The following is a 115,343-nucleotide window of genomic DNA, read 5'->3' as shown; positions in this document are numbered from 1 at the left end:
GCATCAATGTAAAGGTCATATTGTCGATATCCACAATAAACTCCAGTAGAATTTACTATTTTTCCAGTTATATTGCTAAAGTTATCAAAAGATATTCCACCTTTTCCCGTATTTATCCCATTTTGTCGTAATAAAGTGTCATTGGACAGTAATTGCTTCATTCCTTCGTGAGCATATCCATCTAATGCTATCCTTGTTTGGGGATTATTCTCTAATGCCCGTTTTAATGTATCACATAGATGCTGGTATGGATTGCCTAAACATCTATGGTGTACTGACAATGTCTCACGTTGAGCCATTGCAATTTGTTTTTTTAGATAAAACTCTAATCCTGTATTTATTTGTTGGCTCATTGATGTTTGAAATATTTTAATACATGGATCTTGTTGGATTAAAACGGGCAATATATCCTATTCATAAGTATAGGAATATTGCCCCATCAAGTTATAAACCTCTATTCCTGCTTATACTCACTTTCCCAAACAGTATCTTCCGGATTGTCTCCTTTGTGTCCTGCGAGTTGTATCACAAAACTCTTTGCAGGAAAATACGGGGTGATATGGATGTCCAAGAGAACCTTGTCTTTCTGATTCTTATCTTGCTCTATCTTAAGTACCTTAAACTTTTCGATAAGTTTGCTTGGTCCCTGAACTCCGTCCAAGAACTTGACAATTTGAGAACGCAAATCAGCCTCTGTGCGTGTTGTCCAGTTCTCAAACGCTCTGCGGTTCAAAAAGTCAAAGAGCACTTTGGTGATATAGTCAAAGACACGAACAACGGAATAAGTCTGCAAACCGATGTTGTCTCCATTGAAAAGTGTCTTTGCAGAGAATGCCATTACACGGCTATACTCATTCACCATAGGAACGAGTCCCATACGTTCCAGTTCTGAAATTTCGCTTTTCTTTAAATCAAAGCGGACACTTTCTACTTCGTTCAGTCCACCAAATTTCTTTCCAGCAACAACTTGAGACATCAATGTCATGTAGATTTTTCCTGCCAAAGCACCAGAAGGGGCAACATATAAGTTCTCTTCTTCGCCAACAGCATCTACTTTCGGACGACCAAGCAACCAGTTGCAGGTCATGATAGTATTTGCCTTAAAGACTTCGCCACCTGTGTGATCAGCATTGAAAAAGACATCTACAACATCATCCGGACTTTCCAAGTCTTGGAAATCCGTAATCAGAACAGCCTTGGTTTCATGTGCCATTTTAGACCATTTGTCTAAGACGGCATTAGAGCCAAGATAGCCTGGGACAACTAGAAGTGAATAGTTACGACGCAAATCAAGTCGGTCGTAATTCTGCTTTAACTCATTGCCGATATAATCAATGAAAAGAGTATTGTCTAGGTCTCGGAGCTGTTCAAGGTCTGCATTGACAATCGTAATGTTCTTGACCTTATCTGCTTCTGTGTTTTTGTAGAATAAAGCGATGGAACGATAAGCAGCTTCCAACTCGCGTGTACGTGAGAGAGCCGCCAGAAGATTGGCATTTAAGTTCTCTTCAACTTGCAAAGCCCGTTGCTTTGCCTCGTCTCTCATTTTCTCGACAGACTCTCCGGATTTGAGGAGTTCTATCCATACTTTCAAACGACTGGAAAGTAATTTTCGTTCCCCTGCCCACTGTTCGTCAGTCAGAAAGATGTTCCTCCTCGCCTTGCGATTGGGGTTAAGGTTTGACATTCCGTCAATTGTATTCTCAATGAAAGCAAAACCTCCAAACTCTTTGAGTTTGTCTAGCGCAGATGAAGATGGCGATGTTGCTTGAGAGGACTGTGCAACTGAACTTACCTGCTGACTGCTTTTAGTCTTCTTCTCTGTATCCATAGTTATTCTTCATTTGATGGATTAGACTTTGATATTTCTTCTATGGCTTTTTCCAATAACTCAATCATTGCCGAACGTGTTTCAGCATTCTCCACTGCTTTCAGCAAAGCACGATTGGAGGATAACTGACGAGCTATCTTTACATACTGCTCTTTTTCCACATCCAATTGAGAAAGGAAAGGGCTGTTCTCTTTAAGGTTCTTGGCACCAAAATCTCCAAGATTATGAAAACTCATGGTTTCCACGACAGGCGTTCCTTCCTGATCTTGGTGTTCTAGTTGAACTGTCGGATTAAAACGCTCGAAGACATCCTCGACTGTCTCTAAACCATAGACAGCTTCTGGATTTACCGGAGCTTCATCCGTAAGTTTCTGAACAAACAATGTTCGATTCGAAGGAATCTCAGCAATTGACTCATTGGCATCTACTTTTACTTCATTGCCACCTACACCGTATTGATATAGTCCCATAATTTATAATAATTTTAATTATATTTTATACCTGTTTTATCTTTCAAGTTGTTAGGCTGCTCGCAAATATAAGCTTTTTGATTGTGATTGCCAAAGAAAAATAGAACTTTTTGTTGTTTCTCGGTAAAAATATTGATACTCAACGGTGTTACACCATATAGTCATAATATTAAGTAGGTATAATTAAGCAGAATAGACCGCCCTTTTGCAGATGCCCGGTGGGGCTGTACTCATAGGTGGTGGTGCCAAAGCGGTTGTCCTCCGTCTTAAGCAGCCTGTCGGCACTGCCCCAATGGTATTTACGCTCCCTGCGCACCTTGGATGACTGGCGGGTCTTGCTGTCGATGAGCCTGCCGATGTCGTCATAGGCAAAGCTCTGCGTTACGCCACCGGGGAGCATACGCCCCAGCTCAAAACCCGGACTGTCATACTCGTGCCTGCTCTCAAAGCGACCCGGGACTTCCGCCTGTCCTGCCGAGAAGCAGGTCAGTTCCCCGAACTCATTGCGCTCGTGGGTAAGGTCGGCGTCAAGGGAGCTCGTAAGCGTGGCTATCTGTCCTGCCTTGTCATAGGTACGTTTGATAACGTGTTCATTACTCCGCTCCTCCACGGGAAGGCCCATATTGTCGTAGCGGAAACTGACTATGGCGTGTTCATTTCTGGCTTCCGCCAGCCGTCCGGAGGCATAGTAGCCGTAGATATGCTCTTCCGTCTTGTTGTAGTCATGGGTAACGCGCGTGACCCGTCCGCACCTGTCGTACTCGTACTCCTTGAACTTGCCGCTGGGAAGCGTTTCCTTGATGACACGCCCCGCACGGTCACGGACATATTTCCTCACGCCGCCGTCGAACCCCTCCTCCTGCAGTACGTTTCCCGCGGCGTCCATGCCAAAGGCGTAGTGCTCGCCCTTCTCGTTGATAATTTCGAGCAGCCTCTCCTCACGGTCATGCAGGAAACAGATGACGCCACGAGCATCCTTCCGGCGTGTGAGCTTCCACATCCCCTCATAGCCGTATTCCACCTCCTGATGGTCGTCCTTGTAGGTGAGGAGATTGTCGATGCCGTCGTAGGTCAGTACCATCCTTACATAGTAGGAATCAATGGCCTCTTTGATCAAAACGATTCCCCCAAAAACACAACCTTCATTACATAGGGCGTAAATTCGAGTAAAATGTGCAAAAGCAGTCAGAGACAACATGTAAACCTTCTGGGAAATCATACTCTGTTTCAAAGAATAAAATTTTGCCCGAAAATAAATCAACCCAATATTGATTTCCTGCTGCATCATTTCCTATCGGTATATGTCTTGTTGTAAAGTCATCTGGTAGGTCAGGGTTTTTCTTTGCAATATCCCAATAACGTTCAAGCCTACCATTGACGTCGTATAAGGTTTCAACTTCCAACTCGACATCTAAATCACTTTTAAGGATTAACCCATCTGGGAAAAATAATCCATTAAATTGTAATAAAAACTCCATGTATTCATCTTTTCCCGGGAATTCCCATTCGCAAAAAAACAGAACAATGTTCTCATACGATATTTTTCTCCCGATTACCTTCTTATTGGTAATTTTATCTATAAATGAATTATTTAGCATAACTATTTCGTTTGTATTTTTTTCCAGTTTGCTCTTCATAATCTTTAACACCTCCTCTATGTGATAATTTCTGATGGCTTTCGCTTCGAACAAGTTGCATTTCCATTGAATTTGTGTCAGGATCGTAACTAATATGATGTGCAATGTAATCTGGACTAAAAGGTTCTGATAAACCTGCTTTTGCGTACAACGCAACTTTGTCATCATGATAATTTCCACTTGCAGGAATTCTATATATTCCTCCTGGATTTTTTGCAGAGATTGTTCCTGGATGAAGTTCCGACGGTAAGAAAGAAGTATTTCCAGCTCGTAAGCCAAATGTATCAGTCCAAGTATTAGAATCCTCAACATAGCTATGTAGAGCCGTTGCTCCGCTGGCGAAGCGTATAGGATCTTCCGAGATATACCTTCCAAGTTCAGGGTCATAATATCTGAACCTGTTGTATGCCAGTTTGATTTCTTCGTCATAGTACTGTCCTTGGAAAAGGAACGGTATCTTGACGTAGTCCTTGTAGGAAGTATAGAGTATGGACCGCTCCTCGATGACCTTCCCGTTCATGTCAAGCCTGCGGTACCACACTTCCTCGCCCTGCTCGTTGTACGCCTCCACGGGCGTACCAAGATGGTCGGTCACGATGGAGTATGCCTTGCCGTCCTGGAACAGAGCCAAGGGCACGAAACTCTCCTCCTCAAAGAGCCATGTCCTGAGGTCCTTTTGGTATTCTTCTATCTCTCCTTGCTCATTGCGCCTCCGATTGGGTGTCCACTCGTGCAGGGGCACGTTGCCGTTCCACAGCCAGCAGGTGATGCCAATGGCATCCTTGCTCAGGCGCCTTCCGAGGGCATCATAGGTGAACAGGGCATCAAAGGCAAAATCTTCCCCTCCGGGAGGTCTGACCTCCTTCAGCGTTCCATTCTGATTCCAGATATACCGCCAGCGTTCGGACTTGCTGTCCCACCATTTGCCAGAACCCTTGTATTTCTCTACGAGCTGTCCGTCCCTGTCATAGACAAAGCGCCATTCCCCCGACTGCTCCAGCTTTCCTCCTCGGAGGTACTTGCGCAGCTTTCTGTCAGGGTCGTCAAAGAGGTTGCCCGCCTTGTCCGAAAGACGGTACTCCTCCCTGCCATCGGCATAGACCGCCTTTTGCAGATGCCCGGTGGGGCTGTACTCATAGGTGGTGGTGCCAAAGCGGTTGTCCTCCGTCTTGAGCAGCCTGTCGGCACTGTCCCAATGGTATTTGCGTTCTCTGCGCACCTTGGATGACTGACGGGTCTTGCTGTCGATGAGCCTGCCGATGTCGTCATAGGCAAAGCTCTGCGTTACGCCACCGGGGAGCATGCGCTCCAGCTCAAAGCCAAGGCTGTCATACTCGTGCCTGCTCTCAAAGCGACCCGGGGCTTCCGACTGTCCTGCCGAGAAGCAGGTCAGTTCCCCGAACTCATTGCGCTCGTAGGTAAGGTCAGCGCCAAGGGAGCTCGTAAGCGTGGCTATCTGTCCAGACTTGTCATAGGTACGTTTGATAACGTGTTCATTGCTCCGCTCCTCCACGGGCAACCCCATGTTGTCGTAGCGGAAACTGACTATAGCGTGTTCATTCCTGGCTTCCGCCAGCCGTCCGGAGGCATAGTAGTCGTAAGTCTGCTCTTCCGCCTTGTCGTAATCGTGGGTAACGCACGTAACCCGTCCGCACCTGTCGTACTCGTACTCCTTGAACTTGCCGCTGGGAAGCGTTTCCTTGATGACACGACCCGCACGGTCACGGACATATTTCCTCACGCCACCGTCGAACCCCTCCTCCTGCAGTACGTTTCCCGCGGCGTCCATGGCAAAGGCATAGTGCTCGCCCTTCTCGTTGATAATTTCGAGCAGCCTCTCCTCACGGTCATGCAGGAAACAGATGACGCCACGGGCATCCTTCCGGCGCGTGAGCTTCCACATCCCCTCATAGCCGTACTCCACCTCCTGATGGTCGTCCTTGTAGGCAAGGAGATTGTCGATGCCGTCGTAGGTCAGCCGGATGTGGTTGCCGTCGAAGTCCTCCACCTCCACGATGCGCCCCACGAGATCGTAGCGGCGTTTCTGGCAGGCTCCCTTGGGATTGGTGATTTCCGTGCAGCGCCCCAGCCTGTCATAGCGGAAGCGCGTGATGTTTCCCCTGCTGTCGGACGCCTCCGTGAGGTTATGGCTGCCGTCGTAGGTCAGTGCCGTCCTTACGCCGAAAGCATCGGTGATTTCCGCCGGCAGTCCGTCCTTGTACGCCAGCTTGGTGACTGCTCCCTTCGGATTCCTGCGCTCAACGACATTTCCTTTCCTGTCGTAGGCGAAGGACCATATTCCTCCATCCGGAGTCTGCATCTCCAGCGGTCGGTTTCTGAGATTTCCTTTTCTTAGATAGGTCACCGATACCGTCCCGCCTTCCGGGTCGCTGCTCTCCGTACGGTTGCCGAACTCATCATAGCCGTACAGGTGACTGTTGCCCAGGGGATCCTGTTCGGAGAGAATCAGGTTGTCGTCCCCATGGCGTGTGCGGTATTCCGCCCCTGTGGGGTCTTTCTTGAGATATACCTTGCCGTCCTTATAGTAGTAGGTCGTTTTCCGGTCATGGCTGTCCAGTACCTCGGTATAGCCGTCAAAAAAACTCAGCTTGTGGTCGTAGATCCCATGCGTACCCCATGTGTGTACGCAGCGCGAGCCTATTTCGGAACCGTCGTATTCAAAGTGCCACTTCACCCCGTTGCGCCATGTCTCCTCGACCAAGAGGAAACCGGAGTATGCATAGGACATGACCTCTCTCTCGGCATTTTTTTGCTCAATGAGGTTCCCGAGGCTGTCATAGCGGTAGGAGGCAATCTGGAACTCCTCTTCCCTGCGGGAGGCGGGGTCCGGCGCGAAGATGGCGATGATGCGTCCCCTCGGGTCATTCTCCACTCTTAGGCGGCGTCCCGCACTGTCGGTTATCTCCTGCAGATGCCCCCTGTGGTCGTATCTGAACAGGATCTCAAAGCCGTTGATGTCGCTGATGCGGCTCAGCAGGCGTACATCCTCATAGGAGGTGTCGGTAAAGTGGTAGAACAGGTCTTCGCCGATGTCCCAGATATAATACCTTCCATCCTCACCAAAGCGGGCTTCCATTCTCTCACTTTTGACAAGGGAGGGCTGTTGCTTCGTCGGCAGGGGTATGACGACGGGGCGACCGTCATTCATTCGGAAGGTCAGTGTTTCCTCGTCCACAATCAGTCCCATGTCATAGGAATGATGCCAGCCATTGCCCAATGGTCCCTTGTAGTCGCTCTTGCTGTACCATGTGCGCTCCCATGAAAGCGGTATGACACCTGTCAGGAAAAAGTCCTCCTCATCGGTGAAGAATGTCCCGCTCGCCACATCGACAGGATGTCCCGTAACGGTACACAGCGCCTTGTGGAGCATGCCCTTAAGACTCGCCGAGCCAATCTTCTTGTTTGCATCAATCTTGGCATGCAGCTTTCTCGCCAGCCTTTCCGTCTTTCTCTTATAAAAGCGTCCGAATGCACCCATCAGCTTTTTCTTTACAACATCCACGGGATTAAGCGGAATCGGAACGGGGTTGGTCAGTACGGGTCTGGACCAGGGAATGGGGATGATGATTCCCGTAGGCATGAAAAGGGCGAAATACTCCTTGTCTTTCTTGATGATGTGCGGAGTCGGTATTCCGATGTCCCAGCAGTCCATGTGCAGGTGCGCTCCGCCGCCGGAGAGCGGGTCGCCGTCCGCCAGCACGTTCAGGCTGCCCATGAAAGCGTGCCCCTTGTTCATCGGGGGAAGGGCAAATGCTCCTCCGATGGGGAAATGGAATATATTTCGGGTGAATGTCCCTGCAACGGCACGAGGAATGAAGTTGCCGATTTTGACGGTAGCCCCCATCATACCGATGACAATGGTGGCAACGGTATGGGCTATTCCCGCCATCTTGGCACCGTCGGCATCACCACCGCCGCCTTCTTCCGGCATGGGAGGGGGTGGTGGAAGGACGGAGGCAATGGCTGCCGTGATAAAGTCCGCCGGGTTAATCAGCAAGCCAATATAGGGATTGGGAAGGGGACCGCCAGGTATCATGATGTGGCAGTCTATGCCCAGAACCGGGTCCAGCTGCTTGCTGATGGGGAGGCACGCCATGCCCTTGAGTCCAAGACCCGCCAGTGCGGGAACGTAGGCGGACTCCATGCCTGCGTCAAAGGTTCCAGCCAGTGCCATGCCCGCCTTCATGCCCGTATCCACGGCGCTCACGCCCGCAGAGATGCCCTGTGAGGCGTTGGCGGAGGAATTGCCAGCAACACCCTCAAACGAGGAGCCCACACTCAGGGACAACTGGGTACTGACGCTTTCAAAGTAACCGTGGGAGATGGAAGACGAAGACATAGGCGGATTATTTATAATGGTAGTACAGGTAAACTAAGGCAAGAAGCAGGAGGACGGCGAGGACACCCTTCACGAACCGGACGACATTCCTGCCAAACAGGTCAATCCACATTTGCGTAAAGTCGCTGTTCCCGCTCGGCAGCAGCGTCCATTTCCAGTCAAAAATCACCCCTATGAGATACAGGATTACAAGGAGGATTGCCACGAGAAGCCCGTATTGCGGATGTTCCCGGAAGTAGGCAAACAACTTGCCGAAAAAATCATTCAATTGTTCCATAATCTGACGGGATTTGTGGAGGGGCTTTCATTTGTTGCTGGTACATGAATAAAAAATCTTGCCATTCAGCGCCAAAAATCTCTTTCATGCGTTTCTCGAACTCAATGTCGGATATAAACTCTTCGCGGCAGGGGCTTTGGTACAGCGACAATGCTATGAGGGGAAAGGTTGATTTCCTCAGTACGTCAAGGCTGAGCTGACTGTTCAGCAAATACGCCTGATGGTATGAGTTGGCTGCCTCCCGTTGTAGGGATTGTTTCTCCTGACAATAGCCGCACATGCGAAGCGACTCCATCTGCATGAAATAATCCGCGCACTGATGATAGGATACGGAACCTTCCTGATACAGGGGACAGGCATTTCGCCAATCACGCATGCCTATGTATATGGCTGCCTTGCTGAGCTGCGCGTTGGCAAGCAGACGGTAGGACAAAGTGTCATCCAACTTTCCTATCCCTTTCCCAGCGGCATCTATCGCCTTGTCCGCAAAATACAAAGCCTCGGTCTCGTTCCCGTAGCCAAGCTGGTCGTTCAGCAGGATAAGATACAATGTCACGAATTGTCCAATCCAATTAAGATCCTTCCTGACCTTTGTGAGAGCCAGATCGAAGCATCTTTTTGCCAACCGCTGTGTTTCGTCGGCTTGGCGCTTCTTGACGCTGTTGATGAGTTTTACCAAGTTCAGGCGATACTCATCCTCCGTAACATCATCACCTTGATTTTCCAGCAGTGCCTGCTCCGCCAGTCGTTCCATGGCACCATCCATGTCTATATCCGGAGTGATTACGGAAATTTCCTCAGGGAACCGATCGGACAACTCGGAGATGTCGCCATCATGAAAACTGTCTCCGAAGGTTAGCGTCATTTTGTTTGACCATGATTTGACCTGCAAGGCTTTTTCCAGCCATTCGCAAAAATCTTTTTGGGGAAAATCGTTGTCTGGGTGGAGAATGAAGTTGCATTTGAACTTTTCATTTCCCAGCAAATGGTCTGCAAAAATTGACAAGTTCCGTATCGCCAATAAAGCGGGGTTGTCCCCGTCCGCAAGCGTGTAGTCAGGCGTCCATTCTATCCGTTCAGCAGAGAAGCCCTGTGGCTTTTGCGCCTCATTCCATACCTTAATCTCCTTTTCCAGATAAGTTACAATATCACGGGAGAATGAGTCCGTATCAATAAAAGGCAGTTGGAAGAGAAACACGAACTCATCCGTGGCGATGTCTATGGCCAGCAAATAGTCATAGAACGCACTTAGCATGGTCTCATCCCCGTTTTTTATAATGATACGGACAACCTTTACCTCTTTCTTGGATACGGCTTCCTCCCATTGACAAAGCATCCGTTCGGCAATCTGTTGAATGGCATTGCTCATCGTATGACACTTAGTTAAGTTTTACAAGCGTTCCGGAAACGGATGTTATTCCCATGGAATCAACATCCGTCTTGGAAGTTCCTGACAAAGTGGCGGTTACATTGCCCTGAACGGTAACGTCATTTCCGTTCATCGTGTTTGTCTCTGCGGCGGTAGAGTCAATGGCTTTTGAATTCAATGAAATGGAGTCCTTCCCGTTCAATGTCAGGATTTTCCCGTCTAACAGGATGTTGCCATCTTCTTTCAAGGTAATGGAAGAATCCTTGCATGTAAATGTTATGGTTTGGGAAGATTCTATTTTTATATTTCCCGCACCATCGGCAGCATATGAATTTCCTGCCTTATCCTTTATAAGCACACTTCCCTTACTGTCATCCAGCGTGACGGCGACCCCGCTTCTCGTGGTCAGGCTCTTCACGTTGTTGTCGGCTCCGCCCCCGCCTCCATTGGTTCCATTGAACAGGCTTCCTTGTATATAGGGTCTGTTGGGGTCATTGTAACGGAAGGCAACCATGACTTGGTCGCCGACTTCCGGGATAAAGACAAATCCTCTGTTGGAGGACACTTTTTCGCTGCCTCCCGCATCCGGTGAGAGCACGCGCACCCACGAGGTTTTCATGCCGTTTATCTGCCAGTTCATCCTCACTTGGACACGTCCCTGTTTCTTGGGGTCATCATTGCTGATGACGGTCGCCATCTGTGGCTGGGCAATGGGAAGGGGGACGTCAGGGGTCGGCAATGACTTTACAGATGCAGGAATCGCAGTGAATTGGCAGGAATAGCCTCCATCACCCTCCGCGAAGTGGACTATCTCAGTAATAAGGTAAGCTCCCAGCAACTCTTCCTTGTAGGAAACGCCTGCCACTTGAACGGTGCTTTTTATGTCCACGACACTGCCCAACATCAGACCTACATAGTCGCTCTCCGCCGTGATAAAGTGGGACATGGAGGCGTCTGATTGCTGTTTCTTCTGAAGATAGGTGTCCAACTCTCCTTTGTTCGTGACACGGGAGGTGGCATAATGATTGGCGGGAGGACCAAACATCTTGATGGATTCCTGAAAAGCGTGCTGCCCGAGCTTGTTCAGTCCCGTCGGCTCGTCCGGGGACGAGGATTTCAGCGTATTGTTGCTTCCCGACAGATGGGCGAAGGAGGAAAGGGCGCGGGCTCCGGTCTGGATGCAGATGTCCAAGGAGTTCAAATCCCTCTTGGAGTCCAGCGTGATGGAGGGAGGTAATTCCGGCTTGCCGAAAATCAATTTCTCTCCATCATAATAGAGCCATTCAAAATGCTGCCTCGCCAGTCTTTGTATGAATGCGAAATTGCTCTCCTGATATTGGCATTCATATTCCAATTTTGCGCTCCTTTCCGGTTTCACCAATGCCTGCACATTGGACTTTTCTGCCAGTTCTCCGACAATGTCCGCCAAAGTCTTCTCATTCCAAGACGCAAAGTGCAAATCGCCCTCCAAACGGTAGGTTGTGGAGAAGCCTGAGACTTTCAGGAAAGTATATCCCTCGGACTTGTGCAAGCCCACCTGTGCCACAAGACCGTAAAAGTTCCTCTCACCAATAGTTATGGCTATTGATTTTCCCAGCCAGTCAGCGGATTTGGTGAGTGTGGCTGCCTGAAACACTTCACCGACTTCATAGTCAAGAAGCATTTCAAAATAATGGTGTTCGTTAATTGACTGGTTCAGACGAAGGGACTTGAACGAAGACAACTCAACACCACCAATACAAATTGCCACCGGTTTGTTTGGCAAAAAATCCATACATGCATTTTTTTTGATGAGTAAAAGCAACATTCTCCATCACCCAATCAGAGTTGTATCTGCCGGATGATGGAGAAAAGAAATGTTGGCAAGGCAAATTAAGCCTTAGGCCAACGATTGTCATGTTCTGCAGCACCCACGGTGATGTGCTCTGCCGCAAAAGTCATAGTAATGGTCATCGGAACGTCATTGTTTACATCCAAGGTTTCCTTATAATGCACAATATAGGCGTTCTTGAATTCAACCTCTTTCATCTTGGCGTCCTCATCCGTCTTCTTGTAGATGATTTTTCCTTCAACGGGTTTGAACTGGCTATTCAGCATAGCTTCGATGGTAGAGGTGTCCTCTGTGGACTCAATGGTAACGACAACTCGTCCTCCGGTAATACTTGAAGAAGGCTTACCCTTACTGTCTGTTGAGCGAGAGAACTCATAATTTGAGAAGAGGACGTCAAATTCTTTTCCTCCCAACTCCAGTGATGCACGGAATGATCCCATAATTTTGTAAAATTAAAAAGTTGAACATAAAAGGTCAATTTCGCTCAACATACGTATTAAAGCAAAAAAGAAACCTCCAAACTCTTGTTTGAAAATTTCCCATTCTCCATTGACTTGGTTATGCGGAAGAAAGAGAAGAAAACAAACGCAAGTCCTATATCATGGGCAAATATATGATTTACTTTTCATATCTCCAAATTTTTAACCGAGTATTTTCTTACAATTACATTATTTAACAAATCAGCAGAGGATTGCAGGAAAATCGGATATATTTTTCTTGCCCGTTCATTCTTTCTTCCTGACCAGCAAGGCAATAACCAATATGACAAGTAGTCCGACAAGGAGAAGAGAAACTGTAAGTATCAAATCTCTTTCTTCCTGAAGACGGGCATTTTGCTTGTTGTTCGTTTCTGAAACATAAGCCCTCAGTCTTTCAACGGACATTCTCACACTGTCTGCTTGCAGATTCAGCAGGCGGTTGACTTTCTGCTGTTCCGTAAACTCTGTCTCTATCTTTCGCAGATTTTTGGTTTGGTTTTCTTTCTTGGACGACAAAAAAACGGAACGGTCAGATACTTGCAGCTGGTTCTGGGGAAGCTGAAGTTCCGGGAAAGAGAATGGTTGATCCTGTTTGTGATTCATGAGTAACAAGCACAAAAGAAAACCGAAGATTACACAAGACAAGCATACCAAGAGACTGACAAGCCCTTGAACATTCCATTCTCGGACAGAGGGGCGGGAACAGGGTTTTTCCCCACTTTCTTTTTCCACATTGTTGTTTTGCCCTACGCTTTCAGATAATCCCAAGGAGACAGGAGAGTCAAGCCTTTCCTTGATGGCAAGAAATTCGACTTTCTCTATTTGATATTTCCCCACCTTCTTCATAACCCTGCGCTGGTAAACAAGGCGATCCAAGGCTTCCCGCACGTCTCTCTCCGTTACATTCATGTCCGGGATACTCCAATAGATTTCACTTTCGGTGATCCAGAGCGGTGAGGATATACTCTTTTGGTATAGAATTTCCAGCACCCTTTCCTCTAATTCATTGACATTCTTCATTCCTTATGGTATTAGAGTTTGAGGTATAAAGTAATAAACATCATTTCCGACAAGCACCTCCTCCAACTTTGCCTCGACATAATCCTCCTCCATTTTTTGCAATTTGCGCAGGGATAAGTCATATAGTATCTCCCAGTCTTTGAACACAGCTTCATTCCGTTTAAGTCGGGAGGGAGAAAGGTGGTAAAACAGTGAGTCATTTACATGAACTCCCGTCTTATGGTAGAACAACTCCGCAAGGGAAGATTCTGAAGACAGTACCTTTCTGAGGTTTCTCTTATTGATATTCTTACGCTCTTGCCTGTAGAGAGAACGCAATAGCTTCAGTTCACGCTTGCCCAAGCCCTCTGAAAAAACGGGAAATAAATCCCTGAAGGATTGCAGGAAGCCTGAAATCTCATTTTTAGAGAATACGTATCCTTTTTGGAAATGGCTCAAAGTCGAGTCTGGCATTAAAGCAGGAATATAGTACACGTCAGACACAGAGTTTCGGTCTATGTTGTCAATGGAAGGGGTTGGAGTCTCCGCATATTGATGCACATATCTTATTAGCCATGAAGGCTTGCTCCTAAGTACACCCAACCTATTCTCGTAACGTTCCAGACTGCTCAACAGTAACTCGTCTCGTCGGGGAATCTGCGAGAACAAAGTGTCCAATACCAATTCCACGGTAGCGTTGGATATTTTTTGTCCTGCAAGGGGAAAGACTATTCCACCAGTGGCAAGGCTGCTTTTGGGTGTTTCCAACAGATAAACGTTTGCATCAGTCCCGTAATCAAAAAACAGAGAAGGCTTGAGCAGGAAGGGGTTAACTATATAGTTCTGGATGTATTGTGAGTATTCCACAATATTTTTATCCAAAGCTTCTTTTGCCGTTAAGAGAAAGTCCTGACTTGCCTCTCTGTTGTCACTGGAGAGTTGGAAGAAAGTCATGGAGAAAGACCGGGAAGCCAATTGCTGGTGCAAATGTGAATCAATGGATATGTCCTGACTCTTGCCAAAGAGGAACAAGAGATTATCTTCGAAACAGTCATTTCGTGTCTGAAGGACTAAATTCCTAAAGGCATCCTTCACCCCTGCATCCTTATTCCTGGTCACATGGGGCGGGGACAGGATAAAATCCAGCCATTGCACCAGACTGTCGGTAAGGGGTAGATATTGGTTCCCCAATTCTGAAATCATTGTCGCGGAAAAAGCATATTTCCGGTTCGGAGACATTCGGAGTGCCACATTTTGTAATGCACTGATGAGTTTCCCGACCTCATGTTTGTCCTGTGCGAAGAAAAAGACATGAATGTTCATCTGTTTCTGACCGTTCTTCATCCTCTGGACATCCGAAACATAGGTATACCCACCTTTCACATTGATGAACTTATTTGCCTTGCCGTCCCATACCGAAACGGGCAACCAAACCGAATGCAGGGAGTCGAAACTAACATTCCTGCTTGAAGACGATTGAAGGGACAAGCTCCCCGCGTCAAACAGATAACGGCTTTGAAAGTCAGCGGAGTGTACGGACATGGTGTCATTCCCAATGATGCTGGTGCAAGCAAGGTGCTGGGCATCGGGCATGATCCTGTAAACCTCGTTCTGCCCGACGGCGGTTATCATATCCATAGAAACCCATCCCATAAAATGAGTGCTGTCAGTAGAAAGCTGGGGGCAATCGGAGATTAAGACCGTCTTGTGTACGTCGTCCCGTTTATACGCATATACGGATTGTCCCGTATGGATTTTATAGGGACATGGTGTCTTTAGAAAAGGATCAGAGAAAAGAATCAGACTGTCCCCATTCAAGTATCGGCGCAAGTTGTACAACCGTTCTATTCGATTGACACCTACACTATAACGGACAGCCCTGTTGTTGGTCGGGGACACATAGGCGTGGTCATAGTACAGCAGGTTGTTCTTCGGCATCCATCCGACATAGGAAACTTTCGCTTTGTCTGAAAAATGATTTTTGGGGGAATAGAGCCAGCCAAACAAACCTTTTGGTCTGCCAAGCAACTTCGGGTCGGCTTTGACCAGCTGATAAAATCCGTTTTTTTCGCCTATGACATAAAAAGCCTCGCCAACCTTGTACTCCCCCAATGGATGCTGTCCATAGGCGGTAGAGAATGCCTTATTGGAGTTCCTGTCTGAAAAGACAATTCTCGCATCGTGATTATTCCGCAAGCGAGAGGGAGCCTTGGAATCGGGATAAAAGTTGAATGTTTTCCCCTTGATTCTTTGTGTCGCTTGATAAGTGGAAACCTGTCCAAATGAGAAAAGGGGGAAACAACCCACAAAAAGGAATGTAATAAAGGCTATCTTCTTTTTCATTTGTCTGCTACGCTTTGTGTTACTTGAATTGTTCTCACACAATTCTGGTTGTCGATTTTTACTTCTTGGATTTTAATTCGCCTATTGGGACTGCTTTCCAAGAAGTGCAAGCCTTGGCAATACCCTGAAAAGTCATTATATTTATCCCCATTGACGATTACGACGACTTGGCTTGACGGCGTACAGAAATAAGTGTCGCGAATATGGTTGACCTGTTCTTTGTAAGCCCTGTTGTCCCTTACGGAAAGATTGGCTATAATCTGTAGCCTCCTACGAATGTCGTCTTGGGCTAATCCCAGCGAATCTACAGGTGGTTCGGTTATAGTTTCCTCTACTTTTTCAAATTTCGGTAAAATCTTAATCCTGTGTTCTATTGGATATTTCGTAGTATTGGTCTGTAGGCGTACAACATAATTCCCGGGTGTTTCGTAAGTGTATGTCACTTGCTGCTCATAAGCATCAACTGTCCCCGTCTCACCAAACTCCCACATCCATGTGTCCACACCGACCCCATCCGCGGAAAAGGTGAGTTCCTCCCCCTGGTATCCCTCGGATACGGCATGGATCCTTGGCACGGAGTCGATTGCTGCCGCCTCTATGCCTGACACAACCTGTATGTAGCGGTTGGCTACTGTATGACCGTCAACCTTTAGTGTCACCAGATACTTGCCTGACTTTGGGTAAGCATACTTGGCGACCATCTTGTTGCTGATGGAATCACCGTTACCCATTTGCCAGAGAATTGACTTCCCCTTGACACGTTCCGGCTCGTTTACGGTAAATTCCAGCACCTCTCCAATCTCGTAATGGAAATTGTTGTTGCTGTCATGGATATTGAAGTCTACGTCACCCTTCACCGTACGGAAGGGGAACCCTATTATCAGGATGATGCCGCCAAGCACCAGTATGCCTAAAAACACCGATAGGATCTTTTGTCGTTCCGTCATAACTATAAATTTGCTTTGCACTCCTCCAAATACTGCACTATCACCTTGTTGTTTTCCGTCGTGGCGGAAAACTCCTCCTTAACATCAAAATATTCCTTGACAATGCGAAACGAGTGAGTGCCAAAAAGATATTTTGAACTGTTGTTGTGTTTCTGGTAGATGTTTTGTAGCAGAAACATTTCTTCTTTGATTTCATCCAGCCGCTGAACTTGTTGGACGCTAAAATCCAAAGAGTCAATCTTGTTCCCGATTTCCTTAACCTGCTCAGCGCATTTTTTCTGCTCGTCAAAAAGACGCTCGGTCTCCTTGATGTCTGAGATATAATGGTCACTCTCTACTTCAGGTATTCGAAAAATATATTTACACAAGCATGTAAACACTACGACTGTAAAAAAGATTAGCAACAGGGTGAAACGAAAATTCGTCCACGCCTGCTCGTCATTGGTTCTTTTCATTTTTTAGACGGGTTTGTTCTTGATACTTTTGCCTGCACTTCTCAAGCTGATCCATGTTATACACTCTCTTGCGGCTTTCCGCGTCAGAGGCGTCCAATGTCTCCTGTGTCTTCTTGACTACCTCCAGTATCTGAGAGAATATGACATAGCGTTCCTGCTCTTCCGGAGAAAGGGACACAATTTCTTGCTCCATCATCATCCTTTGCTCCGTGATGATTTTCTGCATTTGCTTGTATTCGTTGATGGTTCGCGGTTGCGTCCTGAGATTGTGCAAATCCTTGAAGATATGCTCCAATTGGAAATTGATCTCTGCCTGCTTTTGAATGGTCCGTTCGTAGGCGGCTTTTTTCTCTTCCAAGAGGGCGGCTCCTTTTTGTGCTGTCACCAGCGTGACGGCTCCCGCCACGAACATGACGGTTAACAACAGGAAGAATACCAGACAGAACTGCCGGATCGTTCTTCTTCTATCTTCTTTATTCTTGATTTCCATAAGCCTAATCTATGAAACGCCACGTCTTTTGGGTTTTCTCCTGCTCGACATTGCTGTCATCACTGATAATGATATTCTCACGAATTAAGCCAATGTAATCCAGCTCACTCATTTTCTTGATGATAGTGTCAAGTGTGGTCACAAACTTCTGGACGACACGGTTGGTTTTTGCAATGTCCAAGTGGTTGTATTTCAAAGAAAGGACATCTCCGACAGTTGTCTCAAAACTTGACGGACTGATTTCTGTCCATTCATAGAAATACTGCAGCATATATTCGTACTCCTTATTGGGGATTGTCCTTAATGCGTTGAAGATGGAACGAGCCAGAATATTGATGCTTTGGAGATAGCGGATTGGCGGCTCTTCGATGAGTATGTTCTCAATTTGGAAGAACTGGTGTGCGTAATACTCGTCTATTGCCCGACATAGAGTAAATACGTTGGATGTCAAAGTACTCCTTCGGCTGTCATCTACGTTCTTTTGGTAAATTTGACCAATGCAATCCTCCATATGATTCAGATGGACAATGGTGCCATTCAAAGATGTCCTTAACTTCTGGCTATAGACCAACCTCTGTACAGGTGGGATGTACTCGTCATCCAAAACAAATCCACGACCTTCAAGCAAGCCTTTTCCTATGATGACAAAATCCTTGTTTAGGAAATGTTCGTTGCCGGACTGCACTGGGACGGCGGTTATCCGAATCTCAGGAAGCAGATGGGGGTGGCGAAGCGGTATCTCGTTCGGGTCTGGATAACCGACAGGAATGAGACGATCGTAAGAAGCTGTTACCGCTATATAAACGCCACCGTCAGCTGCATCTTTTCCAAGATCGGAAAGCGTTAATTCCGGAGAGAAACTGCCATAAAGTTCTGGTTCAAAAACGATGGTGCTGCCACCCAGTGTAATGGCATTGCAATGGTTGAGCCTGATGGTTGAGCTCTCTGCCCCTGCTCCGACAACCTCTACTGATACAGAAGATGAATGGTGCTCCAAAGGCATACCAATGCCGTAATTGTATTCTGTGACATGCTCTGCCCTGAGATGTTGAAAACACTCTACCATGTGAAGGTGGGCATCAATGAAGTGCTGCCCGGACAATTTCAGTCCATTGCTCCAGTTGATTGGAAGGTATTTAATCTGTTTCATGTGCTTTTGATTCTTCAACGATAATTCGTTTTATGTATATGATCTGGTTCTTTCTTATTGCATTTTCCTTTCTGTCCTGTTCTGGATTCAGCACCCTGATGAACAATGGGTAATTGATCCATCGTGTCGTATAGAAAATCCACCCGGCATTCACACTTGAATCATTGACATCTATCTGGTGCATCGGAGAACGCCTGTTCTGATCTTCCACCAGCCAGTTGAACCAGTCCCCTAGGCTTATGTTGTCCTGAAGGCGGACGGTCAGAGAGGCATATTCCTCGTCTTCCTGTCTCCTTTTTATTCGGACTTTGACAGGAATAGCTTGAAAATTATCCGTATTATCCCATTGATTCCTGTTGAACCCACTCTGACCGAAAGACCACAGCTCATATAAAGGAGGCGGAATCTTGTGGAAAGCCCTAAGGCTAAGTAGTGTCAAAAAAGGCAAGGTGTACCAAATGACGGACAGCATGGACCAAGGGGCATACGGCATTCCGCCCAATTTCTCAAAAAGCAGAAAATGTATCCATCCTCCAAGTAACCCACAAATCAGCATGACAAGAACCTGGGACACCATGTTGCCGTCAACACCTATCTTCCTTGCCACATTGTTGTTCATCGTATAGGCGAACAAGCACCCCAAGAAAAGGTACAGGACGTTGACAATGAATACACCTCCCCAAACGAATTCATCTTTGAGGATGGACAGGCAACCGGGTATTCCCAAAAGCAGTCCTGTTATTAAGATATATACGATTACATTTTTAAATTTCAACCGCTTCTTTATTGCCTTGATTCCATTCATTATCAATAGAATGGCGGCCACCAGAAAGGGTGCCAGGAGATATTTAAGAAAATATGTGATCAAAACTTCCATAATTGCACTTATTTTAATTTATAGTTGGGTGTCATATCCCAAACGGTTGTTTCCCAAGATAAAATCCATAGTCCCGTCAAGCGTGAACTTGATGTTAGTTTTCCTCGCTGACAAAATAAAGAAGCCCAATACATACTTGACGGACTCAATGTGCTTTTGTACTTCCTTCATTGCGGGGACGCTATCGTGATAGTGGATTATGCCCTCGACATCCTCTATTTCGGACTGTATAACTCCATCCAGACCTGCGTCAAGACCAAGCTGGGTCTTTCCGAGTACGGGATATGGCAAATTCTCCACCTTGCATGACTTAAATTGTAATTTCACATCCAAGTTTAAAATCTCGTGAAGGAGAATGTCTATCTCCGAGAGGTTCTCCTTGGATGCATCTGACTTCCCTGCAAAGAAGAAAAGGCGCTGGCATTCGTCCGGTGTAAGTGTCTTATTGTCATATAGAATGTATTTCGTCAATGCCTTTCTTATGGGATGCTCGTCTTTTTCCGAAAAGAAATTCAGATAGCGCCTGTGAATCCGTACCCGTTCTTTGAAAAAAGCTGTATCAAAAGGGGCAAAAAAGTGTAGGGCTTCTTTCTCCTTTCTGCGATTTTGCCTGATAGCCTCTATCAATTCTCTCTGGGACATATTTGGCTTACTCAGAGTCAATGGATGGAAGAGGCTTTCGGGAAGCTGGTGATAGATGCTGTTACGTGCTAGAACCAACTCTACCAACTCTCCCAAGGCATAAACGTGGCGCAACTTTATATCAAGGATGTCCTTGGACTTTACACGAGGATTCATGCCTTGATTTGCCACAACCACTTGTTCAAGGATATCCTCACCCAAGATAAATTGCAACTCATCGAGGAACACTTCCGCCAGAAGATTGCTTGACTCACTTCTGCGGAAGAGTGCCAACCTTTCCTCCTTACTTATATATCCAGTCTTTTCCATTCCAAACCGTTGTCTCGGTAATAAACTTTGACACTGTCTCCTTCCTTGATACCCTCGGAAACAATTAAGCGAGATATGCTCTTTTTAAGATAAGTGCGTACGACGCCAGCGATGGGGCGTGCCCCGTACTGGGGAGAGTATCCCTTGGCTGACAGGAAACGCAAGGCTTCGTCAGTGATCTGTATGTGAATGTTCTTTTGCTCTTGCAATTGCTGTTGCAAACGAGAGAAGTGCAAGCGGAAAATAGACTGGGCTACCGTTTCGTTAATGGGTGCAAACGGTACGACTTCTGTTAGGCGTCCCAAAAATTCTGGTCTGAAATGCTGGGACATGACTTCTGTCAAATGTTTTGAGTCTGGTGTGATTCCTTGATTGAACTGTTCTGCAATCCAACTGCTTGCAATGTTTGAGGTGAATATGATGATGGCGTTTGAAAAATCCCCTTCGCGCCCTAACTTGTCGTGTATCTTTCCTTCGTCCATGATTTGCAGGAAGACATCATATACACTTGAGTGCGCTTTCTCAATTTCATCAAAAAGAATGACAGAATAGGGCTTTTGGCGGATCTTTGTCACCAGCAAGCCACCTTCTTCATATCCTACATATCCTGGAGGCGCACCATAAAGCAAAGCTGCTGAATGTTCCTCCTTGAACTCGGACATGTCAAACCTTATCATGGCGTTCTCGTCGTCAAAAAGCAATTCGGCGAGTGATTTGGCAAGTTCAGTTTTTCCTGTACCTGTCGGACCTAAGAAAAAGAAGGAACCTATGGGCTTGCGAGGGTCACTGAGTCCGCTTCTGGACTCTATGATGGCGTCCGAGAGCGTTGTGATTGCTTTATTTTGCCCTTTGACCCTTTCCTCCAGACGACTCTCAATTCCTAACAGCCGGTCCTTTTCTTGGGCTTGAATCTTTCCCAAGGGAATCCCGGTCATCTCCGCGACAACCGCTTCGACCTCACTTGGAGAAACGCGCGGAATGCCATTCTCAGCTAAGACGGACAGGTTCCGGAGAGTCTCAGACGTTTTCGCCAGTTCTTCTTCCAAAGTACCTTCTGAAAAACTGATGCCATTAGGGAGCTTAGAGATCAGCACTACGCTGATTTTCGATCTCAGACTATTAGAAAAAAGACGTAAATCCTGTTGCTGACGGTTTGGATCCTCCTGTTTGAGGGATTCAAACTTGGAAAGGAACACATCCAACTCGTTTAGGGAATTTTTGTTGCTCAAGCGTACTGCGGCAGCAGTCGCGTCCAACAGGTCTATTGCTGCGGCGGGCTGTTTCTTCTCTTTAAAATATCGAGAAGATAATGTCAGCGACTCCTGCGTGGCGTTGTCGCTTATGGAAAGACTATAGTGTTCTTCCATCCGGTTGGAATGCTCCCTTAGCATGCTTAGAACAGTGAACTTGTCCAGTTCCGAAATATCCAAAATATCCAATTTGCTCTCTATACTGTTTTTTTCGATATGCTTTCTGAATGCATCTGGAGTAATCGTGAATACAATACTTGTTGAACCGTCGCTAATTTGGGAGTTGAATATGTTGATGAGGGTTGTCGATTTTGTTTGCCCACCAAACTCCAACAACATTTGCAGGTCGTCTATCAGCAAAACGGTTTGTCCCTCCATTTCATCCAATTTTCCAAGAAAATAGGAGATTTTCTGGGCTAGCTCTGTTTCATTGCCGGAAGAAGCCAACAGCTTTGCTGTGTGTAAGCCGATAAGTTTGATTTGAGAAATCAACTCGTCGTGGTTCTCGCAGACCTCCTTTACCAGAGAATGAATAATAGCCGTTTTGCCTACACCGGAATCTCCTATAAGCATTATAGCTTTATTGGCACAACGCTCTAAGCCTTCCAAGATAGTACGTACTTCTTTCTCACGTCCCAAAACAATCCTTCCTCGAAGGATATATGCCTCTTCTTTTAGATTATACGCGAAAGGGAAACTTGCCAAGAGCTTATTCTCCTCTCCTTGATAAAAATGATTAACCGCTTGTGCATTGAAGAAAGAAAGGACATCATCCTCAGAAACGGACAAGGACTCAATTTGACTGTCCGAGAAAACAACACCTTGGCGAATAATCGCTGTAAATACACATAAAGCGTCTATGCTGTCGGAGCCCAACTTTATCTTTGAGCGTTCCGCTTCCTCAAGCACAAGGGTCACTTGGCTGTCTGCGACAATACCATCACCTTCATGCTCCTCTGACACGTACATCTCACGACGCACGTCAAACCATTCATGAATATAGCCGACGTCCTTGTTCATTGAGCTCAGTATATTGGACAATCCTGTCCCAGTCCCTTCTGAAAGCAAAGCAAGCACCAGATGGGAAATACCGTAGCTTGTATGGTTGTCCGCGTTTGCCATAGATGCTGACAAGCGCATGGCGGATTGCACACTATTGCTTATGTTTCTTTCCATCATATAAACTTAATTTTATAGGTACTATGACTAATGGATTTCTTTTGCATTTCCTCGGCAAGTGTGTTCGCCAAAAAATCTAATTGGTTCATTTTGGAGTCCACTTTTTTTATTTCAGATGACAGGTGTATGCTGACATCCGTAGTCCGGACTATTCCTTGAAGTGAACCGTTGGATATGCAAATGCCGTCCTTGATGTCAACCCCATTCACCATTGAACCCAGACGGTGGTATATATAACTCTTAACGTCCTCTTCAGAAACAATGCGGTTATTACATAATAAGCCGTACCGCAAACTATTGATGAGCTCTTGGTCGTCCGTATGCAACCTGCCTTCCACCGTTGATGTTTGGAATCTAATACTGGACGGGTCAAATTTATCCATGTCCAACTGTTGAACAAGATTTCTCTGATTGATGCCATTGGCACTTTCTCCTTGGGTTTGCCAGTATTTCAATTCTGCAAAATGACTTTCTTTGTGCGGAACAGTTAAAAGAAAAGCCTTGTTCTTGTTCCCTTTGAAGTTTTGACGATCTATGCTCTTTTCAGTAGCGTCCAATTTTTCTTGCAGGACTTTTAGCTCGGAGGAAAGGCTGTCTGTGTCAAGGGAGGCAAAAGCATTTCCTTCCTCTCGGATTAACCGCAGAACCTTGCTGATCTCACTCTGGGCATTGTCACTGTCGAAACGCTCCAGATTCCCGAAATACAAACTATAGACACCTTTGACCTCTTTCTGATACAAGGAAAGCCTATTGCGAAACACACAACCATTATTGTCCTCAAATTTGTGTATGTTCAGCAATGAAGCGTTATGTGAGCAGGGCAATGAAACTATTCTCCCATGTGTCCTGAAACTATGATTTACCAAGACCAATTGCCTGTTCACGACAGGAAAGGTGTTAAAAAGAATCTTGATGTTCCTCAGTTCCTCTCTGTTGAAGACCTCAGGAAATGACAAACGAATCCAAACCGCATTTTCATTTCCCTCAATCTGGTCTAATTCAGACAGAGCACTCGGAAAAATCTCTTTTATCGTCTTTGCTGCGGGATCTACAGGTAGATTTAAGTCTATGTATGCTTGTTGATAATAGGTCGATATTTCTTCAAAATAATGTTCCTCTTCGTGAGATTGTTTCAACAGATGAGGAGCTGTCTTTAATTCACGACCTTGGTCATCATAAGCCTTGACATTCTGGATGAAAGGGAGTAAAGACCTGTCTTCCGGCAAAACACAAATAGGCAGTGTCGCGATTTTTCCCAACTGAGAATCCGGGATGGACAGACCTATCCACAACGTGAAATCTGCGATGCGATGAGTGGATGGCAGAAGTTCTATATGTTCCGTTCGTTTACGGATATTATATTGAAGTTCTGTTCCGTATGCCAGAAATGGAATTCTTATGTCAAATAACGGCTCTTCCACCAAAGGGGTGAAATAGAAAGGCATATCATCCTTGCCTAAAGCTACCTTGCGCGCATAGAATTGGTCTTCTGTTCCCAATACTGCGGAATTGTCGCCAGACAGAGGATGTACTGTCAGCAATCCGTGGGCAGGGAATGGGAGCGACCATATTTGCGGAATCAGTATTCTGGCAAGACGGTTTAATATTTGGGCATCGGACTTCTCGATCTCTTGGTGCAACTTGTAAAACTCATAAGCGACGACATCCAGCAGCAAATCAACCACAGGGTCTATCAATCTTGCATCATCAATCTCCCACAAAGACATGGCATAGTCTAAAACCCTCTCTTTTATTCGTGTAAAATTCTTATCTGTCGCCATGATACAAAGATTTATTGAGATAAAGGACTGATATAAACCAAAGTGTTAAAAACAAAAGGAATGTCTGTTGATTCTATTTGGGCATGAACCGTAATACTGGCTTGACGGCGAATATTGGGATTCTTTCCCAACAGGTCCTCCTCTATCTCAGAAAGATGCACATCCACACGAACATCTTTTAGCCGTCGCTCATAAGCCGTGATTGATTGCACGAGGGAATTTCTTACCGTTTCTTCCCAATCTCTGACTTTAACCAGTTGATTGAATTCCAACTCCCAAATAATCGATCCATATTCATATTTCCCGAAAATTTCTCCGGGATGTGACACGATTAACAGCATTATATTTTGCGCAATAGATTCTTCGGGGGAGCATCTCGCCAAAGTCCCCTTCAAAGCGACAGACAAATCTAATGGAATCTTTAAATAATCCATTGTGCACTTTAGTTTATTAAGTTCATCCCCAATGGGGCAGTTGCAAATATAATACATTACATCCAGATAACCAAGTTTTTATGCGCAAAAATATAATATTTCTTCCCTTTATGTGGAATAAAAGGGAAGAAGTGTTGTTTTTCCTTCTTTTCCCTTATGCTTCCCGTTTTTCCCGAAAATTTTTCTCCTTCTTTATATACCTATATTTTTGCTGCTTGATAGCAATTTATTCACTCAATAACAAACAATTATGGAATCAAACAACAATGACAACTATGTGCTTGTCTTGGAAGACCGCACGGAAGTGAAGAACGAAAAGGAAGCGGGAAAACTCTCCGTAGTATCGGGTATCGACGACAAGGGAAACCTTAAAACAACTGAGGCAATCGCTGCCAATCAAGCAGCGTTCCTAAAGTTCAACAACAAGGACGGACTTCTGAAAAACTTCATGACCAACTTCCTCAAACAGTTCAATAACCCGACTCGTTTCGGACTGTATAAGATAGTGGCAAACAACGTTGAGCAGAGCGTGGACAACCTGCGCACCATGCTGGAAAGCCGTGATAAGCCCGAAAACAAACAGCAACTGACAGAGATTGGAGTATCCTTTAACGATTATCTGCCGAAAAAGAAGAACGCCACAGTCATTGATGAGTCGAAGATTGATTGGAAGCAACTCGACAACCTCGGTCTTACCCGTGAACGACTGGAACAAAGTGGAGAGTTAGAAAAGATGCTTTCTTGGCAGAAGAGTAACCTTGTTACTATTGCCGTACCTATTGGTGATACAACTATCTACACTGAAGCACGTCTTGCTTTCCGCACGGACGATAGCGGCAATGTCGGCTTAGCTATCCACCCTTTACGCAAGGAGCCACAGCTCGACTTCCCCTATATGGGCTACAAGTTCTCGCCCGAAGAGAAAGAACAACTACTCACTACGGGCAACCTTGGAAAAACTATCGAAGTGAAGCCCAAGAACGGAGAGCCGTTTTCCGCTTATGTATCGATTGACCCACAGACTAATGATATCATCGCCCTGCGTGCCGACCGGGTGAACATTCCCAAGGAAATCAAGGGCGTTACGCTTTCCGATGCACAATATAAAGATCTTGTGGAAGGCAAAGCCGTAAAGGTGGAGGGCATGACAGCCAAGAGCGGTAAGTCATTCAATGCTACCCTTCAAGTCAATGCCGAGAAAAAGGGTATTGAGTTTGTCTTCGACAAAAAGCAAGGCTTGAAAGAGGGGCAACGGCAAGGCGCACCGCATAAGCTCTGCGGATTGGAGCTATCAGAAAAACAGCGTGAAGCTTTGGATAGCGGTCGCACAGTCTATTTGAAGAACATGGTCGATAAGGAGGGCAAGTCCTTCAATGCCTACGTCCGTATGGACAAGAAGCAGAACCGCCCACGCTTCTACAAGTGGAACCCTGACAAGAAGCAGGAAACCAGTAAGGAAAAGGTGGTTGCCGTAGCTGAAGAGCACAAGACACAGGTAGCGGTCAATAATGACGGCAAAACCAATGAAGCCACGAAGAACGTGAAAGAGCCCTTGAAGACGGGACAGACACAACCTACTTCCGAGCAGAAGCAAAAGCAGGACGAGAATAAACAAAAGAAGTCCCGTGGACGTAAGATGTAACCCTTAATTCTATTATCGACTATGACAACTTGTATTATTGCCGAGAAACCCTCGGTAGCCAGAGATATTGCCCGCATCGTTGGGGCAAATAGCAAGCAGGACGGATATTTAGAAGGAAGTGGGTATCTCGTTACATGGGCAATGGGACACCTTATTACCCTTGCTATGCCTGAAGCCTACGGCTTTTCTGCCTACAAAGCCGAAGATCTGCCCATCCGTCCCAATCCATTTCAGTTAGCGGTACGGCAAGTACGTAAGGACAAGGAGTATATATCCGATCCAGCAGCGCTTAAACAGCTCAAAGTGATCCGCTCCTGCTTTGACGAAGCAGACCGCATCACCGTAGCCACTGATGCAGGGCGGGAGGGTGAACTCATCTTTCGCTACATCTATCAACATATTGGTTGCAGAAAGCCTTTCGACCGTCTTTGGATTTCATCATTGACGGACAAAGCTATCCGTGAAGGACTTTCCAATCTTAAGCCGGGAAGCCATTACGACAATCTCTATTATTCAGCCAAGGCAAGAAGCGAAGCCGACTGGCTCATGGGTATCAATGCCAGCCGTGCATTGTCCATCGCCCGCAAAGGCGGCTATTCCTTGGGACGGGTACAGACCCCAACTCTTGCTATGGTCTGCCGTCGGTACATAGAAAATCGTGATTTTTCTTCCGTACCTTATTGGAAATTATCCGCTCTCTTGAAGAAAGAGGGCATATCGCTGAAAGCCGTTGGCTGTAAAGACTATGAGAATGAAGCATCGGCACAGGCTGCTCTCGCTACACTTCGCAGTCAGAGCCAGCTTACGTTAGAATCGGTCGCAAGAAAGGTAACGCATACCGCGCCACCACTCTTGTACGACCTTACAGCCTTGCAGAAGGATGCCAACAGACGCCACGGCTTTTCAGCAGACAAGACCCTCTCGATAGCCCAAAGCCTCTATGAGAAGAAGATCACGACCTATCCCCGCAAAAGATTTTAGAATTTTGTATCTTTCAGATAATCAAGAAGATAACAATGAATAAAGAAGAAAAGGGTTACGGCTTGATAACGAGCGAGTTTCTTCCCCTTTCTTTATTCTGCAATGCCTCAAAGACCATATTATTGTATAGTGCAAAGATAATCAATAGTTGTGAAACGACATCATAATTAGGTAAATTTAATATTATTACACTTCTTAATAATATCGCAATTATAAATCTTACGATATTGAAAGGAAAAGACATATTCAAAATATAACTTTCGGGATAGTAGCAATGATATAAGATTATCGTTTACATTCTTAAGAACACCATATTACCCATATAGGCTAAAATCAAATCTTATAGGAGAGTACTCGAAATGTTTTTCTATCTTTCAAAAGAAGTTGCATCTCGAAAGAATATTAAGAAAATACAACGAAAGGGCTTTGCTGTGAAACCCTTTCGCTGTCATTATTTATTTCCGTATTCCTGTGATAGCAGATAGTTTATATCGAAAATTACCCTCTTCCTTACTCTTGCTTCTTGTTTTTTCAAAATCTGTTTCAGGACCTTTATCTGTATTAAAAGCACCGCTATAATAATAGCCACTATCCGAGCCATTCCATCCCATATTACACAACAAATAATACTTTCGTTGTGTATAAAAACCTATGGTTTGCCCATTTTTTTTGCGAAAGACAGAACGGCTCATTTCCAATAACCCATGAACCAGCCAACAATGCCCATCTGAGTATGAATACCAAGTCTTTATAGTAATGCCTAAAAATTTCTTTTTGTGTTTCGTTTCCTTTGCATAACCACTTACTAATACATAGTATCCTTTCCTTAATTCATTGACAATATCTGTTTCATTATAATCTTTTTTTACTCCTCCAGATGAAAACCCTAAATTCTTAAGAGTCCTCGGGATATTATCAGTAGAAGCGGAGCTTCCTTTATTTTCGTCAGTTTCACTTTCTGGATATTTGGCATAAGTAACATCTAAATTTTGTCGTAAACCTAATTGTTGCATAATCCTTGCTATATAAGGGATTGCAGGAGGATATGGATACCAATTCGTTACATAACGATTCATAATCTCCCAATCAAAATCATAGCCGTTGTATTGTTTAGGAAATTTATAAACGGATAATAATTGTGCAACAGCAGTTGGTACGCAGCCTGTGCAGGATAATTTTCCATCCGTTAATGGACAAAATTGATTGTAAGGACTTCCTTGCCCCCACTCAACAGGACAATATCCTTCTTTCATTTCGGAAAAAGTTTTTTCCCATTTTCCATATACAACAGAAATTTCATTGTTTTTATTGATTCTATTATTTTCGTTAAACTCATTAATCTCTTTAATGATTTGGACTTCCATATTTGCCAAAAATGGTACAAGATTAGGATTGTCTACGACACCATCTTGAGGGATTTCTCCTTTATCTGTAAGCACTAACATTGGAGTAACCCTTGTATCTCCGCTCATTATAGCATATCCACCACCTTGAAAATTGAAAATATGTACATTTGTTGAATTATCAACATCTGACCTTGTCTGTTCCCCAACTCTTGTACCTATAGAAGTTCCGTCTACTTTGAGAGTAAATTTATTTTTCAGAATGAGGTGTTTTGGAACAATAGAGTTTACACGAGTTGTTTTGCCTAAAAGAATATCATTGAGTTCTGTTTCCGCATCATTGATATTTCTCTCATAGGAAGTTACTATTTTTTTTTCATCTTTTTCTTTTAACTCTATCTCATTTTTCATGCATGAGTTATGAAAAAACAAAAAGATAGCACAAACTATATATATTGTATTGTTCAATTTTAAACGCATATTCTATAGTATTTAAAGAAAAGGCAATCTCGTTTGAAGAGAGATTGCCAAAAGATATTAGTTTAAACGAGCATTTGGATAACAGGCTAAATCTATATCGTATAAATCTCCTCCACAATCGAAGTCAATACTTCCGTCATAACGATATAAATACCAACCATCAAAACTTCCTCCCCATCCCATATTTGCATGGCAATAAACATTGTACCTCTTTAAAATTCTGCGAGGTTGTTTTGGTGAAAGAGCCACATTAGAGGGACGAACGCGAATTTGATAACCATCAACAACCCATGCATGTGAACCATTGGTAAATACTCCTGTAGCTCTTGTTCCTCTGATGGCTCTTGCAGTTCCTCTACATATAACAGGTCTTCTTGAATTTAAAGAGTTTGCCATATTTTGGAAAGTACAAGAGTTTTTTCCATCAATATGGATATTCCATTTTTTTACATAATTTGCAACTTCATCTACAGAAACAGAACCTCCTTTGCGTGTAAATTTTGTGCCACTTCCATCTGCAAGATTCTTTATCAAAGAGGCTAATCTTTTATCTTCCTCAGTAGGCTCATGGTTTCCCCAAAAATTCGGAGAATAACTTCCTAAATTACCCCAATAAAACTTCTGTCCTTCAGGAGTTGTAATATCATTAATATTCGGTTGTAAATACGCCAAGACTTGTGCCCAAGCAATAATTGCACACCCTGCAGGATGGCGTCCGTCATAACCATAGCCAAAATCATATTCTGGGGGACATTTAGGCATATAAAGATTATAAGGACTTGTCTGATCCCATTTTGTTTTTAGCATAGGCTCAACTATTTTATATAATTGCCCAGAAGGATTGCCTGTGGCAGAACTGCGTGTTACAGGAGTATTGTTTACAAGGTATTCTACATGTTTCATCCCCTTTTCCCTAATTTGCGTATTGACATAAGCCTTTGTCTTTTCACGAAGAGAATCTTCGCATTGCTTAATTACGGAAATCTCTTGCAAGGCTATGTTCATTGCATTTTTTATCATCAAATCTGCTGTTTCGTTTGGTGAAAAGAAATCTCCTTCCTCAGAAAAAGCAATAACATAAGGGAAACGACAATCAGAACTTACAATCATACTTATCGGTTTCTTTGTTTGTTGGGCAGTCCACTTTATTTTTGTGAAACTTATGTTTTCATCTTTCTCGTGCTTGTTTGTCGTCAAAGGTAAAGTGATTTTTTCTTTTTGTACATCTGAGAAAGAATTAAAGGTCGCTCTTGTGCTTGTCCCCTTAATACTTTCGATGTATGATTTTGCAATATCCTCAATTTCGGAATTTGTTAATTCCTTATTATCTGGATAGGCAATACTATTGTACTCTTGTTCTGACAAAGAAATATAAGATCTATACCCATTATCTATAATGGTATCAACTTCATTTGCTTTGTCACTACACCCACTCAAAAAAAAGAGTGCTACGGGTAATAATTTTAGATAATAGTTCTTCATAACCATCTGTTTTAGTTTGACATTATAGATAAGAATTCATATTGCGCAATTTAGGTAAAAATAATGTACCCTCCAAATTTTATTCTATCTTTTTCCTCATTTTGCATTAAAATACCCATAAATGATGAGGTAAAAATTGCGTAATTGATAGTTTTGTATGAAAGAGTAAAGCTCTGATATAGAAAGAGGGCGGTGTGTTATTCAGACTCAAAGGCATATCAAATCTCTAATAATTTCAAATTTATAGCAGTTTAAGAAAAATAGAATAGGAATATAATAAAGATTATCACAGTTTTGTTTGTGCTAATAAAAATAGGCTGTCATATGCAAAGGTAATGGGCGTGAATATAATCGACTGATTACTAGGTAAAAATAGAATATACAACATATAAAAGGTGAATAAGAAACGAACGAGTTTCTTTCTTTTTCCTTATTTTGCAATGTTTCAAAGAACCTTGTTTTACAGTTGTAAAGGTAACAAAAAAGGCTGTGCAATCCAAGGAAACACGGCGTAATGGACATTTTGTAGGAATATTATCCCCTCTCTTACATTATCTCTCTCGATAGTCAATGGTTAAACTCACCGTCTTCTCTTGCAGGGCGATGAGTTCTTTTGTCAATCTGATAAGTTCCTTCAATAAAGCCTGAACGCTTTTGTCTGCCGTATTACAGTGTAGAAGTTTAACCACCTGATTATAGTTTACTCCTACTTGATGAACTTCAGCTATTAATTCTGTGAGTTTGCGATAATTCACGGTATTTTTACAGCACACACATAACTACTTTGTATCGGAATACTCCTCCGTTAATTTTATCGCTTGCACTTGCAGCTTGATGATGGCTTCAGAATAGCTCTCAAGTTTGTGGAGCATTCTTTGGGCAGTAGCTGTTGAGTGATAACAGTTGAGCGTCTTGACAGCTTCATTATAGAAAATACTTATCTTGTAAATTTGGGATATTATGTTAGAGAGATCACGCAAGTATTTCTCATCTGACTTGTCTTCTGTGATAACCTTGAATGACTCTCCAAGTAATCTTGCCCTTAGATAATCGCTCTTGGTTTTTGCTCCCGACTTTCGATAAAGATTGATGACCTTTTGTTGGTCTTCGTAGTTAGGTAACCTGATGTGCCATCTGTCCCATTTTTGGCAGGTGGCACATCTGCCGTCAGGTTTGTTAGTTTTCTTTCTTTTCATCGTTTCTATGTTATCTAATCACGACTTTGGAGTGATTTAATCCCCTTTCGGGGCAAGTGTCTTTGTGGTACAAATGGCAATTTGTGGTACAAAGACACACCTTGCCAGTATAAAGAAAGAGATAGTTTGTTATGTTCCATAAAGCAACCTTTCTGGGGTGCTTTTGATAGACGAGAGTTCAAAGTTCAAAAAGTAAGTCAAGAGATAAGTTTTGACTAATTTCTTGACTTACTGACTTTATGAGCTGACATATTTTTGACTAAAGTTAATTTTGACTTAGGTCGAAACTATTTTTTTGACCAAAGTCATAACTGACCATTTTACTTAAGTCGCGACTGATTTCTTAACTTAACTCATAACTTACCTGTTTGCGGTATTGGATTATAATACTTTTCAAGCATTGTTTGTATGTCGCTCTGTTTGTAAAGTATCTTCCCTCCGATTTTGTAGAATGGAAGTATTCTTGCATTTTTATACTCTTGGAGCGTGCGTGTGCTGAGCCGTAAGTGGCTGCACACTTCCTCGCTCGAAAGGTAAACCTCGCCATCTAACATCGGACGAGCTGTGGCACAATACCGCTCCAACTTCTTCAAAGTACCTTCCATCAGTTGTGAAAATAACTGCATCTGAGGGTCTTCCTGCGTAATGATTTCATTCTCTGCCATAATTCATTCATTTTTTGACTTCATTCAGCATTTCGCTGATGTCGGTCTGTTTGTAATAACACTTGTGCCCAATCATGGAGAAAGGGATTTTTCCCGTATCTCGGTATGATTGCAGGGTACGCTTGCTTATGCCCAAACGCTTGCACACGGCTTCGTTGTCGAGCCATTGCTCGTTCTTAGGAGGATTACCAATGAGTTTTTCCACACGGTGGATAAAGTCTGCAAATTCGGAGCGATGCCGCTCCCACGCTTTGCGGTCGATGATAATGAGTTTCATTGCTTTGATATTGTTTTGATTACTATATTGTTACTCGGCAATGGAGCTGTTATGCTGCCCGTTGCCGTACTTATCGGGTGCAAAAGTAAGTGGTCAAGAGCATCGCTACAAGGGATGAGGAAAAGCAGGGAAATGTCAGGAAGACAAGAGAAAAGACCACGAGAAAATCCCTCAGCGTTATTGCGGTAATGAGATGAGGTGCCGGTTCTTTCCTTTTATTGCATATTTGTTGGTCTATCAACAGTTCGATAGTTCGACAAATCGAGATGTCGAACTATCAATAGTTTGTTTTGACGATAGTTTGTTTTGACGATAGTTTTGTTTTGACGATAGTTTGTTTTGATGATAGTTTGTTATGACGATAGTTTGTCTTGACAATAGATAGTCTTGACAATAAATTGTTATGACAACAAATTGTACAGACAATAAGTTGTATAAAAAATGGCTTGTCATATAATAAGATTGTCAAGACAATCGTTAGTTCTAACTATTGTTTCTATCATTCGCTTTTGCGTCCAAAGAGCCTGAGTATGCCGTATTCTTGTAGTGCCTATACTCTCTACGGCAGCCCTGCCCTGCAAGGTTGGGAGAGATGAATACGACCGCACGGATATTGAGGATTGTAGTACCGCCTTGAAAAAGAAAAATCCTGCGGTGGAGATTCTACTCTCCATCCGCAGGACTTGACCTTTCAGGGCAGACAGGCTGCCGTTGTACCTTTGCACGATAAGAAACGGCATCAGGAACTTTGCGTGCGCCTTTGCCTACAACGCCTTCGGGCTTGCTTCCTCCGTCTGTTTGACCGTTGGCAGGTTGTTGCTCTCGATGAGCAGTACTATCGTGCCTGTCAGTTCGGTGTAAAGACGGTCGTATTGTTCGCTTGCGGCAAATTCGTCCGTCAGTTCGTACCCAGCGAATGTGGCTTGAACAGCCTTGTTCGCCAACAATAAAAACGAAAGCCTCTCGGGGAGCGGTGCAGGGAGTTTCCTCTCAAACTCGTCCTCCAAGACAGAAACAAGGGTATCGTACTTTGAGAAATGCAGTCCACTGAAAAGCACTTCACTTGCTATTCTTTCTGCTTCTAAATGATTAAAACCTTGCGCCACGGCATCGCAGTAGGCGGTCAGTGCTATGTCGGCTCTTGCCGTGATAAACTCCTTGTCTCCCAATCGCTCGGGGTGATGTTCACTCATATAGCTTTCCAACTTCAATCGAAAATAGGAAAGTTCCTTTTTGCTATTATCTGTTTTCATACATAAATTTTTGCTGATTTCTAAAATATTGTTGCGTTTTGCTTTTCGATAGCTTCCGTATAGTCAGAAAAAGCCTTACTTTTATGTTCTTGCAAACGGTTCATGTCCTCTCTGATTTTCAGGTCGGTAATTTTTCCATAAATCTGTGTCGTTCCAATGTCGCTGTGTCCGAGCATCTTGCAGAGCGTTTCCATTGCTATACCATTGGAAAGGCAGATGGTCGTGGCGAAAGTATGGCGAGCCATGTGAAAGGTCAAGCCCTTCTCAATTTGGCATATCTGACCAATGTTTATACAGGCGAAAGATGCCTTGCTAACGTTCAATGTTGGAAATATCAAATCATCGTGTTGTTTCCCTTTTATATGAATGTCAAGTATCTCCTTTGCGATGGGCAGAAGTGGAATGATGGCTTCCACGTCCGTTTTCTGTCGCTTGATACGTATCTCACAAGTTCCGTCATCATAATGGTGGATATGTTTAGGTGTCAGTCGCAACATATCCACACGAGCCAGTCCCGTAAAGGCACAGAAAATGAAGAGTTGCCTTGCTCGCTCGAACTGCTTGTTTAAGATGGGCGTTTGCAAAATGCGCTTGAGTTCTTCCGTTGTGAGATACCTTCTCGTGCCACGTGGTTTTTCCGCCTTAAAATCCACAAACGGGTCTCGGCGGATGTATTTTTTCTGTTGTCCGATGCTGATGAGCTTTCTCAAGAAAATAACCGTCATTTGAATGGTGGCAGGTGATAATCTGCGCTTGCTTTTAAGATAGAAATCCAATTCTTCGACAAAGCCATAGTCCAACCGTGAATAACCAATATCGGACATTCCGTATTTTTCCAGCAGGAAGGATACTATGAGCTGCTTGTCATAGATGTAGTTGCGGAAAGTGGATTGGGCGATGGAAATTCCCACACAAGGGCGTTTTTCCTCTATAAAACGGTCTGCCTCTTCCATGAGCATTCCATTGCTTTGTGAATCCTCCGTCAGACAATTTTTGAGCAGTTCTGCACTTACATACCCCTTTTGCCAAACCAGCTCATTGTATTTGGTTTGTATCTGTCCTTCCTTTTCTGTCAGTATGCGGTTGATGTTCTTCATTTCGTCAATGTCGCCTTTGCATCTGCCATGCTTTGCGTCCCAATTGTTTGGATTGATATCCAACCCCATACTGTATTGTACTTGTTGTCCGTCTATCGTGATTCGTCCCATTATCGGGCATTTGCCGTTCTTCTTCAGTTTGGAACGGTTGATGTAAAACAATGTCTTGAATGTACTGCGTGCCATAAGCTATAATTTTAAGGTGAAAGTGTGTTCTATCCGTTGTTGAATCTTCTGCATATCCTGTCTTATTCTTTCTGAATTGACCGCTGCATACACTTGTGTCGTTCTCAAATTGGTATGTCCCAACATACCGCTTACGGTTTCTATTGGAACACCAGCCGACAGGGTAATGACCGAAGCAAAAGTATGGCGAGCCATGTGAAAGGTCAGAGGGGTTTTCATACCGATACTTCTCTGTATGTGGTGCATCGCATTGTAAACCACGTCTCTTGGGGGAACGTCAAATACATATCCCGCACGTCTGCCCCTATATCTTTCCATAATGGTCTTGGCTGGGGAGAGAACTACTACGCGAAAAGGGGTCTTCGTCTTGACACGCTTGCTTTTAATACATAGCTTTCCTTCCTCAATGATGATGTTTTCCTCTTTGAGATTGCGTATATCCGAAATGGCAAGACCGCTGAAGCAGGAGAACACGAACAAATCACGGACGACACGATATTTCTCCCATTTGATGGGCAGGTCGATAATCTTTTGCAGGTCGTCCTGCGTGATGTTTCTCGGCGTTCCTTTCGTCTTTTCGTAACTGTAACCAATGAACGGATACATGTCTATCATGCCATTTTTGACAGCCTTGTTCACAACCGCCTTCAATGCAGCCAAGGCACTGCATATACTGCCACGTTTCAATTTTCGGTCTATTGTCAGAAAGTATTCATAGCCTTCTATAAAGGAAATATCCAGTTCCATGAGCGGAATATCACTTAACTTGTATTTCCTACGCACATACTCCCGAAGAAGAGTTTGCTGATAGGTACGCAGCTCCAGTGTTTTCATTGCCCGGTCTATGCCCACTCTTTCATGAATCTGTGTGAGGTACTCAGCATAGCACTCTAAAAGCATTGCGTTTTGACAAAGCTGTCCCTGATAGGCATTGCGCACATCCGTAGCCGTGAATGACTCTCCACTTTCGCAAAGTTCCCGATAGCGTGCATGAATGAGTGCAGTGCATTCATTCAAATACTGGTTGATAGAATTTGCGATGGCACTCTTGCCGAGAAGACGTTGCTTTCTGCTATCCCAAAGAGATAATGGGACTTTCTTTTTGGCGGAAAAGGCGGAATACTTCCTGCCCAGTTCTATCCGTCCGATAAGCGGCACCATGCCTTTTTTGTCCGCTCGTTTAGCCTGTGTGAAAAACGAGACTTTCAGTTTGTTTTCTTTCATTTTTCTGTCGTTTTTTTTCTAATTTCCTTTGCTTGCAAAGGTACATACGAACAAGAGTTCTTGAGCTATGCAGAAAAATGAAAGATGAGGAATAAAAACCTATGCCACAGTTGTTTATATTCAATTCGTAACCCCTTTTTGCTTTGTGCCCTATGGGTTACGAGTTGGTAACGGAACTATTGCCGTTTTTCGCTCAATCTTGCCATATCTCAAAATGCAGAAAAGTGTATAAGTTGTTATTGTTCAAGTGTTTCCGTTTGTACTTACCCATTCTTCTTTCATTGTCATTATTCTATGAACTATCCCCGCACAGGCAGCCGATATATCAGCGAGGATGTCTTCGAGGAAGTACCCGCCCTGCTGCGTAAGACAGGCATGCCACTATCAAATCCACTTAACCGCCATTCGGTGGACAACGCAAAGATAACCGATCACCACGCCATTATTCCTACAGGAGAAACGCCTTCAGGAATGTCGGCAGATGAAACAACTATCTATCAAATGGTGGTCAATCGCTTCATTGAAGCCTTTCTTCCCGATTCCGAAGAAGAGCGTATGCAGGTGCAGTTCACGGACGGCGCCAACTCCTTTACTTGGAAGGCGTGCCGACAAATCTCCTTGGGCTGGAAAGCCGTGCAGAAAGAGCAGGTTACTGATGTAGAGAAAAAGGAAAACGACAATGAACAGGTTTTACCTTCATTGCCTGATTTGACGGAGGGAGAGGTTTTACCACTTGTTTCTACTGACATCACCGAGCATAAGACCAAACCTAAACCTCTCTACACAGAAGCGACACTGCTTTCTGCGATGGAGAACGCAGGAAAAGAGGTCGAAGATGCAGAAAGTAAGAAAGCAATGGCTGAGTGTGGCATCGGAACACCTGCCACCCGTGCCAACATCATCGAGACACTTATTCTCCGTGACTATATCCGAAGAGACAAGAAATCCATCGTACCTACCGAGAAAGGCTTGGTCGTCTATGAGATTGTCAAGGACAAGAAGATTGCCAATGCAGAGATGACAGGTAGTTGGGAACTGGCTCTTGCCGCTATCGAGGCTGGACAGATGCCGCCCGAAAAGTTTGCACAAGGCATCAACTCTTACGTTGGTACCATCTGCGAGGAACTGCTTTCTCTTGCCCCCAAACAGAAGTCTTATCCCACCTATCGCTGCCCCAAATGTGGCACTGAGAGCGTGGGCATTTATGCTAAGATAGCCAAGTGCAAGCATGAGAGCTGTGACTTCCACGTCTTCCGTGAGGTTTGCGGAACGCTCCTTACAGAGGACAATATCCGAGATTTGTTGACCACAGGACGTACACCCATTCTCAAAGGATTGACCAGTAAGGCAGGCAAAAAGTTCAACGCCCGACTTGTCCTTAATGAAGATTACACCACTTCTTTTGAATTTGAAAACAGGAAAGGAAAACAACGAGGGAGATAATCCCTATAGAAACAAAGCGGAACAGAACAGGTCGGAAGGTGATATACTGTTATCTTCCGACCTTTTTCCTCCTTAATTAAAAAGAAAAAACTATGGCATACAATAAGAAAAACGTCCTTGAAGCCAACACAGAAGCCATCCGTGTTGTGCTTCGCTTGGAAAAAGAACGCCGCGAAGCCACCGAAGCTGAGAAAAGTATCTTGCGCAACTATCAGGGATTCGGTGGCTTGAAATGCGTGCTGAATCGATGTGACAGTCCCGATGACCTCCGCTATTGGAGCCAATCGGAGCAACAACTTTTCGAGCCAACCCAAAGGCTCAAACAGATGATTTATCGTGATGCCGTCGATGCCAATACCGCCAAGCGGTACTGGGAGAGCATCAAGGCAAGCGTACTCACGTCTTTCTATACAGATACCCGTATCGTTGCCGCCATTTCCGATGCGCTTACTTCTGTAGATGTACCCATACGCCGCTGCTTGGACCCTTCGGCTGGCATGGGAGCCTTTACCGAGACTTTTGCTAAAAGGGCTGGGATGGTCGATGCAATGGAGAAAGACCTGCTCACAGCCCGTATCTCACAAGCCATTCATCCTTATGGGCAAGGCAATATCATTGTCCGCCAAGAACCCTTTGAAGCCATCGGAGAGTTGGAAGATAAGGACAAATACGACCTTATTACAAGTAACATTCCTTTCGGGGATTTTATGGTCTATGACCGAGAGTACAGTAGAGGTAAGGATACACTAAAGCGCGAGTCCACACGTGCCATTCACAATTACTTCTTCGTGAAAGGTCTGGACTGCATCAAGGAAGGTGGCTTGCTGGCATTCATCACTTCGCAGGGTGTATTGGACAGTCCCCGCAATGAAGCCATACGTAGTTATCTTATGCAGAACAGCCGCCTTATCTCCGCTCTCCGACTGCCATCAGGTATGTTTTCAGACAATGCAGGAACAGACGTAGGCAGTGACCTCATCGTCCTGCAGAAGCAGACTGGTAAAGAAATCAGCGAGGGGATTGAACAGCAGTTTGTAGAAACGCTTTCCGTTCCCAAAGAAGAAGGCTCTTCTGTCGTCTTCAAGCACAACTCACTTTTTGCAGGAGATTGGAAGGACATTTCTCATAGAACCATTGCCACGGAGCGCATAATGGGTACAGACCCTTACGGAAGACCTGCATGGGAGTATCGGTTCACGGGAGAAATGGAGGAAATGGCTGACAGTCTCCGAAAGCAGCTCTCCCTTGAAATGGAGCAACGTCTCGACCGCAAGCTCTACGAAACCGGCATACCGATGACCAAGGAAGAATGGCAGGTGAGGGTTGATGAGATACTGCAAAAATTAGGAGTTAACGTGCGGACGGAAGAAAAATCGCAAATGCAGGAAATAAAGGAGGAAGACGATACTGACGCTCATAACCTCATGCCCGACAGCATCAGAAAGCAACTGCCTAAACTGTACAGCACAGAGAAAGGATTGATAGGCGATAAGGTCGCCTATGCACGCTATTTCTTCCCGATGGGAGCTTACACGGCTTATCTTTTGGAGTACGACCCTAAGAGCCGTATAGGTTTCGGTGCTGTCACGATGGGCTACGGCTGGGAGTTGGGCAATATGTCCCTCGATGAGATGGAAGGCGTAAAAGTAAGAGGACTGGGCATTGAACGTGACTTGTACTTCTCTCCTAAGAAATTGCACGAGATAGCCGAACTGGAAGAAATAGTCAGGGGACAATATACCAAAGAAGAAGTGGTAGCAGAGGAAATCAAGGAAAAGGCTGCACCCGAAGTTCAGACTTCGACAATGGAAGATAACCTTTCCACGGAAGAACCCAAAGAGGAAGTTCAAGTTGAAAAAATCAGTGAGCAAGTTGATAAAACGGGCGGTGAGCAGACAGTACAGATACAAGAGGCAGGCTCTACTATTGAAGAATCAGTCCCAGAGGGCGTACCCGTGCTTAGCCTTCACCGCCAGTATGAGCAGGAAACGAAGGGAATCCGCATGGATGTGGAAGCCCCACGGGAGATGAACGGGCAGACTGTCTATTTTGATGATGACCACCACCCGGTGATGGACAGCATGGACGAGCGACAGGAAACGGAGCAGCCTTCACTATTCGCTCCGGAGGAATACAGTTTCTGGACGCAGGAGGTAATGCGCGTGAATAGCGAGATTAAGGAAGCCCCCAATCCACAGATACAGTCTTTCAAGGAACAGAAGCAGACAGGAAATAAAGGAAGAAACGAGAATAAGGAGAAACAGCCAACAACTGCAACGCAGCACAGAACCAAGGGCAGAAGCAGCAAGAAGACTTCCTCTCAGTCATATCGTGAACCGTCTCTCTTTGATTTCATGAATGAAGCCGAAGAGCGCAAAGCACAACCGATAGCGGAGGTGAAAAAGGAGTTCGATTCCTCGCCCCGTCCCTTTCTCTCATCACCCGACTCGCATTTGAGGGATGGCTCCATTGTCGTGCAGAAAGGTCAGGTGGGGTTTCTTTCTGACTTAAAGCGACATCCAACCTTTAATCCGATGGACTTGCCGTATGCCCAGCTTTCCCGACTAAAAAGCTATATCGAGATACGGGAGTGCTACCATCGTCTCTATGACTACGAGGCAGAGAACCATGCAGAAGATAGGGAAGATCGCAGCAGGCTTAACCACCTATATGATGACTACGTTGCACGCTGGGGCTACTTCAACCAGAAGGCGAACACCGACATCATCAAGATGGATGCTACAGGCGTGGAAATGCTCTTCTTGGAACGGTCCGAAAACGGCAGGTACATCAAGGCGGACATCTTTGACCATCCAACAGCTTTTTCTACCACAGAGCTGACCGTTGCCGCAGACCCGATGGAGGCACTGGGTGCATCGCTCAACAAGTACGGTACGGTGGAACTTGACTATATGAGTTCGCTTTTACCTGATATGGAGGAAAGCGACATCATTTCTTCCTTAGAAGGTCGCATCTATTACAATCCCGAAGAGAATGCCTACGAGGTGGCGGACAAATTCATTTCGGGCAATGTAATAGAAAAGGCGGAGCGTATCGAGTCATGGCTATTGGACCATCCCGACCACGAAGAGGCAAAGCAGAGCCTTGCCGCTTTGCGTGCAGCCACACCAACACCCATTCCTTTTGCAGACCTTGACTTCAACCTCGGTGAACGTTGGATACCTGCCAAAGTCTATGGTAGGTTTGCCTCAGAGTTCTTTGGGACGGAGATAGGCGTATCATATCACTCCAATATGGATGAGTATAGCATTGTCTGCGACCGAAAGAATGCCAATATCTGGCACAAGTATGCCGTACAGGGTGAGTTCCGCCGCTATGACGGTATCAATCTCCTGAAGCACGCCCTGCACAATACCATTCCAGACATTAACAAGAGCAAGGAAGTGACGGATAAGGTTACGGGAGAGACGAAAACTATCAAAGTAAGGGACGGACATGCTATCCAGATGGCAAATGCCAAGATTGAGGAAATCAGGCAGGGCTTTGTCGATTGGCTCGGACGCACACCCGATACGTTCAAGCAGCAGCTCTCCGACAGGTATAATCGTCTGTTCAACTGTTTTGTACGCCCCAACTTCGACGGCACGCATCAGAATTTCCCCGACCTTGACCTCAAACGGCTGGGCATAGCCGACCTTTACAAGAGTCAGAAGGATGCTGTGTGGATGCTCAAAACCAACGGTGGCGGCATCTGCGACCACGAGGTGGGAGCGGGAAAGACACTCATCATGTGTACAGCTGCCTACGAGATGAAACGCTTAGGACTGGCAAACAAACCGATGATTATCGGTCTGAAGGCAAACGTCTTCGATATTGCCGATACCTTTAGGAAAGCTTATCCCAATGCAAGGATTCTCTATCCGGGTAAGAACGATTTTAATAAGCAGAACAGACAACGTATCTTCAATGACATCAAGAACAACGACTGGGACTGCATCATCCTCACGCACGAACAGTTCGGCATGATACCGCAAGCTTTGGAGATACAGGAGGCTATCCTGCAGAAGGAGAAGGACTCTGTGGAGGAAAACCTTGAAGTCCTGCGTATGCAAGGAGCGGAGATTTCCCGTGGTATACTCAAAGGACTGGAGAAGCGCAAGCAGACATTGGAAGCTAAATTGCAGGGGATTCAAGACAGCATCGCCGAAAGAAAAGACGATGCCGTGGATTTCAAGATGATGGGCATCGACCATTTGTTCGTGGATGAATCGCACCAATTTAAGAACCTGATGTTCAATACCCGCCATGACCGTGTGTCGGGTTTGGGCAATCCTGATGGTTCACAGCGTGCCCTGAACATGCTCTTTGCCATCCGCACCATACAGGAACGGTCGGGCAAGGATTTGGGAGCCACTTTCCTTTCAGGAACGACCATTTCCAATAGTCTGACGGAACTGTATCTCCTGTTCAAGTATCTGCGCCCGCAGGCTTTGGAGAAACAGGGTATCAACAGTTTTGATGCTTGGGCAGCAGTCTTTGCCAAGAAATCGACTGACTACGAGTTCTCCATCACAAACGACATCATTCAGAAGGAACGGTTCAGAACATTTATCAAGGTGCCAGAGCTGGCTGCCTTTTATGCGGAGATTTGCGATTTCCGCACGGCAAAGGACATCGGTATTGACAGACCAGAGAAGAATGAGATACTGCACAACATACCACCGACACCCGAGCAGGAAGTTTTTATCGGCAAACTGATGGAGTTCGCCAAGACGGGCGATGCCACTCTCTTAGGACGTGCGCCACTGAGTGAGAGTGAGGAAAAGGCAAAGATGCTCATTGCAACTGACTACGCCCGCAAGATGAGCTTGGATCTACGCATGATAGACGAAAACGGGTACTCAGACCATATCGACAACAAGGCAAGCCATTGTGCGAAATTACTCAATGACTACTATCAGAAGTATGATGCACAGAAAGGTACGCAATTTGTGTTTTCTGACTTGGGTACTTACAAGCCCGGTGGGGACTTCAATATCTATTCTGAGGTGAAGCGTAAATTGGTAGAAGATTATCATATCCCGTCTTACGAGATACGCTTTATTCAGGAGTGCAAGAACGAGAAAGCCAAAAAAGCGATGGTAGAAGCGATGAATCGTGGAGACATCCGTATCATCTTCGGTTCTACTTCTATGCTTGGAACGGGTGTCAACGCCCAGCAGCGTGCGGTGGCGGTGCATCAACTTGATACACCCTGGGTGCGACATGAAGTCGCATAGATAATTGTTGGAATGATACTTTAAGTATCAGCTTTAACCCGCTGTTCCGTCAGCGGTAGCCTACCGACCGATGCACCTTAATGTTGTATTAAGCGGTCGGGACAAAGTACACTTTCGCAAGACAAGACAGAACCGTGAGGGGAAATTAAGTATGGTTAGTATCATACCGTAGAGTGGCGAGGCTGGATAGTATGGTTAGCATAAGCGAACTGTTAGTAAACTTCGTAATGTCGTAAAAGAGTGCAAGATACTGATACACTCTACCCAAAATGGGATGCGGTCAGATAATCCTCTCCATGGTAGGATTACACGGATGTAAAGACCGTCGGAGGATGAGACAGAACCTAACCTATCCGTTAGTTATCTATGTGGAACATGGTAAGCCTGTACATCTCCTGTCAGACAAAAGACAGGTAAGCTGAAAGTAATGGATGCTGAATGATGTGCAGGTATAAGATAACAGAGAAAGCGAATGCCGTTCTGTAATGGGACGGATAGGGTTTGAGCCACTTATCACGAGTTGACAAGGGACAACATCAACCTACCACGAAAGTGGGCAGACTTCTGTGGTAATGTTTGGGAGGCAAATACCCAACATTAGCCAAATGGTAATTCTTTACAATAAACTTTTAGAACTTTTTTAAAGTAGGAATGCAAATGAACGATAAAATCAAAGAAAATCTCCTCGACCAATCGTGTGCGCCGACTGACAACCTGCAATCAAATTGGGACAGAATAGACTGGACTAAGGCGGAGCAAGCTGTTAAGAAGCTTCAAGCTCGTATTGTAAAGGCTCAGAAGGAAGGCAGACATAACAAGGTGAAAGCCTTGCAATGGACGCTTACCCACTCTTTTTACGCAAAAGCCTTAGCCGTAAAGAGGGTTACTTCTAACGGGGGTGGTTGTACTCCTGGGGTTGACAAAGAAATATGGGATACCCCTAAAGCTAAAACGCAAGCAATAACCCAACTCAAACGCAGAGGCTACCAGCCAATGCCGCTGAGAAGAGTTCATATCAAGAAGAGCAACGGCAAACTGCGACCGTTGGGAATACCGACAATGAAAGACAGAGCCATGCAAGCACTCTATCTTATGGCATTGGAGCCTGTATCAGAAACTACAGCTGATACTCGTTCATACGGTTTCCGCAAGGAACGCTGCTGTATGGATGCAGTACAGCAATGTCATAACATTCTCCGAAAGGGATATTCTCCCGAATGGATTTTGGAGGGTGACATAAAAGGGTGTTTTGACCATATCAGCCATGAGTGGTTACTTGCCAATATCCCAATGGATAAGGCAATACTCCGAAAATGGTTGAAATGTGGCTATGTTTTCAACAAGCAAATGTTCCCGACCGAGGAAGGAACACCGCAAGGTGGTATAATTTCTCCGACACTTGCCAATATGACTTTGGACGGATTGCAGAAAGCTCTTGCAGATAGATATAAGCGCCATCATGTTAATGGTAAGTTGTATTCACCAATGGTGAACCTTGTACGTTATGCGGATGATTTTATCATCACTTGCGAGAACAAGGAAACTCTTGAAAATGAAATCAAGCCATTGGTTGCTGAATTTATGTCTGAAAGAGGTCTGACCTTATCAGAGGAAAAGACGGTGATAACCAACGTGCATGACGGTTTTGATTTTCTTGGCTTTAATATCCGCAAATACGGCAAGGACATATTGACCAAGCCGACAAAGAAATCCGAGAAACGCTTTATGGAGAATATCCGTAAGGTAATTAAGGAGAACAAGGGTTGCAGACAGGAGTCGTTAATCAGAATGTTGAACTCTAAAATCCGAGGATGGGGAGGTTATTATCAGCATGGAGCGACACGTGATTCATTTCACAGAATCGACCATCAGATATTCCTCTCACTATGGCAATGGGCAAAACGCCGTCATTCCAAGAAAGGGAAACGGTGGATAAAAGACCGATATTGGCATGACATTCGAGGGAACAAATGGACTTTCGCTTCAAAATTCAAGAAACCAAACGGAAAGGAAGACCAATTGACATTATTGTCTCTGACTTCATCGTTTCCATTCCTGCAATACACGCAGATTAAAGGAGACATGAACCCGTTTGATGCAGACTGTCGTCTGTACTTCTATAAAAGAAAGAAGTCGAAAATGCTTGTTACGCTAAAAGGACGCAAGTCACTGCTGTACCTATGGGAAAAGCAAGGACGCAAATGTCCTATATGCGGTGAGCCTATTGATACGCACAAGGCATGGAATGTCATGCCAACCGTTCAAAACGGAAAGAAATGCAATCTGTTGGTTCATGATGAATGTTTTAAATTATCCCGCAAATCAAATGGAAACAAGAAGTAGTTTGAGCCGGTCTCTGCATACAAACAGAGGCTTAGAAAAGCTTGAGCCGTATGAGGGGAAACTCTCATGTACGGTTCTTAGGGGGGAAGAGGGCAGCAATGCCCTTGACCTACCCGATCGACCCTCAGATTTAGAACAGCGCAATGGTCGGGCAATCCGTAAAGGCAATATGGTTGCCAAAGAATTTGCGGACAATAAAGTTGATGTGATTATCTATGCCGTGGAGCGGTCGTTGGACAGTTACAAGTTCAACCTACTACATAACAAGCAATTGTTTATCAATCAGTTGAAGACCAATACGCTCGGTAGTCGTACCATTGACGAGGGTTCGATGGACGAGGATAGCGGTATGAACTTTTCAGAGTATGTTGCCGTGCTATCTGGTAATACGGACTTGTTAGAGAAAGCCAAACTCGACAAGAAGATTGCCACGCTGGAATCCGAGCGTAAGAACTTCCTCCGTGAACGTGATGCCGCAACGGGAAAGTTGGCAGAGATTGACAGCTCCGTGTCTTTCCATTCAGACAAGATCAAGGAAGCCAAGGCAGACTTGGCGTGCTTTGAGAAGCGTGTGGAGCGTGACAAAGAAGGTAATCCTATCAATAAACTTGTCATTAAAGGTGTGGAGGACAGTACGGACATCAAGGTCATTGCCGCACGCCTGCAAGAAATTAACGACAAGGCACGCACCAAGGGCGAGTACAACAAAATCGGAGAGATTTATGGCTTTTCCATCATGGTGAAAACGGAAAGTACCTCAAAGGATTTGTTTGACTGCTCCATGAATCGTTTCTTTGTCAAAGGGCAGGAGAGTATCTACTATACCTATAATAATGGTAAGTTGGCTACCGACCCGAAACTTGCGTGTGAGAACTTCTTGGGTGCGCTGGGGCGTATCCCCAAGGTGATAGAATCGCATGAGAAGGAGAAAGAAAAGGTTGCAGCCAATAAGGAAATCTATACTGCTATTGCTAATGGGACGTGGAAGAAAGAGGACGAACTTCGCTCGCTCAAAGGGCAGGTGGCAGAGTTGGATAGGAAGATTGCATTAACGCTTTCAGCGGACAAAGAAGATAAAGAAGAACAGGGAAATAGTCTGTCCGAAAATGAGACTTCTATATCAATAAAAATAGGCAATGAACAGACACAAGAAGCAGATAATCGCTCACAGAGTTTTCGTCCGAAATGGCGGCATTAAAACATCTAATTCCGAAATAATGTACCCCAAAAGTTTTGTTTCTAACTTTTGGGGTCTTTCTGTAAAACAAAAGAGATTTTCTTTATGAATATTCGTTCTTTCCTAAATGTTTAATTCTCTTGCCGTCCTAAATCAATATTTTCTATCGAGTGGAGAATCTTGGTGAAAGAGGATTTTATATTGTCTGGTGATGGTATCTTACGGTATGCGATTTTAGATAAATTCTCAATATATTTCGGTGTCAGAGAACTCCATATATTTTCAAAGTCTTTTATCAAGGGAGATTGATTTAGGTTATCCAAAAGTTTCCAGCCTCTTGGCTCATCAAAGGCTTGCTGATCGTGTTTTATCAGTGTTGTCAAATCTGGCACAAACGCATCGCTGGAAATATAGTTTTGTAATTGTTCTATGCTTAGGAGTGCATCCAAATCATAGAAGTGACGTACTTTGGATGTCAATGATGCCAATGGAGTGTCGCTCATTGAAAAACGAATAAGCGATACGACTTTCTCACATAAAGTTTGTCTGAGTGACAACACATTTAACTCAAAGGGTGTAAGATTATACAGTTCTATAAAGGAACTCATTCCCTTCTTTCTTAGAAATGTAGTTACAAATGGCTCAATTATTCGTATTTCATGGGGAAATGGATTGGCAAATGCACTGATTTCCACTATAATTCTTGCTGGTACAGGGTTGGATAATTCATCCAATCCTACTTGAGTATTATAGAGAAAAGCTTGTTTTCTATATTTTGATCCTTTGGAAATATCGCTGAAATCTAAATCCTCTTTCAAATTAGCTGTAACTTCTTTCATGAGGTGCGAAAGTAGCATTTTTACTTGATTACCACTCATGTGTTCGCTTATGACGGCAAAATCTACATCTTCGGAAAATCTGTTTATCAGTTGATAAGCCTTAGACAAGGACGTACCACCTTTGAATACTATCTGTTCGGTATAACTACTTTCAGAAAGAGCACGAAGTATGGACGATATGTAGTAATCCTTCTCTACCAGTTGGATAGGGATGGTGAGCTCCTCAGAAGCGGCATGAAGCAGGTCTCTGAAATTTTCTTTTTCCAAATGCAGTTGTTTGGCTATTGTATGTTCCATTGTTTTTTTGCGAGTGATGGTGAAAGTCCAATCCTAAATTGCGTTAGCGGACTAAGCGATTGATATAATTTATCTGTCAATGATTTGTCAGAAAGCATCGAACCCAGCAGGGCACGAGTTAAAGGAGAGTATTTCATCGAAAGTTCCACTATCCGCTCCTGTTCTTTTTTAGAATAGGCATTTATTAAATTCTTCAAACGAGAATAGGATTGGTCAACAGTCGTATCGGGTATCTTTTTTATCCATTTAAGGCAATCCAACAGGCGTAGCATATCAATAACCTCCTTGTTTATCTCATTCTTTTGTATTACAAACCGAACTGCATACATACCTCGTTTTCTATTTCGACGAGGGAAGTTTGTCCCAATTTCGAGGGTGGTAGATTGCTGTGTGGTAAGTCCCAATAAGTTGAAAGCGTAGAATCCTGTCAGATAACCTACAGGGCGGTTATCTTTGTATAATAAATCCCGAAATCTTTCTTCCATAGTAGGTCCGACTTCTCCGAAAGGTGTTATTTTAGGTTTATAGTAGAGACCCGGACTGAGCCGCTCTATTTCTCCTTTTTCCACAAGTCTTCGTAAAGTCATCACTGCTGCTTGATGCTCGGTGTGCAAAAGCCCTAAGTCTTCTAACTTAAAGACTTTTCCCATTTCGAATTCTGATATTTTCTTCTTAATACCCTTGCTTGTCATACAATTCAATCTTTGTGCAAAGATACACATTTTGTTATGTAAACGCAAGCATTTACATAACAAAATACATATTCATATCGTGAAAGATGATTACCATTCATCACGCTTGCGTAGCATTTCGTCTATCTCTTCACGAAGAAAAAGAAGTCTTCCGTTAGCTTTTAGGTATGGTATCTTATGGGCCCAAACCCAGTTGTAGATGGTTTTTTGCTCCACTTTGAGAATTTTCGATACGTCGATGATGTCAAGATACTCTGGTTTAAGAGGCGGATGGGTAGTTGTATCAACAGACTGCTCTTTCAGTACAAGCAGTTGATCGAGTTTATTCTCGACAGTTTTCAATCTGTCAAACAATCGCTTGCACCAATCCTTTTCTGAAGTATGTTCTATGTATGGCATAATTCTCCTTTTTGATAGTTACCACTTGTGTCTTGCGACAAGATACGCTGCTCCTTCATATAGGCAATGTACTTCTTTGCCGTTCGATCCTTGATTTCCATTTCACGCATCAACACATCGCACAACTCTTGATATGATAGCTTTAGTTTGGCACGGAATGCAGACTTTACGACAGCCAACAGTTCATCGGTCTTGCGTTTTTCCTTATCCTCTTTCGACTTTTCTCCACGATAAACGTGCATATCGGCTTCCTTGTCCCATCCAAAGAGCATTATCGGCACATCTAGCGGGCTTCCATCACGCACTTTCAAAGCCTTGACGACCGAGTATTCGGGATTGTCATCTTTCTCGATGGAGAGAATGCCCGCAGCCTTACGTTGCAGCTCCGAGCCTATATGTCCCCTTAGTTTAATGCCATTAGGTACAAAATGGAGTACACAAATGATACAAGTATTGTAAATGCCTGCTAAGCGGTAGAGTTCATCCACAATGGCTATACTCTCCGTTTCGTCGTTGGCGGAGCGTATCAGGTCTGCTATACCGTCAATGACCACAAGGTGTATTCCCCCGTGCTTGTGATGGAACAAGTCCATACTTTCACGAATAATCTTCAGTCTGTCCTTGCGTGATAGCGATGCCAGATAGAGAGAATGATAAAACTCAGGCACGGACTTGATACCAGCCCTGCGAAGCGTCTTCTCCAAGTTCTTATAGAGTTGTGCCTCGGACTGTTCCGTATCATAGTGAAGAACTGCCAAACCTTTGAGGTTGGCGGTTACCTCCAATCCCAAGGTTTGCTCTGCCTTTAATCGTTCTCTCCCAAGAGTGCCGGCAAGGATGGCGGCAATGTAGTTGCTTTTGCCTGTTCCTTCTCCACCTGTGATACAAAACAGATTGTCCTGCGTACCGAGCGGAACTCCATTGACAGCCACCACAGACTTCGAGGCATCAGGAGGGTTATCATAGTCAATTTCACAAGAGCGCAGCATCATCATCGTCTGTGCATACATATTGGTGAACATATCATTAAGAAGCACTTTCAAGTCCTTTGCTTCATTGCCCAAGGCAAAGAAGTCCGATATATCCTTCTCCGACTTACCCCCTTGCAATGGTAAGGTTAGACTCAATACCTTGTATTGAGCAAGTGCATCTGTCTGCCGTTTAGCTTCTCTTATGCCTGTCTCATCAGAGTCGTACAATATAATAATGTGGCGAAAGCGGAGCTGTAACCCTTCGATGATATTCTCTGGAATCTGTGCCGTCTCACTGTTGAAACAGATGGCATTGAAACCATGAGCCGAAAGTGAAAGCACGTCTTTCTCCCCACCTGTGATGAAAACAACATCCCCTTTGCTGGGCAGCTGCTGGAAGCCAAAAACATAGTCGTTCACTTTCTCACCCCCATAAAGAAAGCGCAGCTTACTCTTAGGGCGATAGACTTTTACAAACTTCCCCATACTGTATGCAAACATCGGATCTTCATGTGTTGAACCAAGTGTAAACGGCTTACCCTGATTGGAGACAGATTCATAGCGAGCAAGCGACTTTACATAAAAACGTTGCAGAGTCTTAGTATCAATACCATATTGCTCCCAATAGTCTAGTTCTTTGACATTGAAAGATTGCTCAATTAGCTTGTACCACTTTTTACCTTCCATCTTCTTGAGCTGGTTAGGTGGTTGTACTAAGGTTGGTTTACAAGGCTTCATCATCATTGTGTGGGGATTACTATGTTCTTTCCTTTCAATGCAAATATTCAGCTGCAAGTCCCGATTTATGGTTTCAAGCACCTTAACAAAGTCTTTCCTCACGTCCAGTCCGAGCATTGTGGCTGCAAACCAAAAGCAGTCGCCGGAGTAGGCATCGTTGCCAAAGTCCTTCATTCGGTAGCAGCCGGACTTGTTGTCGAGATAGATATTGCACGATGCACGCTTGTCGTCATACAAAGGATTTCGAAAATTGCGCTTTGGCACAAAGTCGATGGGCATATAGAAGCAGAACACATCCAGTCCTTTGTTGGTTCGGCTTAGTATTTCTTCTTTGATGTTCATAGTTCCTCAAATAAAGTTTGACCATTTCCCATATATCCTTTAAGGACACCATCCTTGTAGGCGTTGAGTCGTTGCAGGGCTTCCACCCGTCTGAAACCCTTGAAGGAGGCACGTCCGCTCTTGACGGCGACGTAAAGTCCCTTGAACGGATAAGCAACGTGGTTGCATGATATATACCTGAACGGGATTGCGTTGGTGTCCCTCCATCGGGCAAGGGATGCCCGCGAAATGCCCAAGAGTCTGATGACGTCGGAGGAACTGAGTTCCATCTTATCCTCCAAAACGGAATAATCGCGTCTCATTTCCACGATAAAGCTGGCTATTCGCTCCATGTCGTTCCTTAGTGAGCGTAACTCTGCAATTACCGTCTTTTGTAAATTATCTTCTTCTGTCATATGCTACTTCTCTTTTCAGTTTAGGATTGAATTGTTGCTCTCCGTGGATTATCATCCGTCTGGAAATTCAGAGTCCTTCCCCAATTGGTGCAATAACTGCATAAGATGCTGCTTAAATCTTCTACTGTCTAGCTTGCACAGCCGATTGAGAATAACGATGAGATCTTCCTGCTCCATTGTGGAGAAGCGAAGGCTTTTATGGGGTGTGGTTGCAATCATGGAATCAATCATTCCCTTTGGGAGATGTATCAGCAGCACATCCATATCGAAGGCTGCGGCACATCTTGCATAAGTGTTGATACGAAGGTCGGTCTGCATCTTGCAGTGTTTCATAAAGTTGGAATATTCCATATCGGCATAGCCTGCCCTTAGCTTGCAGTTTTTGCTGGCGGAGAGCATGATTTCAAGCGTCGGAAGTACAACGTAGAATTTTGCGTTACTTCCAGAGTTTTGTTTCTTTGTCTTCATATGTATCCGTCTTTTTGTTAGAAATAATGCTGCAAAGTTCTTAACAAATAGGGCTTTAGAAAGAATATTAAATTGCCAATATTGGCATTATATTGCCATTTTGCATTTTTAACATTATGCGTTATTTGTTGCCCAATACGTAGGCGAAAATCTTTAGCCTGCCATATCAATCAATCACATCTTTGGGACTGTCAGTGCATGGTGCAAGGTCTATCTATATATATAGACTTGCACCATGCACTGAAAATTGTAGCCAAAAGATTTCTAAAACATTTTCCCACAATAATTTGGAGGATGTTCTACTTTTTTGTACTTTTGAACCCAAGAAATGCAAGTGCGCATTTCGGGTAGCAGTATCTGCGAGTACTCTCAAAATACTCTGTTGTGGCTACAATATGGCTACAATTAAAAAGGATAAAAAAATAAAAGACTATGATACAAGGAGTTGCAGCGAAATGGTCATTTTCCCCTCTTTCCGCATCATGTAATTGCTTAAATTCCTAAGTTACGACACCTTAGGGATTTTTTATTTTCCTTTGTTTATTTCTTGATACACTGTTACTCCGAATACTTTTAACGTAAAATTATTTTTCCATTATCTTTTTGAAGCTCGTTTTTTATTCTTAATGCCCAAGTCCTGTAACATGCGACCCAGCTCATCGTCTTTTGCTAAATAGAGAATATCGTCTTCGAGCTGCAGGGCATTGAGCACACGCATTACCACACCCAGTGACACAGAAGGTTCGCCCTTTTCCAAACGTGAAAGGGTAAGCCTGGTGCATTGTGCACGTTGTGCCACCTGATCCATCGTCAGGTCTCTTCGCAATCGGGCGAGGCGGAACTGCTCGCCCACTACCTTCAACTTATCTTGCAGTGCTCTGGTCATCCAGTTGGCTTTGGTAAATTTTGTCATAATGTATGTTTTACGATGCAAAGATACTATAATAAGTTTAACATATAATGAGACCTCTGCAAAACTCTTTGTTCAAGATTTGCTCATTTCATCATATTTTTGTACCTTTATAGTATGAAACAACGTCCTTCTTCTCCGAGTTTTGCTGACCTAATAGTTGGTCATCGTAAGGTCAAACAGACCTTTTTCTTTCAAATTGATCAGATAATCGACTGGAATCCCATTCGTGGACTTATTGAAATTGCTTACACCAAAGGCAACCGTCCCACTGGTCGTCCAAGCTATGACAGTCTTGTGTTGTTCAAGACCGAGCTTCTTCGTACATGGTATGGCTTGAGTGACGGCGAGGTCGAAGAGCAGGTAAATGACCGTCTGTCCTTCAGTCGCTTTGTTGGTTTAGGATTGGATGACTGCGCTCCAGATAGTACAACTGTATGCCGTTTCCGTAACATTTTGGTTGAAGCCGACCTTTACGACAATGTGCTGCAAGAGATAAATCGCCAGTTAGAGTTGGCTGGTGTTTTGATTAAGCGTGGTGCCATCGTTGATGCAAGTATCACGGATAGTCCTCGTCGACCTCGCGGCCGTAAGGAATACGAAGTAGTTGAGGATCGCAATGAGGAATCAGGCAGGGATGTGGCAGAAAAGGCAATGGTTAAAGAGATCGTCAAGCCCAATGTTGATGGAGAAGCACGTTGGGTAAAGAAGATGGGGAAGCTACACTTCGGTTACAAGCGACATTCGGTTACAGATGAGAACGGTTTGGTGATAGCCGAGGAAACCACACCGGCTAACGAAAGTGACATCAAACATTTGGAAAAGCCATTAGAAAAAGCTAAACTTCCACAAGGTACACCTGTTTATGCCGACAAGGGTTATGATTCCACGGCAAACAAGGATGTACTTAAACGTATGAAGCTCAAGAGTCGTATCATGCACAAAGGAGTAAGGGGGCGTAAGCTAACGGAAAGAGAGCAGCGTATTAATGTAGCCATCAGCAAGACACGGTACAAAGTGGAACGTACCTTTGGATCTATTCACAGATGGTTTCATGGTGGCATAGCCAGATATGTAGGTTTAGATAAGACTCACGCACAACACATCATGGAGGCTATTGCCTACAATTTATATCGAACTCCAGGGATAATTGTGTCTAATTCTCTCAAATAAGGGGAGAATATGAGATGAAATAGAGCATATACAGCATAAAAATCAAAAATATAGACTGCAGGTGAGCCAATAGTGCTCAAAAACAAGAATGATAGAGAATGGGGTAAGGTTTTGCAGAGGTCTCATAATACTTTATCTGGTATTTATTTTGTTATTTTTCTATTTCTTTTCCATATTGGTGTCCGCAGGATGCTTCTCATTTACAATCTCAGATAATTTCAGTTCGTGTTCCACCTGCCATGAATATATAGGGTGTATTCTTATAGGCAGGTACTTCATTCTGTAAGCCTATCGGGCAAGTCAAATACGCTCAAATTTAATACAACCAACGGGTTAATACCAGTAAATTGAAGGTGTGTCAAAATTTTGACACACCCTCTCTCAATATTTTTCTGGAAAGATATAGTCTTTGTTCATACAATCCACTTATCCTTCATAAAATTATTTAATCAAACATGAATATTATCATTTTCTTTTTAATATCCACAGGGCATTTATCAAATGGTAGTATTCGTTTACGATATATATATCCGATAAATAAACTCCCATCATCAGAATAAGCCCTGCACCAGTCACTTCTCCAAATTGGGGTATATAAAAATATCTGGTTCCTAAGAATCTTTGTCTTTACTTTTGACTTCGTTGAAGGTCTCTCTCTGACATAGGTGAAACCATCTGGGTCATTAATCACAGCAGGAAATTTCATGTAATCCTCTTTATATAGAAGATTACATCCTTTACTATCATAGACGCAATTGATGTCAGAATATCTGAAGCTGCGAGGTGGTTCTGTAGTTACCATAAAATATAGTGCTTTATCACCCAAATCAAGTTCTACAACGGAATCTAACGGGTTACCGTAACTGAAAACATGAGCCTTGGTGATTGCTGCAAAAATAATACTATCACTTTTGTCTTGATAGAGCGACTTGACAGAATAAGTGTTGTTCCCTATATCTATGTGTTTTAACTGGCATGTTGCTAACACTTTATAAAGATCATATATACAATCTTTACAAGAGTGTTGTGCATGTGTGGATAAAAAGTATACGCATGCTAAAATTAACACAGTTGTACATTTCTTCATAATCAAACCCGTTGGCGGAATTTATTTAAGTTGATAAATATGCGTAAAAAGTTACACGCCCTCTGTGGGTTAAGCGGAGTTATCCATTCCTACGATCTGTCAAAAGCAAGTGTAGCTGACCTCCATTATGTGAAAGATGTAAAATATACCTTTCTGCAATATGTAAACTTCATTAACAACAAGCCCATTGGCAGAATTGAATATGCACTAAATTAATTCCGCCAACGGATATATAATAAGGATTGCCATCATCCACAACCTTTGAATCTATATAGTCGAGTAGGGCATCAGGCTTTCTCAACCGTTTGTTTCGGAAATCGTCAAGTTGTATTTCGATGATGTGATTATCAGTCACCCCATGTTCCAACAGCCAGTTATGCCAGATCTCAAACAGCAGGAAAGACTTTCCACATCGTCTGACACCTGTTATAATCTTCACAAGACCGTTTCCACGTCCTGCGATAAGTTCATCCAAGTATTTCTTACGTTCAAATATCATATTAGAGTGTTATTTTTGATATTGGTATCATATTTTACACCGTAAATATAGCGTTTTTATCTCGAAACACGGAATAATCAAAGGAAAAAATGCGTTTGAGAAGTATAAAAATGTGGGAAAACTGTATGATAGGCTACATTTCTATTGATTTTTATAGAATAAAAGAGGATGATTTGCGATCACAGCCTTTATTATTTTACCCTTACTAAGACTTTAGACATTTCTTTCTTTTTAATTATTTTATTTATCTGATCTTTTTTATAATCAGAAGGAATACCAAATTGCCGTATCCCCTTATCTAATTGTAAAATATCATATGGCAAATAATTGTAATAGAAAGATTTCCATTTTAGAAGATACACTGTCTTATTACTAAGAATAGAAGGGTGATATTTTCTATCACTCTGTTTTATCCAACACTGATTATTTATTCCATTAAGACACAAATTCTGATTTCCAACATTTACATATATTATTGGTGTGTATGAGTTTGAATAATTATTAGTTGGTTTAGCATTTATTATATCGTCTTTAATTTGTTTGAACATAGTAGAGGTTATAAATATTGTATCATCGTATTCATTGGTCTTACATATGCTATCGAGGTCAGTACAATCAAACTGTCTATATGGTTCTATATTACCACAAAAATAAAAAATAGTAATTTCCTGCTTATGGCGGTAATTGCAACTAAAAAGCAATAATGTGCATATTATAAGCATATAATATATATATCTTTTATTGTTCATATTGAGCGTAGAGTCAACCAGCAAGTGCAAAATTAGTCAATCCTTTTATAAAACTCTTGTTTGGTGTTGAAAACTTGAGTTTTTCATTTCCAATCTGGAGCGCAAAGTGCCGAAGCGTTCTCGTATATTCATTTTTCATTGTTTTGAGTTACAAAAATAGCAAAAGGCAGAGAATCTTTCCCTGCATTTATGCTTAATCTTTTAAAAATCACATTGATAATCAGATGGTTATTATAATAACTCCTGATAGAAACATTACCCTAACATTGAAATGTGATTTAGATGCGTCCCCTCCATATTGTCTATGTCCAATGGAATGTTCCTGTATAATCGCTCCTCCATGACACCCACTTCATTGGGATTATAGGATACGAAAAGCCCAACTTCATCACCATCAACTGCTTCCACAACCGTGTCAGAGACGAGCTAAACAACGTGTTCACCCAATTGATGGTGCTACTTGCTGATCGAAGCTTAGTGACCCTTGACGTGGAATACATCGATGGGGCAAAGATAGAGGCTAAGGCAAAGTCGCTGCTTTCACCATGTTGTAGTATTTTACTCTCATCAATCATAAGCCTATCGGACAGTTAAATACGCTTTAATTTGACCAACGAATTTTTATTTACTGATATTAGCCCTCTTCTACGTAAAATTTACTTTCTTTACTCAAAGCTAAACTATCTTCAACTATAAAATCCCTTATTATTATCGGAATCAATTCTGATTGCTCCTTTAAAAAAAACTCATCATCATAGTCATATACAACCATGTGTAGTTTCCCTTTTTCCATATAGCAGTTATTGATGTTTTTAGATAAGCTTACAAATTCATCAACAACTCTACCATCATTATTTAAAACAATCCAATGGTAAAAATTTGTATCTAGTCCTGTTGGATTTTTTGTAACAGATAATAAAAAATAATAACCATTTTCACAGATAAAGACGTCGGGAGGATATTCCATATTTTCTGCCCAATTGGATAGTTTGATTGATTTTTTGATGCTCCTACTTATGTTAAACTTTCGATAATTTTTTAATGCTGATGTCTTGTTCTTTGAAAACGTAGCCAAGGAGGAGAATCTCATACTTGCATGTTTAGTTGTAGTATGAACTTCGTTGATACTTATGCCTCTACACTTTGTCTTAAAGGAACAAGAAGTTTCTATAAGACAAATGAATAGAAATGTTAGTAAATAATTTACCAGTATTTTCATTTTTTTTCTTCCTCCTGCCCAATGGTTACTATGATTTTCTTTCATCTATTTATTGGATAAACGCATAAAGGTTGTGCCACCATAGGCGGCTGTAGATTCATACTGATATGACCATTTAGGGTTTGGAGAAGGATGATCCGTAGAGTCAACCAGCAAGTGCAAAATTAGTCAATCCTTTTATAAAACTCTTGTTTGGTGTTGAAAACTTGAGTTTTTCACTTCCAACCTGGAGCATAAAGTTCCGAAGGGTTATCGTAAGGTAATTTTCTCTTTGTTTGGGGTTACAAAAATAGCAAAAATCACTGATTTCTATTTGTTGCTACGATAAAATCCAATTTGAAGCATTACTTATAGATTGGAATTAGCAAATACCTATCACGTTTCTTTTCTATTCTAAATTTCGCATTACCTTTCTTGATTTTTAGTTTTCTTATACTTTGATCAAATATTATACCAGTTTGTATTTTCTCTGGTATATAATACCAGTCTTGTGTGTAAATGATTCTTTTGTCTTGAACAAAAATCATTCTATCACTTGTGTCTTCGAACTCATTAAACTGTATACCTAAATCCTTATTAATCTCCTCTAAAGAGCATTTACTGGAAAAATAATAACATACATCCCAGTTGAAGCTAAAACAAGAAGAAAAGTCTACAATACAATTTATGCTATCTTGCTGCCAATGATTCGAAACTATCTTATTGATGTCATTTTTGTTTTGGCAACTAGCCAAAACAAAAATGACCAAGATAGAATGTAATATATTTCTTATCATCTCATTGTTCCCCATGTTTGTTGTAAAGTTTCTAATTCCTGTTTAGCTTTTGCGTAAGCTCCAATTCATCTATGAACACCTCGCCATACGGTACATATTCAATGTGCTGCATGACCTCACCATCCAAGTTGGTGATGTAGCTACTGCTGCCCAAATGGTCGGGATGGTATTAGAACTGCATCCGCTCGTTAGTGCCAGCTTCGCCAGCCCTCGTCTTGACCATCGCCCTTGCCTGTGCTGCCTCTGGCGTGTCGTCATCACTACTAAAGCCTTTGCCATTGACATAGTCGGTATTGTCCTGACCGTTGTATGGCAAATCGAATGTCTTGTAATTGTCCTTGATGGATTGCAACTGGAGGGCACTGTCCATGATGGTCTTGCCGCCAGCATTGACTGCAAGGTTCTGTAGTCTGCGACGCTGTGGGTCGTAACTGTAGAACGTTTCCGCTCCGTTGCAATACTTCAGGTAGGTGCGCAGCTCAATTTTGTAGGGATATGTACGGTTGTTTCGTAATGGCATATTTATACTTAATCTTTTATTTGCTGTTCATTTGATCTGGATGGAAGAGTGTTTTTTTAGAAATGAAATCAAACCACGTTGCCCTATGTTGCTATATTGGAGTTTATAAGTACGTTTATTCCAACTTATCGTTATTATAGATTGATTGGTAGACATGTAAGAAGTAATGCTTTTGTCACTTTTTATAGCATTTTCTATATGAAAAATCAGTGAATCTTGTAATTCTTTGCTTAGAAATATACTATCCTTTTTTTCAAAAATACTATCTACTGGAGAATGCCATATATTATTTAAGCTGTCAAACTCGGAAACTATAATGTGTTTATGTTTGGTAGTCTTTAGATAATCTCCATTGATTGTTATTACATAATAAACAGTGCTATCACCATACATGTCATAGACACATTTAAACTTTGACAAGGGGGAGTTACACCCTCCTGTTAAAATAATAATCGAAAAAAGAATAACCAAAACCTTTTTAGTCATTTGAAACATGTGATAAACGTTGTTGAAGATTTTACTCTTTTCGCAACATATTTTCGGTGTATTTATATTTCTTGTTATACCTGCTCATACCTATGGTTTGCAACTCTTTTATAGACTGTTTTTTCGGTAACAAGATACAATCCGTCGGTATATTGGTAATCCTCTTTTGCCAAAGTGGATATGCCTTCCATATATCTGAGGCTGTGGATAAGTTTATGTCTCAATGTTATTTCTGCAGGTGTATATCCGTTTTCAGAACGACCTGCTTTGGCATTGACCACGAGGTTCTGCAGTCGGCAACGTTGTGGGTCATAGGAGTAGAAGGTTTCCGCTCCGTTACAGTACTTCAGGTAAGTGCGCTGCTCAAACTTATGATAGCCAATCTTGTTCACATAATCGTAGCCATAGGACTTGTAGCCACGGACGTGGTCTACCTGTCCACCGAGGTTGTACCCGTAGGTTACTTTCTCCTCATCGGGGTAAATCATTTCCAATAGGCGATTGTGGCTGTCATACTTCCACTGTGTTACGTAGGTTGCCACTGTCTGATTAGGTACAATCAGCGTGCGGCGGGTCTTGGCAACCTTGCCCATCTTACCGTAGTAATACTCGATAGCACCGCTGCCGTCCTCAATAATTATCATCACGCACAAACCACTTATTGTTCGTAAGTAAATTTAGTATCTTCTCATTGTTGAATTTCTTAATTTGAAAAGAAAAGGTTAAATATCCCACGTCAACATTATTATGAATTAACCATTCGTAGGTTTCGTCAAAAATAGTTAGGCCTATCATATAATAAGTGTCAATACTTTCCTTACTTCGCCCTCGTGGAGTATAAGTCTTGTTACCTCTCATGAACTCTATGAAATCTTTCCTTGAAAATTTAGAATAGATTTCATCTTTTGTTATATTATATCCTTTTGTTAAATAGATAAAGTTGGAGTCTATGTTTTGGAACAAAGGCATAAAAACAGGCTCTAAAAAATCAACAACAGGCCATTCATATTCAAAATTTAAAGTTTTGACTTGCTCCTGGTTATTGACAAAACCGTCAATGTCTAAACTATATATTTTATATAGTTGCTCTGTTATATGTGAATCTATAATACTTTCTATCATTGACTCGTTGGCGGAATTTATTTAAGTTGATAAATATGCACAAAAGTTACACATGTCGTTGATTTTTAGTAACTTGGTGGTATTCAAAACATTAAGTTCAGAGAATCGTATGTACAACCTTTATACAAAAATCGTCAAAATTCTTGAGGTATGCAAGCAATTCTCTGAAAATCTCGTCAATGAATTTGGTAATGTACTGCTCACATGATGACATCCATCAAACAAGTCGTATCGGCTACAGAGATTCAATATCAACCTGAACGTGAATGTTTAAGATTGGTTGTTCTTTTATCAATACACTGAAAATTATTTTGACAACCATCCTGCTTAAAATTTGCGTGTAGACAAACAAACTTGCATCCATGCGTAAATACGCTGAAAATGGAGAAGTTTGTATGTTGTTGATATACAGAGTATTCTGTTTATTGATATCAAGATGTACCCGTTATTGATGTCCTTTAGGAACCAAAAGCATTGGTTTAAGCCGCTTATTAACATGCTTTTGTTGTGCAAAGGTGTGTAAATTGGACCTCAAAGTGTTGTTTCTTGTCGGCTCATCTCATTGCTTTATGGCTGGTTCTATAAATTAGCTTTGTTAGATTTTGAGCTTTTTTTTGAGGCCAAAATGCAAGAGAGTGAAGGAGTGTAGCGAGCTACACGACTGAACGAACTTACATTTTGAACCAAAAAAAGGCCAAAAGATAACAAAACGTATTTCATAAAAATTTAATGACTATATGCGGTGGTAATTTATAGAACCAGCCTTAAGTGAAAAAGGTGTTTTTTACTTGTCAAATTAGTACCTGCGTGCATCCCGTAGGCCTATCGTTTTTTTCCAGATTGAAAGTTTTGAAAGGTTGTTTTAGGGGCTAAAAACAATCAAAAAATAGGACATTTAGGGTGAGCGCCCTACCATGCTCCGTCAAACAAAAATGGGGTACATCCTTACGGACATACCCCAATGATAGGTTTTCATGACGTGCAGGCCGTGCAGCTGTTCCCGCACCCTTCATGCTCTGGCTGATGCGGTCCAGCTGGCAAAGGCCCGCTGTGCGTCCTTAATTTTTGAATGTCAGCCCATGGTCATCGGCATCGATGGTGATGGGTTTATCGTTCATCACCTCGCCGGCCAGCAGCTTCTTGGACAGGTCGTTCAAGACGTAGCGTTGGATGGCGCGCTTAACCGGGCGGGCACCGAACTCAGGATCATATCCCACCTTGCCAAGGAAGTCGATGGCATTGGGTGTCCATTCCAAGGTAAAGCCTTGTTCCGACAGCATTTTCTTCACGGCGTTCATCTGCAATTTCACCACGCTGTCGATCTCAGTCCGGGTCAGTGGCAAGAACATGATGGTTTCGTCGATACGGTTGAGAAACTCCGGCCGGATGGTCTTTTTGAGCATTTCCATGACCGTATGCTTAGTTTCCCTCAACTTGTCCTCACGGTTGTGTGCGTCGATGCCAGCCATTTGCTCTTGGATGTATTGGCTGCCCAGGTTAGAGGTCATGATGATGATGGTGTTCTTGAAGTTCACCGTGCGTCCCTTGTTGTCGGTCAGTCTACCATCGTCCAGCACTTGCAGCAGGATGTTGAACACGTCTGGATGCGCCTTCTCTATCTCGTCGAACAAGATGACGCTGTAAGGCTTGCGCCTGACGGCCTCTGTCAGCTGTCCACCCTCGTCATATCCAACGTATCCGGGAGGTGCGCCGATGAGCCGTGACACGCTGAATTTTTCCTGATACTCGCTCATGTCGATACGCGTCATCATGCTTTCGTCGTTGAAAAGATATTCAGCCAGTGCTTTGGCCAGCTCGGTCTTGCCCACGCCAGTGGTTCCTAAGAAGATGAACGAGGCGATGGGGCGTTTCGGATCATGCAATCCGGCCCGACTGCGGCGCACAGCGTCGCTCACGGCCGTGATGGCCTCATCTTGGCCAATCACCCGTTTGTGCAGCTCGCTTTCCAGATGCAAGAGCTTGTCTTTCTCGCTTTGCAGCATACGCGTGACGGGAATGCCGGTCCATCGGCTCACCACTTCAGCGATGTCATCAGCCGTCACCTCCTCGCGCACCATGGCTTCTCCGCCCTGTGTGGCCTTCAGTTGTAGCTTGATGTTGTCGATGTCGTCTTGCAGACTTTTCAGCTTACCATACCTTATCTCGGCCACCCGTTCGTAGTTGCCCTCACGTTCGGCGCGGTCAGCTTCAAATCGCAGGTTCTCCATCTCCTGCTTGTCCTGTTGTATCTTGTTCACCAAGTTCTTCTCGCTTTCCCACTTAGCCCGGAACGATTGTTCCTCCTCGTGCAGTTCGGCGATGTCTTTGTCGAGTTGTTTGATCTTCACCTCGTCGTTTTCTCGCTTGATGGCTTCGCGCTCAATCTCCAATTGTTTGAGCTTACGGGTAATCTCATCCAACTCCTCCGGTACCGAGTCGCGTTCCATTCGCAGTTTTGCGGCGGCCTCGTCCATCAGGTCGATGGCCTTGTCTGGCAAGAATCGGTTGCTGATGTATCGCTCCGACAGTGTTACGGCAGCAATACATGCGTCGTCCTGAATCCTCACTTTGTGGTGGTTCTCGTACCGCTCTTTCAATCCGCGGAGGATGGAGATGGCACTCAACTCATCAGGTTCGTCGACCATCACCGTTTGGAATCGCCTTTCCAGTGCCTTGTCTTTCTCGAAATACTTCTGGTATTCGTTGAGTGTGGTGGCACCAATGGCCCGCAATTCGCCACGCGCCAGAGCCGGCTTTAGAATGTTGGCGGCATCCATGGCACCTTCTCCGCCGCCTGCACCCACCAAGGTATGAATCTCGTCGATGAAGAGGATGATTTCGCCCTCGGCGTGAGTCACTTCCTTGATGACGCTTTTCAGACGTTCTTCAAACTCGCCCTTGTACTTGGCTCCGGCCACCAATGCGCCCATGTCCAGCGAGTAGAGCTGCTTGTTTTTTAAGTTCTCGGGCACGTCACCTCGAACGATACGCCCGGCCAAGCCCTCCACAATGGCGGTCTTACCCGTACCCGGCTCACCTATTAATATAGGGTTGTTCTTGGTGCGGCGGCTCAATATCTGGAGCACGCGGCGTATCTCCTCATCCCGTCCGATAACGGGATCCAACTTTCCAGAACGAGCTTCCTGCACCAGGTTCTTGGCATACTTATCAAGTGCCTGATAGTTTTCGTCGCCACTCTGGCTCTGTACCTTCGAACCTTGTCGCAACTCATCGATGGCTTTGGTCATGTCTTTTTCCGTACAGCCTGCATCCTTGAGGATACGACTGGCCGAAGAGTTGACCGTGAGCAAAGCCAGCAACATGGGTTCGAGGCTCACGAACTGGTCGCCAAAGCGTTGGGACAAATCCATAGTCCTTTGCAAAACCATGTTGGTGTCATTGCTCAGGTAGGGTTGTCCGCCCGATACCTTGGGCAAATGTTCAATCTCGCTCTGCGCCAATGCCTCTATCTGAGAAGGATTAACGCCTAACTTTTGAAAAATAAACGTCGTTACATCCTTCCCTTTGTTCAGCAGGGCGAGCAACAAGTGAATGGGTTCTATGGTCTGTTGCCCAGCGCTTTGTGCCAGGTTCACAGCCCCTTGAACGGTTTCTTGTGCTTTAATTGTAAATTTATCGAATGTCATAATCTTTTTTTCCTTTCTTTTTTAATCATTTCTTTAACTGCTTCATGATGTCCAAAAGGTGTGCCTTTGCATAGTGATGCGCCAATGTGGCGGTTTTATTGTGTCAAATTGGCCGATAAAGAACTTGCTGAATCCCGTGTGTCTGCCTGTCTGTCTGTCATTTATTTTGCAATGGAGAGAGGTTTTATTTCAGCAGGTTGCTGCTTCAATATAGGATAAAAGAAGGTGATTTCTTGTGGCTATTAATCGTTTTTTATTACCTTTGCATAAGATAGGCGTCGCCTGTTTACCCCAACTGATTTGAACATTGATTATCATTAAAATAAAATTGATTATGAAACCAACATTATTACTGCTTGCTGCCGGCATGGGTAGCCGTTATGGAGGATTGAAACAACTTGACGGTTTGGGACCTAATGGGGAAACCATCATGGACTATTCTATCTATGACGCCATTAAAGCAGGTTTTGGTAAAATTGTATTTGTCATCCGAAAAGACTTTGAAGACGAGTTCAGAGAGAAAGTGTTGTCTAAATATGCAGGACATATTCCTGCCGAAGTGTGTTTCCAGGCCATCGACAAACTGCCGGAAGGATTTACTGTTCCTGAAGGTAGAGAAAAGCCATGGGGTACCAATCATGCCGTGATGATGGCTGAAGATTTGATAAACGAACCGTTCTGTGTCATCAATTGTGACGACTTCTACAATCGGGACGCATTCATGGTGATGGGGAAGTTCTTGGCCAATCTTCCAGAAGGCTCGAAGAACAACTATGCCATGGTGGGCTTCCGCGTAGGCAATACGCTGTCGGAGAATGGAACCGTGGCTCGTGGTATTTGCGAAAAGAACGAGCAAGGCAACCTGACCACCGTTGTAGAACGTACAGAAATCATGCGCGTTAACGGAGCCGTATGTTACAAAGATGAGCAAGGCGAATGGGTGGCTGTAGACGACAATACGCCCGTATCGATGAATATGTGGGGCTTTACACCCGATTATTTTAAGTATAGCAATGCCTATTTCAAGGAGTTTCTCTCAGATCCGAAGAACATGGAGAACCTCAAGGCAGAGTTCTTCATTCCATTGGAGGTTAATAAGTTGATTCATGAGGGAACGGCTACCGTGAAGGTGCTTGACACTACCAGCAAGTGGTTTGGCGTTACTTATGCGGCAGACCGTCAAGATACCGTGGACAGGATTCAGTCGCTGATTGACCAAGACGTATATCCCAATCAGTTATTCTGATGGATGAGTTTTTGAGTTTATAAGTTTTTGAGGTTTTTGAGTTATTGCGTTTTTAAGTTGGTGGATGAAAGCCTTTGTGTTAAACAGCCATCAACTTGAAAACGATGATATTCTCAACGTACATTCGTTACATGAACATAGACATTTTAGCACCAGAAGAGTTGGAACTGTTGCGACAACTAATTGATGATGCTCAACATATTATTATCTGCGGACACAAATCGCCTGACGGTGACGCACTGGGCTCTTCGTTGGCTTGGTGCGATTATCTGAAAAACCAATGCGGCAAACAGCCCGCTGTCGTGATGCCGGATGCTTATCCCGATTTCTTGCGATGGTTGCCCAACAGCGACCGTATTGTACGCTATGACAAGCATCAGGAGGAAGTGAAACAACTATTCCAGAAGGCTGACTTGGTGTTTTGTCTCGACTTTGGCAGCACCGGGAGGGTAGACGAAATGCAGCCCGTATTAGAAGCAAGTCCTGCCAAAAGGGTGATGGTAGACCATCACACCAACGCCGACATGGATACGGTTTTCTCCGTATCTCGGACTGATGCCAGCAGCACCAGCGAACTGATCTTCCGCATAATATGGCAGTTGGGTGGCTTTGAACGGATGACGTGCCAGGGTGCCGTGCCCCTCTATTGTGGCATGATGACCGATACGGGCGGCTTTACCTACAATTCGTCCCGTCCAGACATCTTCTTCATCATCAGTCAGTTGCTGACAAAAGGATTTGATAAGGACAAGATTTACCGCAATGTTTACAACAATTATAGCCAGTGGGCCATACGGTTGCGAGGCTACATGATGTCGCAAAAACTAAATGTCTTCGAGGATTTTCATGCCTCTTATTTCGCCATCTCGCGCAATGACATGCGCAATTTCCATTTCGTGAAAGGCGATGCAGAGGGCTTGGTCAACGTTCCGCTCTCCATTAAGGGCATGAAGTTGTCCGTTTCATTGCGTGAGGACGACCGTAAGGATAACCTGGTGTGGGTGAGCCTGCGTTCGGTAGATGACTTTCCCTGCAATGAGATGGCGGCCGAATTCTTCAATGGGGGAGGACATGTCAATGCCAGTGGCGGTCGACTTTATTGCTCTTTGGACGAGGCTGAAAAAGTGGTAAGGCAGGCTTTCATACATTATGAGGATCGGTTAAAACGAAAATAGCCAACGCACGGCAGTTTGTTCCTATCGTCAATAATCTATAAAAGCAAAGCTTTTCTTTTGTCGTTTTCCCGACTTTAACTATCTTTGCAGATGACTGTAGATATCATAAAAGATGAAAAGAATTATATTTCCACTATTCGCCTTGTTGTCCATCTGCTTCTTGGCATCTTGCCGTGACAACAAGACCTATGCAGATCAAAAGGCAGCGGAGCGCAGTGCCATCAACAAATACATTGCCGATTCGGCCGTGCAGGTCATTTCTGAAGAGACGTTCGCGTCGCAAGGTTACACGACAAACGTGCAACGCAATGAGTTTGTCTTGATTTCCAGCAGTGGCGTTTACATGCAGATTATTCGAAATGGAGTGGGAGAGAAAATCAAAAATGGTGAGACCGTTGACGTTCTTTGTCGTTTTAAAGAACGTAACTTGATGACCGACTCCTTGCAACTTTCGAACGATGTACTGTTTTATTCAGCCGTGGTGGATAAGATGAAGGTTCGTAATACAAGTGGAACGTTTACGGCTTCGTTTGTGAAGGGTGAGAGCGTGATGTCAAGTGCTTTCAATACAACAGAGGTTCCTGCAGGTTGGCTGGTTCCGTTCAGTTATATCCATGTGGGCAGACCCATCAAAGAAGGCGACGAGATAGCGAAGGTTCGGTTGATAGTTCCTCATACCAGTGGGCATAACTATGCGCGACAGAGCGTTTATCCATGTTTGTATGACATTACATATCAACGAGGTAGGTAAGAAAAACCTGTGAACAATTTGATATAAAAACTAACATTAAACAGGAAACATCATGACGTTAATCAAATCAATTTCAGGAATTCGGGGTACCATTGGAGGTCGTTCGGGCGACACGTTGAACCCATTGGACATCGTCAAGTTCACATCTGCTTACGCTACGTTTATCCGTAGAAGTGGAAAGTCGCAGAGCAATACCATTGTGGTGGGACGCGATGCGCGCATTTCAGGTGAGATGGTGAAGAACGTGGTGTGTGGAACGTTGATGGGAATTGGTTATGATGTCATTAACATTGGATTGGCTACGACGCCCACAACCGAACTGGCTGTGCGTATGACACAGGCGGCTGGGGGCATTATCATCACTGCGAGTCATAACCCAAGACAATGGAATGCACTGAAATTGCTCAATCATGAAGGCGAATTTCTTACAAAATCGGAAGGAAACGAGGTGCTCGACATCGCTGAAAGTGAAGATTTCAACTATGCGGATGTGGACAATTTAGGTCATTACACCGAAGATTCTTCATTCGACCAACGCCATATTGAGAGTGTGTTGGCACTGAAGTTGGTTGATCGGGAGGCCATCAAAAAAGTTCATTTCAAGGTTGCCGTGGATGGTATCAACAGTGTTGGTGGCATCATTCTGCCAAAACTGTTGAACGAATTGGGCGTTGAATACACGCTTTTGAACGGTGAACCTACGGGTGATTTCGCACACAACCCAGAGCCATTGGAAAAGAATTTGGGAGGTATCATGCAGGAAATGTCCAAAGGTGGCTACGACCTTGGTATCGTTGTTGATCCGGATGTAGACCGCTTGGCGTTTATCTGTGAAGATGGTACCATGTTTGGTGAGGAATACACGCTGGTTAGTGTGGCTGACTATGTGTTGAGTCATACACCTGGCAACACCGTTTCAAACCTCAGTTCTACACGTGCGCTGTGTGACGTGACCGAGAAACATGGCGGACAGTACATGGCTTCAGCCGTTGGAGAAGTGAACGTTACCACAAAGATGAAGGAGGTGAATGCCGTCATCGGTGGTGAAGGCAATGGGGGAGTGATTTATCCGGAGAGCCATTATGGTCGCGATGCCTTGGTTGGTATTGCCCTCTTCCTCTCTTCTTTGGCACATAAAGGCTGTAAAGTGAGTGAGCTTCGCAAGTCTTACCCCAACTATTTCATGGCGAAAAACCGTATTGACCTGACACCAGAGACTGATATCAGTGCCATCTTGGATCGTATCAAGGAAATGTATGCGGATGAAAAGGTGACAGATATCGATGGCGTCAAGATTGATTTTGCTGACAAATGGGTTCACTTGCGAGCCAGCAACACGGAGCCTATCATTCGTGTTTACAGTGAAGCTGCGACAATGGAAGAGGCTGAGAGTCTTGGCCGTAAACTCATGGATGTGGTTTATGAAATGCAATAAGACGTATTGCTTGGTCGTCATCTGCCAACCATCAAACGTCAAAACCCCCAAGGCGACACGTCGTCTTGGGGATTTTGGTAAGTATGCGGAACATCTTTTCGCTGAGGCTTGTATGGAGTTTTAACTGAAAATCATGGTTCCCAGTGTTTTTGCCAACCATATCAGCAGGGCAATCATCATGGCAATGGCGATGATAAAGAAAACGAGGAAGACCGCAGCTTGCAACGCCCGTTTGTTTACTTCCTTGATGATGGCTTTGTCGCCGTGGATGAATCCGTCGATGAGTACCATGTTCTTCTTGTTAGAATGGTGGAAAAAATCAATGACATTGCCGACGTAGAAAGGAATCAGTCCTAACAGCACGTCACGCAAAGTGTTGTTCAGCACTGCCAAGGTTAGCGGAATTGAATGCAGCTTGAACATAGCGAAGTAGACATGTGTCAAGCCGAATAAGGCGGTCACGGCGTCACCTATTCCTCCTGGTACCAAACCAGCGACACCATCAAGGTGGTAATTGTCCAGATAGATGGTGATGTGTTTTATGGCCTGGTATGGTTTGCTATTTCGTAATTGTTCTTTTCTTTCTTGTGAGTTCATCGTTCTTTCTGTCTTAATGATCTTGTTTTTGTTCTTCCGAGAGGTCAACTATGGCTTGGATGTTGCGCATCAGTCCCTCGTATTTTGCTCGTTTTACCGCACTCTTTTTGAATAGTTGGCGGTATTCATCTTCTGAAAGCTGCATCCACTTGTCGCGTGTCATGGCCATGAACTCTGGCTTCGGTTGTAGCTCTGGTGTGTTGTTGGGTATGGAGAAGCGGTTCCATGGGCATGCTTGCTGACAGCGGTCGCAGCCGTAAATGGTATTTCCCATCTTCTCGGCGATATCTTTTGAGATGTCTCCACGGTTCTCTATGGTTTGGTAGGAGAGGCATTTGTTGGCGTCGAGCGGCCCGTCTTTGGTGATGGCGCCAGTGGGGCAGGCATCAATGCACGCATGACAATTGCCGCAACGGCTGCGCATGGGTTCATCATAGTCTAACTCAATGGTCAAGAACAGCTCGCCAAGGAAGAACATGCTACCAGCTTTTGGGATGATCAGTTGGTGGTTACGGCCAATCCAACCCAGTCCTGCACGAGTGGCCCAATAACGCTCCAGCACAGGTGCAGAGTCACAGAAAACCCGAAAATGGACTTCGTTATTCTCCTTGTTCGGTTCATCTTGCATGCGCAATTCCTTGAAATCAAACTTCAATGCCAGTTGTCTTAGCTTTTTCTTGACAATGTCGTGATAGTCTTCGCCGTAAGCATACGCAGCAAACTGCAACTGATTAGATGGGATGTGTTGCGCTGGTGTATAGTTCATGGCAACCGACACGATGCTTTTCACGCCTTTCATGAGCAGTCGTGGGTCAAGTCTCATCTCGGTATGGTTGCGCATGTAGTCCATGTCTGCCTGCCGTCCTTCGTTAATCCACTGCCTTACATGTTGGGCGTTGGTGTCGTCAACGGCTTCAGCGCGTGCAATTCCGCAAGCAAAAAAGCCGAGGTTTAATGCCTCAGCCTTCAGCTCACTCGAAAGTCTTGAATTCATATCCTTGTTCTTTCAGCCATTTCAAGGCCTCTGGTAGGGCGTATCGTAGCTTGTCGATGCTTTTTGTCGAATCGTGAAAAGTAATGATGGAGCCGTTGCGGGCATATCGCTTGACGTTTCTCAACACATCTTCTGCCGTCATCCACTTGGAGTAATCTCGGGTCACGAGGTCCCACATCACGATTTGATAGCGTCTGGATAGCCACCAATATACCGACCATCGCATCCATCCATGGGGCGGGCGGAAAAGGTGGGCGTGTATCAGTTCGTTGGCTTTCTGGATGTTGATGCCATAGGTCAGTGCCCAATGTTTGAGCGACCCCATGTGGTTGAAAGTGTGATTGCCCACCTGATGGCCTTCTTCTACGATGCGGTTGTACAGGTCGTGATAGCGTAGTACGTTCTCGCCCACCATGAAGAAGGTGGCCTTGGCGTCGAATTCAGCCAGTGTGTCGAGGATGAAAGGCGTGGAACTGGGTATCGGACCATCGTCGAAAGTCAGGTAGACAGAACGCTCGTTCCTATCCATTCGCCACAGGGCGTTGGGGTATAACCACCGTAACCATTTGGCTGGTTGCTCAATGAACATGCTTTATTTTCTTCTTTTTCTTTAAGAATTGATGCCGAGAACCAATTAGTCTGACTGACATGCTTGTGTCCCGGCATCAACATTTATCATGAATCACTCTAAAGTGCGACCGCCTTTTCGTGCATATAGGTTGTACCATCGGTTCAATTCGTCCATTTGTTTTTTGGCCCACGCGGTGTCGAAGAGTGACGTAATCTTGTTCACTTCCATCATGAGTTGGAAGTATAGCATGCAATCTTCTTGTGATGCAAGGAATCTAGTGCCATCCAAACTAAGGTACCAGTCTGCATATTGCGTATGGTCTTTCCATAGTTTTTGAAGGATATGCTTTGCCTTTGCTTTCTGTCCCAGCAGCACATAGGCGCGTGCCATGTCCAGGGAACCACTCTTCCAGCTTATCGGTACATTGTATTCAGGTATCACACGTTCGGCCTTAGCCAAAGCCTTTGCAGCTTTATCGGTCTTGCCTTCCTTGAGTAGTTCTGTGGCCAGCTGTGCGAATAGGCGTCGGTGTGTCACGCACATGCCCATGGTGGTTTCGTCGATGTAGAGGCCTTTCTTCTCCAGTCCGCCGTACTTGTAACGATTCATGAGGTTGTTGTAGGCCTTTTCGGTGTCGAAGTTCTTCACGCCGGGCTTGTTAGTGGTGAAAGGTGTGATACGATTCACCAGTCCTTCGCTCACGAAGTTGTCGCCCAGGTTCATGTAGTATCTGGCGGCAACGGTCGTGGCGACGTAGATAGGTCGTGTCCATCCGCATTCAGCAATCATCTCCAGCATCATCATTTCGCCTTTATGCAGCGCACGTTTGCCAACTAAAGAGATAATCATCTTGTCAGGAATAGTGTCGGAAGCCATCATCATACCGCTCTTCCTCACGGCCTCTTTGTCGATGGTCACATATACCGTGTCGGTTGGGATGACGTGTCTGTCTTCGTCTTTCGACCGCATCCAGTATTTGATGATGTTCTTTAACTCGAACGGCTCATCGCCGAATTGCTTCCTGGCCTCTTCGGGATAGTCCCTGTAGTATTGCTCCAACTCTTTCTTCCACTCGCTCTGAATGGGCACAGCCTCGTTGGTTCCCGAGCAATAGTCTAATCTTGGCCAGCTGATAGGTACAGATGGCGAGTCGTAGGCAGGCCGCTTCATCTGATCAATGTACCAGTCGGTCTGCAGATAGCTCAGGTTACATACCCTGGCGTCGGTTCGTACGCCCTCCACATCTTGGTTGTACCAAAGTGGGAAGGTGTCGTTGTCGCCGTTGGTGAAGAGTATTGGGTAGCCTTTATCCTGCAAGGTCATCAGGTAGTTCTGCCCGAAGTCTCGGCAGGTGTATCGCCCACTTCTGTCATGATCGTCCCAATTCTGACTGGCCATCTGCACTGGTACCAGCAAACAGGCTATGCCTGCTATGGCAGCCAATACCGTTTCGTTGAGCTTGAGATACTTCTTCAGCAGGTCGATGATGGCTGCCACGCCGATGCCACACCAGATGGCGAAGGCGTAGAACGATCCCGCATAGGCGTAGTCACGTTCGCGAGGCTGCAACGGAGTCTGGTTCAGATAGATCACGATAGCCAATCCTGTCATAAAGAACAGGAAGAATACCACCCAGAACTGACGGATGCCTCGCTTGCCACGCCATGCCTGCCAGAACAGTCCGATGAGTCCCAGCAGCAGCGGTAGCATGTAGTACACGTTGTGTCCCTTGTCGTTTTTCAGCTCGTCGGGCAGCTTGCTCTGGTCGCCCAGTCGTGGATTGTCAATCAGCGGGATGCCCGAGATCCAGTTGCCGTGCTCCAGTTCGCCGTTGCCCTGTATGCCATTCTGGCGACCAGCGAAGTTCCACATGAAGTAGCGCCAGTACATAAAGTTGCACTGGTAGCTCAAGAAGAAACGCAGGTTCTCCCATTGCGTTGGCACCTTCACCATGATGTTTTCACCACAGCGGTCGTATGGCACCTGTGTGCCATCCACGCCGCCCATCCAACTCTCGTAGGCCGTGGCGTGGTCTGACGAGTACATGCGCGGGAAGAGCATGTTCTGTGCGTAGATGTATTTGGAGTTGTGCGTCACAACAAAGTATGAGTCCTTCTCGTCCTTACTTGCTTTTTCCTTCTGTGCGTATATGGGTTCTCCCTCGGTCATACTGGGAATGCATTGGTTGCCCTGTACATCAAGCTTTACTTGGGAAGTATAAGCCTGTCCGTAGAAGAGCGGACGGTAGCCATATTGGTCTCTACTCAAGTATTTACCTAATGTGAAAATGTCCTCGGGTGAGTTCTGATCCATCGGAGGGTTGGCCGCCGAGCGTATCACAATGAGTGCATAGCTCGAGTAACCTATCATGAGCATCAGCAGTCCCAGCAGCACAGTGTTCTTAATGCGCGCGCTGATGAGCGGCACTCGCTTCTTCTCAACCTTGTTTGTATAGTTGAGTACGAACCACAGCAGGGCCAACACTACCACGCCGATGCACACCGCACTCCAGCCATAACCGTAGAACGGGATGCCCAACATGGCCACCGACAGCATGAAAGCAATATTCATGCGGCGGTTGCTTCGTCCCACATAGCTCTCGTAGATGGCCCACACCACAGTGCTAACCAGCAATAGGATGTACACGATGGTACCCGTGTTGAACGGCATGCCGAGTGTGTTAACGAAGAAAAGCTCGAACCATCCGCCCACAGTGATGATGCCCGGGATGAGTCCGTACAGCACGCCGGCCACTATGACAAACGAGCCAAGCAGGGCAATAAGTGAGCCCTTGACCTCGATGTCGGGGAACTTGCGGTACACAAACACCAACACAATGGCCGGGATACACAGCAGGTTGAGCAGGTGTACGCCGATGGATAGCCCCGTCATGTAGGCGATGAGCAGCAGCCAACGGTCGCTGTGGGGTTCGTCAGCGTGGTCTTCCCATTTCAAGATGAGCCAGAATACAACAGCCGTGAATGCCGATGAGTAGGCATACACCTCGCCCTCGACAGCCGAGAACCACGCCGTGTCGCTGAAACAGTAGATCAGTGCGCCCACCATGCCTGATGCCTCGATGGCGATGAGTTTTCCCAGTGACAGACTGTCCCAGTCTTTCAGGATAAGCTTGCGCGTGAGGTGTGTAATAGTCCAGAACAGGAACAGTACCGTGACGGCACTCAGCAACGCACTCATGATGTTGACCATGAGGGCCACCTTAGACGGATCACTCACAAACTGCGTGAAGAGATTGGCCGTAAGCATGAAGAATGGTGCCCCCGGCGGATGCCCTACTTCCAGTTTGTAACCTGTGGTGATGAACTCTGGACAGTCCCAGAAGCTGGCTGTCGGCTCTACAGTAAGACAGTAGGTGATGGCAGCCACGAGGAAGGCAACCCATCCAACCACATTATCTACTAATCTGAATTGTTTCATTGATATAATGATGAATAATAATTTTGCATCCTATTGATAGGCTGTCCTTTCTTTGCTTGTTATGCTATTTGTAAGCAAAAAACTCGTTGATGGTCAACGTAACAACCTATATTTTGCAAAGGTACGCAAAAACAATTAAAACAGTGGGGTGAAAGACTTAAAAAATGTGACATCGGCATTTGTGAAATGATTGGAGGATACGGATGCCCGATGATGAACCTTTTACCTTTATTCGGATTTTTCGCTGGCCAGTCTTTCCTTTCTCTCTATCGCTTCCTTTGCTTTTTGTTTCAACCGTGCGATGCGTTCCAAGGCATGACGACGAGTATGGATGATTTGATAGCGGTAAACCAAACAAGTGAGTAGGAAATAGGCCAGTACCTGCACCCATAAAACTTGGTATTCTGTTTTGATGTCAGCCAGCGTGGCTCCCATGCCATTGATGCGCAAGAATCCTCTAACGCCGAAGGTAGATGGGAAAAGATAGGCCACACCTTGCCATATTCCAGGTATGTTATTTTGGGGCCATGAAACGCCTGTCATGAATATTAAGGGAATGGATGTGAAGACAACCAGCAGGATGACGTTCTCGCGATAGCGGACCATACACGACAAGGCCATACCGAAGAAGATGCAAGCCAGGATGTATGGAACGAGCAGACCCACCAGCGCAGCTCCTGAGGCGAGGGTAGTAAAGCCGAAAAGCCTGGGCACTATCAATGACAGGTAAGCTCCGATGACTGCATAGAGCATGAAGTAGGCCATAGATTTGCCCATGACGATGCGGAATATGCCATTGTAATGTCGGCTGATGGGTACAAGGTCTTTGTAGCGATTGTTCTCTCTGGCCGTTCCTGCAGCCAGACCGATGCCCAACAACAGCGTCTGCTGCATGATCATCATCAGCACGCCGGGGATGAGCGCATTGCCGTATCCGCCCGTCGAATTGAATATTTGAACATCGTCCACGGCCAGAGGTTGTGCTGCAATCTCATCATCTCGGTTGGTGTATCCGCCCGCCTGTTGCAGCTGCAGCTCGGTGTTCAGCATGCTGGCCACCTCCTGTGTACTTTGATAAATGGCTTTATAGGTGAGCATCAGGCTCATGTCGCAGTAAAGGCTGACGTGGGATTGCTGCCCTCGGTATAGTTTGTTTGAGAAGTCAGCGGGAAAATACAGGATGCCGTGAACTTTTTGTCGAGCTACCAGTTCACGTGCTTCGTTTAAGCTGTTGACATGGTAAGTCACGTCGGTGCCGGGCGAAGCGTCTACCGAACGAATGAACTGACGGCTAAGTTGTGATTTGGAGAAGTCAACAACAGCAACCGGCACTTCGCGTGTCACTTCGTTCGTGTAAGCCCAGGAATAGACAAGAGGATAGAGAAGTGGCACCAAGATGCAAAAAATCAGCACGCCTTCATCGGTCACGGAAGAGCGTATCTCCTTGACCCAGATATAACACATATCCTGGATGCCTTCTTTGATTCTCTGGAAGAAACTTTCGTTCATGTTTGCTTGTTTCTTGTCTTTAAACTTCTATTGAGTTGCTTAGTTTATCTTACGTCCTGTTAAGGTATATATACATAGGTGAGCATGGCTCGCTTGATGTTGCGCAGGGTGAATATCGGCAGTATGATGAAGGTGCACAGTGCCAGGAGATTGAGCCAAGCGTCTGTCAGCGGGAAGCCGTTGAAGATGCACTGTTGGTAAATCATGTAGTAGTGCCTGAGAGGGAATAGTTGTGCCATCGCCTCAATCATCGGGCTCATGGAAAACACCGGATATGTGGCGCCGCTGGTCGTAAAGCCCAGAACGGCCCATAGTGAGCATACACTCATGGACATGCGCAGTGAGGGTACCAGACCAAAAGCGAAGATGCCAAAGCCTTGTCCTGCCAGTACCGTGAGCAGTCCGAGCAACAAGATGGGAAAGAGACCGCCTGGGTGTGGAAAGCCCAGCACATAGTAGATATAAATTTCAAAGGCGTAGAAGATGGTTAGGAAGATGATGGTTTGCGGCAGCATCTTTCCTGCCATGGCCACATAGATGTTGTTGTCAGCCATGGCCAGCCACTTCTTTGATTCTTTGAACTTGAGTTCCGTACCAATGGAATAGGCAGAGATAAGAAACATGAAGATGAGCAATACGCCTGGAATCATGGTCGTGGAAAGGTAAACATTGTAGTTGGCCAATGGATTGTTGATCATGTGCAGGTCGATGGCGATGGGCTGTAAGAAGGTTCTAACCTCGTCATTGGTCTTCCCCATGGCTGTTAGTTTAGCGGAAGCAACTCCTGCCGAACCGAGCGTCGTAATGGTTTTCAAATCCTTGTACAGCGTAGAGCCAGCTACGAGTGACACACTACTGTAATAAAAAGAGATTTTTGGTTGGCGTGCACTGGTGAGGTCGCTTGTCATGCCTTTCGGAATGAGCAGAAAAGCATAAATCTCGTTGCGCTGGATAGCCTGCCGGGCATCGTTCATGTTGGAATAATGTGCCACGACATGGCTCATCTGGTAGGAGTCAAGATTGCGAATCAGCTTGCGCGAGGTGGTCGTGTTGTCCAAGTCAACCACGCCGACAGGCATCTTCACGGGTTGGCCTTCGTTCATCAAGGATGTAAAAAAGATGATGACCAGGATGGGGAATATCACCATGCAGAATCCATAGATGGGATTATGTAGCAATATTCCACATTCGCGAAAGGCAATCTGTATTATTTTTTTTAACATGTATCTACGTGATGAATCCTATGTGATGGACAGTTGTGGTGATGAACCATGGGAAGGTGTCGTGATTCTCTTGCAGACCTGATTCAGCTGCAATGAACTGGAACCAACATCTACACAATTCTGAAAACCTCGCTTATGACTCCTTGATGACGAGCGACATTCCTGGACGAAGACCCTCGAATTTTTGGGTAGGACGTGCTTTTACCTCAAATGTTTTCAAGTCATATTGCCCATTGGTCTTGGTGGCTTTCCAAACAGCGTATGACCCTTGGTCCTTGATGTAGAACACTTTCATGTTGATCTCTTTGTTGAAAGCGGGTGCGTAAGCCTTGAAAGTATCACCCACCTTCATGCCATTGAGTTGGTCTTCGCGGATGTTGAAGGTTCCCCAAAGGTCTTTCATGATGGAAATGCTCATGATGGGCGATCCTGTACCCACCAGTTCGCCTTCCTTAGGATATACGCTGCTGACTTCACCTTCTACGTTGGATATCTGAACGGTCTCTCTCAATAGCGATCGAACCACATTGGCGGCTCCCTCAGCTGCTTGAGCCTGTTTCTTCGCAGCGCGTTTCTCTTCTTCGCGAGCACCGTTCTTGGCCATGTCATATTGGCTCTTGGCCGCCTTCACTTGTGCTTCGCGTGCCTTGTAGCCAGCAAAGGCTTCGTCGCGCTTTTGAGCACTCATCACCCCTTGGTCAAAAAGGTTTTGCACGCGTTCGTACGATTTCTGGGCGATATCTGCCGCCGCTAATGCCTGTTGCCACAATTGATAAGCAGCTTGAATCTGTTCTTTTCTGGCTCCTTTGTCTGCCATGTCGCTCATGGCGGCGGCAGCCTGTTGTTGGGCAGCTGCTGCCTTTTCCTGGGCATTTACCTCGGGAGCCTCCAGGATGGCCAGCGTATCGCCCACCCGGACGTAATCACCTTCCTTGACTCTTAACTCCAAGATACGACCAGGCAGTTTGCTTGAAACGCGGTATTCAGACACTTCAATTTCGCCTTGAACAATCTCTGGCTTCTTTCCTAACGTGAAAAAACCGATGATGGCCACGAGAATGACAACTGTAGCGAATCCAATGATCGCCAGTAAAATGTTGTTGTGTTGTGATTTTGCCGACATGATATTTATTATTGTAAGATGCCAAGCGCCTTGTTGAGGTTTACTTGGGCTAATTTAACTTCTACTTCTGCTTCTATTTTTTGACTTTGAGCTTTCTGCCATGCTGTTTGCGCAGCCATGACATCCGTCGATTCCATGACACCTTCTTTGAATCCCAGATTAGCACTGCGCAGGTTTTCTTCTGCACTTGACACGCTCTTCATGGCCATAGCCAACTTTTTGTTAGCTTCTTTCACCTTGAATCTGCTTTGTGCGATTTGCAGTTCTATCTTTTCTTGTGCGTCGCTCATGGTGAGCTCGGCGATGCTGGTGGCCGTCTTGGTGGCACGCACTTTATAGGCACCCTCAAACCAGTTCCACACCGGCACCTGAACAATGACTCCCACATTCCATGCACCCGAGAACTTTCGCTGGAAGCCATTGAACATATTTGGATTTGAGATGAAATAACCACCTGTAAGTGCTACATGTGGCAGGTAGGCTGCCCGGATGAGCCGAGTGTTCTGTTTGCTGATGTCAACGGCGTTTTGCAGTAAGCGCAATTCCGGGCGGGTAGTGGTGATGTCAATCGCCTGATTGGCCTCACTGTTCACTCCTGGGGACAGCAACTCGGCATTTTCGTCAGCCAATTGAATGTTCTCTTCCAAGGGTAGCCCACACAATTGGCAAAGCAACATCTTGGCGAGGGCAACTCCGTTTTCGGCCTGTGTCACCTGCATGTCAGCCTCGTTCACTTTCACGTCTACTTTCAAACCGTCTGCACGCGTGGCTACACCTTGCTCTATCATCTTCTGTACATCAGAGCTGAGCTTCTTGACGAGTTCTTGATAGCTGTTAGCCAGTTTTTGCTTTTGTCTCAATGACACCACCAGCCAATAGGCGTGGTCGATGTCGTAAAGTGTGGTCTGTGTGCGTTGTGACAGGCCGTTGGCAGCCATCTGTTCGTTGATGTCTGCAATGTTGTTGGCTGCGATAATGGCTCCTCCCATGTAGATGGGCTGCTTCACCATCACCGTTCCTGCCCATACTTGCCGGGTGTCTGTCTTCAAGGCCTCATTGATGCTGTTGCCTATGGCATTTCCGGCTTGGCCGATGGCAGCCCCCAGGTTTTCCATCAGTGAGCCCAGTTGCTGTGCCATTTGTGGGGAGAGAACCCCTTGTTGTACCAATCCGCCAATCATGGTGGATAAATTGGCTCCCATGCCGTTGCTGATGTTGGTGCCCAAGTTGGCAAATCCAGCTTTCTGTTGGTCGTTGAGAAGTGAAATCTCCTTACTGACAAATTCATATCCACCCATCGCATCGATTTTCGGCAGATATTTTGTTCTCAGGGATTTTCGCATGTTTCTGGCGACGTCTTGTTGGAGCTTGGCTACATTCAGCTGCTTGTTGTTGCGCAGGGCCATGGCCCGACAACTGTCAAGCGACAGTGTCGTTTGCGCATGAACAGGCAACAGCGTACCCATCAGAACCAGTGTAGTATAAAGTCTGTTCATCATCGATTCATTCAACTGCTAATCTAATGTAAAACTTCGTGATCCTATCATGTTACCTTCTGCAAAGATGCTCACCTGATATGTACCCGAGACCATGGCTTGGTCTATGTTCCAATAGGCTGTGACATTGGTTTGCTGACCGCCGTATTCCACGGTTTTTTTTGCAGTAGCCTGCAAATTCTTGTTCTCGTATGGGAATGTACCGGCTCCGCCCAGCACGCTTCCCGTAGGTGCTACAATGCGCACATACAGCGTACGCATGCCATTGGTGGCAGTAACGTTTTTCGCAATGCTGAAATCCACTTGCAGGGTCTTAGCCTTTTTCAACCGCTTGGTTGCCCTGCCTCGCTTGTCACGAAGGGATAGGTTAATGCCTGTGGCATCCAATTGTGCAGCGATGGCCACCTTCTCCGACAGGTTTGCCTTTTCAGTGCTCAACCCTTCTATTTGTCGGTTGGCAGCTTCATATTCTCCCTTGATGCGGGTATTTTCCTTGGTCAGGTTTTGATTGAGCCGGTTCAGCGAGTCTATTTCCATCACATAGCTGCGCAGGACGGCGCGCACGGTGGCCAATTCTTTTTTCAACCTGGCAATTTCACGAGCGTCATTGCTCTTTACTTGCTTCAGCTCGTTCAAGAGCCGCTCGGTCTTTTCCTGTTCTTTGGTGAGCTGAGCGACAATGGAATCGTTGCTGATTTGTGTCTTCATCTCACTATATTGATCGGCAAATCGTTGATATTCGTTTTCCATTTCCTGCTTGTCCAGCTCGGCCAACTCTTGCATCTCCTGGTTATGCTGTTGCTGCTTGTTCAGGTTGTAGGCAAGATATACAATGCCTGCAACGAGTAGGAGCATGAAAACGATTATCGGAATGACTACCTTTTTTTTCATAGGTAATTTTACTTAATAATTGTCTTTGCAAATTTATATATTTAATGTTGATTGGCAAAAAAAAATAAAAGACAAATGACCATTCGGCTTGTTTTTAATGTTTTTTGATAAAAATAAACTTTGCAAAGCACTTTTTGGGGGTCTTGAGCTTTGTATTTCGTTGTAGGATGTGATGCGACCCCCCTGCGCTCAGGGGATGCTGCATGGTGAGTTAGAGGTATGCGTCAATCTTGTGTCACTGCTGTGATGCAGAGACGTAATAGAAGAATTTGTCAGATATTTTCATCGTTTTTTACCCCAAAAACAGCTGTTGAAAACTGTTCATCTGGAAAAAATCAATAGGCACAGCGGATGTAAGGAGGCAATAATTTAGGAAGAAAAAACGTATTTTTACACAAAAATATTGATTTTGTCCGCTCAGAAGCATCCTTTTGTCTTGCCATCTGCATGCTTTAACGGGCTAAAAGCATGCTGATAAACTGCCAATAGCATTGTTATTGCTGCCTAAAAGCTATGCTGTTGGCATCTGAAAGCCAAAATGATGAAGTGTTATGGAGTGCATGTGTGTGTAAGTGTTTGTGTAACAATTTGGTATGAAAGTGGCTCGTGCTTGCCGTATTTGCCAGCCAAAAGTATGTTGCTTGCAAATACGCCCGGGATTTGAAGGCTCGTTGTCAAGAAAAATCATGTATCCATATCGGCTTGAATTTGTTTCTTCCAACGTTGTGAATAATTTTTTTTACGAAAAAGTACAACTTTACATATATTTTATTACCTTTACACCCGAAAACTACTTTACTATGAATAAAAACAGCTTTATTTATCGAGCTTTTGATTTGTACTATGATGGCTTTAAGCACATGACCGTAGGTAAAACACTATGGACTGTCATTTTGATTAAACTCTTCATCATGTTCGCTATTCTGAAAGTATTCTTCTTTCCTGATTTCATCAAACAGAACTCGCAAAAAGGCGATGAAGCAGATTTCGTATCTACCGAGATGATTAAACGAAACATTCATTAAATACATTACATTATGCACAATCTGTTATTAGACATTTCGGCACAAACGATCGACTGGTCGCGTGCCCAATTTGCTTTAACAGCCATTTATCACTGGCTTTTTGTTCCATTAACGCTTGGTCTTGCCGTCGTTATGGGAATTATGGAAACTCGCTATTATCGTACCCGTGACCCTTTTTGGAAGGATGCGGCGCGGTTTTGGCAAAAGCTGTTTGGTATTAATTTCGCCATGGGTGTGGCAACAGGCCTCATCTTGGAATTCGAATTTGGTACCAACTGGAGCAACTACTCATGGTTTGTAGGCGATATCTTCGGTGCTCCGTTGGCTATCGAGGGTATTATTGCTTTCTTCATGGAGGCTACCTTCGTGGCTGTAATGTTCTTTGGATGGAAGAAAGTGTCTCCTGGTTTCCACCTGGCTTCTACCTGGCTCACGGGGTTGGGCGCAACCATCTCTGCTTGGTGGATTCTGGTAGCTAACGCTTGGATGCAGTTGCCCGTTGGACAGGAGTTTAATCCTGATACCATGCGCTTTGAGATGAACTCGTTTATGGACGTGGCTTTGTCGCCCTTTGCCGTGGACAAGTTCTGTCATACCGTGACCTCTTCATGGATTATCGGTGCTGTGTTTACTGTGGCCGTAAGTAGTTGGTACTTGCTTAAGAAGCGTGATCACAAGTTGGCTATTGAGAGTATGAAGATAGGTAGTATCTTTGGCTTGGCAGCTGTGGCATTGACATTGATTACCGGACACAGCTCAGCTATCCAGGTTGGCAAGGTACAGCCTATGAAACTGGCTTCGATGGAAGCGCTTTACAATGGTGGAACGGGCCAGGGATTGACGGTATTTGCAGCTGTTAACCCATTTAAGCAACCCGACTATGTGAACCAGCAAGAGCCACCGATGAAGATGGCCGTGCCTAATGGCTTGTCATTCTTGGCAACCTTAGACGCCAATGGATATGTGCCTGGCGTGAATGACCTTCTGAATGGTTATACCAAACCTGACGGTACGAAGGTTATTTCGGTAGAAGAAAAGATGAAGCGCGGCCAGATGGCCATTGCAGCGCTGCAAGATTATCGTTCAGGCAAGAAGGATGAAGCTACCAAGCAGATTCTGAAAGACAACATGCCTTATTTTGGTTATGGTTATGTAAAATCGCCCCACCAAGTTGTTCCGTTCATTCCAGTGAACTTCTGGGCATTCAGAGTGATGGTTGGCATCGGCATGTTGTTGATTTTGTTCTTTATCTGTTCGCTTTTCATCGTTTACAAGAAAGACATCATCAAACATCGCTGGTTGTTGATTTCGGGCATCGTGCTGTTGCCATGCGCTTACCTGGCCTCTCAATCAGGCTGGTTAGTGGCAGAGTTTGGTCGTCAGCCGTGGACCATCCAGGATATGTTGCCGACATGGGTTGCCGTGTCTGACATTAAACCGAGTTCGGTTATTGTCACCTTCTTTATATTCTTGATTCTCTTCACCGCCATGTTGGCTGTTGAGATTAACATTCTTTGCAAGGCTATTAAGAAAGGTCCTGAGAATAGTGAAAAGTCAAATCAGGTTGAATTATAAATAAGAAAGGTAATACAATGATTACATATAGTTTTTTACAACATTACTGGTGGTTTCTTGTTTCTTTGTTAGGAGCCTTACTGGTATTCTTGATGTTTGTTCAGGGTGCTAACTCTTTGGTGTTCAACCTGGGTAAGACCGAACATGAGCGTAGGATGGTTGTCAACAGTACGGGGCGCAAGTGGGAAACCACTTTCACGACGTTGGTTACCTTTGGTGGTGCTTTCTTCGCTTCTTTTCCTTTGTTTTACAGTACCAGCTTCGGTGGTGCTTATTGGTTGTGGATGATTATTCTCTTCTCGTTTGTTGTTCAGGCAGTGAGCTATGAATTTCAAAACAAACTGGGAAACATCTTAGGAGTGAAGACTTTCCAATGGTGCTTGGTCATCAATGGTATTTTGGGTCCTGTTTTGTTGGGTGGTGCCGTTGCAACATTCTTCAACGGTTCTAACTTCTTGGTCGACAAGATTAACATCACCAATGGTATGGCACCGGTGATAAGCAGGTGGGCCAACTACAGTCATGGCTTGGATGCGTTGCTGGATGTATGGAATGTGGTGCTGGGTTTAGCCGTGTTCTTCTTGGCTCGCATATTGGGTTTGCTCTACATTATTAATAATGTGGCCGATGATACACTGCGCGCTCGCAGCCGTAAGCATCTTATTTACAACACAGGAGCATTCTTGTTGCTGTTCCTCCCGTTCCTAATTAGAACCTTGTTGAAGGATGGTTTCGCCTATGACCCAGCCACTGGCGTGATTTCTATGGAGTCGATGAAGTATCTATACAACCTGTTAGACATGTGGTATCTTGCTATTGTGTTGCTGGTTGGCGTGGTATTGCTGCTGTTCGGCATTGTCAAGACTGTATTGAGTAACACCTATATCAAGGGTATTTGGCCGGCAGGTATTGGCGTAGTCTTAGTTGTTTTGGTTCTGTTGCTCATTGCAGGTTGGAACAATACAGCTTATTATCCTTCTAATGCCGATTTGCAGAGTTCACTGACCATCATGAACAGTAGTAGTAGTGAATTTACATTGCGCACTATGGCCATTGTTTCACTCTTTATTCCATTCGTCCTTGCTTATATAGTTTATGTATGGCATGCCATGGATAGCAAGAAAATCACGAAAGAAGAGATTAAACATGAGGATGCTTATTAAGCTTATCTAATTATAAAAGAATGTGACTAAATTCGGTGAGACACTTGAGTTTAGTCACATTTTTTTTATCGAGAAACCTTGATGTCATGGTGTGTGAAAACGCTTCAAGGGCTTGGTGAATTGCGAAATGTTTCGTATTTTTGTGATATGACACGAAAAGAAAGATATCAATATATTCTCGATTATTTCAGAAAAACAACGCCCATCGTTACGACCGAACTTGAGTTTGGGTCGGCTTTTCAGCTATTGGTTGCCACATTGTTAAGCGCACAATGCACCGATAAGCGCATCAATCAGGTGACACCGGCGTTGTTTCAGCGTTATCCTGACGCACAGTCGATGGCACAAGCTACGCCCGAAGAGGTGTTGGAATATGTGCGCAGCGTGAGTTATCCTAATGCCAAATCACGGCATTTGGTGGAGATGGCGCAAATGTTAGTAAGCGATTTCGGCGGAGAAGTGCCGGACAACACCGCCGATTTGGTGAAATTGCCTGGCGTAGGGCGCAAGACGGCCAACGTAGTGCAAGCCGTTTGGTATGGAAAAGCAAAGATTGCGGTTGATACTCACGTCTACAGAGTGAGTCATCGCATGGGGTTGGTGCCGCTGAAGGCCGACACTCCCTTGAAAGTTGAACTTGAATTGATGAAGTACATCCCTGAAGAAGATGTGTCGAGTGCGCACCATTGGCTGCTTTTGCATGGCAGATACATTTGTCAAAGTCAACGTCCCAAGTGTGAAAAGTGCCAGTTTGACCAGATTTGTCCTAAGCGATTGACATCTTCCAAACTTGCATGAATCATTGTTGTAACTTGCATCTTCCATCTTTAAAACATCGATTATATGAATATCCAACGCATTTTAAAATATTTAGAGCGCATTGCCAAGAATAACAATCGTGACTGGTATCAAGCCCATAAAGACGAATATTTGGCTTGTCGCAACGATTTTGAGGAGGGAGTGGAGCGGGCTATCGCAGCCATCTCTAAGTTTGATGCCTACGTATCGCATGTAACAGCCAAGGAAGCGTGCTTCCGTTTTAATCGTGACACACGTTTCTCGCCCGACAAATCGCCCTACAAAAGGCATTTTGGTGCATACATCAGCGCCAAAGGTCGTAAGTCGTTACATGCTGGTTACTACATCCATGTGCAGCCAGGTCATTGCCTGTTGTCGGCCGGAGCTTATTGGTTGCCCACCCATATCTTGACCTCTTGCCGCAATGAGATTATGGGCAACATTGACGAGTGGCGAAGATGTGTGGAGAATGGCAAGTTTGTTCATTTCTTTGGTTATGCCACTCAGGGTTCGTGGAGTGATGAACAGGCATCGGACAAGGGCTTTGGAATCAGCCGATTGAAGACTTGTCCGAAGGGTTTTCCGGCCGATTATGAGTTTATTGACTATCTTCGAATGAAGGATTATGCTTGCTGGCATCGGGTTGAAGATGACTTTTTTGAGGGCAATGGCTGGATAGAACCCATGACAGAGTTATTCAAGGTGGCTCAACCCATGATGGAATTTACCAATCGTGTGATTGATGATTATGAATAATCTCAAGACAACTACGAATCAATTTGATGGACGATGATGAATGAAAGTGCGTGATTGGCTGCAACTTTATCCCCTCTTTAGGGTTGCCTTGGCATTGATCGTAGGTCTTGTTGCAGGCGACTCTTTCGGGTTTGTCGTGCCAACATGGCTGTGGTTGTCCATCGCTTCATCGGTCTTGTTAATCGCATTAGCGAGCTACCGATGGAAAACAGCGCAGGGAGTGGCCATTCTTTTCACCGTGATGTGCTTTGGCATGCTGCTCATGACCATGCAGAAAAACCGTCTGGCTGTACCCATTCCCGAGGAAGAACATGTGTCTGAAGCCGTCGTGATGACCACGCCAAAGGTGAGAGGTAAGGTGGTTCAGTGCGATTTGTATGTCCTTTCCGGCCCTTTATCCGGCCAAAAAGTGAGGGCATCGATATTGCGCGATACCGTTGAAAGGCGTTATGAAGCGTTGAAAGTGGGCGATGGAATCTGGTTTCGTTCGGCCTTTCAGCCCATTCGGAGTTATCCCTCAAACAGTCATTTCAATTATCAACGGTGGATGGCGATACGGGGTTATCGGGCGCAAACGTTCATTTATAACCGTCATTGGGCGCAATGTCAGCTTGATTTGACGTGCATGCCTCGGTTCGAGCGATTGCGTTTGAAGGCGCAAAAGGTGCGAGAAAAACTACTGAGTCATTATGCTACCCATGGTTTTGATGACCAAGATTATGCCGTCTTGGCTGCGATGACGTTGGGAGAAAAGTCGTTTTTGTCCAAACAGACCAAGGAAATCTTTTCCATTTCGGGCGCTTCTCATATCTTGGCCCTGTCTGGTTTGCATCTTAGCATCATCTACGGACTGCTTGTCTTGGTGCTGGGTGGGCGAGGATTGCGGCGTGTTTTCAGTCTTGCGTTCGTAGTGTTGACCGTTTGGGTCTATGTGTTTTTAACGGGAATGTCATCGAGTGTCATGCGTTCGGCTATCATGCTCACCGTTTATTCATTGGTGTCACTGCTCAACCGCGATAAGATGTCGCTCAATGCCCTATCACTTACGGGCATTGTGATGTTGCTGCTGCATCCGCTGAGCTTATGGGATGTAGGTTTCCAACTGTCTTTCATGGCTGTCGCGGCCATTCTATTGCTTTATCGACCCATTGAACGTTGGATGCCAGATACCATCCGCTCCAGGTCGATCGTTGTGAGAAAGTTGTGGGGAATGATGGCCGTATCGTTGGCGGCACAGCTCGGTACGGCTCCGTTGGTGGCCTATTATTTCGGCCGTTTTTCTTGTTACTTCCTTCTTACCAACCTGTTGGCCGTCCCACTGACCGTCCTCATCCTCTATACCTCCTGTCTTTTGTTCGCCTTGTCCTTTGCACCGTTGTTGCAAAGTGTCGTGGCTGTCGCGCTAACTTTGATGACCCAAGTCCTGAATCACTATCTGTCGCTCCTCGCAAACTGGCCGGGAGCGAGCGTTGAAGGCATTCACATCAATCTTTGGCAGTTAGCACTCATGTACGTCATCATTGCTTGTGTTTGCTGGGTTGCAGCTTATTTGCGCCAAGCATACGTCCGTTCGCGCATCATGTAATCAGCATTTTTCGTGTTCATTCGGATGCATCCTGCGTCCCATTGAAATAATCTTCCAGTTCTTTTTCAGCCTGTCCGTGTATGTTGGGCAGGTCTTTGATGATGGAACCACTCTCCATCAGTGCCACTCGATTGGATATTTCCACCGTGTGTTGCAGGTTGTGACTGCTCACGAGGATGGTGGCTCCCGTTGCTTGTTGATAATTCAGCAACAAACGTTTCAAGAAGTTTTGGCTCGAAGGATCCAGAAAATTGAAAGGCTCATCAAGAATCAGCAGCTTTGGTTGTGCGATGAGAGCGGAGATGATGCCTATTTTTTGCTTGTTTCCGGCAGAGAAATCGCGAATCAATTTCTTCTGACCGAGTATCTCGCCATTCATGAATTTGGATAGCGAAGCCAAGAATGTGGAGAGACGTTCCTTGTCAATGTGATTCACTTTGGCGATAAATTCAAAGTATTCCTCTGGCGTCAGAAAGTCAATGAGGAATCCCTCGTCGATGTAGGCACCCGTATGTTGCTTCCAATCTTCCGATTGGGAAGGGTCTACCGTGAATGCTTCAGCAGCCGGTGTGCCATCCACTGGGGGTTCTGGCGCAGGCTCCTGATGCGGGTTGGTAAGTCCGAAATTAAGCAAAACCCGCCCCTCATCGGCCTTCAACAGGTCGAGTAGCAGTCTGAACAGCGTGGTTTTTCCGGCTCCATTGTTACCTACCAGTCCGAGAATATCCCCATCATGAATCACGAAGTTGGGGATGTCAACGGCAATTTTCTCGCCAAAAGCCTTCTTTAAGTTGTTGATTTGAATGTTCATGGATGCAAATGAATCAAAAAAAAATGATAGACGGTTGTGCGCCCATTCCTGGTGTGTTTGTGAGCGATTCCAACCATCTATCATTTTCATACGTTGATATTTATCGAAGATTTCTGCCGTGGCAGTTCTTGAATTTCTTGCCGCTTCCACAGGGACAAGGATCGTTTGGACGCGGCATCTTGTCCTTGATGTACGGCGTACGGTTCACCTGTTGTGCCTGTTCGCGCGTATCTTGATGGGCAGCTGCAGCCTGGCCGGGGTCTGTCAGGTCATCTTTCTGCTCGTTATAGCGTTGACTTCTCTGTGCCGGGGCAGCCTCACGAACCTCCTCCTGTTGCATTTCAGGAATCTGACCACGCATCAAGATGCTCGTCGTTTGGTTGTTCATGTCGTTAATCATGCTGTCCCAGAGCTTCGCACTCTCCAGTTTGAAGATCAGCAGCGGGTCTTTTTGCTCATACGAAGCGTTCTGTACACTATGACGCAGGTCATCCAATTGCCGAAGATTCTCCTTCCAATTCTCATCAATAATGTGCAGAACGATGCTCTTCTCGAACTGTTTCACGATGTCTTTGGCTTCGGTATCGTAGGCTTCTTTGAGGTTGCAGGAAACCTGGTACACACGCTTTCCGTCGGTAATAGGCACGGCAATGCGCTCAAACCGATCGCCCTGTTCCTCCTGTACCTGCTTAATGACCGGCCAAGCAACCGCTTGTATCCGTTCAGTTTTACGCTTGAAAGCCGCCATCGCATCTTGGAAAGCACGTTCGGCCAAATCTTCGGGATTGCCAGCGATGAATTCTTCTTCGGTGAACGGACATTCCATCGCCAAGTTCTTCAAGAAGTCTTCCTTGCAACCCACATAATCGTTCGAGTTGATGATGTTGACACATCGGTCCCAAATGATGTTAGCGATGTCCATACCGATACGCTCGCCCATCAGTGCGTGGCGCCGTTTCTCGTAAATCACGGTGCGCTGTTTGTTCATCACGTCATCGTATTCCAGCAAATGCTTACGAATACCGAAGTTGTTTTCTTCCACTTTCTTCTGTGCGCGCTCGATGCTTTTCGAAATCATCGGGCTCTCAATGCGCTCTCCATCTTTGAATCCCAAACGATCCATCACCGAGGAGATGCGTTCAGAACCAAACAATCGCATCAGTTTATCTTCCAGACTGACGTAGAATACCGAACTACCAGGATCGCCTTGACGGCCTGCACGACCTCGCAACTGGCGGTCTACACGGCGGCTCTCGTGGCGTTCGGTACCGATGATGGCCAAACCTCCGGCCGCTTTCACTTCGGGCGACAGCTTGATGTCGGTACCACGACCGGCCATGTTGGTGGCGATGGTCACCGCACCGAGGCCGTTTATCGATTGTCCGGCCTGTGCCACAATGTCGGCTTCCTTTTGGTGTAGCTTGGCGTTCAGTACGTTGTGTGGGATTTTTCGCATGTTCAGCATCTTGCTGAGCAACTCAGAAATCTCGACAGACGTGGTACCTACCAGGCACGGACGGCCACTATTGCGCATTTCTTCAATCTCTTCAATCACGGCAGCATACTTCTCCCGCGCCGTCTTGTATACGCGGTCGTCCATATCGTTGCGCTGCACGGGACGGTTGGTTGGTATCTCCACCACGTCCAACTTGTAGATGTCCCAAAACTCGCCCGCTTCGGTTGAGGCGGTACCCGTCATACCAGCCAACTTGTGGTACATGCGGAAGTAGTTTTGCAAGGTGATGGTGGCGAAGGTCTGCGTGGCAGCTTCCACCCTCACATGTTCCTTTGCCTCCACGGCTTGGTGCAGTCCGTCGCTCCAACGGCGGCCTTCCATGATACGACCAGTCTGCTCGTCAACGATTTTCACCTCACCGTCAATCACCACATACTCGTCATCTTTGTTGAACATCGTGTACGCCTTCAACAGCTGTTGCAAAGTGTGTACTCGTTCACTCTGCACGCCATAGTGGGTCAGCATTTCGTCTTTCTTGTCCAACCGCTCCTGGTCAGAGAGTGAAGTCTCGTTTTCCAGTGCTGAAAGTTCGGCTGTGATGTCAGGCAACACGAAGAGTTCTTTGTCGTTCACCTGCTTGGAGAGCCATTCGGTACCCTTGTCTGTCAGGTCGCAGCTGTTGAGTTTCTCGTCCACCACGAAGTACAACGGCTCCACAGCCTTCGGCATTTCGCGGTTGTTGTTCTGCATGTAGTACTCTTCGGTCTTGAGCATGCCAGCCTTGATGCCTTCTTCCGACAGATATTTGATGAGTGGCTTGTTCTTCGGCAGCGACTTGTATGAACGGTATAAGGCGAGGAATCCCTCCTCAGTCTTCTTCTGGTCTTTGGCTGCTTGGCCCTCTGAAATCAGCTGTTTGGCCTCTGCCAAGAACTGTGTGGCCAGTTTTCGTTGCACGTCAACCAATCGTTCAACCAGCGGTTGGTATTCTTCAAACATCTGGTCGTCACCCTTTGGAACAGGCCCGCTGATAATCAACGGGGTACGAGCGTCGTCAATCAACACCGAGTCTACCTCATCGACGATGGCGTAGTTGTGCGCGCGTTGCACCAAGTCATCTGGCGAAACGGCCATGTTGTCGCGCAGGTAGTCGAAACCAAACTCGTTGTTGGTACCAAAAGTGATGTCGGCCAGATAAGCCTTGCGGCGTTCTGGTGAGTTGGGGCGGTGCTTATCGATGCAGTCAACGCTCAAGCCATTAAACTCGTAGAGCGGTCCCATCCACTCAGAGTCACGCTTGGCCAGATAGTCGTTCACGGTAACAACGTGCACGCCGTTACCCGTTAAGGCGTTGAGGAACACAGGCAGGGTGGCCACCAGCGTTTTACCCTCACCTGTAGCCATCTCGGCTATCTTACCTTGGTGCAGGGCGATACCGCCGAAGAGCTGAACGTCGTAGTGTACCATTTCCCATTTCAGGTCGTTTCCACCTGCCGACCAATGGTTATGATAGATGGCCTTGTCACCGTCGATGGTCACGAAGTCCTTGCTGGGGTCGGCTGCCAACTCGCGGTCGAAGTCGGTTGCGGTAACGATGGTTTCTTCATTTTCGGCAAATCTCCGTGCGGTGTCCTTGACGATGCAGAATGCGGTGGGCATCACCTCGTTCAGCGCTTTCTCGTAAATCTCCAGCGCCTCTTTCTCCAATTTGTCTATCTCTTCGAAGATGGGTTCGCGCTCATCGATGGCCGTTTCCTCAATCTTGGCCTTCAGTTCGGCAATCTTGTCTTTTTGTTCTTTGGCGGAGTCTTGTACATACTTCTGTATCTCCTTGGTCTTGGCACGCAGTTCGTCGTTGCTCAGCTTCTGAATGTCGGGATAGGCCTTCTTCACCGTCTCCACGAGCGGTTGTATCAGACGCATGTCTCGGCTTGACTTGTCGCCGAACAATGATTTTAAGAATTTATTGAAATTCATCTTTTATGGTTGTTTTTGTTTATTTCTTATTATATAATGTGTTGCAAAATTACGAATAAAATTTGTTAATTTGCCACTTCTCTTTTAATTATTTGATATTCTTGGCATAAAGCCATCTCCAGGCACCTCGCACCCCTTGTCAGGTAGGCTTTTCAGCCTTCCAAATCGGCCTTTCAAGTCTTGCTTTTCAAAAGCATTGACTTTAGGGGCCAATCTCTATGAGTTTGGCACTCAATCTCAATGACTTTGGTGGTCAATCTCCATGAGTTTAAAACCGAAGGGGTAAATGGAAGAAAGAAAATTTGGTAAATCCACGCTAACCAATTGAATGACATGCGGTTAGGTATGACTTACTGAAGCGGTGCCGACTTGCAGGCGTTGGGTGCCCTAATCTGAATGGATTTGGCGATGGTTGGCGCAATGCGGTCAACCGTCACAGGCAAGTTGATGCGCTGTGGTTTGATGCCTGCCCCGTAAAGAATGATGGGGAAGGGTACGAACGTCGCGCGTGCTGTATAATGATCTTGATTGTCTTCGTTGTACAACTGCCATCCTGGCGCAACCTCTATGAGCAAATCACCACTGACAGCGGGGTTGTAAGGACTCTCGGTGGCATTGCGAATGCCCGCAATCTGAATGAGGAAATCTTTCGAACGCGAAATAACATCCTCGTAAGAGAGCAGCCTGTCTTCAATGAGCTTGCGGTTCAAATATATCTGGTTGCGGTAGCATGTCTCCACATAGCGGGCTTGTCCGTAGATGGCCCCAAGGTACATGTTCAGCAGGTTGGCCGTTCGGTTGATGTAGAACGTCCCGGTTGGGATGCGGTATTTGGCGTAGTCAACCTTTGGGTCTTCGGTGTATCCCGTGCTGGTGAGCACGAAGAGCACCCGATTGGCACCTACCGCCTGTTCGATGCGGGTGATGAGCGACGCCAGGGTCTTGTCCAATCCGCGGTAAACGGCCTCTAAATCCGTTCGCCATGCATCGGTATTGCTGCCTGCCGCCGACAGGGTGACTGACAAAAAGTCGGTAATTTCGTCCTTGCCCATGGCATTGTTGACCACGCAGCTCACAGAGGCGTTGCACACAGCGTCGTTCAGTTGCGTCTTCTCTTTGCCGGGTCGGGGCCTGGTACTGCTATAGGCGTTGATCCATTTGCGGGCTTTGTCGCTGTAATAACTTGACGTTGTCCAGCTGCCCGTCTTATCGTTTATCCAGATGGCGCCATCTGCTGCATGTCCTGCTGACAGTACGGCAGCCTCTCTGTTGGCCGCCAGACCGTAAACGATGGCCGAACCACCGCTCGAAACTTTCAGTTCGTCACCAATGGTGGACGTGGACATGCGTTGCGGTGAGGACTTATGTTGGGTGTCATCAACACAGAAAACCGGGCGCAACGTCTTTCGGTCGAGCCACTGCGTGCTGATGATATTATGGTAATAGGGGGTTGTTCCGGTGACGATGGTGGCTATGGCAGAAGCCCGATCGACAGGCGTGAACGGGTAACTGGCAGCTTCGTACACGCTGCCTTTCTGCAATAGTTTCTTGAAACCGTCTTGGGAATAAAGTGGCGAATAATGTTCTATATAATCGTTGCGCAACTGGTCGATGGTGATGTTCACCACCAATCGCGGCGCAGCTTGTAAGGTTTGCGCCTGAACAGTGGTTCCCGTGAGGGTTGCGACAATCATCGCGGAGAGACACTTATTCATCATTTTACTGGTTTTTTGTAGGTGTGAATCATCAACCATCCATACCTTAAAAGTAAAGACAGTGCCACAATGACCATGCCTTCAGCATAGGTTTGGAAGAACGCCAACATGAGGTTGGCCACCAGCAGCAGGCTGTACAGCTTGATGTAGGAATGAATTCTACACATGCGCAAGGCTTTGATAGTGGGGAAGAGGTAGAAAAGGTTGAGCGGACAGAGCAGCAGAATTTGGAAATTCAGTTGTACCGTGGGGTGTTGCGAGAAAACCATGGCCAGCAAAATGAGGCCGGCCGTGCCTGTGACAAGCATGACAAGGAGGTCGTAAACCCAAAGAATGCGCCGTGTCTTCCATTCGACCAAGCACGTAATGAGCGTCAGGATGAGCCACAATATGGCACAAACAACTGGCGTGACGGCAGCTTTTTCCACAGGTTTCTCGATGGGTTGAATGAGGTACGACGTGCTTTCTACGAGGTTTCTTCGCTGTCCTTGGCGGTCAATCACAAGGGCATGGGCGAAATCTTCCCGCAGACTGTCGGGTAAAAACTGCTGTTGTGCGTTGTCTGTCTTAGCGTCGGCCTTGACCCCAAGCAACAGGTCGTTGCCAAAACGGGCCCATCGATATTGCTCGTTCCACTGATGAATCATTTGGCGGTACGAGGTGGTGACGTTCTTGTTCTCTGCATACAGCACGTTGCCGTTGATGTGGTTGACAATCATGTCGCGGGCCCGGGTGGTGCAATTGTCGTAAAAATAGTTGTATCGATACACGCGGTTCTCGGGCCGGTAGTTCACGTCAATGGCTTGTGTGATGGCCCATTTTTCTTCTCTGGTGAGGTTGAGCTGTTGTTCTTTCACCCAACTACCTCTGCGAGCGTATGAGGCAATGAAGTCATTGATGTCTTGAATGCCCATTTCATAGTCGGTGAGCCCGAACACAAAACGTAAGATGAAGTAGCTTTTCTGGAAGGAAAACATGCCATAGTTTACGACGATGTCTTGCTGTCGGCCTACGTCGTTGTAGTGAATGGCAGTGTGCCCGTAATACGAATAGATTTGGTCGCCGGGGCCACAAGTGAGCAAGCTAATCTTAACCGAGTCCATACTTTTGAGCAGGACGCTGTCTACTTGCGCATTGGTTTGCTGCGTGGTCAAAAGGAATGCAACCAATACCAGTAAATACTTTAAATGCGTGGTAAAACGTTTCACGATGCAAAAATAACTTATATTTCCCACTTAATGTGCGTTTAATTAGAAAATTTTCGATATTTTTGCATCCAAAATAGAAATCAGAACAGAATGAAAAAAGTAGCAGGTGCCCTTTTGTTGGCAGCTTTCACTATATCTACGTTTGCTCAAAGTGGCACGAATTCTCCTTATAGCCAGTATGGTTTGGGGCTGTTGTCTGACCAGACCAGCGGATTCAACCGTGGCATGAACGGATTGAGTTATGGTTTCAGGGAGAACGACCAGGTGAATTTCATCAATCCTGCCTCTTATTCAGCCTTCGATTCGCTCACCTTTGTGTTCGATGCGGGCATCTCTGGGCAACTCACTAATTTCGCAGAGAATGGTAAAAAGAAGAATGCGAAAAATGCAGACCTTGAATATGTGGTCGCTGGTTTGCGTCTGGCCAAGCATTTGGGCTTGAGCTTTGGCTTGGTTCCTTTTACCAACGTTGGATATAATTATGCCAATACCATGACCATCAACGTGGATGAAAACTACGCAAAGACCACAACAACCAATACTTACACTGGCAATGGTGGCTTGCACCAGGTGTACTTGGGGACGGGATGGGCACCCTTCAAGGGATTCTCTTTGGGTGCCAATATCTCTTATCTATGGGGGGAGTTGAACCGTTCGGTCGTGAACAGCTACAATGACCAGTCGGTTAATACCGTTTCAAAGTTTTATTCGGCACAGGTGAGGAATTATAAATTGGATTTGGGATTGCAATATACGGCTCAATTGTCGAAGAAAGATCAGGTTACCTTGGGTGCTGTGTATAGTCTGGGACATAAACTTGGTGCCGATCCAACGTTGGATGTTATCTCACGAAATCCGCAGACTGGCGTGCAGGACACAACCGCTTATAGCATAACCAACGGCTTGGAACTGCCTACAGCTATTGGAGGAGGATTGGCTTGGAACCACCAAAACCAATTGAAGTTGGGCGTTGATTATCTGCTGCAGCAGTGGTCAAAAACCGAATATCCTGTTTATTCCATCGCCAGTGGTGTGCCACAGTACGCACTGTCAAAGAATGAATTCAACGATCGGCATCGATTTACAGTTGGTGGAGAGTTCTGTCATGATGTGAACAGTCGCAATTTCTTCAAACGAATCCGCTATCGGTTAGGTGCTTCCTACGCCACACCTTATATGAAAGTAAATGGTGTGGATGGACCAAAGGAAATAAGCGTCAGTGCTGGTTTTGGCATTCCTATCGTCAATGCTTACAACAATCGGTCGTTGTTGAATGTCTCTGCGCAGTGGATTCGACAGGATGCGAAGGCCTTTATCACAGAGAATACGTTTCGTATCAATATCGGACTGACCTTCAATGAGCGTTGGTTCGCTAAATGGAAGGTTAATTAATCTGCTTTGTGAGGCAGGGAAGGTAACTGAATGGTCAAGAAGTCTGTCATACCTATCTTATTATTGTTGCACATTTTGTTTTTCATTTCGTGCGAAAAACAGAGGGAACATATTGCGCCTGCCATTCATGAACGCGACTCGGTGCCTATGATGACTACCTATGGGGTGAACCAGTTGATATCCGACTCGGGCGTCATCAAGTATAAAATAGTGACAGAACGATGGGAAATCTACCAAAATGAAACCTCTCAAAAGTCGGTTTTCATCAAGGGAGCTTTCTTAGAACAGTTTGATGAGAGCTTCCATGTGCAGTCCTACATACAATGCGATACGGCCTACTATTACACCGACAAGCAGCTTTGGGAACTGCGGGGACGGGTGAAGATATTGACCAAAGACGGACTGGACTTTACCAGTGAGGAGTTGTTTCTGGATCGGCGTGCACACGAGTTGTATTCGCGTAAGTACTCAAAACTTGTCACTCCCAAGCGAACGCTGCAAGGAAGTTATTTCCGAAGTGATGAGCGGATGACCAGATACCTGGTGACCAACAGTAGGGGTTCGTTTGAAAAATCCGACTTTACGGGCGAGTCTGACACCACTACCGTGGCAGTAGATAGCCTCAATACTTTCAGTCGTCCGCAAGCATCACCACGACCTAAGATGCCAACGACCCCTTGATAAGGATTTAAATAATGAATGAACAAGTTGATTTAACGCTGATTATCGGCATTCTCATCACGATGATACTCTCTGCTTTCTTTTCAGGAATGGAGATAGCTTTCGTGTCCAGCAACCGTATGCTTGCACAGCTGGACAAGGAGAAAATGGGAATTTCGAAGCGCTTCTTGTCTCTTTTCTTCAACAACCCCAACAGCTTTGTCAGCACTATGCTGGTGGGAAACAACATTGTGCTGGTGGTATATGGGATCTTAATTGCGCGTCTCTTTGATCAAACAATCTTTGCAGGGATGGATGCCGCATTCACCGTGCCGGCAGATACGGTGCTGTCGACGCTGATTATCTTGTTTACGGGCGAGTTTTTGCCGAAGACACTGTTCCAAAACAACCCCAACCGACTGATGCGAGTGTTCGCCTTTCCAGCCTATTTGTTTTACGTCATCCTATGGCCCATCAGCCGTTTCGCAACCTTTTTATCTGGGCTGATTCTTCGGCTGTTCAGGGTTCGCATTCCGAAAGACGCCATCTCGGGTGGATTTTCCAAGGTTGATTTGGATTATCTGATTCAATCAAGCATAGATAACGCGCGAAGTAATGAGGAAATAGAGAATGAGGTGAAAATCTTTCACAACGCACTTGATTTCCCTGATACGAAGGTGCGCGACTGCATGGTGCCGCGAACTGAGATTAATTCGGTAGACATCAATACGTGCACACTCGATGAATTGAGACAGAAATTCATTGAGAGTGGTAATTCAAAAATCATTGTTTACACGGAGGATATCGATCACATCAAAGGCTATATCCACAGTTCAGAACTGTTTAAGAATCCATCTTCATGGAAAGATGGTATCCGTTCCATGCCTTTTGTGCCTGAAACCATGCCCGCACAGAAGCTCATGCAAATACTGTTACAGCAGAAAAAAAGCCTGGGAGTGGTGGTAGATGAGTTCGGAGGGACTAGCGGTATCGTTTCTTTGGAGGACATTGTGGAGGAAATATTCGGTGAGATAGAGGACGAACACGACAGCCTAAAATATGTCGCCAAGCAGACTAACGAGGATGAATACCTGTTGTCGGCTCGGCTGGAGATAGACAAAGTGAACGAAATGTTCAGCCTAGATTTGCCCGAAAGTGAGGAGTACATGACGCTTGGTGGGTTGATATTGAATGCCTATCGTAGCTTCCCGAAGTTGAATGAGATTGTCAAAATAGGAAAATTCGAGTTCAAGATTATCAAGATTGCAACCGCTAAAATAGAGCTGGTTCAGCTGAAAGTTCTGCCCGAATGACCCTATAAAAGGGCTTGAACGCAAAATTTCAACTGAAAAATTCATGCGTTTGCTAAGAATTTAGTATTTTTGTACGCATTTTGTAAGTAACTAACAGTACCATGGCACAGGTTGTTATGTTATTTTGTAGTACGAACAATGCTTTTAAACGAATATAAAAAACAAAAAAATAAAACAGTATAATTAACAATGGCAGCATTAGGAAAAATTAGAAAAAGAGGCCTGATCTTGATTAGTATTATCGGTTTGGGTCTTTTTGCGTTTATTGCTGAAGAGGGATTTCGTTCATGCGAAGCATCACGAAACGACCGACGCCAGCAGATAGGCGAAGTGTTAGGTGAGAAAGTCAGCGTGCAAGACTTTCAAAAACTCATTGATGAGTATTCGGAAGTCATCAAGATGCAACAAGGTGTGAATAACCTCAATGAGATGCAGTTGAACCAAGTGAAAGACATGGTTTGGCAAACTTACATTCAGACCAAGGTGGTAGAGAATGAAGCCAACAAGCTGGGACTGACCGTAACAGATGCCGAATTGCAGAATATCTTGAATGAAGGAACTAACCCCATGTTGATGCAAACACCGTTTGTGAATCAACAAACGGGTCGTTTTGATGCGAATTCGCTGAAGAAGTTCCTCGCTGATTATAAGACACAGCAAACCGCTAACCCACAACTTGCTGAGCAGTATCAAGCATTGTACAAGTATTGGACGTTCATAGAGAAGACACTTCGCCAACAATTGCTGGCACAAAAATATCAAAGTCTTCTTGCCAGTTGCATCCTCTCTAATCCCGTTGAGGCCAAAATGGCATACAAAGAGACCAACGAGGAGAGCCAGATTGAGCTGGCTACGTTCCCTTATTCAAGTATTGAAGATAGCAAGGTGAAAATCTCTGACGCTGACTTGAAGGCGAAGTACGAAGAAGTGAAGGGCCGTTTCAAGCAGTATGTAGAGAGTCGTGACATCAAGTATGTGACGGTACAGGTAGCACCTTCGGCAAACGACCGTGCGGCTTTGCAGAAGTCATTCACGAAATATACAGCCGACTTGGCTGCAGCAGCCGACCCTGCAAACGCTGTTCGCAAGAGTACGTCATTGGTGAACTATCTGGGTTTGCCTGTCGCCAAGACTGCTTATGCGTCCGACATCGCCGACAGACTTGACTCCATGGCAGTTGGACAGACCTTTGGGCCGTTCGAAAGTCAGATGGATAACACGCTGAATGTTATCAAATTGGTTTCTAAACAATTGTTGCCCGACTCGGTGCAGTATCGCCAAATTCAGGTAATGGGTGCGACAGCTGACGAAGCTCAGAAGCGTGCTGACTCCATTTACACTGCATTGAACGGTGGTGCCGACTTCGAGTTGCTGGCCATAAAATATGGACAAACGGGCGAAAAGACCTGGTTGACGACCGCACAATATCAGCAAGCTCCGTCTATGGACGCTGATACAAAGACGTATATCAATACACTCAATAATCTTGGCGTCAGCGAAACGAGAAACATGAAGCTGGGCCAAGGCAATATCATCATACAGGTTGTTGACCGCAGGGCGATGATTAACAAATATACGGCTGCCGTCATTAAGAAGACCATCGATTTCTCTAAGGAGACTTATTCAACCGCCTATAACAAGTTCAGCTCATTTGTCAGTGCCAACCAGACACCGGATAAAATTGCTAAGAATGCAAAAGGCTGTGGTTACACGGTGCAGGAAGCAAAGGATATCACCACTTCTACACATACATTGGTGGGCATCAACGACACTCGTGACGCTCTGAAATGGTTGTTCGAGGCGAAAGAAGGTGAAATATCTCCAATGTACGAGTGCGGTAACAACGACCAGTTGTTGCTCGTGGTGCTTGACAAGATTCATCCAAAGGGCTATCGTCCTTACGATGATCCACAAGTGAAGGAGATGTTGAAGGCCGAGGTAATGCGTGACAAGAAGGCCGAACAACTTATGGCTAAGGCCAAGGACGTGAAGTCAGTGTCTGCTGCTAAGGCGAAGGGAGCTACCGTTGCTCCTGTCAATCAGGTAACCTTCTCGGCGCCGGTGTTTGTGATGAGTACAGGTGCCAGTGAGCCTGCATTGAGTGGTGCGGTTGCTGCTACGGCAAAAGGACAGTTCTCTGCCAAGCCTGTTAAGGGCAATGCAGGTGTCTATGTCTTCCAAGTAACCAACCGGACTACCCGTCCTGGTAAGTTTGAAGCAAAGGCAGAAGAAGATAAAGCTAGGCAGAAGGCATTGCAGTTTGCAGGCAACTTCATGAACGAATTGGTGATAAAGGCCGGCGTAGTTGATGATCGCTACTTGTTCTTCTAATGAGATAGATATCAAATTGCTCATCGTTAGGGTGGCTCAATCAATGGTATTGACCAACTAACGTTGCATCGAAATATAAAAAACTCCGCGTACTTGTTTGAGTACGCGGAGTTTTTTGTAGGTTAACAGCCAAATAGACAGGCACGTGTAGAAACCGTTTCAGCTTGCTACCTTTGCGTCCAAGAATTCGATGTTCAATCAGAATGGGATCTATTGCATGGCTATGTGCTTCATTCCGGTTGCCTATTTGTCGATGTATCTTTTCACAATGTCTTGATAGTTCTCAATCCGTCGGTCACGCAAGAATGGCCACCAGCGGCGTACTTGTTCGCTATGGTCGAGGTCGATGTCTATTACCACGCTCTCTTCATCGTCATCGCACGCCTGATAATACAGCTCTCCTTGTGGACCAGCCACAAACGAACTACCCCAAAAGTTAATGCCATTGGTTTGTCCAGAAGGGTCGTCTTCGTGTCCAACTCGGTTTACTGTGATGACGGGAATGCCGTTAGCTACCGCATGCCCACGCTGAACGGTCATCCATGCGTTGCGTTGTCGCTGTTGCTCATCCTTGTCATCGCTACTTTCGTAACCAATGGCTGTGGGGTAGATGAGGAGTTGTGCGCCTTGCAATGCCATGAGTCGGGCTGCCTCTGGATACCATTGATCCCAACAGACCAGTACACCTAAGCGACCGATGGACGTGTCGATGGGGTGGAAACCCAAGTCGCCAGGCGTGAAATAGAACTTTTCATAGTAAGCAGGGTCGTCAGGTATGTGCATCTTGCGGTATTTCCCAGCGATAGTTCCGTCTTTCTCTATCACCACTGCTGTGTTGTGATACAGGCCGGGAGCCCGCTTTTCAAATAGCGAAGTGATGATGACCACCTCTAATTTTTTAGCCAACTTGCCGAAGAACTCTGTAGAAGGACCCGGGATTGGTTCTGCCAAATCGAAGTTGTTTACATCCTCCACCTGACAAAAGTAGAGCGAGTTGTGCAGTTCTTGCAACACAATGAGCTGTGCGCCACGCTGCGCCAAGTCGGTGATGTTCTCGGCTATTTTCTTTTTGTTATCGTCTACACATTTTGTGTTCCGCAATTGTAGTATTCCTATTCTTATTTCGTTCATTTTTTGAGTTTATGAGTTTATGAGTTTTTTAGTTTTTTAGTTGACGAGTTTACATGTTCACAAGTTGACAGCTTTGCCAATCATAAAGTTCAAAGTTCAATGTTCAAAGTTCAAAGTTTGCATTTGTTGCATGGTAAGACAGTGCAGTGAACCATGTTGCTTGATGACCGTTGTAGCATCCAGGGGAATGATGTCGCGGTGGGGAAAGGCCGTCCCAATGATGTCGAGTGCTTGCCTGTCCAGTTCGTCTTGTTGATAAGTTGGAACTATCACCGCCCCATTAATGACAACGAAGTTGGCGTAAGTGGCTGGCAGACGCTCGCCTTCGTAGTAAATAGGCTGGGGTATAGGGAGCTTGAGCAATCGATAGGACTTGCCTTCTATGGTGCGAAACGTTTTCAACTGTCGTTCCATTTTTTTGAAGTCGTCGTATTGTACGTCCTCCTCGTCACCGGTACCTATATATAATAAGGTGTCATTTGGGGCAAAGCGCACGGTTGTGTCTATGTGTCCATCTGTGTCATCACCCACTAGCTTTCCGTAGTCTATCCATAAAATGCGGTTGGCGTGCAATCTTTCGAGCAACTTTCGTTCTATTTCTTGCTTTGTCAGCGGTTGGTTTCTGTTTGGAGCGAGCAAGCAGAGACTGGTGGTCAGGATGGTTCCCTTGCCGTCGCTCTCGATGGAACCTCCCTCTAAGACAAAGTCGTTATAATCTACATATTCGCCTTTTACGGCGTTTTGAGCTACAAGTTGCCTGTTAATCAGGTTGTCCTTGGAGGCTTCAAACTTGTTCCCCCAACCGTTAAATTGGAAATCCAAGAGCTGGGGAGCAGCTTTGCCGTCCTTCGGCAGCAAGGTGATGAAGCCATGGTCGCGAGCCCATGTATCGTTGAGAGGACATTCTACGAACCTGATTCGTTGGCATTCCTGTGCCGTGAAATGACGTTTTGTCTCTGCCACATCTTGTGTGACGATGATCACCTCCTGATATCTTGCAATCACCCTTGCCAGTTGCACCTCGGTGTCAACAATGTCTTGCAAATAGGGTTGCCAGTCGGTATGGGCATGTGGCCATGTCAATTGCACGGCTTTTTGCGGCTCCCATTCGGCAGGCAGGTAGTAGAGTATCTTGTATTTTGTCATCAGTTTATTCTTTGTCGATACTTTATCGTTACAAATATACACTAAAAAAGCGATTTACAACCCATACAATTAAAATATATGCAACGAGGAAGATGGAATGAGGCATTAGACCGGTGCTGAGCCATTTTTTATCACGGTACAGTCGGTTGATTCTTATATTTTTTGTGTACATTTGCCAATGTATGATAGAAATCAAGGATGCCACCATCAAAATGGGTAGCCACGTTGTATGCAAAGACCTGTCGTTCATGGCTATGGATGGGCAGCTGACGTGCGTGCACGCACAAGATACAGAGGCTTTGGAGACTTTGCTGCACGCCTTTTTAGGTTTGCAGCCACTCGAAAGTGGGTATGTGTCGGTAGATGGCGAGCGCGTCACCTCACTGTCGGCTCCTTTCTTTCGGCAGATGATGGCATACGTTCCCAGCAAATTTGACTTTGGCGACATTTCCGTGTCCTCGCTTTTCCATTTGCTGGTGGACACGGAAGCACCTGCACGACACGAGCAAAAGACGGCCCTTTTAAGGCAATGGCAATTGTTGGGCATCGATAAGTCGTGTTATGAGCGGCAGTTGTGTTCGCTTTCGGCCGACGTGCAACAGCGCATCATGCTCTCGTTTGCAGGCGTTCTCAATCCAAATATTATTCTTCTCAATCAGCCAACGGCTTGGCAGACACCCGAAAGTGTACCTTTGGTGCTGTCGTACATGCAGTCGATGAAAGCCGCCGGGCATCTTGTCTTGTGGACAACCACCGACGAGCAAGTTGCCGAAATGGCTGATGTGGTTATCAATTTGACACCGTAGACAAAATGGACATCACTTTCATGCAATGTATTTTAGGGCTCTTGCTGTTGCTTGTTCCCTGCTATGTTTTCTATGTGTTCAACATCCCACTGCTCACGAAGACGCTTCGTTCGTTCCTTAAAATGGCGGGCAGCCTTTTGGTGCTGGGTGTGTTGCTGTACGAAGTTGTCACACTTGACAAACCGTTCTTTACGCTGTTGTTCTCTCTGCTCATCATCGTTTGGGGAGCCACGTTGTCCATTGTGCGGGCCAAGTTGCCCCTGCGGCAATTTTTTCTGCCCGTGTTGGCCGGTACGTTTGCAGGCGTGCTGGTGGTTGGTCTGTATGTGCTGTTGTTGGTCATGGGAGGGGCAAACGTGTTTGAACCCCGTTATATGATACCAGTCGTGGCCCTGCTCACCGGGCATCTCATCCACGCAAACAGCAAAGCCCTGCATGTTTACTATATGGGATTGCGCCACCATGGGCAGCTTTACCACTATTTGCTGGCCAATGGCGCCACCCATAGCCATGCGCTCGGCTACCTGTTGCGGCGTGCAATACAGCAGTCGGCCCTGCCCAGTCTGTCAGGCATGGGGTGGGTTGTTATGGGCGTGTCGCCTTTGGTGATGTGGGGCATGCTGTTAGTAGGCGCCAGTGTGCTCACAGCCGTGGCGTGCCAGGTGGTACTGTTGGTTGCCATGTTTACGGCAGCGGTGCTCTCCATCATCGTCACCGTGACGGTTTCGCGCCGATATTTGTTGGATGATTATGCCCAATTAAAGGGGACTGAGCGGCAAGACACCAACTGATGACCAGCCACACACAGGGCCATGTTTTTCCTACTTCTTTGCATGAATAGGTCGGGAATGTCTTTCCGTTTTCTTTACAACAGCCTTCTCATAATTCTCGCCAAATTCATGACGTCCTTGATTGCTCGTAAATACCGCAAGCATTTGATGATTTTATACCATCAATAGTGTCAATGAGTTACGCGAAAAATCTATTTCTTCTATCCTCTTTTTATTGATTTTTCGGTCGAAAAGCAGCCCTTTTTCCGTGCAAATGCAATGCTTTTGTCCTTCAAAAGTATGACTGTAGGCTGCCAAAGTGATACATATTACAGCGTTAACTCAATGCTATAACGGTGGCATGCACTTGTTGAGCGTGTTGAACACGGTTGTTTTGCTTGTTTTTCTTGCTTGTTTTTTCTATTTCATGAAAATCCAAATGCAGTTTTTTTGTCATTTAATTTAACAGGAGGGGAAAGCTTCCCCCGACCCCTCCGAAGGAGGGGAGAGATGAGCTGAAGGACTAATCAACTTGTTTACTCGTTACCTTGTCAACTCGTCAACTAATAACTTTTTCTAGTTAAAGTATGTAAAAAAAAACAAAATATCAATATTATTCTTTATTTTTGCATGGTCATCTTCAATCAACTTGTGTCGGATATTGAAGCGTGAAGCAATGGCCTTGAAATGTTAAATTCTTTACTAAATAAACACCGTATGAAGAGATTATTTGTTGCATTTATTTGCATTGTTGCTTGTTGCATGTCAACAAACGCCAAAATTAAGACCGACTTTGGAACCTATGCGCTCGGTGCCTCGGGCCTCTATGGAACAAGTGGAGATTACAACCATGGCGGTGCCGGATTGACCTTGCAAAAGTTTTTTGGTGATGAGTTCCGTTTTAGCATGTTTGCCAACTATTTTTTCAAGCAAAACAACGCCAGCTTTATTGAGTTTGGCACCGACTTCAACTATGTGTTTCCGTTGACTCCTAAGCTGGGCATTTATCCTGTTTTAGGTTTGGGGTATTCCATCATGAAGCTGAACAATGTGATAGAGAAGCCAGCCGGTGTCGACATCCTTCCTGATGACTATACGGACGATTCGGAAGGCAATCTCAATTTTGACCTCGGGGCGGGATGTGAGTATTATTTCACTCCATCGTTCAAAGGCTTTGCCGAGGTAAAATACCGGTACGTTAAAAACTACGATCGGACGTTGTTCCAAGTAGGAGTGGCTTACGTTTGGTAGACAACAAATTGACTATTAACTAAATATACAGATATGAGAAAATCACTGTTTGCCGTCATTGCCACCGTATGCGTGGCGATGACCCTTGGTGGGTGTCAAATTTACGGACTGGTTAAAGACGCTACCGACAAGGAAGAAGGAAAGATTATCATGAAAGATGGTAAGGAGTATGTGGGACGTGTAGAGATGCCCAATGTCAACACCAAGCGTCTCTCGATTGTGGTCAACGATGGGCAGAAGACCGTTGTGGAAGCTAAAGACATCGCCTCGCTTACCGTGTGGAAGAAGACGCATCCTGAGCGTAAGCACACGTTGAAGTATCTCCCATCAGAATTTCTGAGGAAAAAGATGCGTAAGCCATTGTGGATGGCAGTGACTGCAACAGGACCGTATGTCGAATTCTATACATGCAGTTTTGATTACTCCATTCCCTCGAGTGGATACCTTAAAATTACCAGCGTGCAGAACGGTAGCATTGAGCATCTGGCACTAAAGAAAGGCGGCAAAATGCCAAAGACGATTTCGGTCTCTGACATCAGCAAGCGACAGAAGCGCAAACTGCTGTTGGAATATCTTAATGACGATGCAGCCTTGGCGAAGAAGATAAACAATCAGGACATCCGCCCGGATGATTTTGAAACCATTGCTGAAATTTATCATCCATAAATATCGGGGTATGTTGTGTCACAAGCGCTTAGTATGCGCCTGCAAGAAATTATCAGCCAGCTTTCGCCTGTGGTGCGTTTGCTGGCTGGTCATGATGATGAGCGCATGTCCATTGAAGGTTAAGGCGCAAATCATCCGGATAGAGCTTTCTGGTGGCCTGCAATATTTCTCCGGCATGACCAAAAAGATAGGGTGGGACTATAATCTCGCAGGTAGGTGTATGGTAACAGACAACTGGTTTGCGGCTGCCCTGATACATGGTGGCTTCAGTAGGGGAACATACCCGGGCGTTTATGCCAACGAGGCGATAAGCCTAAAGCACAACCAGGATGCTTCCTTCATGGGTGTGGGTGCGGGCTATCTGCATCCTGTGAACGATCACCTACATGCTTATGCGCAGTTGTTGGGAGGCTGGGGAGCCATTGAAACGACGGGTAATCCGAAACAGAAAATAGTGACCGAGATAGAAGGACACGAGTTTAAAGGCTTCTCTGCGGCCAGCGTGTTGGGTATAGACTATTACCTGCCGTCTTCTGGAATATGGGGTGCTGATGTCGTGATACATTATATTGACGGTCATGTCATGCCCTCCATCAACCTGAAGTATGGCATCAACTTCGATTTGTAGCGATGGTATGGGTCGCAACAGGTTCATAATCATCTGTTTCGTGCTTGTTTGTGTTCGTCTTTTGCCATGCCTGTATCTTCTTCTTTCAGTTCATGCTATTGCGATGGGGTGCATGAGTATAGGGTTTTGTTTTAGAAAAAGTAGGGTTGTGAAGAGCATGTGAAACGGAAAATAACGTTAAACTGCGTTGCGATCTTGCGTATTTGTCGTGAAAACATTATCTTTGCAACAGCTAAATAATATAGGTAGCGTGAAGATAATAGAAGTGGTGAATGCCCTTGAACGATTCGCGCCTTTGCCCTTGCAAGCAGATTATGACAACGCTGGGTTGCAAGTTGGATTGACAGAGGCGGAACTATCAGGGGCTTTATTGTGTCTGGATGTGACGGAACAGATTGTTGACGAGGCTGTTGCGCTGGGGTGTAATCTCATAGTGGCGCACCATCCGCTGATATTCCGCAGGTTGTCGTGCATCTCCAATCAAAACTATGTGCAGCGAACGGTCATGAAGGCCATCCGTCACAACGTGGCTATCGTGGCGATGCACACCAACCTGGACAGTGCTAAAGGTGGCGTTAACTACAAGATTGCCGAGAAGATGGGGTTGCAGAACCTGTCGTTCATCGGCAAGACGCAGCTGGTTGATGGTGTGGAAGGTGGTGAGGGTGTTGTCGGTTCCTTTGCAGAACCAATGGCTGCCGATGACTTCATCATGATGCTCAAACGCGAATTTGACGTGGAGTGCGTGCAGGCCAATCAGCTGTTGCGGCGCCCCATCAAAACCGTTGCAATGTGTGGAGGTTCGGGTTCGTTTCTCTTGAATGACGCATTGCAGGCTGGTGCCGATGCCTTCGTGACGGGCGAAATGGGCTATCACGAGTTCTTCGACATGGAGCAGCGTATTCAGTTGGCCGTGATAGGTCATTATCAGAGTGAACAGTACACTATCGAGCTTTTGAAACAGGTTATCGAGGAGCAGTGTCCCGGAGCTGAATGTCACCTGACCAACATCAACACGAATCCGATCATCTACCTTTAATAATGGGTTGAATCAATTAAAAATAGAATAGAACATGGCAAAGAAAGATCCTACAGATTTATCAGTAGAAGAGAAGTTGAAGGCGCTTTATCAGTTGCAAACCACCCTGTCGGGCATTGATGAGAAACGAGCCTTGCGCGGGGAACTGCCACTTGAGGTGCAGGACCTGGAGGACGAGATAGCTGGTCTGACCACTCGTATGGAGAAGATTAAGACCGAAATCGATGAGTTCAAGAAGGCGATCACCCAGAAGAAAGCAGACATTACAAGTGCCGAATCGAGCGTGGAGCGTTACAAGAAACAGCTTGACGAGGTGAAGAACAACCGTGAGTATGACACGCTGACCAAGGAAATTGAGTTCCAAAGCCTTGAGATAGAGCTTTGCAACAAGAAAATCAAGGAAGCCTTAATCAAGGTGGAAGAGAAAAATGCCGATTTGGCAGAGGCCGATGAGCTGATTAAGGATCGTACGGCAGCCTTGAAGGAGAAGAAGGAAGAGCTTGATGAAATCATGCAGGAAACTCGTGACGAGGAGGAAAAACTGAAAAACAAGGCCAGTGAACTCGAGGGCGCAATAGAACCGCGTCTGCTCTCAAGTTTCAAACGCATTCGCAAAAACTCACGAAACGGACTGGGCATTGTCTATGTGCAGCGTGATGCTTGCGGTGGTTGCTTCAACAAGATTCCGCCTCAGCGACAGCTGGACATCAAGATGCACAAGAAGGTCATCGTGTGTGAGTATTGTGGTCGTATCATGATTGATCCCGAATTGGCCGGTGTGAAAGTAGAGAAAAACGCAACGGAGGAGAAACCAAAGCGCAAGCGTTCCGTTCGCAAAACCGCGAAGAAGGACGAAGAAGATAAATAAACCTGCTTCAAACCGGCATGATGAAAAGGGGTGATGCCCCTTGAACATTCGGTGAATAAATGAAATTAGCCAAAGTAAGATTGCTGTCTTTCTTTGGCTAAATTTTAGTTACGGTTGGCGTGTGTCATGAATGGAGATATGTTGCTTTATGATAATGGGACATGCGATAAGTCTGTGTGTGGATTACTTTTATGGGAGTTTTTGACATGCACATGGTGATTCCCCTTGCCGTCATTCAGTCATGCGCTTGCTCTTGATACGGCTTTTGATGGAGCGCACGCTGCTGGGGCCAATGGCCAAAATGTCTCCCACTTCTTGCTCTGTCTTGCCCATGCGCTCGGTAGCAGTGAGATATAGGTACTGTTTGGGCGAGAGCCTACAGTATGTTTGGTTCAGTTGTTCAACGTAGGGCATGTCGATGAGTTTGATGTACTCTAAGAAGTCAAGAAAATCTTGGTTGCTCCAATGTATGGTGTTTCGGTTGCAAAGCACGCTCTCGTATAGAATCTTTCCGTTGCTGAGCCTTTGTACCTCGGTATCTTTGAGCGTACTTACTTTCTTTTTCAGCTCGATTAGTTCTTTGTTGGTGATGTTCTGAGTGGCTTTCAGCTCGTGCAGCTGGTCGCTATACTCGTTGAGCAGCAGATGTTTTTGCAGCAGGTCTCGCCGGTCGCGTGCTTGTTTGTACTTGTGGTAGAGCACCATTGTTGCTACTGATAGCACCAATATGATGAGTAGACCGGTGGAGTATGTGCGATAAGTATCGATTTGTTTCTCGTGTTCTTCTCGCTCATATTTGTTCTGTATGTCGTAAATGTTGTTTTGGCTGCGTATGAGTTCTTGTCGCTTTTGAAAAGCGAGCAGCGTGTCGGCTATGCGCGTGGCTCCTTGATAGTCGCGCATAGTTTGTCTCAATGTGAAGAGGCTGTGCAGCACTTTTTCGTAGGTGTATACGTCTGTGGTGTCTGCGGCCTTTAGCAAGCAGTCGTGAGCGCGTTTCAGTTCACCTCGTTGTATGTAAAAATCGGCCAGTACTGCGTAGGTGTAGCTGCTTGGCCGTTCTCTCAAGGCTCGCTGTATGTACTCTTCGGCCTTGGCTGAATCGTTGTTAAGATGATAGGCTTCGCTGATGTTTGAGAGTAGCACCGACTGGTTTTCGCGGCTCAGGTATGGGTAGTAGTTGAGGCTTTGGCGTAGGTATTCCAAGTTGCTGTCGGGTTTTTGCAATCCACTGTATGCGTTGGCAATGTAGGTGAGGCTATAGCCTATCCACTCTTTGTTGTTGAGCTTGCGTGCCATGTCGCCCGCTTTGCGAGCGTATTTGATGGCGGTGGCGTAGTTTTTGTTAATTAGGTTGATGTAGGAGATGGATGAATAGACCTTGTGCTTCAGTGTGAGGTTTTTGGATTGTTTGACCAAGTTTTCTGCACGTTTGAGCAAAAGGATAGCTCGTCGGGTATTGCCACGGTAGAAAAAATGTATCACGCCTTTGTAGTAGCATGCTCTTGCGAGTTGCTCTTGATCACCGTTCTGCTCGTAGTAGAAGATGGCATAATCGATGGAGTCGTTGTCCACGGGGAGTTGCTTGCGGAAGAAAGTCTCTGTCTTGAGCAGTGTGTAACGCGCCATGTCGCCGTGGCTGTCAAGGTGCTCGTTTGACATTTCACATAAAAAGGTGTAGGCTGCGTCAACGTTGCCTTGGGCGAGCAAGGTATCCACCCTGTCAAGACTGGCTTGATGGTCGGAGAAATGGTTGCATGCGGTCGTCAAGGCGATGGCTGTAACGAGCATGGTCAAGATAAATATGAGGTTGAGAGAACGGGCGGTTAAATAGAGTTTGTGAAGCTCTTTACGCATGCGAGATATGATATGTTTTAGGATTATAGACTTCATTTATGTCGCAAAGATAAGCTAAAATAATGAAATTGTGTGCAAAAAACGTCACGAAAGTAGCATTTTTGAAAGAAAGAAAGTGTTGTTTTGTAACAAAACATTAACAATTGTCCTTTTTTTTGTTGCAAAAACCAGATATATTTCTCTATGCGATGTTCTTCATAGTGTCAGTAAACATAAGGATGTTGCAGTGCAACATCCTTTTTTTCAATGATTTTCTTATTTTGAATTTAAGTCTAAATAACATATATTTGCAGTGAGCATGTTGAAACCACATGGTTTGAACTCGCTTGCATGAGAGATTTATTCATTATTAATCAAAATTTGTTATACCTATGCGAAAAACTTTTTTTAGCCAGTCCCTCGTAGTTGGGATCATAGCGCTGTTTTCGCTAAGTGGACCTCTCTTGGCTCAACAGCCAGCCGGGAGCGACAGGTTCACCATCGAGGGAACTGTGGTTGACAACACCAACAACGAGCCTATTGCCGGCGCCACGGTGCGCTTGAAAAGTGGGTTGCGAGGCACGGCCACCAATGCGGAGGGAAAATTTGTCGTCAAGGAATGCTCTGCTCAAGACGTGTTTCAAGTGAGTTTCATCGGCTACAAACCCAAGAATTTCACCGTTGGAAAACACCGCAGGTTTACCATCTATTTGGAGGAGAATTCCACGCAGATTGAACAAGTGGTGGTGACGGGTTTCCAGAAACTCAAGAAAAACAGTTTTACAGGTTCGGCCACTATCGTGACTAGTGAGGATCTCAAGAAGGTGAACTCTAAAGACGCCGTGAAAGCCTTGCAGGTTTTTGACCCCTCATTCCGCATTATGGACAACCTTGGGTTTGGTGCAGATCCTAACCAGATGCATGAAATTAGCATTCGAGGAGCGTCGAGCATATCGCAGAATAGAGGTTTGGACGTGGAGAACCAGCGCCTCACCCAACGTACCAACCTGCGTGACAACCCTAACATGCCTATTTTCATGCTGGACGGGTTTGAAGTGGACGTGCAAAAGATATACGACATGGATATCAACCGCATTGAGAGCATGACCATCTTGAAAGATGCCGCAGCCACGGCACTCTATGGCTCGCGTGCGGCAAATGGTGTCGTGATTGTCACCACTGTACCTCCCAAGGCAGGTGAGATACGCATAGACTATAATACCACTTTGGAGCTGTCCTTCCCCGACCTTTCAGACTATAATCTGACCAACGCCACCGAGAAGTTGCAGGTAGAGAAAGATGCCGGGCTGTATGTTGGGACTTTTGGTGTGGCCACGATAGATAAGGAGAGGGAGTATAACGACAAACTAAATGAAGTGAGGCGCGGCGTGAACACCGACTGGCTGGCGCGGCCTCTGCGCAACGCTTACAACTGGCGTAATGACGTGTCGCTCTCGGGCGGTGTCAACGAGGTGAGGTACATGCTGAACCTAAACTATGACAACAACGCCGGTGTGATGAAAGGCTCCAAGCGAGACAGGTACGGTGCGGGGATGATGATAGACTATCGGTTGAGAGATTGGTTGCACATACAAAACAAGGTGACACTCAACAGAACATCCTACGAGGACTCGCCATACGGCTATTTCAACGACTATTCGCAGCAGCTGCCTTACGATGCCATCTATGACGATGCTGGTGAATTGCTGCGCGAGCTGCCCATGTCTCACAGAGCCAATCCGCTGTGGCGGGAACGCTATTTGCAAAGCTACAGTGGCCGCGGGGGTATCACCGACGTGACCGACAATTTGAGCGTGAACATTCATTTCACCCCAAGCTTGTATCTGCGAGGCACATTTAGCGTAAGCCAAGTGAAGACAGACAGCAAGACTTTCAAAGACCCTAAGGACTCTTTCTTGTTTCGCACCGTAGCCAACAACCGCAAAGGATCGCTCGATGTGTCTGGCGACACTCGTCTGAAATGGAACGCCAACGCCATGCTCCACTTTAACAAGCGTCTTAAGCGCCACTTCTTGAATCTCACGGCGGGTGTGGACGCACAGGAGACCAATGACCGCCGCTTGTCGTACAGGTTGGAGGGGTTCAATATCGGTAGCCTGAACGACCCCATATATGCGGCCACGCAGACTGACAAAACCATCGACACCAAATCCACGACAAGGCTCTTTGGCGTGTTGGGAGCCCTTAATTACACCTTTGACGAAATCTATTTGCTGGATGCTTCGTTCCGTATGGACGGCTCTTCGCAGTTTGGCGAGGACAAGCGTTTTGCTCCGTTCGCCTCTGTCGGCGTGGGCTTGAACGTGCACAACTACTCGTTCGTCAAGAAATTGCCGTGGATTAACACGCTTAGACTGCGTGGTACTTATGGCAGCACCGGAAAGGTGAACTTCTCGCGTTTCGACGTAATCAGCAGCTACAAGGCCGACACGAAGGCGTGGTATTACACAGGGCCAGCAGTTAGGCTCTTCACCATGGGCAACTCGGCGTTGTCGTGGGAAATCACCAAGTCGCTCGACGTGGGTTTCACAGCGGAGCTTTTCAAAAACCGATTATATATCGAGGCTGCCTATTACAAGAAAACAACGGATGGCATGATTGACCGCATTAGTATAAGGCCATCATCGGGTTTCACCTCTTATAGCGGCAACGTTGGTTCTATCGAGAACAAAGGCTTTGAGCTTAAGACTAATATCACGCTCTTCCGCAACCGCGACTGGTCGGTAGTGGCCAACGCCAATTTGGGTGCAAATAAGAACAGAATATCCAAATTGGACGATGCCATTGAGGAATACAATAAGAAAATCAGGGATAATTACGATGCAGAGCATCCGCAATATCAAAACTTGCAGAACCGCCCCCTCATCCAATATTATGTGGGAGCGTCTACCACGGCCATCTACGCCATGCCCTCCCTGGGCATTGACCCTGCCAGCGGCAAAGAGCTTTTCAGGAAGAAAGACGGCACCATTACCAAGGAATGGAACGCAAGTGACATGGTAGTGTGCGGTGACACCAATCCCGATGCGCAAGGCTCGTTCGGCATCAATGTGGCCTATAAGGGAATCTACATGAACGCCTCGTTCCTCTACGCATTTGGCGGTCAGGTGTACAACCAGACTTTGCTCGAGAAAGTGGAGAACGCACAAATAAAAGACCAGAATGTAGACCGTCGTGTCATCACGGACAGATGGCGCAAGGTGGGCGACATAGCACCATTCTATGGATTGGGTGAAAAAAGCTCCACCAGGCCTACGTCAAGATTTGTGCAAAATGATAACTATGTGCATTTCAACAGCTTGTCTATAGGCTACGACTTCAGTCGGAAACTTATCTCTAAGCTCAAGCTGAGCGCACTGTCCGTCACGATCAACGCATCCGACTTGGCTCGGTGGAACACCGTGAGGGTGGAACGCGGACTCTCATACCCTTATGCCCACACATACAGCATAAGTTTGCGAGCAAGTTATTGACCTAAAAAAATCAACGACAACGATTATGAAACAAAAAACATATTCCATCATCATAGTCTGCATGGCACTTTTTGGGCTGAGCAGCTGCAACGACTGGCTTGATGTGCCCGTAGAGGGCCAGTCAACAGCCAACGAGCTTTTCGAAACCGGCGACGGCTATCGTTCCGCTCTGCATGGCATCTACAAGAGCATGGCATCACCTACGCTCTACGGCCGTGAGTTGCAATTTGGCGTTATTGACTTCTTCTCAGGTCAGTACGACATCAATGTCAGCTCTAACGACTTGAGTAACCCTACCTATATCGCAGCTGGCAAGCGTGACTACAAGGATGCCAAGCTACAGCCACTGATAGACAACATCTGGTTGGCGGCCTTCAACGCCATTGCCGCCGACAACGATTTAATCAAACATCTGGAGGGTGAGAGTGATAATAAGTTCAGCGAAGGCAAGATGGAGAGAGACAACATCCTCGGCGAGGCCAAGGCCATCAGAGCTTTTATCCACCTCGACATGCTTCGTCTCTTTGCCCCCGCACCCATTGACGACGATGGTGCCAATTACATTCCCTACGTCACTGAGTTCCCGAATAAGCGGGCCACGCACTTGCCCATCAAGGAAGTAATGGGAAAAATCATTGCAGACCTTGAGCAGGCGCGCGAGCTTGTCAAGCCTTTCGATTTCTCACCATTGGGGTACAGTGCCAGCGTGTCGGGTGAGGCGCGCTTCTATAACTCCTTGATGTTTGGCATGGAGGGTGCCGCTGACCCCACGAGCGTTGATCCTTTCTTTTTAGGCAGGGGTTACAGGTTCTCCTATTGGGCCATCACGGCATTGTTGGCGCGCGCCCATCAATATAACGCAACGTTTGACCCTTCTTCTTTGGACAAGGCCAAGGCGTATGCTCTGGAGGTGTTGGACGCCACTTTCGAGGGTGCCAATGCTACTAAGTTCGAGCCTTTCAAGGATGAGCAGTTCAATTTCGCATGGGTGGATCAGCCAGAGGAGATGAATGACATACGCATGGT

At 45.5% G+C, this 115,343-nt stretch carries 85 protein-coding genes and 10 pseudogenes (2 of these 95 running past the window's edge); 33 read left to right on the top strand and 62 right to left on the bottom strand.

What is annotated here, in order from left to right; translation table 11 throughout:
- The 21 genes from NQ518_RS05805 to NQ518_RS05705 form a co-directional block, all read right to left on the bottom strand.
- Positions 1-353 carry the 5' end (the start) of a hypothetical protein gene (locus NQ518_RS05805; RefSeq protein WP_227207513.1) on the bottom strand. The gene continues 502 nt to the left of window position 1, outside the view, so only the first 353 of its 855 coding nucleotides appear in the window; it begins with the start codon at positions 351-353; its stop codon lies off the left edge, out of view.
- Positions 354-454: 101 nt separating this feature from the next.
- On the bottom strand, positions 455-1,831 hold the full coding sequence (locus tag NQ518_RS05800) for a DUF5458 family protein (protein ID WP_025073170.1): 1,377 nt from the start codon (positions 1,829-1,831) through the stop codon (positions 455-457).
- A 2-nt stretch (positions 1,832-1,833) separates the two neighbouring features.
- Positions 1,834-2,301, bottom strand: a complete 468-nt coding sequence (locus NQ518_RS05795; RefSeq protein ID WP_028896476.1) for a hypothetical protein — start codon at positions 2,299-2,301, stop codon at positions 1,834-1,836.
- Positions 2,302-2,470: 169 nt separating this feature from the next.
- On the bottom strand, positions 2,471-3,520 hold the full coding sequence (locus NQ518_RS05790) for an RHS repeat domain-containing protein (RefSeq protein ID WP_227960504.1): 1,050 nt from the start codon (positions 3,518-3,520) through the stop codon (positions 2,471-2,473).
- The gene (locus NQ518_RS05785; protein ID WP_227960506.1) at positions 3,447-3,938 is read right to left on the bottom strand and encodes an SMI1/KNR4 family protein; all 492 of its coding nucleotides are present in this window, start codon (positions 3,936-3,938) and stop codon (positions 3,447-3,449) included. Before NQ518_RS05785 ends, NQ518_RS05790 begins: the two co-directional genes overlap by 74 nt.
- Entirely contained in the window at positions 3,889-8,298 is a 4,410-nt protein-coding gene (locus tag NQ518_RS05780; protein ID WP_227960508.1) for a DUF6531 domain-containing protein, read from the bottom strand. Before NQ518_RS05780 ends, NQ518_RS05785 begins: the two co-directional genes overlap by 50 nt.
- 7 nt (positions 8,299-8,305) lie before the next feature.
- Positions 8,306-8,575, bottom strand: a complete 270-nt coding sequence (locus NQ518_RS05775) for an immunity 17 family protein (RefSeq protein WP_227960510.1) — start codon at positions 8,573-8,575, stop codon at positions 8,306-8,308.
- A complete protein-coding gene (locus NQ518_RS05770) occupies positions 8,559-9,944 on the bottom strand; it encodes a hypothetical protein (RefSeq protein ID WP_227960512.1) in 1,386 nt (461 codons plus the stop codon). The genes NQ518_RS05775 and NQ518_RS05770 overlap by 17 nt, the downstream gene beginning before the upstream one ends.
- Positions 9,945-9,954: 10 nt before the next feature.
- Entirely contained in the window at positions 9,955-11,718 is a 1,764-nt protein-coding gene (locus NQ518_RS05765) for a type VI secretion system Vgr family protein (protein ID WP_227960514.1), read from the bottom strand.
- A gap of 98 nt (positions 11,719-11,816) precedes the next feature.
- Positions 11,817-12,215, bottom strand: a complete 399-nt coding sequence (gene tssD, locus NQ518_RS05760; RefSeq protein WP_004357856.1) for a type VI secretion system tube protein TssD — start codon at positions 12,213-12,215, stop codon at positions 11,817-11,819.
- A gap of 285 nt (positions 12,216-12,500) precedes the next feature.
- The gene (locus NQ518_RS05755; RefSeq protein ID WP_227960516.1) at positions 12,501-13,274 is read right to left on the bottom strand and encodes a DUF5457 domain-containing protein; all 774 of its coding nucleotides are present in this window, start codon (positions 13,272-13,274) and stop codon (positions 12,501-12,503) included.
- A gap of 3 nt (positions 13,275-13,277) precedes the next feature.
- Positions 13,278-15,596: a type VI secretion system protein TssR domain-containing protein gene (gene tssR, locus NQ518_RS05750; RefSeq protein WP_227960517.1), complete on the bottom strand. Its 2,319-nt coding sequence runs from the start codon at positions 15,594-15,596 to the stop codon at positions 13,278-13,280.
- The gene (locus NQ518_RS05745; RefSeq protein ID WP_227960519.1) at positions 15,593-16,543 is read right to left on the bottom strand and encodes a PKD domain-containing protein; all 951 of its coding nucleotides are present in this window, start codon (positions 16,541-16,543) and stop codon (positions 15,593-15,595) included. Before NQ518_RS05745 ends, tssR begins: the two co-directional genes overlap by 4 nt.
- A gap of 2 nt (positions 16,544-16,545) precedes the next feature.
- Positions 16,546-16,998 carry a type VI secretion system TssO gene (gene tssO / locus NQ518_RS05740; protein WP_025072611.1) on the bottom strand — a complete coding sequence of 151 codons (453 nt, stop codon included), beginning with the start codon at positions 16,996-16,998 and terminating at the stop codon, positions 16,546-16,548.
- Positions 16,982-17,488: a hypothetical protein gene (locus NQ518_RS05735; RefSeq protein WP_025072612.1), complete on the bottom strand. Its 507-nt coding sequence runs from the start codon at positions 17,486-17,488 to the stop codon at positions 16,982-16,984. The genes tssO and NQ518_RS05735 overlap by 17 nt, the downstream gene beginning before the upstream one ends.
- A gap of 4 nt (positions 17,489-17,492) precedes the next feature.
- Complete coding sequence (locus NQ518_RS05730; RefSeq protein ID WP_227960521.1) at positions 17,493-18,638, bottom strand: hypothetical protein; 1,146 nt, start codon at positions 18,636-18,638, stop codon at positions 17,493-17,495.
- A complete protein-coding gene (locus tag NQ518_RS05725) occupies positions 18,625-19,515 on the bottom strand; it encodes a TssN family type VI secretion system protein (RefSeq protein ID WP_227207528.1) in 891 nt (296 codons plus the stop codon). Before NQ518_RS05725 ends, NQ518_RS05730 begins: the two co-directional genes overlap by 14 nt.
- 18 nt (positions 19,516-19,533) lie before the next feature.
- Positions 19,534-20,466, bottom strand: coding sequence for a hypothetical protein (locus NQ518_RS05720; protein WP_227960523.1), 933 nt, complete (start codon positions 20,464-20,466; stop codon positions 19,534-19,536).
- Positions 20,445-22,895 carry an AAA family ATPase gene (locus NQ518_RS05715; RefSeq protein ID WP_227960525.1) on the bottom strand — a complete coding sequence of 817 codons (2,451 nt, stop codon included), beginning with the start codon at positions 22,893-22,895 and terminating at the stop codon, positions 20,445-20,447. The genes NQ518_RS05720 and NQ518_RS05715 overlap by 22 nt, the downstream gene beginning before the upstream one ends.
- Positions 22,892-24,676: a hypothetical protein gene (locus tag NQ518_RS05710; protein WP_227960527.1), complete on the bottom strand. Its 1,785-nt coding sequence runs from the start codon at positions 24,674-24,676 to the stop codon at positions 22,892-22,894. Before NQ518_RS05710 ends, NQ518_RS05715 begins: the two co-directional genes overlap by 4 nt.
- An 11-nt stretch (positions 24,677-24,687) precedes the next feature.
- Positions 24,688-25,110 (bottom strand): GPW/gp25 family protein, encoded by a 423-nt coding sequence (locus tag NQ518_RS05705; protein ID WP_028901269.1) that lies wholly within the window; start codon positions 25,108-25,110, stop codon positions 24,688-24,690.
- A 250-nt stretch (positions 25,111-25,360) separates the two neighbouring features.
- Here NQ518_RS05705 and NQ518_RS05700 point away from each other — a divergent pair, with 250 nt between their 5' ends.
- Positions 25,361-26,752 (top strand): DUF4099 domain-containing protein, encoded by a 1,392-nt coding sequence (locus NQ518_RS05700; RefSeq protein WP_227960529.1) that lies wholly within the window; start codon positions 25,361-25,363, stop codon positions 26,750-26,752.
- Positions 26,753-26,773: 21 nt separating this feature from the next.
- A pseudogene (locus tag NQ518_RS05695) lies at positions 26,774-27,721 on the top strand (DNA topoisomerase); the annotation flags it as partial.
- 467 nt (positions 27,722-28,188) lie between these two features.
- Here the strand turns inward: NQ518_RS05695 and NQ518_RS05690 are convergent.
- From NQ518_RS05690 to NQ518_RS05650, 9 genes and pseudogenes are all read right to left on the bottom strand, one after another.
- The gene (locus tag NQ518_RS05690) at positions 28,189-29,487 is read right to left on the bottom strand and encodes a C10 family peptidase (RefSeq protein WP_021668267.1); all 1,299 of its coding nucleotides are present in this window, start codon (positions 29,485-29,487) and stop codon (positions 28,189-28,191) included.
- Positions 29,488-29,613: 126 nt separating this feature from the next.
- On the bottom strand, positions 29,614-31,038 hold the full coding sequence (locus NQ518_RS05685) for a C10 family peptidase (protein WP_025064661.1): 1,425 nt from the start codon (positions 31,036-31,038) through the stop codon (positions 29,614-29,616).
- 551 nt (positions 31,039-31,589) lie between these two features.
- A pseudogene (locus NQ518_RS05680) lies at positions 31,590-31,787 on the bottom strand (plasmid mobilization protein); the annotation flags it as partial.
- Positions 31,788-31,817: 30 nt separating this feature from the next.
- Complete coding sequence (locus tag NQ518_RS05675; RefSeq protein ID WP_021668271.1) at positions 31,818-32,234, bottom strand: plasmid mobilization protein; 417 nt, start codon at positions 32,232-32,234, stop codon at positions 31,818-31,820.
- Between the two features lie 353 nt (positions 32,235-32,587).
- The gene (locus tag NQ518_RS05670) at positions 32,588-32,899 is read right to left on the bottom strand and encodes a helix-turn-helix domain-containing protein (RefSeq protein ID WP_021670260.1); all 312 of its coding nucleotides are present in this window, start codon (positions 32,897-32,899) and stop codon (positions 32,588-32,590) included.
- Between the two features lie 7 nt (positions 32,900-32,906).
- A complete protein-coding gene (locus NQ518_RS05665; RefSeq protein ID WP_025064883.1) occupies positions 32,907-33,176 on the bottom strand; it encodes a helix-turn-helix domain-containing protein in 270 nt (89 codons plus the stop codon).
- Between the two features lie 764 nt (positions 33,177-33,940).
- Positions 33,941-34,429 carry a DUF1896 domain-containing protein gene (locus NQ518_RS05660; protein WP_025064882.1) on the bottom strand — a complete coding sequence of 163 codons (489 nt, stop codon included), beginning with the start codon at positions 34,427-34,429 and terminating at the stop codon, positions 33,941-33,943.
- Positions 34,430-34,449: 20 nt separating this feature from the next.
- The gene (locus NQ518_RS05655) at positions 34,450-35,712 is read right to left on the bottom strand and encodes a site-specific integrase (RefSeq protein WP_025073050.1); all 1,263 of its coding nucleotides are present in this window, start codon (positions 35,710-35,712) and stop codon (positions 34,450-34,452) included.
- A 3-nt stretch (positions 35,713-35,715) separates the two neighbouring features.
- Complete coding sequence (locus tag NQ518_RS05650; protein WP_025878038.1) at positions 35,716-36,936, bottom strand: site-specific integrase; 1,221 nt, start codon at positions 36,934-36,936, stop codon at positions 35,716-35,718.
- Between the two features lie 300 nt (positions 36,937-37,236).
- Between NQ518_RS05650 and NQ518_RS05645 the strand changes: the two are divergent.
- From NQ518_RS05645 to NQ518_RS05630, 4 genes and pseudogenes are all read left to right on the top strand, one after another.
- Positions 37,237-38,379 (top strand): annotated as a pseudogene (locus tag NQ518_RS05645) (type IA DNA topoisomerase); the annotation flags it as partial.
- A gap of 92 nt (positions 38,380-38,471) precedes the next feature.
- Positions 38,472-43,598: pseudogene (locus NQ518_RS05640) on the top strand (DUF2958 domain-containing protein); the annotation flags it as partial.
- Positions 43,599-44,276: 678 nt separating this feature from the next.
- Positions 44,277-45,962, top strand: coding sequence for a group II intron reverse transcriptase/maturase (ltrA, locus tag NQ518_RS05635; RefSeq protein WP_153113795.1), 1,686 nt, complete (start codon positions 44,277-44,279; stop codon positions 45,960-45,962).
- Positions 45,963-46,065: 103 nt separating this feature from the next.
- Positions 46,066-47,160 (top strand): annotated as a pseudogene (locus NQ518_RS05630) (helicase); the annotation flags it as partial.
- Positions 47,161-47,270: 110 nt separating this feature from the next.
- Here the strand turns inward: NQ518_RS05630 and NQ518_RS05625 are convergent.
- The 7 genes from NQ518_RS05625 to NQ518_RS05595 form a co-directional block, all read right to left on the bottom strand.
- Positions 47,271-48,275, bottom strand: a complete 1,005-nt coding sequence (locus NQ518_RS05625) for a nucleotidyl transferase AbiEii/AbiGii toxin family protein (protein ID WP_021668848.1) — start codon at positions 48,273-48,275, stop codon at positions 47,271-47,273.
- A complete protein-coding gene (locus NQ518_RS05620; protein ID WP_021668849.1) occupies positions 48,260-48,967 on the bottom strand; it encodes a type IV toxin-antitoxin system AbiEi family antitoxin domain-containing protein in 708 nt (235 codons plus the stop codon). The genes NQ518_RS05625 and NQ518_RS05620 overlap by 16 nt, the downstream gene beginning before the upstream one ends.
- 90 nt (positions 48,968-49,057) lie before the next feature.
- Complete coding sequence (locus NQ518_RS05615) at positions 49,058-49,366, bottom strand: helix-turn-helix domain-containing protein (RefSeq protein ID WP_008449194.1); 309 nt, start codon at positions 49,364-49,366, stop codon at positions 49,058-49,060.
- Positions 49,354-51,417 carry a bifunctional DNA primase/helicase gene (locus NQ518_RS05610; RefSeq protein ID WP_021669140.1) on the bottom strand — a complete coding sequence of 688 codons (2,064 nt, stop codon included), beginning with the start codon at positions 51,415-51,417 and terminating at the stop codon, positions 49,354-49,356. The genes NQ518_RS05615 and NQ518_RS05610 overlap by 13 nt, the downstream gene beginning before the upstream one ends.
- A complete protein-coding gene (locus NQ518_RS05605) occupies positions 51,414-51,812 on the bottom strand; it encodes a hypothetical protein (protein ID WP_021669139.1) in 399 nt (132 codons plus the stop codon). Before NQ518_RS05605 ends, NQ518_RS05610 begins: the two co-directional genes overlap by 4 nt.
- Before the next feature lie 51 nt (positions 51,813-51,863).
- Positions 51,864-52,280 carry a hypothetical protein gene (locus tag NQ518_RS05600; protein WP_036857307.1) on the bottom strand — a complete coding sequence of 139 codons (417 nt, stop codon included), beginning with the start codon at positions 52,278-52,280 and terminating at the stop codon, positions 51,864-51,866.
- 595 nt (positions 52,281-52,875) lie between these two features.
- Complete coding sequence (locus NQ518_RS05595; protein ID WP_227960534.1) at positions 52,876-53,193, bottom strand: helix-turn-helix domain-containing protein; 318 nt, start codon at positions 53,191-53,193, stop codon at positions 52,876-52,878.
- Positions 53,194-53,307: 114 nt separating this feature from the next.
- On the opposite strand from NQ518_RS05595, the gene NQ518_RS05590 reads away from it, so the two are divergent.
- Entirely contained in the window at positions 53,308-54,363 is a 1,056-nt protein-coding gene (locus tag NQ518_RS05590) for an IS5 family transposase (protein WP_227960536.1), read from the top strand.
- A 445-nt stretch (positions 54,364-54,808) separates the two neighbouring features.
- Here the strand turns inward: NQ518_RS05590 and NQ518_RS05585 are convergent, their stop codons facing one another.
- Positions 54,809-55,165 carry an SH3 domain-containing protein gene (locus tag NQ518_RS05585; RefSeq protein WP_227960538.1) on the bottom strand — a complete coding sequence of 119 codons (357 nt, stop codon included), beginning with the start codon at positions 55,163-55,165 and terminating at the stop codon, positions 54,809-54,811.
- A gap of 333 nt (positions 55,166-55,498) precedes the next feature.
- Between NQ518_RS05585 and NQ518_RS13600 the strand changes: the two are divergent.
- A pseudogene (locus tag NQ518_RS13600) lies at positions 55,499-55,603 on the top strand (IS982 family transposase); the annotation flags it as partial.
- 19 nt (positions 55,604-55,622) lie between these two features.
- On the opposite strand, the gene NQ518_RS05580 reads toward NQ518_RS13600, so the two are convergent.
- The gene (locus NQ518_RS05580) at positions 55,623-55,949 is read right to left on the bottom strand and encodes an AAA family ATPase (protein ID WP_227960539.1); all 327 of its coding nucleotides are present in this window, start codon (positions 55,947-55,949) and stop codon (positions 55,623-55,625) included.
- Positions 55,950-56,140: 191 nt separating this feature from the next.
- A complete protein-coding gene (locus NQ518_RS05575; protein ID WP_227208330.1) occupies positions 56,141-56,497 on the bottom strand; it encodes a hypothetical protein in 357 nt (118 codons plus the stop codon).
- 534 nt (positions 56,498-57,031) lie between these two features.
- On the opposite strand from NQ518_RS05575, the pseudogene NQ518_RS05570 reads away from it, so the two are divergent.
- Positions 57,032-57,226 (top strand): annotated as a pseudogene (locus NQ518_RS05570) (IS5/IS1182 family transposase); the annotation flags it as partial.
- 106 nt (positions 57,227-57,332) lie between these two features.
- Here NQ518_RS05570 and NQ518_RS05565 read toward each other — a convergent pair.
- The 5 genes and pseudogenes from NQ518_RS05565 to NQ518_RS05545 all read right to left on the bottom strand — a co-directional run bounded on the left by NQ518_RS05565 (position 57,333) and on the right by NQ518_RS05545 (position 60,821).
- Positions 57,333-57,962, bottom strand: coding sequence for a hypothetical protein (locus tag NQ518_RS05565; RefSeq protein ID WP_227960541.1), 630 nt, complete (start codon positions 57,960-57,962; stop codon positions 57,333-57,335).
- Positions 57,963-58,261: 299 nt separating this feature from the next.
- The gene (locus tag NQ518_RS05560) at positions 58,262-58,708 is read right to left on the bottom strand and encodes a hypothetical protein (protein WP_227207877.1); all 447 of its coding nucleotides are present in this window, start codon (positions 58,706-58,708) and stop codon (positions 58,262-58,264) included.
- Positions 58,709-58,757: 49 nt separating this feature from the next.
- Positions 58,758-59,126 (bottom strand): annotated as a pseudogene (locus tag NQ518_RS05555) (peptidoglycan DD-metalloendopeptidase family protein); the annotation flags it as partial.
- Between the two features lie 812 nt (positions 59,127-59,938).
- A pseudogene (locus tag NQ518_RS13595) lies at positions 59,939-60,241 on the bottom strand (hypothetical protein); the annotation flags it as partial.
- 88 nt (positions 60,242-60,329) lie between these two features.
- Complete coding sequence (locus NQ518_RS05545) at positions 60,330-60,821, bottom strand: hypothetical protein (RefSeq protein ID WP_004349154.1); 492 nt, start codon at positions 60,819-60,821, stop codon at positions 60,330-60,332.
- Positions 60,822-60,873: 52 nt separating this feature from the next.
- On the opposite strand from NQ518_RS05545, the pseudogene NQ518_RS13590 reads away from it, so the two are divergent.
- Positions 60,874-61,017 (top strand): annotated as a pseudogene (locus NQ518_RS13590) (IS982 family transposase); the annotation flags it as partial.
- Positions 61,018-61,879: 862 nt separating this feature from the next.
- Here the strand turns inward: NQ518_RS13590 and clpB are convergent.
- On the bottom strand, positions 61,880-64,468 hold the full coding sequence (clpB, locus tag NQ518_RS05540) for an ATP-dependent chaperone ClpB (protein ID WP_227960543.1): 2,589 nt from the start codon (positions 64,466-64,468) through the stop codon (positions 61,880-61,882).
- Between the two features lie 334 nt (positions 64,469-64,802).
- Here clpB and NQ518_RS05535 point away from each other — a divergent pair, with 334 nt between their 5' ends.
- From NQ518_RS05535 to glmM, 4 genes are all read left to right on the top strand, one after another.
- Positions 64,803-65,714: a glycosyltransferase family protein gene (locus NQ518_RS05535; RefSeq protein ID WP_227960545.1), complete on the top strand. Its 912-nt coding sequence runs from the start codon at positions 64,803-64,805 to the stop codon at positions 65,712-65,714.
- A gap of 131 nt (positions 65,715-65,845) precedes the next feature.
- Positions 65,846-66,889: a DHH family phosphoesterase gene (locus NQ518_RS05530; RefSeq protein ID WP_227962418.1), complete on the top strand. Its 1,044-nt coding sequence runs from the start codon at positions 65,846-65,848 to the stop codon at positions 66,887-66,889.
- 112 nt (positions 66,890-67,001) lie between these two features.
- The gene (locus NQ518_RS05525; RefSeq protein WP_227960547.1) at positions 67,002-67,640 is read left to right on the top strand and encodes a DUF4827 domain-containing protein; all 639 of its coding nucleotides are present in this window, start codon (positions 67,002-67,004) and stop codon (positions 67,638-67,640) included.
- A 52-nt stretch (positions 67,641-67,692) separates the two neighbouring features.
- The gene (glmM, locus tag NQ518_RS05520) at positions 67,693-69,075 is read left to right on the top strand and encodes a phosphoglucosamine mutase (RefSeq protein WP_227960549.1); all 1,383 of its coding nucleotides are present in this window, start codon (positions 67,693-67,695) and stop codon (positions 69,073-69,075) included.
- Between the two features lie 120 nt (positions 69,076-69,195).
- On the opposite strand, the gene NQ518_RS05515 is transcribed toward glmM, so the two are convergent.
- The 9 genes from NQ518_RS05515 to NQ518_RS05475 all read right to left on the bottom strand — a co-directional run bounded on the left by NQ518_RS05515 (position 69,196) and on the right by NQ518_RS05475 (position 80,917).
- Positions 69,196-69,672 (bottom strand): DUF4112 domain-containing protein, encoded by a 477-nt coding sequence (locus NQ518_RS05515; RefSeq protein ID WP_227960550.1) that lies wholly within the window; start codon positions 69,670-69,672, stop codon positions 69,196-69,198.
- Positions 69,673-69,685: 13 nt separating this feature from the next.
- The gene (queG, locus tag NQ518_RS05510) at positions 69,686-70,666 is read right to left on the bottom strand and encodes a tRNA epoxyqueuosine(34) reductase QueG (RefSeq protein WP_227207866.1); all 981 of its coding nucleotides are present in this window, start codon (positions 70,664-70,666) and stop codon (positions 69,686-69,688) included.
- A complete protein-coding gene (locus NQ518_RS05505; protein ID WP_227207864.1) occupies positions 70,644-71,255 on the bottom strand; it encodes a polysaccharide deacetylase family protein in 612 nt (203 codons plus the stop codon). Before NQ518_RS05505 ends, queG begins: the two co-directional genes overlap by 23 nt.
- A gap of 93 nt (positions 71,256-71,348) precedes the next feature.
- On the bottom strand, positions 71,349-74,675 hold the full coding sequence (locus tag NQ518_RS05500) for a DUF2723 domain-containing protein (RefSeq protein WP_227207862.1): 3,327 nt from the start codon (positions 74,673-74,675) through the stop codon (positions 71,349-71,351).
- A gap of 228 nt (positions 74,676-74,903) precedes the next feature.
- Positions 74,904-76,184 carry an ABC transporter permease gene (locus NQ518_RS05495; protein ID WP_227207860.1) on the bottom strand — a complete coding sequence of 427 codons (1,281 nt, stop codon included), beginning with the start codon at positions 76,182-76,184 and terminating at the stop codon, positions 74,904-74,906.
- Between the two features lie 59 nt (positions 76,185-76,243).
- Complete coding sequence (locus NQ518_RS05490; protein ID WP_004347422.1) at positions 76,244-77,407, bottom strand: ABC transporter permease; 1,164 nt, start codon at positions 77,405-77,407, stop codon at positions 76,244-76,246.
- Between the two features lie 133 nt (positions 77,408-77,540).
- The gene (locus tag NQ518_RS05485; RefSeq protein WP_227207857.1) at positions 77,541-78,530 is read right to left on the bottom strand and encodes an HlyD family secretion protein; all 990 of its coding nucleotides are present in this window, start codon (positions 78,528-78,530) and stop codon (positions 77,541-77,543) included.
- Between the two features lie 8 nt (positions 78,531-78,538).
- Entirely contained in the window at positions 78,539-80,029 is a 1,491-nt protein-coding gene (locus tag NQ518_RS05480; protein ID WP_227207855.1) for a TolC family protein, read from the bottom strand.
- A 15-nt stretch (positions 80,030-80,044) separates the two neighbouring features.
- The gene (locus tag NQ518_RS05475) at positions 80,045-80,917 is read right to left on the bottom strand and encodes a hypothetical protein (RefSeq protein WP_102696756.1); all 873 of its coding nucleotides are present in this window, start codon (positions 80,915-80,917) and stop codon (positions 80,045-80,047) included.
- Positions 80,918-81,717: 800 nt separating this feature from the next.
- Between NQ518_RS05475 and NQ518_RS05470 the strand changes: the two genes are divergently transcribed.
- From NQ518_RS05470 to NQ518_RS05445, 6 genes are all read left to right on the top strand, one after another.
- Complete coding sequence (locus NQ518_RS05470) at positions 81,718-81,942, top strand: DUF4492 domain-containing protein (protein ID WP_040563464.1); 225 nt, start codon at positions 81,718-81,720, stop codon at positions 81,940-81,942.
- A gap of 12 nt (positions 81,943-81,954) precedes the next feature.
- On the top strand, positions 81,955-83,517 hold the full coding sequence (locus NQ518_RS05465) for a cytochrome ubiquinol oxidase subunit I (protein WP_227207853.1): 1,563 nt from the start codon (positions 81,955-81,957) through the stop codon (positions 83,515-83,517).
- A gap of 20 nt (positions 83,518-83,537) precedes the next feature.
- Entirely contained in the window at positions 83,538-84,680 is a 1,143-nt protein-coding gene (locus NQ518_RS05460; protein WP_227207882.1) for a cytochrome d ubiquinol oxidase subunit II, read from the top strand.
- A gap of 147 nt (positions 84,681-84,827) precedes the next feature.
- Positions 84,828-85,478: an endonuclease III gene (nth, locus tag NQ518_RS05455; protein WP_227207851.1), complete on the top strand. Its 651-nt coding sequence runs from the start codon at positions 84,828-84,830 to the stop codon at positions 85,476-85,478.
- Between the two features lie 45 nt (positions 85,479-85,523).
- On the top strand, positions 85,524-86,234 hold the full coding sequence (locus NQ518_RS05450) for a DUF2461 domain-containing protein (RefSeq protein WP_227206689.1): 711 nt from the start codon (positions 85,524-85,526) through the stop codon (positions 86,232-86,234).
- Positions 86,235-86,274: 40 nt separating this feature from the next.
- Complete coding sequence (locus tag NQ518_RS05445; RefSeq protein WP_227206691.1) at positions 86,275-87,819, top strand: ComEC/Rec2 family competence protein; 1,545 nt, start codon at positions 86,275-86,277, stop codon at positions 87,817-87,819.
- 16 nt (positions 87,820-87,835) lie between these two features.
- Here NQ518_RS05445 and NQ518_RS05440 read toward each other — a convergent pair whose 3' ends face one another.
- From NQ518_RS05440 to NQ518_RS05425, 4 genes are all read right to left on the bottom strand, one after another.
- Positions 87,836-88,630, bottom strand: coding sequence for an ATP-binding cassette domain-containing protein (locus tag NQ518_RS05440; RefSeq protein WP_227206762.1), 795 nt, complete (start codon positions 88,628-88,630; stop codon positions 87,836-87,838).
- Positions 88,631-88,730: 100 nt separating this feature from the next.
- Entirely contained in the window at positions 88,731-92,063 is a 3,333-nt protein-coding gene (gene secA, locus NQ518_RS05435) for a preprotein translocase subunit SecA (RefSeq protein ID WP_227206692.1), read from the bottom strand.
- Between the two features lie 350 nt (positions 92,064-92,413).
- Positions 92,414-93,778, bottom strand: coding sequence for an alkaline phosphatase family protein (locus NQ518_RS05430; RefSeq protein WP_227206763.1), 1,365 nt, complete (start codon positions 93,776-93,778; stop codon positions 92,414-92,416).
- A complete protein-coding gene (locus NQ518_RS05425; protein ID WP_227206694.1) occupies positions 93,778-95,013 on the bottom strand; it encodes an Lnb N-terminal periplasmic domain-containing protein in 1,236 nt (411 codons plus the stop codon). Before NQ518_RS05425 ends, NQ518_RS05430 begins: the two co-directional genes overlap by 1 nt.
- Positions 95,014-95,076: 63 nt before the next feature.
- On the opposite strand from NQ518_RS05425, the gene NQ518_RS05420 reads away from it, so the two are divergent.
- The 4 genes from NQ518_RS05420 (at position 95,077) to NQ518_RS05405 (ending at position 100,682) form a co-directional block, all read left to right on the top strand.
- A complete protein-coding gene (locus NQ518_RS05420; RefSeq protein ID WP_227206696.1) occupies positions 95,077-96,378 on the top strand; it encodes a hypothetical protein in 1,302 nt (433 codons plus the stop codon).
- Positions 96,379-96,408: 30 nt separating this feature from the next.
- A complete protein-coding gene (gene lptC / locus NQ518_RS05415) occupies positions 96,409-97,059 on the top strand; it encodes an LPS export ABC transporter periplasmic protein LptC (RefSeq protein WP_004347646.1) in 651 nt (216 codons plus the stop codon).
- A gap of 14 nt (positions 97,060-97,073) precedes the next feature.
- Entirely contained in the window at positions 97,074-98,351 is a 1,278-nt protein-coding gene (locus tag NQ518_RS05410) for a hemolysin family protein (RefSeq protein ID WP_227960552.1), read from the top strand.
- 189 nt (positions 98,352-98,540) lie between these two features.
- A complete protein-coding gene (locus NQ518_RS05405) occupies positions 98,541-100,682 on the top strand; it encodes a peptidylprolyl isomerase (RefSeq protein ID WP_227960554.1) in 2,142 nt (713 codons plus the stop codon).
- Between the two features lie 243 nt (positions 100,683-100,925).
- On the opposite strand, the gene NQ518_RS05400 is transcribed toward NQ518_RS05405, so the two are convergent.
- On the bottom strand, positions 100,926-101,813 hold the full coding sequence (locus tag NQ518_RS05400) for a carbon-nitrogen hydrolase (RefSeq protein ID WP_227960556.1): 888 nt from the start codon (positions 101,811-101,813) through the stop codon (positions 100,926-100,928).
- Between the two features lie 96 nt (positions 101,814-101,909).
- On the bottom strand, positions 101,910-102,959 hold the full coding sequence (locus tag NQ518_RS05395; protein ID WP_227960558.1) for an agmatine deiminase family protein: 1,050 nt from the start codon (positions 102,957-102,959) through the stop codon (positions 101,910-101,912).
- Positions 102,960-103,141: 182 nt separating this feature from the next.
- Between NQ518_RS05395 and NQ518_RS05390 the strand changes: the two genes are divergently transcribed.
- From NQ518_RS05390 to NQ518_RS05360, 7 genes are all read left to right on the top strand, one after another.
- A complete protein-coding gene (locus NQ518_RS05390) occupies positions 103,142-103,765 on the top strand; it encodes an ATP-binding cassette domain-containing protein (protein ID WP_227960560.1) in 624 nt (207 codons plus the stop codon).
- A 5-nt stretch (positions 103,766-103,770) separates the two neighbouring features.
- Positions 103,771-104,556, top strand: a complete 786-nt coding sequence (locus NQ518_RS05385; protein ID WP_227960562.1) for an ABC transporter permease — start codon at positions 103,771-103,773, stop codon at positions 104,554-104,556.
- Positions 104,557-105,252: 696 nt separating this feature from the next.
- Complete coding sequence (locus tag NQ518_RS05380; RefSeq protein WP_227960564.1) at positions 105,253-105,786, top strand: outer membrane beta-barrel protein; 534 nt, start codon at positions 105,253-105,255, stop codon at positions 105,784-105,786.
- A gap of 33 nt (positions 105,787-105,819) precedes the next feature.
- Positions 105,820-106,452: a hypothetical protein gene (locus NQ518_RS05375; RefSeq protein ID WP_004347655.1), complete on the top strand. Its 633-nt coding sequence runs from the start codon at positions 105,820-105,822 to the stop codon at positions 106,450-106,452.
- A complete protein-coding gene (locus NQ518_RS05370; protein ID WP_155813542.1) occupies positions 106,415-107,080 on the top strand; it encodes a hypothetical protein in 666 nt (221 codons plus the stop codon). Before NQ518_RS05375 ends, NQ518_RS05370 begins: the two co-directional genes overlap by 38 nt.
- 250 nt (positions 107,081-107,330) lie before the next feature.
- A complete protein-coding gene (locus NQ518_RS05365) occupies positions 107,331-108,119 on the top strand; it encodes a Nif3-like dinuclear metal center hexameric protein (RefSeq protein ID WP_227960566.1) in 789 nt (262 codons plus the stop codon).
- A 34-nt stretch (positions 108,120-108,153) separates the two neighbouring features.
- Positions 108,154-108,987, top strand: coding sequence for a zinc ribbon domain-containing protein (locus NQ518_RS05360; protein WP_227206710.1), 834 nt, complete (start codon positions 108,154-108,156; stop codon positions 108,985-108,987).
- Between the two features lie 231 nt (positions 108,988-109,218).
- Here NQ518_RS05360 and NQ518_RS05355 read toward each other — a convergent pair whose 3' ends face one another.
- Positions 109,219-110,844 carry a tetratricopeptide repeat protein gene (locus NQ518_RS05355; RefSeq protein WP_227206712.1) on the bottom strand — a complete coding sequence of 542 codons (1,626 nt, stop codon included), beginning with the start codon at positions 110,842-110,844 and terminating at the stop codon, positions 109,219-109,221.
- A gap of 371 nt (positions 110,845-111,215) precedes the next feature.
- On the opposite strand from NQ518_RS05355, the gene NQ518_RS05350 reads away from it, so the two are divergent.
- Entirely contained in the window at positions 111,216-114,317 is a 3,102-nt protein-coding gene (locus tag NQ518_RS05350; RefSeq protein WP_227206714.1) for a SusC/RagA family TonB-linked outer membrane protein, read from the top strand.
- Positions 114,318-114,342: 25 nt separating this feature from the next.
- Positions 114,343-115,343: the 5' portion of a RagB/SusD family nutrient uptake outer membrane protein gene (locus NQ518_RS05345; RefSeq protein ID WP_227206716.1), read on the top strand. The gene runs 607 nt beyond the window's last position; 1,001 of the gene's 1,608 nt are visible here — the first part of the coding sequence; its start codon is at positions 114,343-114,345; its stop codon lies off the right edge, out of view.

This window comes from Hoylesella buccalis ATCC 35310 (assembly GCF_025151385.1).
GTDB classification, from domain to species: domain Bacteria; phylum Bacteroidota; class Bacteroidia; order Bacteroidales; family Bacteroidaceae; genus Prevotella; species Prevotella buccalis.
This window is presented reverse-complemented; position numbering and strand designations above follow the sequence as displayed.

What these genes read in the sequence shown, in the direction of transcription:
- NQ518_RS05690 (WP_021668267.1), bottom strand. Translation starts at nt 29,487, where the DNA reads ATGAAAAATGAGATAGAGTTAAAAGAAAAAGATGAAAAAAAAATAGTA.
- NQ518_RS05765 (WP_227960514.1), bottom strand. Translation starts at nt 11,718, where the DNA reads ATGGATTTTTTGCCAAACAAACCGGTGGCAATTTGTATTGGTGGTGTT.
- NQ518_RS05450 (WP_227206689.1), top strand. Translation starts at nt 85,524, where the DNA reads ATGAATATCCAACGCATTTTAAAATATTTAGAGCGCATTGCCAAGAAT.
- NQ518_RS05420 (WP_227206696.1), top strand. Translation starts at nt 95,077, where the DNA reads ATGAAAAAAGTAGCAGGTGCCCTTTTGTTGGCAGCTTTCACTATATCT.
- NQ518_RS05500 (WP_227207862.1), bottom strand. Translation starts at nt 74,675, where the DNA reads ATGAAACAATTCAGATTAGTAGATAATGTGGTTGGATGGGTTGCCTTC.
- NQ518_RS05355 (WP_227206712.1), bottom strand. Translation starts at nt 110,844, where the DNA reads ATGCGTAAAGAGCTTCACAAACTCTATTTAACCGCCCGTTCTCTCAAC.
- NQ518_RS05585 (WP_227960538.1), bottom strand. Translation starts at nt 55,165, where the DNA reads ATGGTAACTACAGAACCACCTCGCAGCTTCAGATATTCTGACATCAAT.
- NQ518_RS05395 (WP_227960558.1), bottom strand. Translation starts at nt 102,959, where the DNA reads ATGACAAAATACAAGATACTCTACTACCTGCCTGCCGAATGGGAGCCG.
- tssO (WP_025072611.1), bottom strand. Translation starts at nt 16,998, where the DNA reads ATGAAAAGAACCAATGACGAGCAGGCGTGGACGAATTTTCGTTTCACC.
- NQ518_RS05470 (WP_040563464.1), top strand. Translation starts at nt 81,718, where the DNA reads ATGAATAAAAACAGCTTTATTTATCGAGCTTTTGATTTGTACTATGAT.
- NQ518_RS05405 (WP_227960554.1), top strand. Translation starts at nt 98,541, where the DNA reads ATGGCAGCATTAGGAAAAATTAGAAAAAGAGGCCTGATCTTGATTAGT.
- NQ518_RS05620 (WP_021668849.1), bottom strand. Translation starts at nt 48,967, where the DNA reads ATGACAAGCAAGGGTATTAAGAAGAAAATATCAGAATTCGAAATGGGA.
- NQ518_RS05410 (WP_227960552.1), top strand. Translation starts at nt 97,074, where the DNA reads ATGAATGAACAAGTTGATTTAACGCTGATTATCGGCATTCTCATCACG.
- NQ518_RS05795 (WP_028896476.1), bottom strand. Translation starts at nt 2,301, where the DNA reads ATGGGACTATATCAATACGGTGTAGGTGGCAATGAAGTAAAAGTAGAT.
- NQ518_RS05490 (WP_004347422.1), bottom strand. Translation starts at nt 77,407, where the DNA reads ATGTTAAAAAAAATAATACAGATTGCCTTTCGCGAATGTGGAATATTG.
- NQ518_RS05580 (WP_227960539.1), bottom strand. Translation starts at nt 55,949, where the DNA reads ATGATATTTGAACGTAAGAAATACTTGGATGAACTTATCGCAGGACGT.
- NQ518_RS05590 (WP_227960536.1), top strand. Translation starts at nt 53,308, where the DNA reads ATGAAACAACGTCCTTCTTCTCCGAGTTTTGCTGACCTAATAGTTGGT.
- NQ518_RS05605 (WP_021669139.1), bottom strand. Translation starts at nt 51,812, where the DNA reads ATGACAGAAGAAGATAATTTACAAAAGACGGTAATTGCAGAGTTACGC.
- NQ518_RS05785 (WP_227960506.1), bottom strand. Translation starts at nt 3,938, where the DNA reads ATGAAGAGCAAACTGGAAAAAAATACAAACGAAATAGTTATGCTAAAT.
- NQ518_RS05710 (WP_227960527.1), bottom strand. Translation starts at nt 24,676, where the DNA reads ATGGCGACAGATAAGAATTTTACACGAATAAAAGAGAGGGTTTTAGAC.
- NQ518_RS05665 (WP_025064883.1), bottom strand. Translation starts at nt 33,176, where the DNA reads ATGAAACTCATTATCATCGACCGCAAAGCGTGGGAGCGGCATCGCTCC.
- NQ518_RS05700 (WP_227960529.1), top strand. Translation starts at nt 25,361, where the DNA reads ATGGAATCAAACAACAATGACAACTATGTGCTTGTCTTGGAAGACCGC.
- NQ518_RS05655 (WP_025073050.1), bottom strand. Translation starts at nt 35,712, where the DNA reads ATGGCACGCAGTACATTCAAGACATTGTTTTACATCAACCGTTCCAAA.
- queG (WP_227207866.1), bottom strand. Translation starts at nt 70,666, where the DNA reads ATGAATTCAAGACTTTCGAGTGAGCTGAAGGCTGAGGCATTAAACCTC.
- NQ518_RS05560 (WP_227207877.1), bottom strand. Translation starts at nt 58,708, where the DNA reads ATGGGGAACAATGAGATGATAAGAAATATATTACATTCTATCTTGGTC.
- NQ518_RS05390 (WP_227960560.1), top strand. Translation starts at nt 103,142, where the DNA reads ATGATAGAAATCAAGGATGCCACCATCAAAATGGGTAGCCACGTTGTA.
- NQ518_RS05380 (WP_227960564.1), top strand. Translation starts at nt 105,253, where the DNA reads ATGAAGAGATTATTTGTTGCATTTATTTGCATTGTTGCTTGTTGCATG.
- NQ518_RS05650 (WP_025878038.1), bottom strand. Translation starts at nt 36,936, where the DNA reads ATGAAAGAAAACAAACTGAAAGTCTCGTTTTTCACACAGGCTAAACGA.
- NQ518_RS05725 (WP_227207528.1), bottom strand. Translation starts at nt 19,515, where the DNA reads ATGGAAGTTTTGATCACATATTTTCTTAAATATCTCCTGGCACCCTTT.
- NQ518_RS05720 (WP_227960523.1), bottom strand. Translation starts at nt 20,466, where the DNA reads ATGGAAAAGACTGGATATATAAGTAAGGAGGAAAGGTTGGCACTCTTC.
- NQ518_RS05755 (WP_227960516.1), bottom strand. Translation starts at nt 13,274, where the DNA reads ATGAAGAATGTCAATGAATTAGAGGAAAGGGTGCTGGAAATTCTATAC.
- NQ518_RS05775 (WP_227960510.1), bottom strand. Translation starts at nt 8,575, where the DNA reads ATGGAACAATTGAATGATTTTTTCGGCAAGTTGTTTGCCTACTTCCGG.
- NQ518_RS05610 (WP_021669140.1), bottom strand. Translation starts at nt 51,417, where the DNA reads ATGAACATCAAAGAAGAAATACTAAGCCGAACCAACAAAGGACTGGAT.
- NQ518_RS05625 (WP_021668848.1), bottom strand. Translation starts at nt 48,275, where the DNA reads ATGGAACATACAATAGCCAAACAACTGCATTTGGAAAAAGAAAATTTC.
- NQ518_RS05575 (WP_227208330.1), bottom strand. Translation starts at nt 56,497, where the DNA reads ATGTTCAAACAAATTAAAGACGATATAATAAATGCTAAACCAACTAAT.
- NQ518_RS05480 (WP_227207855.1), bottom strand. Translation starts at nt 80,029, where the DNA reads ATGATGAACAGACTTTATACTACACTGGTTCTGATGGGTACGCTGTTG.
- NQ518_RS05400 (WP_227960556.1), bottom strand. Translation starts at nt 101,813, where the DNA reads ATGAACGAAATAAGAATAGGAATACTACAATTGCGGAACACAAAATGT.
- NQ518_RS05565 (WP_227960541.1), bottom strand. Translation starts at nt 57,962, where the DNA reads ATGAAAGAAAATCATAGTAACCATTGGGCAGGAGGAAGAAAAAAAATG.
- NQ518_RS05385 (WP_227960562.1), top strand. Translation starts at nt 103,771, where the DNA reads ATGGACATCACTTTCATGCAATGTATTTTAGGGCTCTTGCTGTTGCTT.
- NQ518_RS05475 (WP_102696756.1), bottom strand. Translation starts at nt 80,917, where the DNA reads ATGAAAAAAAAGGTAGTCATTCCGATAATCGTTTTCATGCTCCTACTC.
- NQ518_RS05790 (WP_227960504.1), bottom strand. Translation starts at nt 3,520, where the DNA reads ATGATTTCCCAGAAGGTTTACATGTTGTCTCTGACTGCTTTTGCACAT.
- NQ518_RS05600 (WP_036857307.1), bottom strand. Translation starts at nt 52,280, where the DNA reads ATGAAGACAAAGAAACAAAACTCTGGAAGTAACGCAAAATTCTACGTT.
- NQ518_RS05730 (WP_227960521.1), bottom strand. Translation starts at nt 18,638, where the DNA reads ATGAAACAGATTAAATACCTTCCAATCAACTGGAGCAATGGACTGAAA.
- NQ518_RS05535 (WP_227960545.1), top strand. Translation starts at nt 64,803, where the DNA reads ATGAAACCAACATTATTACTGCTTGCTGCCGGCATGGGTAGCCGTTAT.
- NQ518_RS05485 (WP_227207857.1), bottom strand. Translation starts at nt 78,530, where the DNA reads ATGTCGGCAAAATCACAACACAACAACATTTTACTGGCGATCATTGGA.
- NQ518_RS05430 (WP_227206763.1), bottom strand. Translation starts at nt 93,778, where the DNA reads ATGAATAAGTGTCTCTCCGCGATGATTGTCGCAACCCTCACGGGAACC.
- NQ518_RS05770 (WP_227960512.1), bottom strand. Translation starts at nt 9,944, where the DNA reads ATGAGCAATGCCATTCAACAGATTGCCGAACGGATGCTTTGTCAATGG.
- NQ518_RS05495 (WP_227207860.1), bottom strand. Translation starts at nt 76,184, where the DNA reads ATGAACGAAAGTTTCTTCCAGAGAATCAAAGAAGGCATCCAGGATATG.
- NQ518_RS05595 (WP_227960534.1), bottom strand. Translation starts at nt 53,193, where the DNA reads ATGACAAAATTTACCAAAGCCAACTGGATGACCAGAGCACTGCAAGAT.
- NQ518_RS05445 (WP_227206691.1), top strand. Translation starts at nt 86,275, where the DNA reads ATGAAAGTGCGTGATTGGCTGCAACTTTATCCCCTCTTTAGGGTTGCC.
- secA (WP_227206692.1), bottom strand. Translation starts at nt 92,063, where the DNA reads ATGAATTTCAATAAATTCTTAAAATCATTGTTCGGCGACAAGTCAAGC.
- NQ518_RS05545 (WP_004349154.1), bottom strand. Translation starts at nt 60,821, where the DNA reads ATGATAGAAAGTATTATAGATTCACATATAACAGAGCAACTATATAAA.
- NQ518_RS05525 (WP_227960547.1), top strand. Translation starts at nt 67,002, where the DNA reads ATGAAAAGAATTATATTTCCACTATTCGCCTTGTTGTCCATCTGCTTC.
- NQ518_RS05685 (WP_025064661.1), bottom strand. Translation starts at nt 31,038, where the DNA reads ATGAAGAACTATTATCTAAAATTATTACCCGTAGCACTCTTTTTTTTG.
- ltrA (WP_153113795.1), top strand. Translation starts at nt 44,277, where the DNA reads ATGAACGATAAAATCAAAGAAAATCTCCTCGACCAATCGTGTGCGCCG.
- clpB (WP_227960543.1), bottom strand. Translation starts at nt 64,468, where the DNA reads ATGACATTCGATAAATTTACAATTAAAGCACAAGAAACCGTTCAAGGG.
- NQ518_RS05660 (WP_025064882.1), bottom strand. Translation starts at nt 34,429, where the DNA reads ATGAAAACAGATAATAGCAAAAAGGAACTTTCCTATTTTCGATTGAAG.
- tssD (WP_004357856.1), bottom strand. Translation starts at nt 12,215, where the DNA reads ATGGGATCATTCCGTGCATCACTGGAGTTGGGAGGAAAAGAATTTGAC.
- NQ518_RS05735 (WP_025072612.1), bottom strand. Translation starts at nt 17,488, where the DNA reads ATGGAAATCAAGAATAAAGAAGATAGAAGAAGAACGATCCGGCAGTTC.
- NQ518_RS05530 (WP_227962418.1), top strand. Translation starts at nt 65,846, where the DNA reads ATGAACATAGACATTTTAGCACCAGAAGAGTTGGAACTGTTGCGACAA.
- glmM (WP_227960549.1), top strand. Translation starts at nt 67,693, where the DNA reads ATGACGTTAATCAAATCAATTTCAGGAATTCGGGGTACCATTGGAGGT.
- lptC (WP_004347646.1), top strand. Translation starts at nt 96,409, where the DNA reads ATGGTCAAGAAGTCTGTCATACCTATCTTATTATTGTTGCACATTTTG.
- tssR (WP_227960517.1), bottom strand. Translation starts at nt 15,596, where the DNA reads ATGAAAAAGAAGATAGCCTTTATTACATTCCTTTTTGTGGGTTGTTTC.
- NQ518_RS05780 (WP_227960508.1), bottom strand. Translation starts at nt 8,298, where the DNA reads ATGTCTTCGTCTTCCATCTCCCACGGTTACTTTGAAAGCGTCAGTACC.
- nth (WP_227207851.1), top strand. Translation starts at nt 84,828, where the DNA reads ATGACACGAAAAGAAAGATATCAATATATTCTCGATTATTTCAGAAAA.
- NQ518_RS05370 (WP_155813542.1), top strand. Translation starts at nt 106,415, where the DNA reads ATGATTTTGAAACCATTGCTGAAATTTATCATCCATAAATATCGGGGT.
- NQ518_RS05670 (WP_021670260.1), bottom strand. Translation starts at nt 32,899, where the DNA reads ATGGCAGAGAATGAAATCATTACGCAGGAAGACCCTCAGATGCAGTTA.
- NQ518_RS05465 (WP_227207853.1), top strand. Translation starts at nt 81,955, where the DNA reads ATGCACAATCTGTTATTAGACATTTCGGCACAAACGATCGACTGGTCG.
- NQ518_RS05350 (WP_227206714.1), top strand. Translation starts at nt 111,216, where the DNA reads ATGCGAAAAACTTTTTTTAGCCAGTCCCTCGTAGTTGGGATCATAGCG.
- NQ518_RS05515 (WP_227960550.1), bottom strand. Translation starts at nt 69,672, where the DNA reads ATGAACTCACAAGAAAGAAAAGAACAATTACGAAATAGCAAACCATAC.
- NQ518_RS05675 (WP_021668271.1), bottom strand. Translation starts at nt 32,234, where the DNA reads ATGAAAAGAAAGAAAACTAACAAACCTGACGGCAGATGTGCCACCTGC.
- NQ518_RS05375 (WP_004347655.1), top strand. Translation starts at nt 105,820, where the DNA reads ATGAGAAAATCACTGTTTGCCGTCATTGCCACCGTATGCGTGGCGATG.
- NQ518_RS05360 (WP_227206710.1), top strand. Translation starts at nt 108,154, where the DNA reads ATGGCAAAGAAAGATCCTACAGATTTATCAGTAGAAGAGAAGTTGAAG.
- NQ518_RS05745 (WP_227960519.1), bottom strand. Translation starts at nt 16,543, where the DNA reads ATGACGGAACGACAAAAGATCCTATCGGTGTTTTTAGGCATACTGGTG.
- NQ518_RS05615 (WP_008449194.1), bottom strand. Translation starts at nt 49,366, where the DNA reads ATGCCATACATAGAACATACTTCAGAAAAGGATTGGTGCAAGCGATTG.
- NQ518_RS05715 (WP_227960525.1), bottom strand. Translation starts at nt 22,895, where the DNA reads ATGATGGAAAGAAACATAAGCAATAGTGTGCAATCCGCCATGCGCTTG.
- NQ518_RS05705 (WP_028901269.1), bottom strand. Translation starts at nt 25,110, where the DNA reads ATGGATTATTTAAAGATTCCATTAGATTTGTCTGTCGCTTTGAAGGGG.
- NQ518_RS05800 (WP_025073170.1), bottom strand. Translation starts at nt 1,831, where the DNA reads ATGGATACAGAGAAGAAGACTAAAAGCAGTCAGCAGGTAAGTTCAGTT.
- NQ518_RS05505 (WP_227207864.1), bottom strand. Translation starts at nt 71,255, where the DNA reads ATGTTCATTGAGCAACCAGCCAAATGGTTACGGTGGTTATACCCCAAC.
- NQ518_RS05440 (WP_227206762.1), bottom strand. Translation starts at nt 88,630, where the DNA reads ATGAACATTCAAATCAACAACTTAAAGAAGGCTTTTGGCGAGAAAATT.